We start from the raw sequence: 115,343 nt of genomic DNA, 5'->3' as shown, positions 1-115,343 counted from the left end.
ACGATGGGATGTGCGTATTGCCGATGGATTGCATCAATCGGAAAATATATTGGCACGACAGATACCTGCGTATTATCTGGAATGTCTGCCCGATGAAGAGGCTGTACGTGTTTGTTATGCAGCATTGATGCATAATCGTAATGATGAAGTATGATGAGCGATAAGGACATCATCGAGGAGGCAATCCGGTTGGTCGATGAGGGCTTGTGTGTCACACTACCCGTCAATGGCCGCAGTATGCTACCGTTCATCATTGGTGGCCGCGAGAGTGTTATTCTGCAGAAGGCAGTCCGACCTAAGGTCGGTGACGTGGTGCTTGCATGGGTCAACGGTATACGCTATGTGGTGCATCGTATCATCCGTGTGGATGGTGAAAATGTGACTCTAATGGGCGATGGTAACCTTGTTGGTGTAGAGCATTGTGCATTGGATGATATTAAGGCGTTGGCCACGCATGTTGTGGATGCGGATGGACATACACATAAATTATACACACCTTGGCGAAAAGAAATCGCTCGACTATGGTTCTGGCTGCGACCTGTACGTCGATATTTGCTTGCCATCTATAGAAGAATAAAGAAATAGATATTGCTATTGTGCTTTTACAAAGGGCGGAAAAAACATAAAAATGAAAATCAAAAAAGGATTTGTGCTGCGCGATGTGTGCGGCGAACAGGTAATTATGGGGGAGGGACTCGATGCAGTTAACTTCGGGAAGTTGTTAGTACTTAACGATACGGCAGCTTGGTTGTGGAAACGGGCTCAGCAGATGGTCTCCTTTAACATTGAGTCACTCACAGAAGAACTCTGTGGGGAATATGATGTTCCAGTCGACGAAGCCCGAAAGGATGTGGCTGAGATGCTGCAAAAGTGGCAGGATGCCGGTCTGATAGAGATTCTTGAGAGGTGAGATACGTATTGTGGCTGTGGCATAACACACGTGGCATCCGTTGGAGAATGGTGGTGCGCATCGTTGCAGGTATTGGACAAGTGTTGCTTGGCCTGCTGATGGTGTGGCTTAGCAAACGCTTCATTGATGTAACTATCCGCATAGGAAGTGTTGATGATGTGCTGCGGATGGTGATGTGGCTCGTGGTCACAGTCGTGGGAGGTGTGGTACTGCGACAAGTTGGTTTTTGGCTTACTACGGTTGCCAATGTCAGACAGATGAATAAACTCAGACTATATTTCTTTAGTAGTCTGTTCCGTCGGCAACTTTTCGAAGGTGAGGAGCTGCACTCGGGCGACGTTACGTCGCGATTAGCGAAGGATATTGAACAAGTGAGTACGGTGTGTACCGACACTCTGCCCCAGATGGCGATAACCGCGATACAACTCTGTGGCGCGTTCTTGTTAATGCACTGGTTTGATGCCCGACTGGCATGGGCATTACTGTTGCTTACACCAGTCGCCATCGTGTTCGGCAAACTTATCGCCCGTCGGTTACGGCAGATGACCCTTGACATCAGGAATGACGAGAGTCGTATACAGATGCAGGTGCAGGAGGGTATGGAATATAATGCCGTGTTGCGCTCTTTGGGCAGTGAACAGTGGGTCACTAGTCGTCTCGACTCTATGCAGCAGCGACTTCATGGCAATGTGATCCGACGCACACGCTTTACTGTTGTTGCCCGTCTCATCATGGGCTGTGTCTTCGGATTGGGTTATCTCTTAGCATTTGTATGGGGTGGCATAGGATTGCGTAATGGCACTATCACTTTTGGTGTTATGACCTCCTTTCTGCAGCTTGTTGGTATGATTCAACACCCGATACTCCAGTTGCTTAATCTTGTGCCTGGTGTGATTCATGCTACGGCAAGCATTGATCGTCTGGATGAGCTTGGTAATATGACATCGGATGCAGTACATGACAATAAGTGTGTCGAGAGGAATGACCATCAATTAGGGAAAGGCATCCGTTTCGATAATGTTGCTTTCCGCTATGCGAATGGCGATAAGATGATATTGGAGAACTTCACATATGAATTCAAACAAGGCAGTAAGACTGCCATCATGGGTGAGACAGGTATCGGGAAGACCACATTATTCCGACTGATTCTCGGTCTTGTCGAACCGACGGAGGGCGTGGTTACTGTGGGAGAAGATTTGTGTTTCGTGCCGCAAGGTAACACGCTGATGAGTGGTACTATACGTTATAATCTGCAATTGGCAAAGCCTGATGTTACAGATGAGGCGTTAAAGGATGTGTTACATACAGCGTGTGCGGATTTCGTGTTCGACTTGCCAGAGGGACTGGATACAGAATTGGGTGAACATGGTTGTGGATTAAGTGAAGGACAAGCACAACGTATCGCGATAGCGCGTGGCCTGCTGCGTCCCGGTACGATCCTTTTGCTTGATGAAGTCAGCAGCTCGCTTGACGAACCTACCGAAAAAGAACTCTATCATCGTCTCTTTGAGGCATATCCAAGGAGTACAATGCTTTTTATTACACACCGCCCAGCCGTCACCTCTCTCTGCGATGACGTAATCCGTTTATAGATCTTATTAGTTGATGCGAAAGACTCTCCTGTTATTTGTCGTAGGCGTGTACAGGATAATCGGTGGTGTAGTGAAGGCCACGGCACTCTTTTCGCTCTAGGGCCCAACGGGTGATAAGGTATCCCACATTAATCATGTTACGTAGTTCACAGATATCCTTCGAGGCCTTAACGCGTTTGAAAAGTCGTTCTGTCTCCTCGTAGAGCATATCGAGACGATCCCACGCACGATGCAGACGCAGGTCGCTGCGCACGATACCTACATAGTTTGACATAATCTGATTGACCTCCTTAACACTTTGAGTGATGAGAACCTTCTCCTCATTGGTCATCGTACCCTCATCATTCCATTCCGGTACCTGATCATTGAAGTCGTATAGGTTGATATGTTCTAGCGAGTCCTTGGCTGCTGTGTCGGCATAGACAACAGCCTCAATGAGTGAGTTGGAGGCAAGACGGTTGCCGCCGTGCAGTCCTGTGCAGGAACATTCACCAAGGGCATAAAGTCGTTCAATGCTGGTCTGTCCGTTGAGGTCGACTTTAATACCGCCACACATATAGTGAGCTGCCGGCCGCACTGGAATGTAATCGGTGGTGATGTCGATACCGATGGAGAGACATTTCTGGTAGATATTGGGAAAGTGTTTTTTCGTTTCAGCGGGATCCTTATGGGTGACATCAAGGCATACATGATCGAGACCGTGTTTCTTCATCTCCTTATCGATGGCGCGAGCCACGATGTCACGTGGCGCCAAAGAGAGTCTGTCGTCGTATTTTTCCATGAACGTCTGTCCATTGGGTAGCTTTAGGATACCGCCGTAACCGCGCATAGCCTCTGTAATGAGGTAGGCGGGGTGCGTCTCCTTGGGGTTATGGAGCACTGTCGGGTGAAACTGAACGAATTCCATGTCGGCCACGGTTCCCTTGGCTCGGTACACCATCGCAATACCGTCGCCTGTGGCAATGACAGGATTCGAGGTGGTCAGATACACCGCTCCGCAGCCACCGGTACACATCACTGTAACTTTAGCTAAGTATGTGTCAACGTGCGAGGGGTTGTTCGGTCCCTCTGGTAATTCTGGATTTTCTGGTGAGAGTACATATGCGCCATAACAATGGATGTAGGGTGAACGGCGCGTCACCTTGGCACCAAGGTGGTGTTGGGTGATAATCTCTACAGCGAAGTGGTTTTCCTTAATGTCAATGTTCGGATTGTTCTTGACAGCCTCTATTAATCCGCGCTGAATCTCCGCCCCAGTATCGTCTGCGTGGTGTAAGATGCGAAACTCTGAGTGTCCGCCTTCGCGATGAAGGTCAAACGATCCGTCTTCCTTCTTGTCGAAGTTTACGCCCCAGTTTACTAGTTCACGTATCTGTTCCGGTGCTTTGCGTACTACCTGCTCTACGGCTGCCCGATCAGAGATATAGTCGCCTGCAACCATCGTGTCCTCAATATGCTTGTCGAAATTATCGAGTTCCAGGTTTGTCACTGACGCTACGCCGCCTTGTGCGAACGAAGTGTTGGCCTCGTCAAGTGAGGTCTTGCAGATCATACATACGCGCCCTTTGTTAGCTTGTGCAACCTTCAATGCATAGCTCATGCCGGCTATGCCGGCACCGATAACCAAGAAATCGTATTTGTATACCATAATACGGAGGTGTTTTGATAATTTATTGCAAAGGTAGCTATTATTGTTAATAAATAAGAGTTAAGAGTTGAGAAAAATGGTATTCTATACATATTTTTTCTTAAATATTAACTCTTAATTCATATTTTTTCGTATCTTTGCCACAAAACCAAGACGAAGATAAAATGAAAAGACTGTGGCTGATTATTCTAATGTGTATACCTTTGGCAACACTGGCTCAGCAGGTTGTCATAGGAGGTGTTGTCTTGGATGACAAGACAGGTAAAGGACTAAAACAGGTGAGTGTGTCGGCAGGCAGACTGTCGGTTGTCACGAACGAAGATGGAGTCTTCTCTCTTAAACTTCCCCAGATACCTCAGTCAATCACGGTGTCGCATCTGGGTTATAAAACACGTCGGGTGAATGTAGTGGAAGGGCAGACGGAGAATCTGACCGTCCGTTTGGCACCGACGGTAATCCAATTGCGTGAGGTGGTTATCACAAACGAGAATCCGCGTGAGTTGGTGGATGTTGCCATCAGTAAGATTCCGGACAACTACAGCAGAAACCCGGAGCTGCTGAAAGGTTTCTACAGGGAGACAGCGATGAAACGTCGCCATTATATCTATGTGGCCGAGGGTGTGGAGGATATGTATAAGACATCGTATACCCGTCAGGTGGGACGTGATCGTGTATCAATCGTTAAGGGACGTCGCTTGATTAGTCAGAAGGAAAGTGACACGCTCGGTGTGAAGGTGATGGGTGGTCCGGTGCAGGCCGTCTTGCTTGATATTGTAAAGAACCGCGAGATCCTGTTTAATAAGGAGGAACTTGATGCCTATCAGTTTAGAATGGGGGATCCCGAGTATATCAATGACCGCGAGCAGTATGTGGTACTGATGGAGCCTAAGATGCTGATGCCGTATGCCCTATATCACGCCAAACTCTATATAGACCGTGAGCGACTTGCTTTCACACGTATCGAGTTGGATCTGGACATGCGAGATAAGGACAAGGCGACGCGCACGATGTTAGTGAAGAAACCTTTCGGCGTGAAGTTCAGACCTCGTGAGTTGTCGTGTGTCGTGGATTACCGTTATGAGGACGGAGTAACACGTCTCAGCTATCTGCGGAATATCTTCCGCTTCAACTGCGATTGGAAGAAACGCCTATTCTCTACGTCGTTTACGGCAACTTGTGAGATGGCTGTCACTGATATTACTTCGGATGGGGTGCAGCCTATAGCTAATCGCAGTTCGTTCGACTCGCGGGATGCCTATTACGACAAGGTAGAGTATTTTATGGATCCAGAGTATTGGAGCAATTATAATATCATTGAGCCGTCGGAGTCGCTTGATAAGGCTATTCACCGTCTTGTATCTAAATATCGACGGAATTGAGGAAGGAAAATAGATGAGAAAACATATCTTACTGGTCTTTGTGGTATGCCAGTCTCTCTGTCTGCATGCGCAGACAGAGAGTTCTGTTGTTATGCCGCAAGCGACAGATACGGTACAGGTGGCGCTTCCCTGGCCGGAGAACATACAGGCAAGGTTGGATTCTTTAACGAACGACCGTTTCTTGGAACGAACGCAATTAGGATTGATGATTTATGACTTGAGTGCAGATTCAGTACTCTACCGCTATGGCGAGAAGCAGACGCTGCGTCCAGCCTCGACGATGAAGTTGTTGACGGCTATCACGGCATTGGACTGTCTGGGAGCCGACTACCCGTTGCGCACATCTCTATATTATCGGGGTGTGGTGAATGGTCGTACATTGGAGGGAGATGTCTTCTTGGTGGGTGGTATGGATCCGATGTTTGACGAGGTAGATATGGAAATCTTTGCTGAGGCTGTTTGTCGGATGGGAGTAGACTCAATCCGAGGCCGTATTGTCACCGACACTTCGTTCAAAGAGGAGTTTTTGCTCGGGGAAGGTTGGTGTTGGGACGATGACAACCCTCAGTTGACACCCTTGCTGGTATCCCGAAAGGATGAATTCGCAAGTCGTTTTGTGAGTCTGTTGCGTGACAAGGGACTGACCGTGGATGCTCCCTGTACGTCAGGCATCCTTCCCAAGGATGTGCTACTTGTGTGCTCTCGTTCTCACCGATTGAAGGATATACTTGTGCCGATGATGAAGGAGAGTGATAACCTTTATGCCGAATCAGTATTCTTTCAGATTGCGGCCTCTTCGGGTGCCCGTCCGGCAAAGGCAACTCATGCCCGTCAAATCATCAAACGTACAGTCGCCAAGTCGGGCATTTCTGGTGTCGCCTATCGGGTTGCCGATGGCAGTGGATTGTCACTTTATAATTATGTTACTCCTGAGTTGATGGTGAGTATGCTACGTTACGCCTATCTACACCGTGATATTATTTCATATCTTCGTCCGTCATTGCCCGTGGCAGCTGTTGATGGCACTTTGAAGAAACGGATGGGTGACAGTTGTGCGAAGGGAAGGGTACAGGCGAAGACAGGTACAGTAACTGGCGTCTCATCGTTGGCAGGCTACTGCACGGCAGCTAATGGTCATCAGTTGGCTTTCTGTATCATTAATCAAGGTGCGATGAAGCATACAGAAGGTAGGGTTTATCAGGATAAAGTATGTGAGGCTTTGTGCCGCGAATAGGGATATAGTTCCCGAAAATAGAACCATTGAAAAATATGAAGACAGAAAATAAACAGAAAAACGACTCCTTACTTGCCGCTCATGGCGCACAGGAGAACACTGAAATAAGAATGCAGGAGCAGATTCTTGTGAGAATTACCGGGCAGGATCGTCCGGGACTGACAGCCTCGGTCATGGGTATATTGGCGAAGTACGATGCGCAGATCCTTGATATCGGACAGGCAGACATCCATTCAACGTTGTCATTGGGAATTCTAATCCGTATAGAAGAGACGCATAGTGGACAGGTGATGAAAGAACTGTTGTTCAAAGCAACGGAACTGGGTGTGAACATCGGCTTTTCCCCGATTAGTGATGACGAGTATGAGGACTGGGTAGGTCATCAAGGTAAAAACCGTTATATCCTTATGGTGATGGGACGACAGTTGGAGGCTCGACAGATAGAGGCTGCGACCCGTGTTATCGCTGATCAAGGATTGAATATCGACTCTATTCTGCGACTCACAGGACGCAAGAGTATAAAAAACTCTGCTAAGCATGTCCGTGCCTGTATTGAGTTTTCGTTGCGCGGTGAGCCTCGTGACAGGAAGGAGATGCAATCGAAGCTGATGAAACTTTCGTCGGAGATGGAGATAGATTTCTCTTTCCAAAAAGACGACATGTTCCGTCGTATGCGTCGACTGATCTGTTTTGATATGGATTCGACACTCATCCAGACGGAATGTATCGACGAATTGGCAGAGCGAAATGGTGTGGGGGCTGAGGTGCGGGCCATCACGGAAAGTGCTATGCGTGGTGAAATAGATTTCAAGGAAAGTTTTACACGTAGAGTTGCTCTGTTAAAGGGACTTGATGTGAGTGTGATGCAAGAGATCGCAGAGAACTTGCCCATTACTGAGGGGGTAGACCGTCTGATGACTATTTTGAAACGTTGTGGTTATAAGATTGCAATTCTCTCGGGTGGATTCACATATTTCGGTGAGTATCTACAGCGTCGTTATGGAATTGACTATGTGTATGCCAACGAACTTGAGATAGGTGAGGACGGCAAACTTACGGGACGTTATGTAGGAGAGATCGTAGACGGTCATCGTAAGGCTGAGTTACTGAAACTCATTGCTCAGGTGGAGAAAGTAAATTTGGCTCAGACGATTGCTGTGGGCGATGGCGCCAATGACCTTCCGATGATCTCTGAGGCCGGCCTGGGTATCGCTTTCCATGCAAAACCGCGTGTGGTTGCTAACGCAAAGCAGAGCATCAACACGATAGGTCTTGATGGAGTACTCTATTTCCTTGGTTTCAAGGATAGCTATTTGGGTGACCAGGGAAAGTTGTAATATAATGTAATGGACTGCGGGGCCAGATTGTCCTATGGTCTTATAGTCTGTTGCTGAATCTGACGGTATGGATTTTGCATTAACGCTTCTGCAATGGTTTCGTGAGAACGGTCGTGACTTGCCTTGGCGGCAGACTCGTGATCCTTATGCTATATGGCTTTCGGAGATTATCCTCCAGCAGACACAGGTAAAGCAGGGCTGGGAGTATTGGGAACGGTTCATATGCCGTTGGCCAACCGTGGAGGCACTGGCTGCAGCAACAGAAGATGAAGTGCTTCGTGAGTGGCAAGGGCTTGGTTATTATAGTCGTGCAAGGAACCTGCACTATGCCGCTCGTCAGATTATTGACCTTGGCCATTTCCCCAATACGTTGGAAGATCTCAGACGACTGAAGGGAGTGGGTGACTACACTGCCGCGGCCATCGGAAGCATAGCTTTTGATTTGCCTGCAGCTGTGGTCGATGGGAATGTATATCGAGTTCTCGCCCGTTATTTTGGTGTCAATATCCCCATCAATACCACAGAAGGAAAAAAGACCTTTTCCGCCCTTGCTCAGAGTCTTCTTCCTGAACCCCCTTGTCAAAAGCAAAAAGATAACTGTCGACACCTAAATGCCGTCTATAATCAGGCCATCATGGACTTTGGAGCCATCCAGTGTACCCCACAGTCACCGCACTGTACTGTCTGTCCGTTGATGGAGAGCTGTGAGGCTTTTCGCTCTGGGAAGGTTGGTAATTTGCCTGTGAAGTTGAAAAACTTGAAGGTATGTGAGCGTCATCTTGTTTATGTCTATATCCGTTGTCAAGGTGAAACGGCTATTCATCGACGTGGAGCGGGGGATATTTGGCAAGGATTGTGGGAACCATATTCTCCTACCATCCTTTCGGAGGGGAAGGATGGTCTGACGAAGTCCTCTGACTCGGAGATCCTCAATACCCTGAGAGGAATAAATGGGACTCTCGTTTCACTCCGTCGGGATGTCAAACATGTGCTTACCCACCGTGTCCTCTATGCAGACTTCTATTTGCTTGAGACGGACGTAAGACCAGAACTTCCTAGTGATTATATATGGATTCCTGAGACGCAGTTTAGTGATTATGCCGTGCCCCGTTTAATAGAGATTCTATTGGAGTCTTTATAGGTTTATCTATATGAGCGCAACATCCTTGATATGCTTGATCTCTAGTTCATTTTCCAATGCTCCAACGACGGAGATGATATCGAATCGTAAATCCTGACGGATGTTTTTCGATTTTACATAGTGGTTGATGGCCTGTTTTAAGTTTTGCTGTTTCCAATAGTCGACGGCCTCCTCAGGTTCGCCGAAAGTGTTGTTTCGACGGGTCTTCACCTCGACGAATACAACAATGTCCTTGTCAAGCGCAATAATATCAATGTCTCTGCGTCCAGATTTCCAGTCGCGTTCGATAATCGTATACCCTTTCTTTTCAAGATACTCGGCGGCCTGTGTTTCGCCCCATCTCCCAAATTCGTTATGTGAAGCCATAGATTTTAACGGTTAGCGACAACTCCATTATTTGAAGGAACTGTTTCTTTTATTAATTACAAAGATACGCAATCTTATCGTCGTAACAACACTTTTAACTTATTTTATATCGTTTTTATAAAGAAAGTGTGTACCTTTACATTTTAATCAATCATAAATTATATTGAGAATGGTAAAACGACTACTCTTTTTATTTGTGCTGGCCCTCCTGACTCTTAATGTCATGGCCCAACAGATTACAGAACAGCAGGCTAAGGAACGTGCCTTACGGTATCTCGCGAGTAACTCGGCAGCAAAAACCAGAGGTTTGAATGCTAATGCGACTACGAGACTAGATGCAACCAAGGTGGAGGCTCAAAGTATCTATGCTTTCAATATAGATGGCGGTGGATATGTTATCGCTTCTGCAGATAGTCGATCCTTACCTGTACTTGGCTATTCTGCTAAAGGTAAAATCGACTGGGAGAAAATGCCAGAGAACATGCGTGTATGGCTGAAGAGCTATGACGCGGCCATGAAGACGTTGGGTAACAGAAATGATTTCGTCGATGGCGTCTTCCAGCATGCGATAAAGGTGAAAAAGACGCGGGCAGAGCGTGCTCCCATCAATCCCTTGCTGAAGACCACATGGGATCAAGGATTTCCATATAATAATAAGGTACCTCTCTATGAAGGTGCAAATCCAGACTATGAGGGTGAGGCCTCCTATGTCGGTTGCATTGCCACTGCGATGGCTCAGATCATGAACTATCACAAGTGGCCGAGGGCCGCGACATCGGAGATTCCTGCCTATGATCTGAAGACGGCTTACCAGAATAAAGAGAAGATATGGCATATTGAAGCGCTACCGTCTGTCACCTTCGACTGGGATAACATGCTTGATACTTATGTAGTGCCCAACTATGAGCTCAAACGATATGAGATTCAGGGTACAAAGGCTCAGCAGGATGCTGTGGCTACGTTGATGCGCTATTGTAGTCAGTCGGTTTATATGGGTTATTCCCCTGAGGGTTCGTACTCTGACGCACAGGAGGTTGTCGAGGCCCTGGTCAAGTATTTTGGCTACGATCCTGCTCTCCGTTCTGTCAAGCGTGTCTGCTGCGGTATTGATGAGTGGGAGCAGATGATCTATGACGAATTGGCCGAGGGACGTCCCGTGCAGTATTCCGGCGATACTGATGAAACTGGACATTCTTTTGTCTGCGACGGTTATGACGGCAATGGACTTTTTCATATTAACTGGGGATGGGAAGGAACGGATGACGGATATTTTGCTCTCGCCGTACTCAATCCTTATAACAATACTAGTGCAGGAGCAAGTTCCAGTCGTATCGGGTTTTGTATGGGACAGGATGTTATTATTGGAGTAAAACCCGCTCCAGAGGGTACCTACTCCCAGACTGCCATTCCTCAGGTATGGCTTAATGAATTAGATCCCATAAGTGTTGAAGGTCAGGATACCGTCCGTTTCAGCTATAAGTTCAGATCATATTCATATGACCATATCCTCGTAGATTTTGCTCTTGGCACACGAGAAGAAGATGGTACTCTGAAACCGATTTATAAAGGTGATCCTTCCGATAGCATTGTCTATAACAGGTCATTAAATTTCCATGAGGTCTGGATTGATTCAACGCTTTTCAAGCCTGGAGATATACAGGTGCTATACCCAATGCTTAAATTCCCCAATATTCCTGGTAGCGATTGGCATCTGGTTGGTTCCTTGGAGTATAATGTCATCGCAGGACGTACAGATGATAATCGTTTCTTCCTTTTTCGTATGTCCCCCGATCTGGATATTAAGAAAATTGGCTTTACAGGTGGACCGGCACGTGTTGCAATGGGTAATGAGATTACGGCCACTATTTATAATAATGGCCCTTTTGAAAGTACAATGCCATTGGTACTTATACCATACTACTTCGGTGATGTGAAGCTTGATGATATCACAGACGATACTCCGTATTCTGAGGGTGATCCATTATTGAGCGGTGTATATCTTCGGGTAAAAGAGAGTGCTGATGTCACTTTTGGATTCAAACCAATGCGTGGTGGTATCGTCTACTTGGCTCTTTGCCTGCCTGATGGTACTGCCTTGGCCGACTGTGTCGTCGAGGTGGAGAACCTGATGGGAACGTATGATGAATATGTGGAAAACTCGAGCTATTATGAACAGAAAGATACCTATGATGGTGACTATCAGGCGACGACGGTAGAGGATGATGGTGAGGTACATCTAGGACATCTTGTCTATCATGTAAATTTTACAGATATTCCTGATGTTACGGTACCCAACGTGAAACCTTCCGACTCCATCTACTTGCATGCTCGTATCTCTGATGCTGCTGAGAATTGTCAGATGACGTATAAGAGAGAGGAAAAAGCTGTCTACGACTATCTCGTCGCACTTCCCGAGAAAGCCAAAGACGGTTCATATAAGTTTTCTTTTGATATTGAACATGAGATTCGCCGAGGTGGTTGGTATTACGTGTGGTCTTATATCAATGAAAAAATCTATTGGGAAAATAGGGAGGATCTCTCTAGTTGTGAGAAATACAAAGAATTCATAGTTCGTGACGAACCCTCTATTCGTCTTGTAGGCGATACTGCAGTAGCCAGTGGTCAACCTCTCAGTCTTGAACTTCACCTGACGACAGGCTACCCTTATACTCCGACGGACTTCACAGGTTCAGAGAAAGCGCGCTATACACTTTATGATGTTGTTGACAACGGTCAACTGACTGAGCGTCGTTCTGGTAGCCAGACGCTTTCCTTCGCTAAAGGTGAGCGATTAATGGCTGTAGTTGATACTATGATGGTTGGTGGTACGCTGCCTGATGGTAACTATCTGTTACGTGTTAGCAGTGACTGGTCACCGCTCGGCACTCGTGATATCCATCTCTCTGTCGGTTCGACGGGTATTAAGAATGTTGCTCGTGATAAGGCTCCTGTTGCTTACACTGATCTGAGAGGTGTACGTCGCGAAGGACGTCCAAACCGTAAGGGCATCTATGTTCGCGATGGTAAGAAAGTCGTCGTAAAATAATCACGAAAGAGAACTTGCTCACATCACGTCAGGTGTGAGCAAGTATAGATAATAAAAGAAGGATGTGTACATCGGACACATCCTTCTTTTCGTTTGTATCAAGCCGATACCTTAACAGGCACGGAAACTGTCGAGATCCTCGACCTTGAAGTTCTTGATGTAGGCACTCTTACCGAGAACATCCTCTTCTGTCATGCGGACGTAGACATTGGCACTCTTCTCGAAGAGTTCAGGAGCCTTAGCTGCATCACGGATAATCAACAGACTCATCACGAGTTCGGCCGTCATGTCATAGAGACGACGAGCGAGGAAGTCTTGAGCGTCTTGATTCTCGAGAGCCTTCACGTTGGCGAGAGCCTCTTCGTATACGGGAATCAGCTTCTCAACGCGAGCCTTCAGAGCAGTATTGGCATCAGCAGGCAGAGCTGCAAGCATATCCTTGATGTTGTTCAGCATCGTTCCGTTGGTGATGTAGCGGATGGCAGCAACCACCTGCAACTGGGTGGTACCCTCGTAGATTGAGAATATACGAGCATCACGGAACAGACGCTGGCTCTTGTACTCCATAATAAAGCCTGATCCGCCATGGATAGAAATCGCATCGTAGGCGTTCTGGTTGGCGTACTCGGAGTTCATACCTTTGGCTAGCGGTGTGAAGGCATCAGCGAGACGCTGGAACTTCTTCAACTCCTGTTTCTCTTCAGGTTCCAACTTACGGTCGCGCTCAATGTCCTCAAGACATTTGTAGACATCAACATAGCAGGCTGTCTCATAAAGCAGAGAACGACCGGCATCGAGCTTAGCCTTCATACGAGAAAGCATATCGTAGACAGCAGGGAAATTGATAATCTTGTCACCGAACTGTTGACGCTCCTTAGCGTAAGCAAGTCCCTCGTTGTATGCCTCCTGCTCAACACCCACAGACTGAGCGGCAATACCCAGACGGGCACCGTTCATCAGAGCCATCACGTACTTGATCAGACCGAGACGCGTACTTCCGCAGAGTTCTGCTTTTGCGTTCTTATAGGTGAGCTCGCAGGTCGGTGAACCGTGGATGCCGAGCTTGTGCTCGATGTGACGCACATTCACACCACCCTGGCGCTTGTCGTAGATGAACATAGACAGACCACGGCCGTCCTTCGTGCCCTCCTCAGAGCGGGCCAATACGAGGTGGATGTCAGAGTCGCCGTTGGTGATGAAACGCTTCACACCGTTCAGACGCCAGCAGTTCTCCTTCTCGTCGAAGGTAGCTTTCAGCATCACACGCTGCAGGTCAGAGCCAGCATCAGGCTCGGTGAGGTCCATACTCATACCCTCACCAGCACAAACGCGGGGGATATATTTCTGGCGCTGTTCCTCACTACCGAACTCATAGAGCGTATCGATACAGCTCTGCAGGCTCCAGATGTTCTGGAAACCGGCATCGGCAGCCGAAATCATCTCAGAGAGCATAGAGAACACTGCGTTGGGCAGGTTCAGGCCACCGTAACGGCGAGGCATACTGACACCCCACAGACCAGCCTTACGGGTGGCGTCAAGGTTCTCGTAGGTCTTTGAGGCGTAGATCATACGACCGTTCTCGAGGTGAGGACCTTCCAGGTCAACGCTCTCGGAGTTTGGCTCGATGATATTGGCAGCCACGTCGCCGGTGATGTCGAGAATCTGCTTGTAGTTCTCGATGGCATCGCCCAGATCGACGGGGGCGTAGTCATATTCTTTCGCATCAGCGAACCCCTTTTCTTTCAGCTCAACGATACGAGCCATCAGGGGGTGGTTCAAGTAGAACCCGATCTCAGGATGATCGCTATAATAATTTGCCATAATTACTTCGAATTTTGCTTATAGTATTTAATGAGTTTGGGAACTACTTCCTCGACAGTACCAACAATCACGTAGTCGGCAATCTTGTTGATAGGGGCATCGGGATCATTGTTCACAGAGATGATGATACCAGAGTCTTGCATACCAGCGATGTGCTGAATCTGTCCGGAGATTCCACAGGCGATGTATACCTTGGGGTGAACGGTAACACCTGTCTGACCAATCTGACGGTCGTGATCCAACCAACCAGCATCAACGGCTGCACGCGAACCACCAACCTCGCCGTGAAGCACCTTGGCAAGATCGAACAGCAGGTCGAAGTTCTCCTTAGAGCCCATACCGTAGCCACCAGCTACAACAATGGGAGCACCCTTCAGGTTGTGTTTGGCTGCCTCAACATGGTGATCAAGAACCTTAACAACGAAAGCCTCAGGACTAACGTACTTAGAAACCTCAGGATATACAACCTCTTTCTTGCAAGCACCCTCGTAGATAGCCTTTTGCATCACGCCAGAGCGCACGGTAGCCATCTGTGGACGATGGTCGGGGTTAACGATGGTAGCTACGATGTTACCACCAAAGGCAGGTCGAATCTGATAGAGCAGATTCTCATATACCTTATTATTCTTTTTATCCTCGAAAGGACCAATTTCCAACTCTGTGCAGTCTGCTGTCAGACCAGAGGTTAATGACGAACTGACACGAGGACCGAGGTCGCGACCGATCACGGTGGCACCCATCAGACAGATCTGTGGCTGCTCTTCCTTGAAGAGGTTTACGAGAATATCGGTGTGTGGAGCTGAGGTGTAGGGGAACAGGTCCTTGGCATCGAACACAAACAACTTGTCAACACCATAAGGCAGAATCTGGTCCTCGACCTTGCCCTTGATGCCTGTGCCGGCAACAATGGCGTGGAGCTCAACCTTCAGTTCATTGGCGAGCTTGCGACCTTTGGTCAGCAGCTCCTGAGATACTTCCTGTACTTGAGTACCTTCAATTTCGCAATATACAAATACGTTATTAGCCATATCTCGTTATCCAATGATTTTCTCGTCCAACAATTCTTTGATCATTCCCTCGATATCAGCATCAGAAGCCGTCAAAGTCTTCGACTCCTTAGCCTGGAACACGATGTTCTTGATGGCTTTCACCTTTGTCGGTGAGCCATTCAGACCACACTGATTGACATCGCCGTCAACATCGGCGACACTCCACTGATTCAGATTCAGTTCAGGGCGCTCCTCATATAGATAGTCGTACGGTGTACCCTCGGCAGGACGCTCCATGGGGCATGTCGCACGCTTATACTTCATCACCAGCTTGGCATTTTGGGGACGACAGGGAGCAGCACTTCCGTTAACGGTGATAACAACGGGCAGAGGAGCCTCTACAGTCTCCACACCACCGTCAATCACACGTTTGATAGTAGCCTTACCATCCTTTACACTCAGGACCTCCTCTGCGTAAGTCACCTGATTCAGACCTAGCTTCTGAGCCACCTGAGGACCTACCTGAGCGGTGTCACCATCGATAGCCTGACGACCACCGATAACGATGTCTACGTCACCGATCTTTTTGATGGCAGTGGCGAGAGCGTAAGAGGTGGCGAGGGTGTCGGCACCTGCAAACAGACGGTCGGTCAACAGCCAACCAGTATCTGCACCACGATAAAGTCCCTGACGGATAATCTCACCTGCACGTGGAGGACCCATCGTGAGGATTCCTACTGTGGAGCCCGGATTCTGCTCCTTCAGACGAAGGGCCTGTTCTAGGGCATTCAAATCTTCTGGATTGAAGATAGCGGGTAGGGCAGCGCGGTTCACCGTTCCTTCAGCGGTCATGGCATCCTTACCCACGTTACGGGTGTCTGGCACTTGCTTGGCCAGCACAACAATCTTTAAAGCCATAATATATTATTAATAATGTATGTTCTTGATATTCAAAAAGTGCTGCAAAGAACAGTGCAGAACGAATGCAAGGTTGTAGTACTATGCTCGGTTACGGTCTGTTTTTGCTGGCGATTTCCTGAAATCGCTCGCAAAGGTACTGTTTTTTGTGCATACAGCCAAAAAAAATGCACAAAATTGACGGGTTTGTGCACATTTTGGTCAATTTGTGCAATTTCTGTCAATACAAATAAACGACCAGTTGTCATAGCAGTCCTCTTTATCCGCTTCGCAACCGGTGTTTCTTCCTCTAATATCCGTATCTCTACCGAAATTCTTCAGTCGAGATGATTGTGGTTCGCTGAAAATGTGTACCTTTGCAGGCGAAAAAAACTCGCGTTATGCAAAACGGAATTTATACGGTTCTGTTGCTCATAATGAGCAATGTGTTTATGACTTTCGCATGGTATGGGCATCTCCGCCTACAGCAGTCGGGTATCTCGACCAATTGGCCCCTCTATCTGGTGATTGCCTTCTCGTGGATGATTGCTTTTTTCGAATACTGCTGTCAAGTTCCAGCCAACAGAATTGGCTTTGTTGACAATGGCGGCCCGTTCTCACTGGTACAGTTGAAGGTTATCCAAGAATGTATCTCATTGGTGGTGTTTGCGGTTATCGCCAACTTGTTTTTTCAACACGAAGAGCTACGCTGGAATCATGCTGCGGCCGCTCTCTGCTTAGTGGCGGCGGTCTATTTCGTCTTTATGAAGCCATAACGACATTTTACTGCTATAGGGATTATGCACACGCTGTAGTCTTTTTACTTTAACTTCTCCTTTAACCGCTGAATATCTTCGTTAAAGGAATTATAAGAGCGGATCTTCAGGTCGTCGCGCACTAGATGACAGTCGGGAGTGATGGTAACATAGAATGGGATACCGCTAAAACCGAAAAGTTCTTGCATCCGGGCAAACTCCTCGTTGGTTAGACAGATGGTGTCTTCGTCAGCCAACCATTCATCCACATACTTTTTGTAGGCATTGCTGCCTTCTTCTGTACGTTCGCCTGCAATAAAAATCAACTTCACATCGTCACGTTTGGCTATTTCTGCCCGTAGATTCTTGCTGTCTTGTATAGCTGCACGACAAGGGCCACAGCCTGTTCCCCAGAAGTCTATAAAGAGCATCCGACCTGGATAGCGTTCTGAAAGTGAACGTATAAGTTGGGCTGCAGGCGTATTTGGCAATGGTGACGAGAATGCCTGTTGAGCCATCTTATCGGCATAGAACTGCTCTGCCTTCAGGCGCACATAAGGATGTGTAAACGAGGCCTGATATAAGGGAATGATGTCTGAAAGATAACCTTCATACTCTCGCCAACTATCGAAGAAGTTGAGCATGTTTTGATAGGTGCATGTTTGCGCCATCAAGTTATCATGATCGGTGCCCATCAGTTCACGCATGGCTGCATAGCCGTTCATGAGGAAATCGTTTGCGTCTTTGACACTCACATTCAGTTGGGCGTTCATGGGAATCTGGCGGCTACGAACATAATCTGCATATTGGATGCGATTCACAAGTATGGGATAATTACCTGCAGCCATCAGCATAGGATTGTCGAAATTAATACGCTGTAGTATGGGGTAGCTTTTCGGCTCGTTTATCGCTGCCCATTCTGCACTGTCGAGAATGACCGTGTAGCGCCGGCCGTCACGTTCCTCTTGTTTGACTACATCGAATTTGTGGATCATGATGTAATCCAAGAAACTGAAGGCAATATTCACCTGTGCGTTGCAAAGAGCCAGATTTACCTCCAATGGTGTAAACTGATTGTGACGGATGGTTGTTCGCAGGCGGAGCATCATATTCTGCCACAGGCGTTCTGTTAGGATATTGGCTTGAGCGACATTGCCGTTGCTCAATGAAAAAGGATAGAGCATGTAGGTCAATTTCAGCCAACGCTCTACATCCTTGCTGCTGCCGTTGTTATAGAAATATTCGTATCCTCCTTGCTCATTCTTTTTCACGGTAATGTCATTCACATCGTTTGGAATGGCATAGTAGGGTATCAATTCGTCGATATTGATTTTCGCATTTTGAATCGTTAAGAGTCTCGGATAGTTGACCATGAATGTCTTCTCAAACGAGCCATTAGGAGTGATGTTGATGACCTTTCTCTCGGGGTGTTTCATGGATATGTCCCAATCAAAAAGAGTCATCTGAGTAAATCCGGATTGTTCTGGGTCATAATCCTCTATACGACCTCTCACGGTTACGGAATCGGTCTTGAACCATTCTTCGGGCAGAGCATATGGGTATGTTTTTACCAGTTCTTCGTATATGGCATCTCCTTTTGGTGCTGGCATTTTAGCGTTTTTGTCGTGTATGCCGAGGACCATAAAAGCTCCAGATACATCGCCCTCTATGAAATCAAACACTTGAACCTTCTTAGGCATCGGGTCGAAGTGCATTGTGAAGTCTGTTTGACCATTTTCGGGAGAAAGTATTCCTACGTCGAGAGCTACCCCTTCGGCTGAGTGCAGAAAGTATTGGTTGCCTTCTTCGTCCATCAAGTAGCCGTTCTTTGCAAGAACAAAGTTCATACCCTTAGGATATTCCATTGTGAAGAGCACTGTAGTGGCCGTATCTCTCATAATCACCTCGCGGACTTTTAATTCACCTTGACTGATATTCACGCAGCCTGTTACTTCTGGGGCTTTGATGATTCTGTAGGTTTTTGCTTGTACCGCTCCGACGATGACGGCCAACAGAATAGTTGATAACAGTTTCTTCATAATGAATGATGATTATTTCTTGAGATAGTTTGCAAGAGGATGGTGAAGTTGTTTGAGGCCTTTGGCGAGGCTCTTAGCGTTCATCTGAGCTCCTATAAGGGAAGTGTGGGTATGATCGTTGTTGAAGTAGATTGAAGCTTTCTGCTTGCACCTCTCTGGGTTTTTTCCGGCGAACTTCTTGTCGAGGAAGTCTGCCGAGATATTGTGGATGTCGACAAAATCAACACCAGTCTCACTAACCACCTCGCGATACCATCGACCGTAGGTGTCGTTACGCCGCTCAATCTTTCCGGTGGGCCACTCATTGCGTGGCGTGAGGGAGAGAAGGATAGGGGTGGCACCCTTCTCCCGAACATCATCGATGAACTTACGGAGATACCATCCAAAGGAGTAGACCACTTCATAGCGCCCATCTGTTTCCATTTGGTACACATGACAGGTATCCGCTGTACCGGGAATGACCCCGCGCTCTTTCTTGTCGGTAATCGGACAGATATCGTTATGACCGAACTGGATCAATACGAAGTCTCCTGGCTGTAAGGCATTGTATACTTTATCCCAACGTCCTTCGCGCAGATAGCTTCGCGTTGATCGACCCGCCATCGCCACGTTCTCCCACGTAATCTTGTCTGGATCGAAGATGAGGCCGGCCTGTGAGCCCCAGCCCCACATACCGTTCTTGTCTTTGTCGGCATTCTTCACCGTTGAGTCACCCGTGATAAAGACCATCGGCTTGCCATCCTCGCGATTCTCTCCATAGGTTGGCAGTTCTATATTCTGCATCATCTCCTGTAAAGGCTTCAGCAGCGGGTTCTGTGAGTACCAGATTCCTTCGGCAGCCGACCGGGCATTCAATTCTGCACCAAAAGCAGAAGTGTGGATATGATCACCGAAGAAATGGTATTTGTCCTTCCATGGAGTGAAACGATCAAGTTTGGCGCCAGATATCTCGTTCAGATCAACGAAGGGTACCCCTTCTACTGCAGCGACGTAGGCAGCCCATTGTGTCTGTGGCTTCCTGACAATCTTTCCTCCCTCGTAAGCATCGCGTGGAGTCAGTGACATCAGGATGGGGTTGGCACCTTTTGCCCGGATTTCCGAGATATAACGACGCAGATAGGTCCCGTAGCTGTATACCGTGTCATTCTGTTGTCGGCGTTCGTTGAAACCGACGACCAACGTGTCGGGGTCTACGCCGGGAATAACTCCTCGCGCCCGTTTGGCATCGAAGAAATCGGCCGTGTCGTTATGGCCGATGGATACGATCACCCAATCACCGGGTTTCAGAGCCTCTCGAACTGCAGGCCACAGATCTGTATAGAAGGTGCGAGTAGACATGCCACCGAGGGCTTGGTTTTCGACCGTGATACGTCGCCCGTCGAAATATTGACTGGCGAAAAATCCCCATCCCCATTGGCCGTTGTTTCCATTACCTAAGGTGCCGTTGCGCATCGTCGAATTACCAATCAGGAATAGCACTGGGTTCGTACCCTGACGCGTGGAGCCGGGGGCAGGACGATTCGTCAGTGCCTTAGCAATAGAGTCGGGGGTGTTGTCGATGACTTTCTCTTCACCACCAGGGGTAGGGAGATCATCAAAACCTTGTGCTGCCAGTGGTAGAGTAAACGTTAGGAGTATTATAAGTGTTGATAGGTTCCTCATCATTAATTATTTTAATGTTTATGTTGCAAAGATACATATTTTCCCTTAAAGTGAGTGGCACTTTAAGAAAAATTCGTAACTTTGTCGGCAGATATGATAGACAGGGCGACGATAGATAAGATTATGGATGCCGTCAACATCGTGGATGTGGTCGGTGAGTTCGTCACGCTCCGTAAGGCAGGTGTGAACTACAAAGGACTATGCCCGTTTCACGACGACAAGACCCCGTCGTTTATGGTTTCTCCGTCGAAGCAGATCTGTCATTGCTTTGCGTGTGGCGAAGGCGGTAATGCCGTAAACTTCCTCATGAAACATGAACAGATCACTTATCCGGAGGCCTTGCGTTGGCTGGCGAAGAAATATAACATAGAGATTCAGGAAAAGGAACTGACTGACGAGGAGAAGAAGGAACAGAGTGACCGTGAGTCGATGTTCATCGTCAACGAGTGGGCTATGGGATATTTCCAGGATGTGCTGAAGAATGACCCCGATGGTATCGCCATTGGTAAACAGTATTTCCGTAGCCGTGGTATCCGTGATGATATTATCGAGAAATTCAGTCTTGGCTATGCGCTAACAAAACGAGATGCCCTGGCCTTGACAGCACAAAAGGCAGGCTATCAACCGGAGTTCCTTATCAAGACAGGACTCTGTTATATGAAAGGAGACCTGCTTGTCGACCGTTATGCGGGGCGCGTGATCTTCCCTTGGCTGAATGTCAGTGGTAAGGTCGTGGCGTTCGGTGGTCGTCTGCTTGATGCTCGTACGAAGGGTGTACAACAGAAATATGTGAATTCGCCCGATTCTGAGATCTATCATAAGGAACGTGAGCTATATGGACTGTTCCAGGCTAAGAAGGCAATTGCGAAGGAAGATCGTGTGTATATGGTAGAGGGCTATACTGATGTGATTGCCATGCATCAGTGTGGTATTGAGAATGTAGTGGCCAACTCCGGAACTGCTCTCTCGAACTACCAGATTCGACTGCTCCGACGCTTTACACAGAATATCACCCTGTTGTACGACGGTGATGAGGCTGGTATCCATGCAGCCATGCGTGGTACCGATATGCTATTGGCAGAGGGCATGAACATCAAGGTGTTGCTGTTACCTGACGGCGATGACCCAGATTCCTTTGCCCGGAAGCATACGGCGCAGGAGTTCAAGGATTATATCGAGGCGCACCAGACAGACTTTATCACGTTTAAGACGCAACTGACGGTGGAGAACGTGTCCGATCCTGTGAAACGCTCTGAGGCAATCGGTGGTATTGTGAAGAGTATCTCTGTCATCCCCGACCAGATATTACGCTCCACCTATCTAAGCGAACTTTCCCAGCGGATGGGTATCAAGGAGCAGACCCTTCTCAACTCGATGAACGGTTATATACGAAAGGATATCGAGGAGAAAGAGAAGGAGCGTGAACGGGGTAGGGCTGTTGATGGTGTCTCACAATCCTTGTCTCAGGAACAGGGAAACGTAGATTCTCTCCAAACAAATTCCACTTCTCAGGAGTTCATCGGTCTGCATTCTGTCGATGAACAGACGCATGAAGTGGAACGTCTGCTTGTGAGAAGCATTATCCGTGACGGCGAGAAGGTAATCTTCGAGAATGTTGAGACGGAAGACGGCGGAACAACGAGTCTGACGGTAGCCCAATATATCGGTTATGATCTGGGACAGGATGGTCTGAGATTCCATGACGAGCGTTATAACCGGATTTTGGACGAGGCGATGGCACATAGCGGAGATCCAGACTTTAAGGCTGAAACCTATTTCATGCAGCATCCTGATGTTGAACTCAGTTCACTGGCTGCCCGACTCGCCATCGACCGTCATCAGTTAGGTAAAGGGTTCCAGCCCAAGGAACAGAAGGGAACCTTGCGACAGCATGTGCTCCATCTGGTACTTGACTTGCGACTTGACATCATAGAGAAAAGGTTGAAGGATATTCAGCTCCAGTTGAGAAATGTTGGCAGCGACATGGAACGAGCTAAGTCTCTCCTGGAGGAATATCGGGATACGCAGCAATTGCGCGATGCTCTGGCTAAGCAACTGGGAAATGATTTGGTGAGATGAAATGAGTTGGGTAAATGTCATATTCTTGATCTATCAGATCATTGCTATTATGGCGGTGATCCATGTGATCATGGATAATCGACAACCAGCCAAGACGATGGCATGGGTCCTGGTCATCTGGTTCGTTCCTGTGGTGGGTATTGTGTTCTATCTGTTTTTTGGTCTCAACACCCGGAAGGAACGGCATATCAGTGAACGCAGCATGAGTCAGTTGACGAAACGTTCGATGCTGGAATTCGCCGAACAGCAAAACCTTCGCCTGCCCGACAGACATAGACCTCTGATTGATCTGTTCATCAATCAGAACCTTGCGCTGCCCTTCAAGGACAACAAGGTGGAGATATATACCGATGGTTACCAGTTCTTCCCGGCCTTATTGGCGGCCATCCATAAGGCAAAGAGTCATATCCATATCGATATGTATATCTTTGCTGAGGATGCTCTGGGCTGTCTGGTTGCCGACGCATTGATAGCCAAGGCACATGAAGGAGTGGAAGTACGCCTGATTTACGATGATGTGGGCTGTTGGAATGTCAGACATCGTTTCTTTGAGCGGATGCGCGAGGAGGGTATTGAGGTCGTGTCGTTCCTGCCCGTTAGGTTTCCTTCGTTCACAAGTAAGGTCAACTACCGTAACCACCGTAAGATTATCGTTATCGATGGTAGTATTGGCTTTGTCGGTGGAATGAACATCGCTTTGCGTTATGTGAAGGGTACGGGTAGCCAACCTTGGCGCGACACGATGATACAGGTGACGGGTGGTGCTGTCTATGCACTCCAGCGGGCTTTTCTCGTTGATTGGTACTTCGTGGACAGAACCCTGCTCTCAGATCGCAAGTACTATCCTCAACTGTCGTCAGATCGTGGTGTGCTTGTGAACAATTGTCTGGCACAGGTGGTGACAAGTACGCCGGTGACTCCTTACCCCGAAATCATGCAGGGCTTTGTACGTGTCATCCTGGGGGCTCGTCGCTATCTGTATCTGGAGACTCCTTATTTCCTTCCTAACGACTCCGTCCTTTTTGCGTTAAAGACAGCTGCATTGGCTGGTGTCGATGTGAGGGTGCTGTGTCCACGATATAGCGATGCCCGTTTTGTGGAGTGGGCCAGTCGCTCGTATCTGAAGGAAGTGGTGGCGGCCGGTATCAAGGTGAGCTTGTATGAGGAGGGGTTCCTTCATTCTAAGCTGATGGTCTGTGATGATGCCATTACAACTTGTGGATCGACCAATCTGGATTTCCGTAGTTTCGAGAATAACTTCGAGGCGAATATCTTCTTCTACGACGAGGGAATAGCCCTGCGTATGAAGAAGATTTTCCTCCGCGACGAGGAACGCTCTGTGCTTTTGTCCAATCTTCCAGGACGAATGAACGGGGGATTCTTCGTCAGACTATGGGAAAGTGTTACTCGGATGCTCTCCCCCTTGTTCTGAACAACGAGAAATTGACACTGCCATAACTCCGATGTTCCACGAAATGCGGATCATTGGAGAAATCTTGATCCTTGCCGTGCTCAAACACGAAGATGCCGTCGTCTTTCAATAATCCTTTCTCAAAGATCAGTCCTGGTATCGTTGGCAGTTCCTTCAATGCATAAGGCGGATCGGCGAAAATAAAGTCGAACTGTTGTTTGCACGACTTGATGAAACGAAAGACATCACCGCGCAGAGGAACAAGGACTCTTCCTACCTCTCCAAGAGGGATGGCAGACTGTGCGTGGCGGTCATCTCCCTTTAGGGTTGGATCCAGCTTTCTCAGGCAGTCCATGATGAAACGGTGGTGGTCGCGGTCAGCTTCTACGCTGATGATATGACTACAGCCACGTGAAAGCAGTTCTAAAGAGATGCTTCCTGTACCTGAGAACAGGTCAAGGGCAGTCGCACCCTCAAGGTCGATATAGCCTGTCAGTACGTTGAAGATGTTCTCCTTGGCAAAGTCTGTCGTAGGCCTTGCCTTAAAGTTCCTTGGAATGTCGAAATGTCTGCCTTTATATTTCCCTGTGATGATTCTCATGTGTCCTTTTCCTCCTTTTATCTTCCTCTGACGAGTAGTGTCATCAGGTCATAAGGCATATCTTTGATCTTTGTGGCAGGTGCCTGAAGGAAGTCTGCCGCTGGGTTGATCACGTAGGTCTTATGCAGGTATTTCTTCAACTCTGCTATCATCCATTCCTGTTCGGGAATATCACCGACGATATGCAGCTCGTCGTGCTCTGCCTCAAGACGAAGCTGTTTCCAGACGTTGAGTATAAAATAGACGGCATCATGTGCATGACTTGCCTCGAAGCTATTGCAGAACTTGAATCGGTTCTGTTGGAAACAGAACACGTCAAGCTGTCTGTCGTGAAAACAGCCGTATAGTTTGTTGCGATGACCAGTGAAACTCCGTTGGTGCAAATGGTGCCAGACAGGAGCCATGGCATGGATGAACTGCACGTCATCGTAACGGTCGCAGATCACACCGCGCAGGTCTTTGTTGATGGCGAAGAGACAGACGGCTTTCAGGTCGGGCAGCACATTGTGCAGCACAACCCTTGGCTCCTGCCCGGCGGGGAAGGCGTGATTGAAAAGCACCTCCTTCTCTTCTTCCTCAAACTGCTCAATAGGTACCAGCATCGAAGGTGTGTCGAGCAGCACTTGGACCCTCCGCATGTCTGCGGCAGTCAGACTGGCGGTCTTGAAGGCCTCACGTAGGTTCGCGGCCATTGAGATGCCACCTTTCACGATATAGGGCTCATAGATGATCGGCCGCTCCGTGTCCGTAGCGTCGAGCATGGTAAACGAGAGACTGTTTCTCCCGATGCGTATGGTCATCTTTCTCTTGTCCATTCTCTATCCGTGGATAATGCTGGCTACACAGATGGCAAGTAGTCCGAGTGCAGTCAGTGCCAGTACGATATTGATCTCTTTGTCAGTAATCCGCATTTGGGTGCAAAATTAATAATTTAAAATGAAAAAATGGAAGAATGGAAGAACGAAAATTGCTTTTTATTATGTACTTTTGCAATTGATATGATCACAGACGAGTTGAAATACCGTGTCAGACAGTCGTTCGGTTTCGTGCCGACATCTGAGCAAGAGCATGCCTTGGATGTGTTCTCCTGTTTTATGACCGACCGCTCCGAGGAGGTGGTGATGATCCTCCGTGGTTCGGCAGGTACGGGTAAGACCACGTTGGCCGGTGCCATCGTCCGGGGAATGATGGCGCTGCGACAGAAGATGGTACTATTGGCACCGACGGGGCGTGCCGCTAAGGTGTTCTCACTGAATGCCGGTCATTCAGCCTTCACCATCCATCGCCGTATCTATCGTGAGAAGACGGCCGATAGTCTGTCGTCGTTTGGCTTGAATGTCAATCTGAACCGCGACACTCTGTTCATCGTCGATGAGGCTTCTATGATCTCCAATGGCAATCATCTTTCTTCCTCCAATTCCGGTCATGCCATAGACTTTGGTAGTGGTTGTCTGCTCGACGACTTGATGCGGTTCGTCTATAACGGACTGAACTGTCGGCTGCTACTGGTAGGTGACAGGGCGCAGTTGCCGCCGGTTGGCGAGACAGAGAGTCCGGCGCTGATGGCCGACGTGCTCCGTGGTTATGGCATGAAGGTCTATGAGTGCGACCTGAACCAGGTACTCCGCCAGAGCGAGACGTCGGGTATCCTTTGGAACGCTACGAAGATCAGGGAAAACCAAGGTCATCTGGTTCTCCCACGTATCCGTTTCAAGGGGTTCGCTGATATCCGGATGGTGCCAGGTAATGAACTGATCGACTCTCTGGCCGACAGTTATAGTAAGGTTGGGCATGACGAGACGATTGTGATCACCCGAAGTAATAAGTGGGCGAATGTCTATAATCAGGGCATTCGTAACAGAGTACTCGACCGTGATGAGGAGCTCTGTCGTGGCGATCTGCTGATGGTCGTGAAGAACAACTACTATTGGACCAGTCCGACTCCTGCTCCTACAGGGGAGGGGACAGAGGTGGTGGCTCCCTCTTTTATTGCTAATGGAGACATCGCTGCAGTGCAACGGGTGAGGAATATACATGAACAATATGGCTTCCGGTTTGCGGAGGTGACGATGCGGTTTCCCGACTACGACGATTATGAACTGACGGCTACTGTGGTGCTCGATTCTCTCACGTCGGAGACGCCTGCCTTGACACGTGAGCAGCAAGAACAACTCTACCAGGCTGTGATGGAGGATTATGCTGATGTCTCCTTAAAAAGCGAGCGCATCAAAAAACTGAAGGGCGACAGGTATTATAATGCTCTTCAGGTAAAATACGCGTATGCCGTCACCTGCCATAAGGCGCAGGGCGGTCAGTGGGCCCACGTCTATCTTGATCAGGGCTATATGACCGACGAGATGCTTACGCCCGACTATATCCACTGGCTCTATACCGCCTTTACACGCGCTACCGAGACCCTCTACCTCGTCAACTGGCCCCCCACCCAGACCAACCTTTGACGCTCGCTCCGTATCTGAGCAGTCATCAAAGAGGCCTAATTATTTGATATTGACATAGCGATAGGATAAGGTGACGTTCTGGTCTTCACCTGTGATGAGGGTGCTCGGAGAATCAGTAGAACTGCTGCAATAGGCTGTCAGACCGCTTTTTATCTTCACGGCCCGATTGAAGGCCTTGGAGCCTTCTCCACCAGTAATTGATGATTGTCCGCCATTGAAAGCCTGAATACTGGAACTGACGGAGCCGTTGATGCCGTTAGCGCCTTTGCTGCCAGTAATATCCACGGTGCCGCCATTGACGGTAAGAAGTCCTGCGGTCTTGAAGTAGATGCCATGACCGCCATTTCTGTCGTCAGAGCCTTCACCGCCTTTAACCGTAAAGGTGCCGTCTTCAACGGAAATGTCTCCCCAGATGGAAATGCCTGGTCTTCCGTCTCTTCTGGTTGTCGCATTACCGCCGGTAACATCTAAAGTGCCGCTTTCGATTTGGATGTTTGCTTTATTCCAAGGATCTATATATATGCCATATCCATCGGCTCCTCCATTCCCTTCACCGCCAATAGCTGTCAATAATCCGCCATCAATGGTGATCTTATCGCCTTTTCCACTTTTGATATGGACTCCAGAGCCAACGGTGCTCTTGGCTGTTACTGAGCCGCCTTTGATCTCTAAGTCAGTATGAGTCAAATTATTGTCGTTATAGAGTAAGATTGCGTCCCCCTTCGATGTAATATTCACCTCGCCATCATAGACGATCAGATGGTTGTATGTGATTCTGATACCACAACCATTGTCGGAGGTTGCTGTGACTTTGCCGTTATAGACCGTGACCGGACCAGAAGAAAGCACCCCCCCAACCAGATAATTGACATTGCTTCTTGCTGCCTTCACTTCTATCTCGCCACCATGAACGGTCAGACCATTTACGGTCATGGCGCTATAATTCGGATCACTCAGAATGGTATTATCAACCGTGAGCTTGCCGGTACCTGCGCTCTGACCGTAAACAGACAGAGTCCCCTCATCTGAATTGGTGATTCTTTTGACGGTCAGTGATGCACCGTCCATCAGGATGAGCTTGACATCGCCAGTGAGGTTCACACCGTTTGTAATGGTGACATCGTCACTGACGACGTAGGTTCCTGTGCCCCAACTGGTAGGACCAGTGCTTGTTACTTTCGTTGCATCACTGGGAATCTGCTCGTTGGTATAAACGTTTTGGGCTGTGTACACACGGTAGGTGGGCAGAGCAACGGTCGACGAGTAGTACTTGCCGTTCTGAAAACCACCTGCGGGTGAGGTCTTCGTGGTGGTGTAGGTCTTGTTGTCGGTGCCCGTAATGGTGAAGATGATGTTGTCGGTTGCCGTCTCGTTGTCCAAAGGATCGAACCGCAAGGCTGCGTAGACGGTGCTGTTGCTGGCAGAGGCGGCAGTGCCGAGGTCGATGGTGATGTCACCGTAGAGGATGGGAGAAGCAGGCATGCTGATAGACGTGCTTAATGTCATCAATGTCGGTGAATATCCTGTCACAAGTTTGTCCTCGCTGGAGTGGATGACGACTTTCTTGACCCCGACACCCGAAGGCAGACCGGTGAAAGTGAACTTGAACATCGACTGCTGGTTATTGAACGAGGCGTTTGTGGTGGTGAGGGCGTAGCCGTCGGTCTCATTGCCTGTGATGCCCGTGACCTGGACGGTGGCGGTGGCATAGTCAAAAAGGCTCAGACCTGCGAGTGTGCCGTTCTGCGTGACACCGAAAGGATCTGTGTACAGGCCCGTGTAGTCGAAGAACTCATTGATGGCCGTGCTATGATACTCTAGGAATATCGTTTCGCCGCCCGTGAGAGAGACAAGCGTAGGATTGGTGGAAAGATCTGGATCCGTGTTGTCATGGAATGACACGGTGGAACCTGTATAGGGCACGAGGTTGACACTGTTGCCATTATTGTCGGGCTTCAGTATCGTCGTGGCTGCCTGGTTGTCGCCTGCGCTGACGATGGTAGCGAAGATAACATCATCGGTGGTGAAGGTGGCGTCGAGCGCCCCCGTCTCACTATTGTAGTTTACGGCGCGGGTCTTTGACAGGTTTTCGCCGAAGGTGGCGGGGATACGGATACTGTAGACGGGAGCTCCGCCCTGTGAGGACTGTTGGCTGGTGGCATCGTCGGTCGTACAGGCAATGAGGCCGATAAGCATGATAGCGACTAAGCACAGTTGGACTGCGTGCAGTCTGTTGTCGGGTTTGGTCATCGTAATAATAGTTGTAAGTTGGTAATCTGGTGTCTGACTACAAAGATACGAAATAATCTGTGACTTTCCTCTTGCCCTTTCCTAAAAAAGGTTAACAATGGTCGTATAAAAAAGAGCCCCGGCAGGACCAGGGCTCTTGGTGTGTTAGTATGTCATTTTCGGCTCAAGCTCCTTGGCCTGGTCGATCATCTTCTGTACCTCACTTACAGCGGGCACGCGGTTACAGATGTTCTTGGCCTCGTTCACCTCAACGAGCTTGGGCTGCAGGTTCTCGGCAACCCTGTGGCGGAACTCCTTCACAGTGTCTACACCGGCGGCCTCGAGCAACTCAGCAAACTGGGGACCTACACCGTTGATGCGGAACAGGTCGGCATGGTTCGTCCAGCGGAGAATGAGCTTCTCGCTGATGCCTGTGGCCTCTGCCAGTTCCTTACGTCCCTTAGGAGCGGCACACTTCTCCAACAACTCACTGACCTTGGTGATACCTGCGGCAACCAGTTTCTCTGCGTAAACGTCGCCAACACCTTCAATGTCGATAATCTTGTAATCCATACTCTAATTGTTTTTAGTTGATTGTTAAATAGGATATTACTCGGCAAATATACGAAAATTCTTTTATAATGAATGCAATGAGCATTTTTTTCTTTAAGTTTTTCATTCCTTTGTGTCCTTTGTGGATATTTTTAGCTAATTTTGCCATCAAAATAGTGAGTGTCATGATGATAGCATTATATATACTGATAGGTCTGGTGGTAGGCGCAGTCGTGCTCTACCTCTTCATGGATCGTAAGATGGACGTGCTCCGCATTGAGGGCGGAAAGAAAGATATTGAACTGTCGATGCGTAATGAACAGCTGGGGGCGGCCACCAGCAGGGTGACCCATCTGGAGGCTGAGAACAAGATGCTCTCAGCCAAGGCAGAGTCGCAAGGACGGGAACTGGAGCTGGTTAGACATCAGATGGATGAGGAACTGAAACGACATGAGGAGCGGTTTAAGAATATGGCTCAGCAGTTGATGGAGACGAGTGCTGCCAAACTGAAGGAGTCGAATACGGAGACCATGACAGGCATCACCCAACCGCTGAAGGAGGCGATCACGAACATGCAGAAGGCTATCAGCGACAACCAGAAGGAGTCGGCCGCTCATTCGGCATCGTTCCGTGAGCAGATCCGTCAGATGATGGAACAGACCCAGCAGTTGGGCGAGCGGGCAGAGAGTCTGACAAATGTGTTACGCCGCGACAATAAGGTGAGTGGTAACATGGGTGAGATTATCCTTGGCGACTTGCTGGCGAGTCAGGGGCTGACAGAGGGTATCCACTATGAGGTGCAGGCCCGGTTACGCGACGAGATGGGACGTCCGCTGAAAAACGACGAGACGGGGCGCGAGATGCAGCCCGACGTGATCCTGCATTATCCGCAGGGACAGGACGCCATCGTTGACTCGAAGGTATCGCTTGTGGCATACGAGAAGTATGTCAATGCCGAGGCACCCGAGGAGAAGGAGCGTTATCTGCAGGAGCATATCAAGAGTGTGCGCAGTCATGTGAACGAGCTGGCTCGCAAGGATTACTCAAAGTATATCAAGAATGGGCGCGACGCGGTCGACTTCGTTATCATGTTCATGCCGTTCGAGTCGTCGTTGCAGTTGGCGTTAGCCAACGACCCGACGCTGTGGCGCGAGGCGTTTGAGAAGAAGGTGTTCGTGACGGGAGAGCAGAATCTCCTGGGTATCCTTCATATGATTCATATCGCCTGGGTACAGAACCAGCAGGCAGAGAATCAGCAGAAGGTCTTTGGACTGGCCGAGCAGTTGCTCGACCGCTTGGGCGACTTTGTGCAGCGCTATCATGAGTTGGGTGAGAAGATCCATAAGGTCCAGGAGGCTTATGATAATGCGAATAACAAACTGATCACGGGACGTCAGAGCGTGGCCCAGAAAGGGCGCGAGCTTGTGGATCTTGGTGCCAAGGAGAATCCTAACCGTAAGATTCCCATGCCGGAGATAGGACTGAAATGATATACGTCAGAGAGGATATATGGGACTTTGATCTCGAGTCGTCGCTGCGGGAGATCTCGGAGCAGCGCCGGGAGCAGGCGTTGAGGTTCAAGCATGAACAAGGGCGCCGTCTCTGTGTACTTGCCTACCTGCTTCTTAAGCAGGGACTGCGTGAGGAATACGGCATCATGGATAATCCTGTCTTTGAATACAACGAGCATGGGAAACCCTTCATCGTCGGTCATCCTGAGATCTTCTTTAACTTGAGTCACTGCAAGGAAGCCGTGGCCTGTGCCATCAGCGACCAGCCAGTGGGTATTGATGTTGAGTCTGTCAGGGCCTATAAGGAGCGCCTGGGTCGTTATACGATGAACGACGAGGAAGTGCGTGACATAGAGACTTCCGATCAGCCTGATACCACCTTTATCCGTTTGTGGACGATGAAAGAGGCAACGATGAAGCTTGTAGGGACAGGTATCAGCAAGGATATGAAGTCGGTGATTGATACGGATAAATATAAATATACCACTGTCGATCGACAGCGGTATATCTATACGGTCTGTTCCTTTCGGTAGTTACCGGTCCCTTCGGGGGAGGGGTGAGGTCTTACTTCACAAGGTTGCCAAGGATATCGCGTGTCAGTTCCTTGGTGATGGTACGGGTGGCAGCGCTGGTGGCATTCTTCACCACACGACCAGTACCTGAGGTCTTCGACTTGGTCTTCTTACCTGTCACCTTGTCACTGATATAGGTGCCAAGGATGGTGGCGAAGGTCGAGGTGACGGCCGTGATGATGGCCTTCATCACCTTACTCATCATACCTGATTTCTTCTTGCCCTCTGTCTTCTTCTCCGTCGAAGCGTCTGTCGTCTCAGCGGACAGTTCTTTTTCCTTCTCGGCTTCTGCTATCAGCACCTCGAAGGCACTCTCACGGTCGACGGGGGTGTCATACTTGCCGTAGATGCGACTCTGCTTGATGATGTCCAGACGCTGTCCTTCGCTGACAGCACCGATCTGTGACAGGGGGAACAGGATCTTCGCACGCTCTACGATACTGGGAGCACCTTTGGGGTCGAGGAAGCTCACAAGCGCCTCACCGGTCTCCAGGTTCATGATGGCCTCGTCTGTCTTGAACTCCGGATTGGCACGGAAGGTGTCGGCAGCCGTCTTCACGGCCTTCTGGTCCTTCGGCGTGTAGGCACGAAGGGCATGCTGCACGCGATTGCCTAACTGTCCGAGAATGTTCTCAGGGATGTCGGTCGGACTCTGTGTGATGAAATAGATGCCCACCCCCTTCGAGCGAATCAGACGAATCACCTGCTCAATCTTGTCGAGCAGGGCCTTCGAGGTACCGTCGAAGAGCATGTGTGCCTCGTCGAAGAAGAACACCAGCTTCGGCAGGTCCATGTCGCCCACCTCGGGCAGGGTGGAGTAGAGCTCGGAGAGCAGCCACAGCAGGAATGTGGAATAAAGCTTCGGCTGCATCATCAGCTTGTCGGCAGCCAGCACGTTCATCACACCCTTGCCACCTTCGGTCTGCATGAGGTCGTAGATGTCGAACGAGGGCTCCCCGAAGAACTTATCCGCTCCCTGACTCTCCAGTTGCAGGAGGGCACGCTGGATGGCGCCGATGCTGGCGATGGAGATGTTGCCGTATTTTGTGGTGTACTCCTTGGCATGCTGCGATACCCAGTCGAGCATCTGTCGCAGATCCTTCAGGTCGAGCAACAGCAGTCCGCGCTCGTCGGCAATGCGGAACACGATATTCAGTACGCCGTCTTGCGTCTCGTTCAGTTGTAGTAGTCTGGAAAGCAGCTGCGGACCCATCTGCGAGATGGTGGCGCGCATCGGGTGTCCCTGTTCACCGAACACATCGAAGAATCTGACGGGGCAAGCCTGGAACTCTGGGTTCTCAATACCAAACTCGGGCAGGCGCTTCTCGATAAAGCCGCTCAGCTTTCCGACCTGTGATATGCCGCTGAGGTCGCCCTTCATGTCGGCCATGAAGCAAGGCACGCCTGCCTGACAGAAGGTTTCTGCCATCACCTGCAGGGTGACGGTCTTTCCTGTACCCGTGGCACCGGCGATGAGTCCATGTCGGTTGGCCATCTTACCTGTGATACTGAGTGCACCATTGGCGCAGTGGGCGATATACAGCCCTCTTTCCTTGTCGTACATAAGATCTATAGTTTAAAGTTTTGGGCAAAGATACGAAAAATCGAGAGCAGAACAAAAGAAATCTTTCTTTTTTTACCGAGATGGAGTATCTTCGTCATCTTTGATGGCCAAGTTTCCCCTATTCCCGAATAGGGAGCGTCATGGATAAACGATATCTTCTCAATCCATGCCGATGTCTCCTTTAAAAGTAAAACAACTTGTTTTACCTGTGAAGAGATGTTCCCTATGACTCTTGGAGATGCCTTCTACGACACCAAAACAACTTGTTTTACTTTTAAAGGAGACATGTGCCTCACCCGTGGAGATATGGGCTGACATGAAAAAGGCTTCCCGTTAAGGAAGCCTTTGATCGGATGTATGTGTTGATTAGTTGTATTTCAAGATCTGTCCCGGCATCAGACGGATGCTCTTGCCGATACGGTTAAGCTTGCAGAGCGCATCGACTGTAGTGTGACATTTGCGGGCGATGGACTGCAGGGTCTCACCTTTCTTCACCTTGTGGAAGTGTACCTCAGGTGCGAAAGAGGCCGACGGAGCTGCGATAGCCAATTCGGAGTCATCGTCAGAGTCGGCATCGAAACGACCGCCCTTTTTCTTGCCGCTGACACCGCGCAGACGGGTGGCTTGTGCCGACTCGGCAGCATACTTGTTGCGGCGGAAGGTGTAGAAGTCGCCCGTCACGTCTTGATTACGGAAATCGAACATCAGGGCGGGGTTCAGGGCTACGCCGCAGAGGCGCGTCTCGAAATGCAGGTGTGAACCGGTGCTACGACCTGTGTTTCCACCGAGACCGATAGGATCGCCTGCTTTTACTTCTTCGTTCTCACGGACCAGCTGCTTGGACATGTGTCCGTAGTAGGTCTCCAGTCCGTTGTAGTGGCGGATGACCACATACTTACCGTAGCCGCGGGGCTCATATTTCACGATACGCACCTTACCGCTGAATGCAGCACGGATGGTGTCGCCGATATATACTTTGATGTCGAGACCTTTATGCTGACGGCCCCAGCGTGCACCGAAGTTCGAGGTGATGACGCGGCTTGGGGTCGGCATGCAGAATCCGCGGAGGTCGATAACGGCCTCGTCGGGCAGGGTGTTGCCATAATAGTGGGTCGCCTCTGTGTCCCACTCACTATAGAGGTCGCCAGAGGGGTTCTCCAGCATCTCTTGTTCAATCAGTCTATTGAGTACTATGGAGTCAACTGCCTTCATTTTCCGGTCAACCGGTGCCTGACGCGCCAAGAGATCCTGCCCTTGTGAGGGGATCGCCGAGAGTGTCATGAAAGCCATAAAAACAGTTGTCTTAAGAATCTTAATCGTTATCATCCGGGTTTTGGTTTTATCTGCTAAAAAAGCTATAATGCGTTGCAAAGATAGGAAAAAGATTCTGGAAATATGCAGAATTTCGGTTTTCGTTAACATAGTTTTGGGAAGTTTTAACACTTTGCGTGCTGGTTTCGTGCGTATTCAGCAGACTTTTTTCCTAAGAAATGGCAGACCAGTTGATGTTGTCTTTCCGTAATTGTCGCAGTCGGTTCCATAACATCTGGTAGCGCGGAGAGGTGCATTCCGGGTCGTCGTCGATGATCTTCTGTGCCTCGTCGCGGGCCATCTGTATGAGTTGACCGTCACGGGCGATGTCGGCAATCTTCAGGTCGAAGGCCATACCGCTCTGTTGGGTACCCTCCAGGTCGCCTGGACCGCGCAGTTTCAGGTCGGCCTCTGCGATGCGGAAGCCGTCGTTGGTGTCGCACATGATGTCGATGCGTTTGCGGGTGTCTTCCGAAAGCTTGTATGGAGTGACGAGGATACAGAAGCTCTGATCGGCGCCGCGCCCCACACGTCCTCTGAGCTGGTGCAGTTGTGAGAGCCCGAAGCGCTGTGCCTCGAGAATCACCATCACGGAGGCGTTGGGCACGTTGACGCCCACCTCGATAACGGTGGTGGCGACGAGGATCTGCGTCTCGCCATTGACAAACCGTTGCATCTCCTCTTCCTTGTCTTTCGGCTTCATCTTACCGTGAACCTTGCTCAGTCGGAACTCTGGGAAGGCCTGCTTTAACACCTCGAAGCCGTCCTCAAGATTCTTGAGGTCGCTTTTCGCACTCTCCTCGATGAGTGGGAAGACGATATAGACCTGTCGCCCCTCACGAATCTGTTGCCGGATACCGTCATATAGCGTGGTCATGCGAGAGTCGAAAACATGAGTGGTACGTACAGGCTTACGGCCAGGCGGCAGCTCGTCGATGACGCTCACGTCGAGGTCGCCATAGAGGGTCATGGCGAGCGTGCGGGGGATGGGAGTGGCGGTCATCACAAGCACATGAGGCGGGTTCTCACTCTTGCTCCAGAGCTTGGCGCGTTGAGCCACACCGAAGCGGTGCTGCTCGTCGACGACAACCAGTCCGAGACGGGCGAACTGTACCGTGTCCTCAATGACGGCATGCGTACCCACCAGGATCTGTATGGTACCATCGGCCAGTCCTTCGAGAATCTCTTCCCGACGCTTGCCCTTGACGACACCCGTCAGCAGGGCCACACGGATATCCATTTCCTTCAGGAAGCCCATGATCGTCTGCAGATGCTGTTCGGCCAGGATCTCCGTCGGTGCCATGATACAAGTCTGGTAGCCGTTGTCGATGGCGATCAGCATCGACATCAGTGCCACGAGGGTCTTGCCACTGCCTACGTCGCCTTGTAGCAGACGGTTCATCTGTCTTCCTGAGCCTACGTCGACCCTGATCTCTCTGATAACCCTTTTCTGGGCCCCTGTCAGTGGGAAGGGCAGATACTTGTTATAGAAGGTGTTGAAGACCTCGCCTACCTGTGAGAAGATATATCCGCGGTATTTCCTGCGGTGGTCACTGGCATACCTGACGATATTGAGTTGCACGAAGAACAGTTCTTCGAACTTCAGACGGACACGGGCCTTCTCCAGGTCCTTGGCGTTCTGAGGATAGTGGATGGTGCGAAGCGCTTCGTCACGTCCCATCAGATGCAGGGGTTGGGTGATGAAGTCGGGAATGGTCTCAGGTAGGGTGGGGAGCTTCTCCAGCATGGCTCTCGTCAGTTTCTCCAGGGTGCGTGAGGAGAGCCCGCGCTTTTTCATTTTCTCCGTCGTGATGTAGTAGGGCTGCATGCCCATGGCGGAGAGCTCCAGTGTGTCTGCCCGGTCGATGTCGGGATGGGTGATGTTGATGCGGTTGTTGAAGACGGTCGGTTTGCCGAAGACGATATACTCCTCACCGACCTTGTAGTTCTGTTTGGCATATTTGCCGCCTTGGAACCAGACGAGATCGGCGATGCCAGTGCCATCGGTGAAATGGGCAACGACACGCTCCTTCCTCGGTCCTGTCTGGAAGGTCTCGAAGCTGAGGATGTGTCCGACAATCTGAACGAAGGGCATGTCTCCCGTCAACTCATGAACCGTGTAGACCTTGGAACGGTCGACATGCTTATAAGGGTAGTACTCCAGAAGGTCACCATAGGTGTGGATCCCAAGCTCGTCGCCCAGGATCTTCTTCCGGTTCGGACCTACGCCCGGCAGGTATTGAATGTCTTGATTGAGAATATCCAATTAGTGTTGAGCATTAAGAATGGCTTCCGCCACGATGAGGTCGTAGGGTGTGGTGATCTTGATGTTCTCACGGTTGCCCTCGACGAGGGTAATCTGATGACCATAGCTCTCCACGACAGAGGCATCGTCGGTAAAACCGTCGTTATAGGACTGACGATTGGCAGCCTTGAGCAGTTGGATGTCGAAGGTCTGTGGTGTCTGAACCAGGCGGTAGTCGTTGCGGGGCACCGTCCTTGACTTCCCATCCTCCAGATGGCGTACGGTCTCGACAACCGGGATGACCGGGATGACGGCCTTGGCTGTGCGGGCAGTCTCGTAGCAGTCGCGGATAACCTCGATGCTCGGGAAGGGACGCACACCGTCGTGCACGCCAACCACGCCTGTCGCATCATCGGGGACCTTTGCGAGTCCGTTCTGCACGGAGTGGAATCGCGTCTGTCCACCATTGGCCAACGTATATTCCACATCGAAACGGTATTCCTCGCAGAGTCGACGCCAATAGTCCTGTTGTGCCTCTGGCAGTACAAGGATAATCTGCAGATCCGCAGCATACGCCCTGAACCTCTCTAGCGTCCGCATCAGCACCGGTCTCCCACCAATAGGCAGAAACTGCTTGGGAATGTCGCCTCCCATCCGCAGTCCTTTCCCGCCTGCCACAATGATAATATAATCCATATCCTTTTATTCCATCAGGTGCTTGAAACGCATGCCTTCGGCAATCTGGTCGGAGGTCTGCTTGTCAACCAACTGGGTGAGCAGTTCGTAGGCGTAGGGGAAGGCAGCGGCCGGTCCCTCGGCGGTGGTGATATTGCCATCGACGGTGACGAGCTCGGCTGTGTAGGTGGCACCGCTTTCTGCAAGCGCCTTCTCGAAACCGGGATAGCAGGTGGCTTTCTTCCCACGGAGAATACCTAGTGGCGCGAGCACAACGGCCGGGGCAGCGCAGATGGCGGCAATCTTCTTGCCTTTCTCTGCCTGGGCGAGCACAGCCTTACGGACGCCTTCGTGTGCAAACAGATTACTGGCTCCGGGCATTCCGCCTGGTAACATCAGTAGGTCGGCGTCGGCATAGTCGCTGTCGTCGAACTGCAGGTCGGCCTCAATACTCACCCCGTGAGCCGATTCTACAAGCGTGAACAATGTTGTGCTTATTGTCACAACCTCCACACCTCCGCGGCGAAGCACGTCAATGGGAATCAGGGCTTCAACATCCTCGAAGCCGTCGGCCAGAAATACATAAACTTTTGCCATGATTTATTTGTTCTTTGGTTTCCAGAATGCAAATATAGACAAAAATGGGCATAACGGGCATCATGGACACAAAAAAAAACTTAATTTCACTGCCATTATAACCTTTGTGAATATTTTTTCGTAACTTTGCCATCTCATGATAAACAGTGATATGGAACATCGGAAATTGAGATTTGCTCTTTTCGGCAATATCTATCAGACCAAAAAGTCGGCGTCGATACAGAAAGTGCTCTCCTGCCTCTCTGAGCATGGCGCGGAGCTATATGTGGACATGGAGTACTATTACTTCCTGAAGGATAACCAGCGTATTGACGTGAATGCCGCGAAGATCTTCACGAATGATGACTTTCAGGCAGATTTCGTGATCTCTATGGGTGGTGACGGTACTTTCCTGAAGGCTGCCAGTCGTGTCCGTGAGAAGATGATTCCTATCCTTGGTGTGAACATGGGCCGACTGGGCTTTCTCGCAGATGTCAGTCCTGCTGATATCGAGAGGTGTGTGGAGGCTATCTATCAGGACGATTTCTCTGTCGAGAACCGGGCTCTGATCAAGGTGGAGACCGACGGAGAGCCTCTCGAGGGTTATGACTGTGCCTTGAACGATGTCGCAATTCTGAAGCGTGATACGGCTTCGATGATCTCCATACATGCGTCCATCAATGGCGATCATCTGACGACCTATCAGGCCGATGGACTGGTCGTGAGTACACCGACGGGCTCGACCGCCTATTCGCTTTCCAATGGTGGACCGATTATCGTACCGGGTACGAAGGTGTTCTCCATGACGGCCGTGGCACCGCACTCCATGAACATCAGACCGATCGTGCTGTCCGATTCGTCGGAGATTACACTGACCGTGGAAAGCCGTAGCCATAATTTTCTGATTGCCATCGACGGCCGTTCAGAGAAATGTAAGGAGGGTACGCGACTCACGCTGCGCCGTGCTCCTTATGACGTGAAGGTCGTCAAGCGGAGTGGACGTCGTTACTTCAATACCCTGCGTGAAAAGATGATGTGGGGTGAGGATGCACGTTAGGCTTGTCTCAAGGGAACAGTGACGATAAAACGGGCACCGTCCGTGTAACTCTTATCTAAGGTGACGTCGCCGCCCAGTTGGGAGGCGATGCTCTTACAATATGTAAGACCGATGCCAAGTCCTTCCGTAAAGTCGTCAATCTTGGCGAAATGACCGAAGATTTTTTCCTCGTCGCCTTCTCCGATACCTTTGCCTGTGTCGGTCACTGAGATCTGCCAGGTATCGCCGACGATGTCGCTGTTCAGCATGATCTCTCCTTCACCTGCAAACTTGTCGGCATTAATCAACAGTTCCATAACCACACTTCTGAGTCTGTCCTTATTGGTCTTCACGACGGTGTGATTGTCGACCGATGTGGTATAAGTGAACGACAGTTTCTCGTTTATGGGTTTGAAGTCATCGGCAATGCTTTGGCACAGGTTGTTGCAGTTGACTTCGTCTTCCGTGTCGGAGACGCGTACGCTTTCCACCTCGGAGAGAGCGATCAGATGATTGAGACTGTTTGTGATAACGTAGACATTATGATTAATGCGCTGGGAGAGGTCTTCGCGCTCTTCTTGCGAAAGTTCATCGACTTGTTTGGCTAGGATATTCGAAAAACCCGATACGACATTGAGAGGTGTGCGTATGTGGTGACTGATATTACGGATGAAAGCAGTCTTCATGCGGTCGGCCTCCTCGGCATGGTCTCGTGCCCGTCTCAGTTCTCGGTTTTGCGCCTGCAGAGCCTGCACATGCTTGCGGCGTGACCATCCGAAGACGGACAGGGGAATCACTGCGATGATGGCAGCGATAAAGGCCAGTAGAATCGCCAGACTGTAGGCTCGTCTGGTTTCGCGGCGGGCCCTTTCCAGTTTCATGTCGTGACTGATATCGTTGATCTCCATGGTTGAGATCTTGTTGTTACGCTCCTCCTTTGCCTCAATCAGTTTCCTTAGACTTGCTATCAGACTGTTCTTATCGCCCCTCATCTCATGGATCTTACAGAGGAACTGGTATCTCTCCACGCCGCGAATGAGATCGTTGCATTGTCTGATGGCCTCGTCGTAATCACCGTCAAAGGCAGTACGGCAGATGTTAACGTATCTCTCGTATGTGGGATTATATTCGTCGGGGGTGTTCTCTTTGATCTGTTGTATCTGCGTATAGACCTGATGGAAACTCTCTTTGTCGTTCCTGGAGAACTCAATCATGCATTTCATGTCAAGAACGGCACTCAGCTGGTGGTTGCCAGAACTAACCTTGGCAGCCTTGTTGATATTGATGGTTGCTAAGTCGGGATTGTCGAAGATGTGGATATTGGCCAGCATGAGGTAGATATTGACGCGCTCTGATATCTGTTGACTCGACCCCATCTGCTCCAACGACAGGTTCAGGTATTTCTCGCACATCTCGTTATTGTCGCGTGATCCGTAGAACACACCCATCAGGTAGTTCATCCTGTACAATTCGTCCTTCAGCCCTTTTTCCAGGATATCGCTGTTCATGTCGCTTGTCTTCTTCAGGGCTTGATAGTAGTGATCATGGTTGATCTCATAGACAATCTCGTTTTCCCGGGCAGTATAGTATTGATGCCAGTCGCCGGATTTTCTATAGTAGTCGGCCAGATTATTGACAGCCTTAACGAAGGCAACACTATCGTTACCGTCGAAAAGTTCATAAACATGATTGCGCAGTTGAATCTCCTCTTCCTCCATTTTCCTATCCTGCGAGAAGGCACAGGTCAGAGATATCAGAAGAAATGTAAAAAGCAGCCTTGCTCTATTCTTTGTTTGGCTGTTCATGATGGAAGAAGAATTTAGTTGGTGCAAAGATACGAAAAGTTTCGTAACGACGGGTTCCTATATTGTTAAAAATCTACAATACGTTGATAAGAAAGGAAGATGGAATGACAGGTGATATAAGTATATTAAATAAGGAACGCGCGAGGCAGGAGATTTAAAGAATGTTAATTGTCTATTTTTTCTTTCTTAATTATTTGGATGGAAAGGAAATATGTCTTACTTTTGCAGTGTACTATTATTGTGGTACACTATAACAGGGATTAATAATAACAAGATAAGACGATTATGATTGAAGTAAACAACATTAGTTTTAAGTATGCAGGTCAGAAGGGCCTGGTGTTCGATGATTTCAGTCTGAAACTGAAACAGGACAATATCTATGGTCTGTTGGGTAAGAATGGTACAGGTAAGAGCACTCTGCTTTACCTGATAGCTGGACTGCTGCGTCCCAAGAAGGGTACCGTGAGCTTTGATGGTGTCGAGACAAAGCTGCGCCGCCCTGAAACTTTGCAGGACATCTTTATCGTACCTGAGGAGTTTGACCTACCCGCCATGTCGCTCGATGAGTATGTAAAGATTAACCGCCCCTTCTATCCCTTGTTCAGCACCACCGTACTGGAGGGCTGCCTGAAGGATTTTGAACTGACCAGCGACTTGAAGTTGAATGCCCTCTCGATGGGACAGAAGAAGAAAGTGTTTATGAGCTTCGCGCTTGCTACAAATACCAAGGTGCTGTTGATGGATGAGCCCACGAATGGTCTTGATATTCCTTCGAAGAGCCTGTTCCGTAAAGTGGTTGCCCAGTATATGAGCGGTGATCGCACGTTGATAATCTCAACCCATCAGGTGCACGATGTGGAATCACTTCTTGATCATATCCTGATTCTCTCGCCACAGAAGTTGTTGCTTGATGCCAGTGTGGCTGATATTCAGGAGAAGTTCACCTTTGAGTATCGTACACCTGCCGAGATGGACGATGTTCTTTATGCCGAGCCTTCGCTTCAGGGTAATGCCGTGATAGCACCTCGTAAGGAGGATAGTACTGGAACCCAGGTTAATCTGGAATTGCTGTTTAATGCAGTAAACGAAGGGAAGATTTGATATAAAGAACATAAGGCACATAATTATATGATACAGTTTAATATACATAGGTTTAGAAAGGTGGCACGCTGGTCGCTCACTAACGACAAGAGCTTCTACATGCGTATGTTTCTTCAGATGTTTGTGGTGTTTACGCTGACATTCCTATTTTTTACCACGAGTTTTTACTGGCTGAAAGGTGCTGATACGGGCTATAAACCTTGTTGTGTGGTTGTGGTGATGATGTTGTTTTTTCAGATAGCCATGGGGCCATCGATGATGTTTTACAGCATGAAAGGAAAATACGACAAGCAGGCCCTGTTGCTGTTGCCAGCCTCTAATTTTGAGAAGTACCTGATGCGATATGCTACTTGGATATTTTTATTCGGTCTTTGGCTTATTGGTTGTTTTGGCGCTGACTTGGTGCAGTATGTGATTAACTGGCTGATAGGTAACAATCCGCAGTTCGTAACAGCAGTTTTTGCAAGTCACATAAACCCCTTCTCAATTAACTGGGAATGCGTGGACTCAGTGAAGGTTAATATTTTTAGCATGGTGATTATTACGTTTGTCTGGTTCCATTCATGTTTTGCACTTGGAGCAACCTTCTTCCGTTCGGCTAAGTATTCGTGGATTCTTACCATCTTGGTACTCATCTTCTTGTCGATGGTACAGACATGGTTGTTCCCCAATTTCAGCAGTGGGGAAATCATGAAAGATGGTCATGTTACCCCGGAGCTATACATATCCGATGCTGTTTACGGCATATGGGCTATCCTGAACTACTGGTTGTCGTACAAGCTCTTCTGTCGCACACAGAATATTGGTAAATTTGTAAACCTGTGAAGAACTGAAGAGTTTAATAATTTTAGAATTGAAGTGATGAATAATTTCGATATGACTAGATTTGGAAAGACTTTGCGCTGGAAAATAAGCGTAAACTTCCGCTCATTGCTGATGTGGACCTTGGGATTTACGCTGGGTGTTTTCCTTGGCGAGCTGATGCTGCTGCCGGTGATTCGTACAGGTGGGTCTCGTGATGGTCGGGAATTTGCTGCCTTGGCAGGATTCTTTGTGGTGTACCTGATCATAGGTGTAATGGTTAGTATCTGTAATCTTTTTGTTGAGTTGGATAAGAAACCTCGTCGCCATGCATTCCTCATGCTGCCAGCAACGAATATGGAGAAGTTCTTGTCTGCCACTATTTATGCTACCGTATCAGGTATCCTTATGATGGTTCTGTCGTTTGGGGTAGGCGATACGTTGCGTGTGGTGTTTCGTGCTTTGGTCTATGGTGATTCGTGGCATGCTTTTACCTATCCCTACTTGATCGATATGATATCATCTGGTGGCATGGTTGCGCCTCATTCTTTAGGCTATCGTCTGGCAGGACTGGCGTTCCTGGTAAGCGGTCTTGTATGGTTGCACTCTTTCTTTACCCTTGGTGGGACCATACTGCGCAAGAATGCGTTTGTGATTACAAGTATAGTGATGGTGATAGGTCTTACCATGCTGGCTTGGTTTTCAAAAAACCATGAAATCAGCATGTTCTGTACCTACTACGTAGAAGGTGTTGGCAAGGTTGAAAATGTAGGCACCATGGCCTACGTGCTTACAGCATTCTTCGCTGTGTTCTCTGTGGTAAATTACTGGGCATCGTTCCATATCTTCAAAGCATTTGAGTTAATAACTAAAAAGTGGATAAATTATGACTTTCACAAATGATAAACCCATTTACATCCAGATGTCCGATCGGCTGTGTGAGGAGATCCTCTCGGGTGTATATAAAGACGATGATCGCATCCCCAGCGTACGCGAGTATGCCGTACTGCTCGAGGTGAACACGAATACCGCAGTAAAGGCCTACGAGCAATTGTCCCGCGAGGAGGTTATCTACAACAAACGCGGACTGGGTTACTTTGTGACCCCGGGAGCGAGGAAGCAGATACTCAAGGCTCGCAAGAAAGCGTTTATGAAGGAACGCCTGCCGGAACTGTTCCGCCAGATGCAATTGCTCGATATCTCCATCGAAGATGTTGCAGAAGCCTACAAAAGCTTACAGAGTGTTAAATAACTGAATTTTTCTTCGATAATCTGCAACTTTCCGGTAACTTTGTGCGTCGAACGTGCAAGAACTAAGGTAGAATAAATTATATGATTCATTTACAAGACATTAACAAGACCTATCAGGGAGCACAGCCGCTTCATGTGCTGAAGGGTATCTCACTCGATATCAAGAAAGGAGAATTTGTATCCATCATGGGTGCTTCGGGCTCAGGCAAGAGTACCTTATTGAATATCTTAGGAATTCTCGACAACTATGACTCGGGGACCTATGAACTCAATGGCGTGCCCATCTGGAATCTCTCAGAGCGGAAGGCGGCTGAGTATCGTAACCATATGATAGGTTTTATATTCCAGTCATTTAATCTCATCTCTTTTAAAACCGCCGTGGAAAACGTTGAGTTGCCATTATTTTATCAAGGCGTGTCGCGCCGTAAGCGTCATCAGATGGCCATGGAATACCTGGATCGTCTGGGACTGCTTGAGTGGGCAGGACACTATCCTAATGAACTGTCGGGAGGACAGAAACAACGCGTGGCGATAGCCAGAGCACTCATCACCAAACCACAGATCATTCTGGCCGATGAGCCTACGGGCGCACTTGACTCGAAGACCTCCGTGGAGGTGATGCAGTTGCTCAAGCAACTCAATCAGGACGATGGAATGACCATTGTCGTGGTGACTCACGAGAGTGGTGTGGCAAATGAGACGAACAAGATAGTACATATCAAGGATGGTATCATCGGACAGATTGAGGAGAACCTCGAGCACAATGCAAGTCCCTTCGGTATCAACGGCATGATGAAGTAAACAGGTTATGAGAGATATAGCAAGTGAAATATGGTCAACGGCCAGACGCAATAAACTGCGTACTGCGCTTACAGGCTTTGCTGTGGCATGGGGCATCTTCATGCTACTCGTGCTGCTGGGCTCAGGTAATGGTCTCATCAATGCCACCATCTTGCAGAATCAGCGCTTCCTGTCGTCATCGATGATTGTATATGGTGGCGAGACCTCAAAGGCCTATCGGGGTCTCAAGGAAGGTCGCTGGATCAATCTTCAGAAGCGCGACATCAGCACTACAGAGACAGAATTCAAGGAGAATATCGACGAGGTGGGTGCGCAGTATCGTGTTGTTGCTGTTGTCAGTCGGGGACAACAATATATATCAACCTCCGTCTGTGGTGTCTACCCAAATCATACAAAGATTGAGAAGATGGAGATGCTTTACGGCCGTTTTATCAACGATGTTGATATAAAACAGAGTCGTAAGGTGCTTATCGTGAGTAATAAGCAAGCAAAAGAGCTTTGCCCTAAGGACTATAAGAATCTGGTGGGGCAATATGTTAAGGTGGGTAATTTCGCATATAAGGTAGTTGGTATCTATAAGGAAAGAGAAAACAGCCGTGCGGATGCTTATTCTTCCTATTCGGCTATCAAGCGCATCTATGGAGCTAAGAACGATGATGCAGGACGTATCGAGTTTACTTTCCATGGCCTGGAATCCGACGGAGAGAATTTAGAATTTGAGAAGGGCTACCGTAAGCGTCTGAATGAGAATCATCATGTACATCCTGAAGATGAAAGTGCCATTTGGATCCGTAATAACTACAGACAGAGTCTTCAGATGGATCTGGCGGTAAAAGTTATCCATACGGCGCTTTGGGTGGTTGGACTTCTGACATTGCTCTCTGGTATCGTGGGTGTGTCGAACATCATGCTTATCACGGTGAAAGAGAGAACTCACGAGTTCGGTATTCGTAAGGCCATTGGTGCTAAACCTTGGAACATTCTGAAATTGATTATCGTTGAGAGCGTGATCATTACCACCTTCTTTGGCTATATAGGTATGGTTCTGGGCATAGCTGCTAATGAATATATGGATGCTACGGTAGGACATAGAGTGGCTGACTTCGGAGCGGGTTCGATGCCGATGTTCATTAACCCGACGGTAGGACTGGATGTGTGTATCGAAGCAACGATGGTCATGGTGATTGCCGGAACTATCGCCGGTCTTATCCCAGCCTTTAAAGCAAGTAAAATCCGCCCCATTGAGGCATTAAGAGCAGAATAAGATTATGAAAATAGATATAGATTCATATAGAGAAATTCTCGACACGCTGACTCGCAACAAGCTGCGTTCGTTCCTGACGGGATTTGGCGTGTTTTGGGGTGTGTTCATGCTCATTGTTCTCATTGGCGGAGGCTCAGGTATTAAGGAGCAGATTCAAAAGAATTTTCAGGGCTTCGCAACAAACTCAGCCATGATTTGGGCACAGAACACGTCGAAGCCTTACAAGGGATTCCGCAAGGGCCGTAGTTGGAACATGGATTATAAAGATATCGCACGACTCAAGCAACAGGTGCCCGAACTCGATGTGGTGACACCCATTTTGTTTGGTAACAGTAGTTTTGCTTATTATGGCGACAGAAAGGCGACTATTAGTGTGTCAGGTGTGGAGCCTACATACCGTGCCATACAAGATCCGTTGTTACGCTACGGACGTTACATTAACGAGATGGATATTAAGGAGCGCAGAAAGGTTTGCGTCATCCAGAAGAAGGTATATCAAGAGTTGTTTAAGGATGGAGGCGATCCTTGTGGAAAATCAATACGGATTGACTCTACCTATTATCAGATTGTGGGTGTAGACTTTGGCGCAGCAGAAGGCATAAGCTTTAGCGGAGAGCCAGGAACGGGTGTTTGTTTGCCGTTCTCTCAGATGCGACAGGTCTATAATCTGGGCAATCAAGTACATTTGATTGGCGTTACTGCAAAGCCCGGTGTTGTGATGTCGGAAATATCAGACCGTATCCGTGCAACCGTGGCAAGGGCTCACTATATCGATCCCACAGACGAACAGGGTGCGATGTTGCTCAATACGGAAGTGGTATTCCAGATGCTTGACAGTCTGATGTCGGGTTTGAACTTACTGATCTGGCTTGTGGGTATCGGAACGTTGCTGGCAGGTGCCATCGGTGTGTCTAATATCATGATGGTGACTGTGCGTGAGAGGACAACGGAGATCGGTATTCGTCGTGCCATCGGGGCAACGCCCAGGGTGATTCTCTCACAGATTATCTCAGAGAGTATCGTGTTAACGCTGGTGGCAGGTATGAGCGGCATCTTTTTTGGAGTCATGATACTTCAGATGCTCGAGACAGGAAGTATGGAAGATGGAATGATTACCACCCATTATCAGGTGGGCTTCTGGACAGCCCTCTTCTGTGGCTTCGTGGTAAGCACGCTAGGAGTATTGGCAGGATTAGCTCCTGCTGCCCGTGCCATGAGTATCAAACCTGTAGATGCTATGCGCGACGAATAAAAGGAAAAAAGATAAGAATGTAAAAAAGAAAAAATATATAGTTATGAAAAGGTACAGAAAACTTATTATCGCAGCGATTATCGCTTTGATCTTCATCGGAACATTCGTATTCCTTTGGAAGAAGGGTCAGCCTAAGGAAGTTGTCTACAACGAGTTTACTCCCAAGATGGAAAATATCCAGAAGACAACGATCATTACTGGTAAGATTGAGCCTCGTAACGAGGTGAATGTGAAACCGCAGATCTCGGGTATTATCTCTGAGTTGTATAAGGAACCAGGCGACTACGTAAACGCTGGTGATGTGATTGCTAAGGTGAAGGTGATTCCTGATATGGGACAGCTCTCCAGTGCAGAAGGACGTGTGCGTCTGGCTGAGATTAATCTGAAGCAGGCACAGATTAATTATACCCGTGAGGAGAACCTCTATAACCAGAAGCTGGTATCTGCCGATGAGTTCGACAAGGTGAAACAGAGTCTTCAGCAGGCTAAGGAAGAGAAGATAGCTGCTGTAGATGCACTTCAGGTCGTGCGTGATGGTGTGTCACAGTCGAACGCCAAGGCATCATCTACACTCATCCGTTCTACGATCTCGGGTGTCATCCTCGATATCCCAGTGAAGGTGGGTAATTCGGTCATCTTGGCTAATACCTTTAACGATGGTACCACGATAGCCACTGTCGCAAACATGAATGACCTGATCTTCCGTGGTAATATCGACGAGACTGAGGTGGGACAGCTGGTAAACGGCATGCCTATGAAGATTACTATCGGTGCCTTGCAGGATCTGAGTTTCGATGCTTCTTTGGAATATGTTTCTCCGAAGGCAGTAGAGAACAATGGCGCTAATCAGTTTGAGATCAAGGCTGCAGTGAAACTCACAGAAGGCGGCAAGATCCGTTCTGGTTATAGTGCTAATGCTGAGATTGTGCTTTCCAAGGCCGAGAAGGTGCTTGGCATACCAGAGAGCGCTATTGAGTTCAGTGGCGATTCTACCTTCGTCTATGTTATTAAGGGTAGTGGAAAACAGAAGACCTATGAGCGTACGTTGGTTGAGACAGGGCTCTCTGATGGTGTGAATATCGAGATAAAGAAGGGTGTTACCACCAAGGATAAGGTGCGCGGCCCGGAGATTATAGCAGATGATACAAAATAAATAGTATAAGAGATGAGAAAAATCATTTTCTGTGCATTGTGCATGATGTATTGCACTTTGAGTTCTGCACAACCCAAACAATGGACTCTGCGTGAGTGTTGCGATTATGCGGTGGAGCATAACATCAGTATCAAACAGCAGGAGAACCAGCGCCGACAGCAGGAACTGCAACTTTCTACGGCTAAAAACTCCCGTCTGCCGGATCTTAGTGGAAGCGTAGGCCAGAACCTCAGTTTTGGTCGGGGCTTGACTTCCGATAATACTTATGCGAATACTAATACGACCAATACTTCAATGGGGATTAATACCAGTATGCCTCTCTTTACAGGCTTCCGTATCCCTAACGAAATCAAGATGAATCAACTGAATCTTGATGCTTATACCGCGGATTTAGAGAAGGCTAAGAACGATATCCGTATGCAGGTGGCTCAGGCTTATGTCCAGATTCTCTATGATATGGAGGTTTCTGATGTGGCTCATCGCCAGATCGAGATTGATTCTGCGCAGGTGGCTCGTCTTCAGGCTTTCGTAGAGAATGGTAAGGCTTCTGAGGCAGAACTTTCTCAGCAGAAGGCTACACTGGCTAACAGTCATCTGACAGCTACTCAGGCTGATAATAATACACGTTTGGCTTTGCTTACACTCACTCAGTTGCTCGAATTGCCTACGCCTGATGGTTTTGCTATCGTGCGTCCTAACCCTGACGAGTTGTCTACAGATATGGCTCTCATGACAACTCCTGATCAGGTCTATGCAGAAGCTTTAGGAGTAAAGCCGGAGATTGCTGCTCAACAGTTGCGCTTGAAAGCCTACGAGCACAATATCAAGGTAGCTCAGGCAGGTCACTATCCTACGCTTACTTTCGGCGCGGGACTATCTACGAACTATTATACCGATTCTGGTCGCTCCAACGATAGCTTTGGAAAACAACTTGAGGATCGTTTCTCGCAGAGCATCAGCCTGAATCTGAATGTGCCCATTTTTAATCGTTTCCAGACACGTAATAATGTACGTAATGCCCGGATTCAGTATGAAACACAGCAGCTACAGGTTGATAACACCAAAAAGACATTGTATAAAGAGATCCAGCAGGTATACTATAATGCCTTGAATGCTCAGACGAAGGAGAAATCTTCTTTGGAGGCTCTCCAGAGTTCAAAGGATGCCTTTGAGTTGATGCAGGCCAAGTACGAAAATGGCAAGGCAACCATCACAGAGTTTAATGAGGCCAAGAATGCATACCTGAAAGCTGAATCAGATTTAGTTCAGGCTCGTTATGAGAATCTCTATCAGCATGCACTCCTCGAGTTCTATCGTGGTCAGGAACTGACGTTCTAAGCGTACAGACTCCTGATGAAACACCAAGTGGCGCTTACCTTTGAGGTAGGCGCCACTTGCATTGTAGTGTGCTATAGAACTTATTTCTTATGCCTGTTGGCACGCTGTTCGCGATACTTGGCCTTCTGCCGTGCAGAACCGCTGCCGTGGGCACCGGTGATATACTGCTTTTTCTTGGCTTTGGTCTTCACCTTACCGTCGTCTTTCGGCTTGTCGCCACCACGACCGAAGTTAATGCCGTTCTCGAGGATCTTCTGAAAATCGTCCATATATCTAATCTGTGAAATCTGTTGTTTAATGATGGAACAGACGTACTCCCGTGAAGGCCATGGCAATGCCGTACTTGTCGCAGGTCATGATCACATGATCGTCGCGCACGCTACCACCTGCCTGGGCGATGAACTCCACACCGCTCTTATGGGCGCGCTCGATATTGTCGCCAAAGGGGAAGAATGCGTCTGAGCCAAGTGCCACCTTCGTGTTCTTGGCAATCCATGCTTTCTTCTCTTCCATCGTCAGTACCTCGGGCTGTTCGGTGAAGAACTGCTGCCAAGCACCATCGCGGAGAACATCGTCGTGCTCATCCTCTGAGATATAAACATCAATAGTGTTGTCGCGGTCGGCACGGCGGATACCTTCCTTGAAGGGCAGTGCCATCACTTTCGGGTGCTGGCGCAACCACCAGATGTCGGCCTTGTTACCTGCCAGACGTGTGCAGTGGATACGGCTCTGCTGTCCAGCTCCGATGCCGATAGCCTGTCCGTCTTTCACGTAGCAGACAGAGTTCGACTGTGTATATTTCAGTGTAATCAGGGCGATGATCAGGTCGCGCTTAGCCTCCGGTGTGAAGGTCTTGTTCTGTGTGGGCATATTCTCGAAGAGAGCATCATCGTCAAGTTTAATCTCATTACGACCCTGTTCAAAGGTAATACCGAACACTTGCTTACGTTCGATAGGCTCTGGCACATAGTTGGGATCAATCTTGATGACATTATAGGTACCCTTACGTTTGTCTTTCAGGATCTCAATAGCCTCGGGTGTGAAATCCGGAGCGATGACACCATCGCTCACCTCACGTTTTAGCAACCTAGCAGTCGTTGCATCGCAGGTGTCGGAAAGGGCCACGAAGTCACCGTAGCTCGACATACGGTCGGCACCACGTGCTCTGGCATAGGCACAGGCGATAGGACTCTCGTCCAGGTCCTTTACGTCGTCTACAAAATAGATCTTCTTCAAGGTATCACTGAGAGGTAGTCCCACAGCTGCGCCGGCGGGGCTTACGTGTTTGAACGAGGCGGCGGCCGGGATACCGGTGGCTGCCTTCAACTCTTTCACTAGCTGCCAGGCATTGAACGCGTCGAGGAAATTAATATATCCTGGACGACCGTTAATCACTTCGATGGGGAGCTCACCCTCTGTCATGAAGATACGTGAGGGTTTCTGGTTCGGATTACATCCGTACTTGAGTGCTAATTCTTTCATTTTGATCGCGATAAATTCCTTTTCGCGTGCAAAATTACAAAAAAAAGTTGTAATTTTGCACCATACAAACAGATTATTATGGAGAAAAAACGTGTTGCCCTCCGCAAACTGTTGGAGGCGGTAGAGAAGGAGATTCTTCGTAAACCGGACAGGAAGATGCTCGATCGTCTGTCGCTGTTGGCCGGCTTTCAGGACTGGGACTCATTCCAAGATGCGCTTCATGGTGATACCAGTGCCGACGAGAACTACAAATAAAAAGAGATGCTTTTCGTTTGAAAGGCATCTCTTCTTATTCTTTCGATAGGCTGATTACTCAGCTGTAATGGCGCGACGCTTCTCCTTGATACGAGCAGCCTTACCAGTGAGCTTACGCAGATAGTAGAGCTTAGCGCGACGAACCTTACCAACCTTGTTGATCTCAATGCTCTCGATGTTCGGTGACTCGATGGGGAAGATACGCTCCACACCTACAGTACCAGACATCTTACGAACGGTGAAGCGCTTCTTGTCTCCGTGGCCTGCGATCTTGATGACCACACCACGATAGAGCTGGATACGCTCCTTAGAACCCTCGATAATTTTGTAAGCGACAGTAATCGTGTCACCAGCCTTGAACTCTGGGAACTTCTTGCCGGTTGCAAATGCTTCTTCAGCAACTTTAATTAAATCCATTTGTACTTTAACTAATTAAATTTGTTGTATCGTTCCAACGCAACATAACAGGCAACTCGTTACTTCCTGCCAGCGATTACGCCGAAAAGCGGGTGCAAAGGTACGAATAAGTGAGCAAAAAAACAAATAAATGCGGAACTTTTTTTGTGTTTTTCGAACGGAAGTACCTAAGAGTGAAGCTCAAAGGTACGAATAAGTGAGCAAAAAAACAAATAAATGCGGAACTTTCTTTGTTCTATACTCTATTTTGTGTAACTTTGCCATCAAAGATGGCGAAATTACATGCACTCGGCAAAAAAAGAAACGAGTTTCTTTGTTTTGCTCTCAACTTTGTGTAACTTTGCCCCAATAAAACTACAAATTATGAATAAAAAGCAAATATTTCTTGGTGTATTTGTTCCGATGTTGATGCTCTCGTGCGCTTCTAAGCATTATCAGATCGTCGGTATTGAACGCACACGAGTCATTGTCGACAGCCGTTACGATGAGCATCCCGACGAGTCTGCTGCTCGCTTTATCGCACCATATAAGCGTGTGAACGACAGTATTATGGGACCCGTTGTTGGGGCTGTGGCCCACAATATGCATCCTGATCGTCCGGAGAGTGATCTGTCTAACCTCGTGTCTGATATCTTGGTTTGGGCAGCTAAGGATTACAATGAGTCTCCTGTGCTCGGTATCTATAATATGGGTGGTATTCGAGCTGATCTTACGAAAGGCGACGTAACCTATGGTGATGTGCTCGATATTGCTCCTTTCGAGAACAAGATATGCTTCGTCACGCTGACTGGTGAGCAGATGATGGATCTTTTTCGTCAGATCGCCCGTCGGGGAGGAGAGGGCGTGAGTCGCGGCACAGAACTTGTCATCACTAAGAGTGGGGAACTGCTTTCTGCTCGACTGCATGGTCAGGAGATTGATCCTAAGGCTGACTATCGCGTGGCTACGATCAACTATCTGATCGAAGGCAACGACGGTATGCCTGCCCTCGGACAAGGCCGTGATATTGTGGCCCCCGGTGAGGCGAGTAACAATACCCGTTTCTTGATCATGAATTATTTCCGTGAGAAACTGGCTTGTGGCGAAGTCGTGGACTCGAAGGTCGAAGGACGTATTATCGTGAAACGGGATAAGTGAGGTTCAACAGAATAGTCAATAAGAAGCAAAGGACAGATATGAAACGTATATATTTGATGATAATAGTTGCACTGCTGACCTCTGTGTCGGTAAGTGCCAAGGGCAAAAAGCAGCTTGTGATACTCCATACCAACGACACTCATTCCACGGTCATGCCATTGAACGAGAATCTTGATAATAAGGATTTGGCAGGACGTGGTGGTTTCCTTCGTCGTGTTAATATGGTGAAGGAACAACGTCAGCAACATCCAAACCTCCTGCTTATCGACAGCGGTGACTTCTCTCAGGGATCTGGCTATTACACTTTGTTTAAAGGAGAGGTAGAGGTCGGATTGATGAATGAGATGGGTTATGATGCCGCAACCATCGGTAATCATGAGTTTGACTTCGGACTTGACAATATGGCCAAACTATTTCGGATGGCAAACTTCCCCATCGTCTGTTCCAACTACGACTGTACGGGTACGGTGCTTGAGGGCTTGGTTAAACCATATATCACGATCAAACGTGATGGTGTTAAGATTGGTTTCTTTGCCCTTGCGCCTCAGATGAAGGGTTTGGTCTTCGATGGCAACTGTGAGGGTATCGTTTACCTTGATCCTGCGGAGACGGCCCAGAAATACATCGATATCCTCCGGAAGCAGGAGAAGTGCGATATCGTTATCTGTATCTCACACCTCGGTTGGGGAATCGAATATGACGATGCGAAATTCATCGGTCTGACGGAAGGCTGCGATCTCGTTTTGGGAGGTCATACCCATACTTATATGCCTGTCATGGAGTATACACCCGACAAGAACGGCAAACAGATTCCGGTTGACCAGAATGGAAAACACGGCGTCTTTGTGGGTAAGATTGTCCTTGATTTGGCAAAATAAGGCGAGAAAGAATCGTTATTCGAAATAGAATGTCAATACAATCATTTTGCTGTGGCCACTGGCCACAGCATTTGTATATATACGTTTGTTCGCGTCTTTCAATTCGTCAGAATGACCGTGGTCAAGAGCATCTCTGAGACTATAACAGAATTTAAGTTCGGGGATTAGTTTGAAGAACGGAAGATAGAAGTCGCAACCAACGCCGAGTTCAAGAAACAGATCAGACCGTTTCAGTTGTATGTAATCCTGACTCTTGCTGGTCAGGTTTATCATCGGATTAGCACCAGCAATCATGTATGGGCGGTAGTTGTTCCAACGCTCAGCGGAAAATTTCAGATCGACAGGGAAGGATATATAGGTGTTCTTCATGTCTTGTGTCTGAATGCTTGGTTGTCCTTGTTGGTCAAGGGCAGACGGGTCTCTGAACGACAGATGCTTCGCTCCGAAATGCATGGTCGGCGAGAAGCGCAGATTCAGATGTGTGTGCAGGCGCAGGTCGGCCAGTACACCCACGCTGAAACCACTGCTCCATCGATCTGCATCGCAGAGGATTGTTCGCTCGGCTGTTGTTCCGTCTTCTTGCGTGATGGTCTGGGGACCGAGATTTGTGAACTCAATATCCTGCATGTTCATCCCCACCAGAATACCAAAATGTAATGGGCGCAGGTCGGTATATGGTCTGTGTTGGACGGTACGCACCTGTCCCCTTGCCGTAATGGCGGCAAGAACAACGGTCAGTAATATGATGAAAATGCCTTTTCGCATGCGTCTTGTTTTCTTTCTCTTTTCTACTCCTAAACAATAACGCAGAATTACCTCAGTTATTATGTGATAGACTATTTCGACATCGTATAAATTATATAAAAATCTACCTAATTTTTGGTATTATTCGGGATTTTGTCGTACCTTTGCGTCACTAAAAGTGAGTATTAACATTATTAATTTATCATTTAGAGACTATGGCATATGTAATTGGTGACGACTGTATCGCATGCGGTACTTGTCAGGGTGAGTGCCCCGTTGAGGCAATTTCTGAGGGTGAGAAGTATTCTATCGATCCCGATCTTTGCACAGAGTGTGGCACTTGTGCAAGCGTTTGTCCTTCTGAGGCTATCAGCCTTCCCTAATTAGATAAGGATATAACAAAATAAGATGTGCTTCCAGAGATGGAGGCACATCTTTGTTTTATGGCGGTGGTATTTATAAACAAATAAACACGGCCTGTCGTATAAAAAGAATCAGAGGTGCCTCCATATGGAGGCACCTCTGATTCTTATCGGGATATTGCTTACTTCAACTTCTTAATCTCGAGAGCTTGTTTATACTCAGGGTCGATAGCTAGAATCTTATCTGCGTAGTCCTTGGCGGCAGCAACATTCTTGTTGATGTAGCTGTTGAACATCATATAGTGGTAGCTGGTCTTCAGCATGATGTTCTCACCGTTCGTGCGCTCTGCCTTGTTGGCAAGGAGTTCTATCACTTTCTGGTATCCTGGTTTTGCCAGATTCTTCTTCATGTCGTTGTCGAGCTTGCTGTTCAAGCTGGCGGCCATGTATGTGGCATAGATCTCCTGAACGGGGTATTTCTCTGCCAGGGCATTGTACAGTTCGATAGCCTTGTTCATATACTCCGTCTTTTTGGTCTCATCAGCCTCTGCATACTTAGAGTAGATGGTTGCCAGGCCTTCGTTATCGTCGAATGTCAACTCAGGCTTGCTGGCCAGGAACTGCTCGTAGTAATTGATGGCGTTGTCGAAGTCTTTATCTTTGAGATAGGAGTCGGAAACACTCTTCAGAATAGCCCAACGCTTAATCATCGATGACTCGTTGACCAGCTCCAGAGCCTTATCATAGTGGAGATACATATTCTCCTTGTCATCGAGAGCCTGATAGATCAGGGCAGTGTAGTAGTGGTCATATTCAGAGAACTTGGCACTATCGGTCTCGTTGAAGTACTTATTGATATAGTTCTTGGCTGCCTCATAGTTCTTCAACTCATAGTTTGAGAACATTGCCAGACGGTTGAACACCGGGTTGCGTGGCTCAATCTTAAGACCTGCCTCAGCAGCGCGGAGTGCATCCTCGAAATGACCAGTAAAATAGCTGCAGCGTACGAACTCGTTAAGGTATGTCTTGTCGAGTTTGTTGATGTCAGCCTTCACATAGTTCTCGTAGGCCTGCTTCTCGTCGTTTGCCAGCATATAGATATGGGCGGTGAATGCATCCACATCCTCATCGGGACAGTTAGCCTTCATCTCCTGAAGTTTCTTGGCTGCCTGAGAAGGACTGATCTTGCGATATACCATAGCCCATTTCTTGTAGCCATCCGGGTTCTTAGGGTCGAAATTGATAGCCTGGTTGTAGAAGCCTGCAGCTTTACCACCGTCGGTACCATAAGTGGCTTCGATATCACCTAACAGCAGATAAGCCGGTGCAAAATGATACTTGGGCTTTCCTGCTTCGTTGGCATACTCTGCAAAGCGACGAGCATTAGCCGTATCTTTCTCTGCATAGAAAGCCCGACCGATCTTCAAGAGAGCCTCCGGATTCTTTTTATTCTTCTTATAAGCAGTTTTTGCTAACTCGGCCACATTAGGAGCCTTTGACTTGATACCATTAAGAACAGCGTTGAGCTCTTCTTCCTGTGCATTCGCGGTGGCGCTGAAACCTGCCAGCAACACACCCATTAAAAGATATTTAATTGTTTTCATAATTCTCATTTTTTAAGTTATACATATATTGATATCTTCATCTCCTTTGTTTGTATGACGTCTGATCATCTGAAAAGTTTAATCACTCTTTGTTGACGATGACGTCACGTACGTTCATGTTGGCCGATCTCGGGAGCAGTCCTGCACGTAAAATGATTTTCTGTCCCTTGGGCAGTTGTACGAAATGGGCGAAGCCTGAAGGAACTCCGTTGCGCGTGTCATTAAGTAGCGCATAGATGGTACGGCGTAAAGGATAGTTGCCGTTATATAGGTAATATTGATAGGGCTTCCAACTGTTATAGCTCTTTGCTGAGTCCATCTTGGATACCCCCATCACACTAATGTTCTTCTTAAAGGTGACATTGGTCGTATCGCGCTTGTCGTTAAGCCAGTTGCTGCCGATGATACCAAGAGAGTTTACGTGTTTCTCAACATAGTCGATGACGGCTGCGCTTGTTTTCACGGCACCGATATTCTTCCCCGTACTGAACTGCTGTCCTCCGAGGATTGAATCGACACACCAACGCACGGTGCTTGACAGGGGGTTGTCGAACACCACGTCGATATCGCCAAGTTTGTTGTGTGGATAGATTTCGTTCCACTGGGTTACCTCTCCCTTCAGGATGCGTCGGAAATCCTTGATGGTGATACATGAGTCGGGATTGGCGTTATTGACGATGATTGCCAGACCGTCATACGCGATAGGTATCGCTCTTGGCAAGTACTTCCGGTCTTTCAGACTCTTACGCTCTTTTTCCGTAAAGTCACGGGTGGTGAAGGCCAGGAAAGTCTCGATCTTCATCAGTTTCTTCACCGCATCCTGCTCGTTGATATAGAGAGGTGTGATGGAGTCAAGAGTCTGTGTCGTGAAATAGTATAATTCTTCGTCAATGATGGGGTAGAAACTCTCATCGGATGCCAATACGCTGGCAGCCTTCTGATAAGCCTCCTCTAAAGCAGGATTAGGCTTGTTCCCACATCCAGGGAACAAGCCTAATATAAGTGTTAATCCAACTAATCTTGTGAATTTGTTGAATGCGTTCATTTCAATTCAGGTTACTGAAGACGGAAGGTCACAGGTACGGTGTACTTCACACGTACTGCCGATCCGTTCTGCTTACCAGGAATCCAGTGAGGCATGGTTCTAACCACGCGCTGAGCCTCCTTGTCGAGTGATGGGTCAACGCTCTTGACAACCTTCACGTCGGTGATAGAACCGTCGCGCTCAACCACGAAGGTTACAACGACACGCCCCTGCACACCGTTCTCCTCGGCGACTACCGGATACTTGATGTTCTTCGACAGATACTCGAGCAGAGCAGACTGACCGCCAGGGAACGAAGGCATCTCCTCCACGACGTCGAAGACCTTGGTAATCTCTTCCTTCGGGGGCTCTGGTTCTGCAATCGTCTCCTTGACCTTGAGCACCTCACCTGCTGCCTCGTCGTTACCCTCTACTGTGAAGGCACCGATAGCGGTGTTGGTTTCCTGGAGCTCCTCCTGAGACTTCATCTCCTGCTCTTCCTTCACTTCCTCGTCCTTCTTAATTTCAGGAACGGTGAAAGCTACAGAGCTCTTGACTTTCTCAATCTCAATCTTCTCAACCTCAGGCTCGTCTTTCTTCTCGGCCTTGGCTTCCTGCTTGTCTGCCAGACTAGCCAGCTCTACGTCAGCCTCAATAGCTGCATTCTGTGAAGCGATATAGTTCTCAATAGAGACTTTCGCATACACGATTGCGGCGATGATGAAGAAAGCCACAAACATGACGATGAGGGCCTTGAGGTTACGGGCACCTGTGTTCTTGCGCAATTGATAAGCTCCATAAGCCTGGTTCTTACCTTCAAACACAAGGTCGACCCAGCCATTGTCTATAAGATCTATTTTTGCCATAGTTCTTTCTACATTTTAGGGGTTAATCACTTGACACCTGCCTTTGCGATGAGTGCCTTGTCGTCGTCACTCATCTTGTCGACATTGTCAATGACGTACTTATCAATATTGCTAATCAGCATCTCATCAAGGGCTGCCACCATATTTGCATAGGTAGCGGTGTTGAGAGGACGGATGATGACGGTCATCGTCGGAACTTTCTCGCCGTTGGGGAGTTCACCCTTCTTCAGCTTCTTGAGTTGTTCCTGATACTGCTCGTCGGTCATCTTTGAACCATATTCGTTCTTCTTGGCATCAAGCTCTCTCTTTGCCAATTTGATCTTGGCGATCGGGTTGATACCTTCCTCTGTTGTGTGCTCATTGAGAACCTTCTCGATACCATCCTTACCATAGGTGGTCGGCTTAACGCATGAGGGATCGTCGTAGTTGGGCAGACCAGCCACATACCATACCTTGTCGTCGCTTCCCAGATAAAGGGTAATGGTGTGAGAAGCCTTCGTAACTTGCTTATCTTCTTCTTTCATGTCCTTCGTGTCGTCGTTTGACGGCATGGTCAACTGCATAGCCTGCGGTTTGGCCAGTGTAGTACACAGCATGAAGAAGGTAATCAGAAGCATCATCATGTCTACCATCGGCGTGAAGTTCACGCGGGTATCCATCTTCTTCTGCTTGGATAGATTTTTCTTTGCCATAATACTACTAGTCGTTTAAACGTTTAACATCGAGGTTCGTGATAAGCTGGAAACGGTTCTCACTCATGTCCTGCAGCTCCGACATCAACAACTTAATCGAAGAATAAGGTGTCTTTGAGTCGCACTTGATGGCGAGTTTAATGTCGGGGTTAACACTGCGAGCAGCCGTAATCCACTCCTGGAATTCACTCTTGCCTCCGTTGATACTATCAAGCGGCAGACCGAGCTTCTGGATAGCCTCAGTCATCTTGTCAGGTTCAAGACTGAGGTAACTGGCGAGCTGTGACATGCTTGCACCTACCATCGCATCCTCACGGAAGTGCTTTACCTGATTAGGATTGAGCTGGATACCGAACTTGTCGGTCATGGCGTCCAGCATTGCCTGCATGTTGTTTTTGTTTTCCGTACCACAGAATACGCGGCCCTCTGGGGTTACCAGAATGCTCAGCACATCCTGCTCTGGAATCTTCAGCTCTGACACGGAGTTAGGCGCGTTGACTGATACCGGCTCTGGCGTCAAGAATGTTGAGGTCAACATAAAGAAGCACAGAAGCAGCGTCATCACGTCTGACATAGGCGTCATGTCAATCCAGATGTCTTTTTTCTGTATCTTAATTTTAGCCATACTAAAACCGATTTTAAAGTTTTAAATGGTTAAAAATTAAGCCTCGTTGTGGTTAGAATCGTATGTTGCAGCGATGGTGTAACCAATCTCGTCGAGAGCGAAAGTCAGCTTGTCGATCTTGTTTGAGAAGAAGTTGTAAACAACGGTAGCAACCCAAGAGGTCAAGATACCAGATGCTGTGTTCACAAGAGCCTCAGAAATACCGGCAGACAGAGCCATAGAGTCAGCACCACCACCAGCAGACAGAGCCTGGAACGATCCGATCATACCGAGCACAGTACCGAACAGAGCGGTCAGAGTACCCAGAGATACGATTGTTGCAACCATCGGGAGGTTCATCTGCAGAGTAGGCATCTCCAGCTGAGTAGCCTCCTCGTGAGCCTGCTGGATCTTAGCGATCTTAGCGGCCTTCTTCAGTGTGCTGTCACCCTCGACAGTCTGGTACATCTTGATAGAAGCCTTTACGACGTTAGCTACAGAACCCTGCATCTTGTCACAGAGCTTGTCAGCCTCTTCGAACTTCTGCTCCTTGATCAGCTTCTTCACGTCTGCGGTGAACTTAGCGAGGTTGATCTTACCAGAAGCGGTACGGATGGCGAAGAAACGCTCGATACCAAGGCAGATAACGGTGAAAAGAAGGGTCAGGATAAGACCTACAACGAAACCTCCCTTATACACTGTTCCAAGAAGGTTTGCGGGATGGCCGCTACGGTCGCCACCGATGAAGTTGTCGGGGTTACCCATAATGAAATACCATACACCATAACCTGCGAGACAGCAGATAACGAGAATAATCCATGCAGCTTTAATACCCTGGAAGCCCGATTTCTTAGCTGGGGCTGCAGCCTTTGTTGTTGTTGCCATAATGAATCTTTAATTTTTTTTAGTTATTATAAAAGTTTTATTGTAAATTATCGATTTAGAGTGAGTTACATCTCTACCACAGCGCATACGCGAGCTATGGCCGAAATTCACCTCGCAAAGATAGCAATTTCGAGCGTTATAATAAACGAATTAATAACTTTTAACTAAGAATTTATTGATTTATTTCAATTTTTCAACAGTGTTTTTTATACGTGTCATGGCCTCAACAATGTTTTCATCACTTGTCGCATAACTCATGCGGAAACAGTCTGGGTCACCGAAGGCGTCGCCACCCACTGTGGCGACATGTCCCTTCTCCAGCAAGTACATGGCAAAGTCAGTAGAATTGTTAATGGTGACCTCACCGTCACTCTTTCCGTAGAAGCTACTGCATTTGGGGAATAGATAGAATGCTCCCTCTGGGATGTTTACCTCCAGACCAGGAATCTCTTTGGCGAGACGGACAATCAGGTCGCGGCGGCGCTCAAAGGCTTGTCGCATATCCTCCACGCACTGTTGGTCTGAGGTATATGCAAATTCGGCAGCCTTCTGACTGACGGAGCAAGGACCACTGGTGTACTGTCCCTGTAACTTGTTGCATCCCTTGACAATCCATTCTGGTGCGGCAATATAACCGATACGCCAACCTGTCATGGCATAAGCCTTTGACACACCGTTGACAATGATACTACGCTCCTTCATGCCGGGGAACTGCGCAATGCTCTCGTGCTTGCCGACGTAGTTGATGTGCTCATAGATCTCGTCGGCTAATACAAACAGATCGTCGTGGCTTAGGATAACATCGGCCAGTGCCTTCAGTTCTTCCTTGCTATAGACGCTTCCTGTTGGATTACTGGGAGAGCAGAGAATCAGCATGCGGGTCTTCGGGGTAATGGCGGCCTCCAGTTGGGCTGCAGTTATCTTGAAGTTCTGTTCAAAACCTGCTTCTACGATGACGGGTTCACCACCGGCAAGTTTCACCATCTGAGGGTAGCTCACCCAATAAGGGGCAGGGATGATGACCTCCTCGCCGTCGTTGACAAGGGCCATCACGGTGTTACATACACTTTGTTTGGCACCATTCGACACCAGAATCTCATTAACAGTATAGTCGAGTTGATTCTCATTCTTTAATTTGGCTACGATAGCCTTTCTGAGATCTGCATATCCCGGAACTGGTGAATATCTGGAGTAATTGTCGTCTACGGCTTTCTTGGCAGCTTCCTTGATGGCATCGGGTGTATTGAAGTCTGGTTCTCCCACACTCATGTTAATAACATCGATTCCCTGCGCCTTCATTTCTGCGCTTTTCTGTGACATTGCCAGCGTGGCAGATGGAGCCAGACGCTGCAGACGATTGGATAATTGTGCCATATGATTTAGAAATTTTGTGCAAAAGTAATCATTTTATTTCTGAACACGAAAGATATGTGCCACTTTTTCGTTATTTGGAGCGAAAAAGTGACAAATTGAGAGTTATTTCAGATGAAGGGTGTGTCCCATGCGTATTTTCTTCGTCTCCAGATAACGGAAGTTGAAGGGGTTCGGGGTCACCTCAATGGGTACGTTCTCGATAATCTCCAGACCGTAAGCCTCCAGTCCGACACGTTTCACGGGGTTATTGGTCAGCAGGCGCATCTTATGAACGCCGAGATGACGAAGCATCTGTGCACCACAACCATAGTCTCGCTCATCGGGCTTGAACCCTAGATGTACGTTGGCATCCACTGTGTCAAGTCCCTCCTCTTGCAGTTTATAGGCGGCAATTTTATTCATCAGTCCGATACCTCGTCCTTCCTGTTGCATATAGATCACTACCCCCTTGCCTTCTTTCTCGATGGCTTGCATGGCTTTGTGCAACTGTTCGCCACAGTCGCATCGCTTGCTGCCCAGAATGTCGCCTGTCATGCAACTGGAATGAACACGCACCAAGATAGGCTCGTCTTCCTTCCATTCGCCTTTAATCAGTGCGATATGCTCGAGACCATTGCTCTTCTGACGGAAAGGAATCAGTCGGAAATGTCCGTAGTCCGTAGGCATGTCCACTTCTTCACCGACTTCGATGAGTGACTCTTTCTTCAGTCGGTAGGCAATCATATCTTTGATGCTGATGATTTTCAGGTTCCATTCTTTGGCCATTTCCATCAGTTGTGGCAGTCGTGCCATGCTGCCATCCTCGTTCATGATCTCCATAAGGGCACCGGCGGGATAGAGTCCAGCCATCTTACAGAGGTCTATGGCAGCTTCTGTGTGTCCGCTACGGCGGAGTACACCGTTCTCTTGGGCATAGAGTGGGTTCACATGTCCCGGTCGTCCGAAGGTCTCTGGGGTCGACTGTGGGTCGGCCAGTGCCTTGATGGTTTCTGCTCGGTCGTGGGCGGAGACACCGGTGGTGCATCCTTCCAATTTGTCGACAGTGACTGTAAAAGGCGTGCCTAGTACAGAGGTGTTATCCTGTACCTGATGAGGTAGATCCAGTTCCTTACAGCGCTCGATGGTGATGGGGGCACAGAGCACGCCTCTGGCATGTTTCAGCATGAAGTTCACCTTTTCTGCCGTGATCTTTTCTGCGGCGATAATGAGGTCGCCTTCGTTCTCACGGTCTTCGTCGTCTACGACGATGACGAAATTGCCTTTGCCGAACTCTTCGACGGCTTCTTCTATGTTGTCAAGTCTCATTTCTTCCATAATATGTACACCTTATTATATATATTAGCTATTCTTGTTGCCCGGCCAGTTCCATTGCTCTAGGGATGATCTGCTCACTGGTATGACGGATCGTACGTAGGTCCTTGTATAGTCTCAGACGGAATCTCAGCATCCTGAAGTAGAAGAAGATGCCAAGGGGTAGGATTAGACCTGTCGCTATGTTCAGCCATTTGTGACGGAACGGACGAGTATGGGCATGAGTGGCTATGATGGGGTAATTGTTCAGTTCTGTAAGTATCAACTTATCTCTGGTATAGCTGAGATCTTCAATAGTCTCTTCCAGTTTCTCGTTGATGGTTTCCATTTGCTGGTCATCACCGGCATGGAAGAACACGTTGATAGGATTGGGCCAGCGCAGAAGCTTGCGTGTCTCGCTGTAGCTTTCAATTTCCTCGTTGACGTTTTTCAGTTTCTCAGCATCCAGAGCATACTTCGGGTCCTCTATAATCACCTCTTTCCGGTAGATGTGTCGTTTCATGCGTAAACCGAGCACTCGCATGACTATGGTCTTATAGAGATCGATGTTGAATACCACGGAGTCTTTGTTGGCTTTGTAGGTAAAGAATGCTGCCACGGGTGTGAGCACCGTCGAGGAGATGAGCATGCCAAACGGTACAGTCCACTGATCCTCGCGGGCCATTCTGTAGCCTGTGTTGTCGATGATATAATAGATGATGAATACCAGGACTGAAATGATGACAGGTACACCCAAACCTCCTTTTCTGATGATGGCCCCCAATGGTGCTCCGATGAAGAAGAAGATAATGCATGTCAGTGACAGCGTGAACTTCTTGATGGCCTCTATCTGGTGACTGCGATAGTAGCGGTGTAAACTCTTGGTGTAATCGCCTTTCATCTCCATGTCGCTCATCGTCGACTGCACCTGACTGAGCGCACCTCTCACGGCCTCTTGTTTCTTGGAGGTCTTCAGTCGTGCGTATAACGAGTCGAAGCAGACGTCCTCTGAGGTAACCTCCTTGAGTACCTTCACGGAGTCCTCTTTATTTACGTTGGGGAGTCGAAGGTGATAAGACTTCGATTCTCTATAGTATGCGAGTCCTACACTGTCATTGAACTCCTTGATCGAGTCGATGTCGTGCATGATCTTGTTAAGGCTCTTGGCACTAGCACTACCGGAGATGTCGTTAAGGTCAGCCAGATTGAATCCTCTGTCGAAGTTGTATAGGATACGTTTGGTGACAAAGGTCTCACGGCGATAGGGAATGCTGGCGGTACTGCCAAGGTCCTGTGACCGCATATTCTCAAACCACTCACCGCTGTAGAGGTTCAGCAGCAGGTGCTTTTTCTCTGCTGTCGACTGTATCATACCTGAGTCAGCCAGGATGATGGCCTGATCCTCATAGCTGCCTGTCTGCCGGTAGATCATGATACCGTAGAGCATGCCAGTGGTGAGGTCTTTTTTCTGGACGTAGATATTCGAGCCGGCGATACCATCATAGAAGACACCTTCTGGTATCTCCAGTTCCGGACTCTTTTGCTTCATGGATAAAAATAGCTGGTAGAAAGATAGGTTGGCTTTTGGTCCGATGACGTCCTGAAAGAAATAGGAGACACCGGTGATCATCACAACGATGACGATCAGTGGACGGAAGGCCTGCATCAGTGATATACCCGCAGCTTTAATGGCTGTCAGTTCCGAGCTCTCTCCCATGTTTCCGAAAGCAATCAAAGAGGATAGCAGTATTGCCAGGGGGAGTGCCTGCGGCAATAGCATCAGGCCCATGTACCAGAGGAACTGTGCCATAATGTCCAACGAAAGACCCTTTCCGATCAGTTCGTCCACATAGCGCCACAGGAACTGCATCATCAACACAAACTGGCAGATGAAGAAGGTGCCAATGAACAGCAGTCCGAACTGCTTGGTGATGAATATGTCTAATTTCTTAATCCGGAACATTTCTATTTTGCGCCTTACGGGCTGCAAAATTACAATAAAAATGTCAGACTACAACAATTTTGTCTCTTAATTCTTAATTCTTAACGCTTGATTCGCCCATCGTTACAGTCCACTTGTACGGTGCAGTCTATCAAGGTTCCCCGCCCAAAGGTTCCGCAAGTCTTCTTCCTCTTCCCTGCCGGCAAAGTCGGTGATAAGCAGATTCCATTGTCCTGTCAGGTCGCTCTTCTCAATGCGCATCTCAAGATAAGTGTCTTCATCTTCGTCCTCATCCCATTTCAGACGGATATGGTCGTACTTCACATATTCAATGAGTTGTGCGGTGTGTACGTCCTGCTCTGTCCATGGCTCTCCCCAAGTGAAGGTGAATACGCCATCCGCTTCATCCACATGGTCTGCCATCCATCGTTCCAGTCCGTGGGCGCTACTGATAAGATCCCAGATGATGTTGGGTGACTTGGCTGTCAGCGGATACTCGATGTCGATTCTGCCGTTGTTCGTCATGTTTTGTAGTTCTTAGTTATTTGATGCTTGCTGCAAAATTAATATTTTTCCCGGAATAAAAAAGATTTTTCCTCAAAAAATTTTGTGGAATGAAAAAATATGCCTACCTTTGCACCCGCTTAACAGCAAGACGGCGGGATAGCTCAGCTGGTTAGAGCGCATGATTCATAATCATGAGGTCGCCGGTTCAATCCCGGCTCCCGCTACGAAAAAAGGCAGTTTCTTTATGGGAACTGCCTTTTTCCTTTATACGAATTATAGCCGAACGTTTGTTTCTTAATGCGTCTCCATCTGGAGCTTGACAGACATGAAGTTGTCGCTTCGTGTGGTCAGCGTAATCTTTGATGGCTGACGACCGGCCCGGAGGATGACCATGGCTGAGCCGTTCCAGAGATGTCGACGGTTGGTGACGTTCAACTCATCGCTGTTGATGTCTCCATTGGTAACGGCCACGATGCGGGCATCGCCAGTAACCTCGAAACACAGTTCGTCCTGTGCCATCGGTACGCGACGCCCTTTGCTGTCGACAGCCTCGATGCGTACATGCATCAGGTCGGTACCGTTGGCCAGCCATCTGATAGGCTCGTTGGTTGCCATGAGTCTGACGGCCTTGCCAACTGTCTCTATCCTGTGACGAGCCACGGGCTTCAGTTGAAGATTGGGCATTTTAGGCAGAGTCAAATGGTGAAGCTGGTCAGAAGAAACCCTATTGTAGGCAATAGCTTCGAGCTTGCCGTTTTGATAGGTAATATGGTCCCATCTAATCTGATTACGCTGCTTGGGATCGTCTTTTGGATTCATTTTCTTTCCCAGACTCTTGCCGTTGAGTAGCAGTTCCACCTCGTCGGCATTGGTATAGGTGATTAAGGAAACCTGCGTGCCAGACTGTCGGCACCAGTGGTCGCTCATACCGTCGTTGCCCGTCTGTATGCCATTCCACATTACATCGTTTTTCGAGTCGATGACGGCAATATGGACCATCGGCTCTTCTGGTTTGAACATTGAACGCATGAGCCATGCTTTAGGTTTCGGTTCCAAGGAGATGTCGAACACACCCTGTGCCCAACCTTTAGCAGGCCACCCTTGACTCTCGCCGAGATAGTCGATGGCACCCCAGTAGGCCAGTCCGACGACCTTGTCAATATCCATCTCGAAAAAGTTCGGGCCCATAGCGGCTATCGACGCTTCACTCTGGTAGAACGTCATCCATGGAAAGCGCCGTCCGTCACCGGGGAAATACATATAACGATAGTTGTAAGCTTGGATATCGGTTTGCATAGCCAAGTCGTGTGGCAGTGAGTCCGTTTCCCAGTTACGGTAGCGTGGGTGCATGGCCACGGTGACGAGACGGGTCGAATCATAACGCTCGAGAAGGGTCTTCTGTAGTTTATACATTGTCACCCCGAAATCGTTGAACGGCATGTTCGGGTCCTGCTGCAGTTCGTTGCCCAGACTCCAAAGGATGACCGACGGGGAGTTCCGATCGCGCTTCACCCATTCAGGGACTTCTTCCTGCCAATGCCTTTCAAAGGGCACTTTACCACCGGTATGCTGCTGGGTCCATTTGTCGTAGAGCTCGTCGACAACGAGTATGCCGTGTTTGTCACAGAGCTTGATAAAATCACGACTATAAGGGTTATGAGACGTGCGGATATGATTCATGCCGAACTCTTTCATCAGTAGGATGCGCTTCTCGATGGCTCTGGGATAGGCGGCTGCACCGAGAGCGCCGAGGGTATGGTGGTTGGCATAGCCTTTCAGGAGCACCTTGCGACCGTTGAGCTTCAGTCCGAAGTCTGGACCGAAGTCGATGGTACGGATACCAAACTGGTCGTTGGTCTCGTCGGCAACCGTTCCGTCCTCGCGTAATAACTGTGCCTTAACGGTATAGAGACGAGGACTGTTGATATCCCATAACTGTGGGTCGGGGATACGCACGTCGGTGATAATGCGCTCTTCCTGATGACGGGTCATCTTGTGTCGTCTTATGGCGATGGTATCACCGTAGACAATCTCGTTGTCGGGTGACAGAATATGAACTGCGATATGTGTAGCCTCGTCCTTGGTGCGGTTGGTGAACTCGGCAGAGATACTGACGAATCTGTTCTCTTTAGTGGTGATATAAAGCGGATGACGTCCGAAGAACAGATCTTTCGGGGTAGTGACGATACGCACATCTCGGAATAGTCCGCCACCTGTATACCAGCGGGAGTTGCCCGGCTCACGAGTGTCGGCAACGACCTCAATAAGGTTGTCCTCGCCATATCTTAGTCCATCGGTAATATCAATCTCGAAACCTACATATCCGTAGTTGGTGCCGCCGATGCGCTGGTGGTTGAGTAGTACCTCGGCTGTATACATGATGCCCTCGAAGTCGAGCAGTACTCGTTGTCCTCTCAGTTCCTCTGACGGAACATAGTGTAGACGGTAATACCCTTTCCCCATTTCCTTGAACCCCCGACTAGACAGACGACTCTTGATGTTTGCCGCCACATCGGTATTGTCGGCTTTTTCGTCGGCAGCAGGTGCTACCCAAGGCTGTTCTATCTGGAAGTCATGAGGCACATCCACTTGTTTCCATTCACCCTCATCATTCAGACGGAACTCCCAACCGAAGTTCAGACTTTCCGTTGTGCGCTGGGCAGATGCTTTTGTTGAATACAGAGATCCGGAAATACAGAGAACCAGATAAAATACTAGTCCTCTGTACCTCTTTGCTTTATTCAGATGTCGTCTTTTCATTATTTCACGAGCTTATAGTATTCTGTTCCACCGAGGAGAAAGCAGCCTGTACCATAGTCCTCGAAGTCTGGTACCTTCGTGTAGGAAAGCGGTTGACCATCCGAGGGGGCTTTTCCTGTACCCTGTACCCAACCGAGGAAACCGTTAGGATGTACGCAGTCGCGTACCAGTCCCTCCCAGGCTCGGTCGCAGACGGACTTGTATTTTTTTTCTTTTAGGATTCCCTTCCGGATACCCCACGCCATACCGTAGAGGAAAAGTGCCGTGCCCGTCGTCTCTTTGCCGCCAAAGTCGGCATATGATACGAGACTCGGGTTCCACAGCCCATCTTCTGGACGTTGACAAACCTTAAGGGCGCTGCTCATCAACAGGAAGTCTTTTTTGAGTTCCTTATAGTACTGGTCTTTGGGTGACAACTGGTTCATGCAACGTACAAGGGCAGCGTATACCCAACCGTTGCCCCGGCTCCAGTAACAGTTCTTACCGTCGGGTGTCTGATAGGGTGCCACGAAGTCCTTATCTCTCCACCACAGACCCTCCCGCTCGTTGAAAAGTCCACCGGCCAGTGTGTCACGGGTCCATCGGTACATCTTCATCGCGTGATCGGCATATCGGCGGTCGCCTGTTACCTTATATACTTGCATATAAAGCGGCATGGCCATCTGGATGGCGTCGATCCATGTCCACCAGCCATACAACTCGCCGTTGGCGTTGGTCTCTCGTAGAGCCTGCTTAACCGAGGCCTTGGTGTTGGGCGTGCTCATCTGATTGTTCAGGTTTGTGATGACATGTATGATTTTCTCCTTGCCACCACTCTGGAGGTAACGGTCTACGTAGGTCTGACCGCAGCACTGGTCGTCGGCATCATTGGTCTGCACTCCATTACGTGGCGTCCATTGGTGGAAACAGGCCCAACGGTCGGTATAGTCTATGTATCGCTCGTCGGCATCAATCTCATAGAGCGCCATTAGTCCTTCGTAGTAAACGCCTCGTGTCCAAAGCGAAGAGGGGCGGATACGACCTACGTTCGTTGGAAGGGTTGGGTCGGAGTGCTTCGCCATGAAGTAATTGTTCACTTGGCGCAGTATGTTCATCACCTCATTCGCTTTCTCTCCTTGAGCATATGTGACCGTAACTGTCAACAGAACTATTATGGTCAGAAATATCTTTCTCATTGTCTTGTAGTTTTAGTCTGTTATAATCTGCTTGCAAAGATAGGCAAATTCCATGGAACCGTCGTTCTTTTTGCCAAAAAACAAAGCCTTTCTCGCAAAAACTATAGTCGATGCGTTTACATCATTTATACCTCTTTTTTATTGTCGTATCTGGCTACGTCATGATGCCTGCATAAGAAAAATGCCGCGAAATGTGTTAATCTTCTAAAAACAGGCCGATATTTCCTTATAATTTAGTACTTTTGCGTCCAAATTTCAAAAAAATCATTATTTTATCGTTGTTTTTATGCCCAATAGTAATACATTTGTGGGATCCAAAATCAAAGGGATCAGGGAATCGAAAAACATCTCTATCGAGGAGATGTCCGAGCGTAGTGGTCTTTCCGAAGACCAGATATTATCCATAGAAAACGATCAGAATCTACCTTCGTTAGGGCCGCTGATCAAGATAGCCAGAGCACTGGGTGTGCGTCTAGGTACGTTTATGGATGATAATGATGCGCTAGGTCCCGTGGTTTGTCGGGCAGAAGAGCGCGAACAGAACAGTAGCATCAGTTTCTCCAATGGTGCAGCCGACGCACGGAAACACATGGAGTACCATCCGTTGGCAAAGCAGAAGGCTGGTCGTCATATGGAGCCGTTTGTGATTGATATCAACCCCAGCGAGGAGAAAGAATTCCAGTTATCTGCCCATGAGGGTGAGGAATTTATCTATGTGATGAGTGGTGAGGTGGAGATTGCCTATGGTAAAGAGACCTATCAGTTGAAGGAGGGCGACAGCATCTTCTACGATTCGATTGTGAAGCATCACGTGCATGGTGCCCCCGGCAAATCAGCTAAAATCTTGGCAGTAGTCTATATTCCCTTCTAATCACCCTGAGACATGAGTAAAGTGAAATTAGATATGGCAGGACGTCCGCTTCCTGATAGGACATATCCTGCTGAGACTGGAAGTACAGGCTACACCCTCTCTGAGCGTACCCTCGGTCAGTGGCTCGAATACTGGGCAGAAACCACGCCCGATAAGGAATACATCGTTTACTCGGATAGAGACTTACGTTTCACATGGAGTAAGTTCAACGAACGTGTGGATAATCTGGCCAAGGGCCTGATTGCCATTGGCGTGAAGAAAGGCTCGAATGTGGGTATTTGGGCAACGAACGTTCCCGACTGGCTCACCTTTCTTTATGCGACCGCAAAGATCGGTGCAGTGCTGGTAACGGTGAATACCAACTATAAGCAGAACGAACTGGAGTATCTTTGTAAGGACTCCGACATGCATACCCTTTGTATCACCGATGGTACATGGGATTGCAATTATGTCGATATGACCTATACGATGTTGCCGGAACTGAAGAGTTGCGAGCGCGGTCATCTGAACAGTGAGCGTTTCCCTTATATGAAGAATGTGGTGTTCATCGGCATGGAGAAATACCGTGGCATGTACAATACCGCAGAGTTGCTGTTGTTGGGACAGAACGTAGAGGATAAGGAACTCAACGAGATGAAGAGTCAGGTGAACTGCTATGATGTATGCAATATGCAGTATACGTCGGGCACGACTGGCTTCCCCAAGGGAGTGATGCTGACGCATTACGGTATCGCCAACGATGGCTATTTCACGGGAGAGAACATGGGCTTTACACAGGACGACAAACTCTGTGTCTGTGTGCCATTGTTCCACTGCTTTGGTGTGGTGCTCGCCACGATGAACTGTCTGACACACGGCTGTACAGAGGTGGTGGTCGAGAAATTTGATCCCCTCGTGGTGTTGGCTTCTATCCATAAAGAAAGGTGTACGGCCGTTTATGGTGTACCAACGATGTTCATCGCGGAACTGAACCATCCCATGTTTGATATGTTCGACCTGACATGTCTCCGTACGGGTATCATGGCTGGTTCACTCTGTCCTGTGGAACTGATGAAACAGGTCAGCCAAAAGATGTATATGACCATCACTAGTGTTTATGGCTTGACGGAGTCGTCGCCTGGTATGACGCAGACTTGTCTGAACGACACCTTTGAGCAGCGTTGCACCACTGTGGGGCGTGACTATCCGTTCGTCGATGTGAAGGTGCTCGACCCCGAGACCGGCGAGGAATGTCCTGTTGGAGTGCAGGGCGAGATGTGTTGTAAGGGCTTCAACGTGATGAAGGGCTATTATAAGAATCCGACGGCCACGGCTGAGGTGATCGACAAGAACGGCTATCTGCACTCAGGTGATTTGGGCGTGAAGGATGAGCAAGGATTCTATAAGATTACGGGTCGTATCAAGGATATGATCATCCGTGGTGGTGAGAATATCTATCCGCGTGAGATTGAGGAGTTCCTCTACCACATGCCTGGCATCCGCGATGTACAGGTGGCTGCAGTGCCTTCGAAGAAATATGGTGAGGCTGTCGGTGCCTTCATTATCCTTGAAGAGGGTGTAACGATGACCCCGGAGGATGTGCAGTTGTTCTGTCGTGGTAAGATTGCCCGTTACAAAATCCCGAAGTACGTGTTCTTTATTGATCAGTTCCCCCTGACGGGTTCTGGTAAGATTCAGAAGTTTAAGTTAAAGGAGATGAGTCTTGGCCTCTGCGAGAAGCTAGGCATTGAGGTCGTCTGATTGTATAACAGGAATCCCGGAAAAGCAACTCGTTTTTCCGGGATTCTTTAACTCACATTAACACCCCTTCTTTTGCCTACTAATATCTTTTGGCTATCTTTGCAATCCAGATCCTACAGCTATGTCGTGGGGTTCATGAAGACTAACCAATAAAACAAGATGAGAAAGGCTTTTCTTTTTTTGTGTGCCTTCTGCAGCCTGCTCTCTCAGGCTCAGCAGACGCTTGACCTGACGGGCTCGTGGGACTTCTCCGTAGGTGATACTGCTAGATATGATGACTATGTGATGCTGCCCGGCTCGATGTTGACTAACGGGAAAGGTGATCCTGTGACGGTCGACACCAGATGGACAGGCTCGCTCTACGACTCGTCCTACTATTTTAACCCCTATATGGAGAAATATCGGGTGGAAGGCCAGATGAAGTTCCCTTTCTTTCTCACCCCGGAACACCACTACGTGGGAAAGGCATGGTATAAGAAAGATATCTACGTCCCCCAGTCATGGGAACGACAGCATATCACACTGTTTCTGGAGCGCCCGCATATAGAGACGACGGTCTTTGTCAATGGTCAGAGGGTGGGACATCAGCTGTCGCTCTCTACCCCCCATCAGTATGACGTGTCTGACCTGATCAGACCAGGCATGCGGAATACAATCGAGGTCTGTGTATACAATGGGATAGATAATGTGGGAGTCGGTCAGGACTCACATAGCGTCACAGACCAGACACAAGGCAACTGGAACGGAATCATCGGACGTATGGAACTTCGGGTGCAGCCTCGCAAACTTTATATCAAGCAGGTTAGGATCACACCTTATCCATTCAAGGGGTATGTCAACCTAAAAGTTGTACTTGGCGGTGAGGTGAACCCGCTCTATACGCTTGATGTGATGGAGGTGACTGTCCAACAGGACAAGGAGAATGCCTATGCCTTTATGATGAGTTATGACCTGAGGGGCAAGACCATGTCGGTAGATGTGCCCGTCGGAACGGAGGTCGCTCTGTGGGATGAGTTTCATCCTCAACTATACCGTTTAGGCATAGGTGTCGGTGACGATTATTATGAGACCACCTTCGGTATGCGTGAGATCAAGGCCGAGGGGCGACAATTGTATATCAACGGTCGGCCTCTGTTCCTGCGTGGAACCGTAGAGAACTGCTGTTTCCCGGAGACGGGTTATCCGCCCACAGACGAGGAGTCGTGGACCAGAATTCTTACGAAGGTCAAGGAGTATGGGCTGAATCATGTGCGTTTTCATTCCTATTGCCCGCCGGAGGCAGCCTTTGTCGCTGCGGATAAGTTGGGCATCTATCTTCAGCCGGAGGGACCGTCGTGGCCGAATCATGGTGTAAAACTTCGGAGAGGACAGGTAATCGACCAGTACCTGCTGGATGAGTCGAAACGTATCGTTGATACCTATGGTCATCATCCGTCGTTCGTGATGATGGCGGCAGGTAATGAGCCCGCCGGCGACTGGGTGGCCTATTGCAATGACTGGGTGAGGGAGATGAAACGATACGACCCGACAAGACTCTACTGCGGAGCGTCGGTCGGTGGCGGCTGGGCATGGGACGATGGTTCTGAGTATCATGTGAAGGGCGGTGCCAGAGGGCTGGACTGGGACCGCAATGCTCCTCATGCCGATGACGATTATTACGACCAGATTCTACGTCCGAGGAACTATCGGGACACGACCGATAATAACACCCCTGTCATTGCCCATGAACAGGGACAGTGGTGCGCCTTCCCAGATTTCAAGGAAATCCCGCAATATACGGGTGTTTACAAGGCCCGAAACTTTGAGATTTTCCGAGACTTGTTGCGTGATCACGGCATGGCATCGCAGGCTGAGAAATTCCTGATGGCCAGTGGTAAGTTGCAGACACTCTGTTATAAATATGAGATTGAAAGGAATTTGCGTACTCGTGACTATGCCGGTTTTCAACTCCTGGGACTGAACGACTATAGCGGACAAGGTACCGCTCTAGAGGGTGTGCTCAATGTGCATTGGCAGGAGAAAGGCTATACGACGGCAGATGAGTGGCGTGAGTTCTGCTCGCCTGTCGTCGCCTTGGCTCGGTTCCCGAAGTTCGTCTATACGACAGCCGACACACTGGTGGTGCCCATCGAGGCTTATAATGCCGTGTATGGTGATGTCATAAATGTTCGTACCTCTTATTATATTTATGACGATAGTATGAAGGTGTATGCTGGTGGCGTGTTGTCCTTAAAGGATCTGCCGTTAGGGAAAAATATTCCCATCGGAACTGTGCGCTTCCCCCTTGACAGCATCTCGCGACCCTGTAAACTGACACTTCATGTGACCATGGCAGGAGAGTTGAAGAATCACTGGGATTTTTGGGTCTATCCGAACGAATCGTCCGACGTGCAGTCTGCCGCCACGCAGATTCATATCGCTGATACCCTTGATGCCGAGGCTCTGCAGGTTCTGGAGAAAGGTGGCAAAGTGCTGTTGACGGCGGCAGGGAAGGTTCGCCTCGGCAGTGATGTGGTACAGCACTACCTGCCGGTGTTCTGGAATACCTCATGGTTTAAGATGAGACCGCCTCATACTACGGGAGCCTATATCGATAAGACGCATCCACTCTTCAAGTACGACTTCCCCACCGACGATTGGGGTAACCTGAACTGGTGGGAGCTGCTGAACAAGGCACAGGTGATGAATCTCATGGAGTTCCCGAAGGACTACCAGTCACCGATACAACCTATCGATACCTGGCACGTCAGTCGTAAACTGGGCATGCTGGTCGAGGCTAGCGTCCTGAAAGGCAAACTGTTGATGACCACCATGGACGTCTCCTCCGATCTGGAGCACCGTGTCGTGGCAAGGCAGATGCGCCTGGCGATCCTTTCCTATATGGAGAGCGATGATTTCCACCCGTCGACCGTGCTTCAGCCACAGGTCATCACAGACCTGTTCACAAAACAAGGACCGCAGGTGAATATGTTTACAAACGAGTCGCCGGATGAATTGAAGCCGAAGGTTAAGTAGGTTAAAGAAAGTTAAGTCCTCCCTCGGTGGTGCAAGATTTATCTACATTGGCAGTTCCAATAATAATAGAAACAGATAATAAACAATTAATAGAAATGAAAGCAACGAAATTCTTAAGTGTTCTTTTTTGCGGTCTGACCGCTTTGTGTGTCACCTCATGTATCAATGACGATGATGATAATGAGAAAATCGTACCTCTAACCAAGGAACAAGTAGCCCAGTGCTATCAGATGATTAAAGGAAACTATACCGGTCATCTGGTCTTCTCCGTGAAAAACGCGGCAACCTCACAGAATGGCGTTGACTCAGTGGCCACCACATGGTCGGTCATCAATGACAGTACTATCACTGTCGACAAGTTCCCTGCTAAATTGATTGCAGACGTAGTTACTAATACAAACATGAAGGAAGCGCTTGCAAAGGCAGATCCTCAGACCTTGACGTGCTATTACGGATTCATCAGCAACTCCCCGATACAGTTCCTTGTCAACCCGATGACCTTGAATTATACGCTGAACTACGGTGGAGCGGAACACAAGGTGAGTGTGGCTTTCTATGTGAACTCCCCTTATTCGTTTGGAGCATACGACTATCAGAAGACCATTATGGAGATGCAGTTACTTGTCGGTGCTGTCTATGAGGATGGGAAAACAACGACATATCTCCGTGAGACAACACCCCTCGTGTTCTCTTCGAAGAAGAAGAACTAAATGTTAAATAAGTATTAAAAGGCGTTTGCTGAGGATATTCTTCCGGAATAATTCCTATATTTGCCGTGAGCTAACTATTTAATTGTATGTGCTTATGTCGACTAAGAACGAACAAAACGAGGAAAAGGTGAAGAATGATTCCCGGCAAGTAGACAGGTATGCGCCAGAGATGGAGACATCCATCTGGTATAGTTAAAAAAGACAAGGGGTGCTGACCATTCGGTTCGCACCCCTTACTTTTGTTGTTTAGTCAATTGGTTCTGACCAGTAATTGCTAGCTGCTAATAATTGCAGGTTCTCTCTCATTGGGATAACCCGCATTGCAGGTTTCTTGTATGCATCGTGCTTTGCTTTATTTGTCTTCATAATCGTAATTGTTAGTATGTGCTTATGTCGACTAAGAACGAACAAAACGAGGAAAAGGTGAAGAATGATTCCCGGCAAGTAGACAGGTATGCGCCAGAGATGGAGACATCCATCTGGTATAGTTAAAAAAGACAAGGGGTGCTGACCATTCGGTTTGTACCCCTTATTGTTCTTGTTGTTTAGTCAGTCTCTGCTCCGTCATAATTGCTAACTTCTAGTAATTGCAGGTTCTCTCTCATTTGGATAACCCGCATTGCAGGTTTCTCGTATGCACCGCACTTCACATTATCTTTTTTCATAATCGTAATAGTTGTTTATGTTAATAATATGTCTGCGAAGATACGAAGATTATTGTTAATGAGTATGGTGGACCTCGTTAAATAATATTAAAAAAAGAAAAGAGGTCCTTGAACCTCTTCTTTTGTGACTCGTTTGGGGCTCGAACCCAAGACCCCAACATTAAAAGTGTTGTGCTCTACCAACTGAGCTAACGAGTCGACCTCTTATGGGTGATTTTTTTCAAAATCGCGTGCAAAGGTACGATGTTTTTTTTAATCTGCCAAATTTATTCGGAGGATTTTTCTTCTACCAGATCATTTTCCTTCTCTTTCGTGACGTATTGCTGGTAGTAGGTGATGAGCAGGGTGGTGAGCGGTAGCGCGATAATAAGACCGATAAAACCGAGCAAGGCACCCCATACCGAGAGACTAAGCAGTAGGATGGCGGGGTTGAGGCGCATGGCCTTACCCATGATTTTCGGTGTGACGATCAGGTCGCAGATGAGTTGGACGACAATGAAGACAGCCAGGGCCGTGGCGAGGATGAACCAGAAGTTCTGACCGGTATCGGCCGATTTCAGCAGGGCAAGCAGAACGGTCGGTATCAGGGCCAGCGTATGCAGATAGGGCACGAGGTCCATGATGCCAATTAAAATGCCGAGACCGATGGCCATGGGGAAGTCGATGATGGTGAACCCGATACAGAAGAGTACGCCCATGATTAGGGCCACAAGACCCTGTCCGCGGATATAGTTGTTAAGTTCGCGCTCAACGCCGTTCATCAGCTCTTGCCAGAAGGGCCTGTTCTTCTTCGGGAAGATCTTGATCCAGTTGTTGGTCAAGTATTCGTAGTCGAGCAGAATGAAGAACATATATAATAAGGTGATGAATGAAGCGATGATACTGATGATGATACTCGCGGTCTCACCGAGAACGGTGAAAAGTCCGGGCATGACGGTCTTGATGCTCTCCGTGAAGGTGCCGCTACGGAAGAACCGCTCGATATCGCGCTGGTTGTTCTGTATCCATTGTTGAATAGCTCCAGGTATATCCCTGATGTTGGCCGACTTCTGGATATAGTCGGAAGCCAGAGATCCTAGCTTCTGGAACTGCTCGATCATCGGTGGAATGATCAGGTAGATGATGCCTGAGATGACTGCGATGACCACAATCATAGACACCAAGATACTCAAGGCCCGTCCTGGTACATGGAGACGGTATTGCACGAACTTCACCATGGGATACAAGAGGTAGGCGAAAAGCCAGGCCACGACGAAGGGCAGTAATACACTACTGAGGTAATCGATGAACAGCAGTACGACGACTACCAGCAGGCCGCCTCCGATCCAACGCACAAGACGGTCGAGGGTGATGGTTTTTTCTCTCATTTCTCTTCTTGTATTGCTTTCTGATAACACTCTCTGCAGAGCGGCTCGTATTCCTGCGTCTCACCAAGGAGCACACGTTGGGACCCCTCCACAGTACGGTGGCTCACGTAGGCAAGGTTACCGCAGCGCACACAGATGGCATGCACCTTGGTCACGTCGTCGGCGATGGCGCAGAGGGCAGGCATCGGCCCGAAAGGGATGCCTTTATAGTCCATGTCGAGGCCGGCCACGATGACGCGGATGCCCCGGTTGGCCAGTTCGTTGCACACGTCGGGAAGACCCATGTCGAAAAACTGTGCCTCGTCGATACCGACCACGTCGCAGTCGGACGAGAGCAACAGAATGCTCGCCGAGGAGTCGATGGGGGTGGAAGGGATATGCGACTGGTCGTGGCTGACGACCTCCTCTTCGGAATATCTTACATCGATAGCCGGTTTGAAGATCTCCACCTTCTGTCGGGCGAACTTGGCACGGCGAAGGCGACGGATCAGTTCTTCCGTCTTGCCCGAGAACATTGAGCCGCACACCACTTCGATCCTTCCTGGGCGATGTGCCTCTCCAATCATAATTTCTGTCATAATGTTGGCAAAATTACCAAATCATTTTAAAAATTGCAAAGATTTCACCGCTTTTTTTGTCTATTCTGATAAATTGAATTATATTTGCCCTCGTTATGGGCATATTGTATATCGTTCCAACCCCAGTGGGCAATATGGAGGACATGACGTTCCGTGCCGTCCGTATCTTGAGGGAAGTTGACCTCGTGCTGGCGGAAGATACCCGAACCTCGGGCATCCTGCTGAAGCATTATGATATCCATAACTCCCTGCAGTCGCACCATAAGTTTAATGAGCATGGCACGTCGGCTGTCATTGTCGATCGTCTGCTGGGTGGTGAGAATGTGGCGCTGATCAGCGATGCCGGTACACCGGGCATCAGCGATCCTGGTTTCTTTCTCGTTCGTGAGGCGGTAAGAGCCGGTGTCGAGGTGCAGTGCCTGCCAGGAGCCACGGCCTTTGTGCCAGCCCTGGTGTCGAGCGGTCTGCCATGCGACCGTTTTGCCTTTGAGGGATTCCTGCCGCAGAAGAAGGGGCGTAAGACTAAGTTGGAGTCGCTGAAGGGCGAGGAGCGTACGATGATCTTCTACGAGTCACCCTACCGTTTGGTGAAAACACTGGAGCAGTTTGCCGAGGTCTATGGTGCCGATCGACAGGTGAGTGTCTGCCGGGAGATATCAAAGGTACATGAGGAGAGTGTTCGCGGAACGCTGAGTGAAGTGGTCGCTCATTTTAAGGAGAAGGAGCCGAAGGGTGAGATTGTCATCATTCTGGCAGGTTGTAATCAAAAAGAACTGAATTCCAAAACTCAATAATTATGAAAAAACTATTTATCTTAGCCATCAGCGCATTGGCCATTACAAGTTGTAATCAGGAGAGTGCCAGAAAGGCCAGTCTCGCCGCTCAGCAGCAGCGCGACTCGTTGAACCAGATCATTGCTCAGAAGGATAACGAGATCAATGACATGATGACGACCCTCAGTGATATCGAGGAGGGCTTCCGTGAGATAACCGAGGCTCAGAATCGAGTGACACTTGCCAAGCAGGGTGAGGGTACAAACACCACACAGCGCATCAAGGAGAACTTCCAGTTCATTCAGTCGGTGATGAAGCAGAATAAGGAACTGATCAATAAACTGAAGCAGCAGGTGCGTGAGAGTACTGTTAAGGGAGGACAGTTGAAGAAGATCATTGATAACCTGACAGAGCAGTTGGAGGTCAAGGAACAGCAGCTCCAGGCTTTGCGCGAGGAGCTCGACAAGAAGGATATTCATATCGCAGAACTCGATGAGCGTGTGGCCGACCTGAACGATAATGTCAGTTCGTTGAAGGAAGAAACCTCTCAGAAGGCTCAGACTATCAGTATGCAGGACAAGCAGTTGAACACCGCCTGGTTCGTCTTCGGAACGAAGGATGAGCTGAAGGAACAGAAGATTCTCGTCGATGGCCGTGTGCTGCAGTCGAACTTCAATAAGGACTACTTCACGAAGATCGACATCCGCATCGACAAGGAGATTAAGTTGTACAGCAAGTCTGCCAAGATGATGACATCTCATCCGTCGAGCTCGTACACCCTGCAGCAGGATGCCAACAAGCAGTATGTGCTCCGTATTACCGATCCACAGTTGTTCTGGTCGACGAGCAAGTACCTTGTGGTGCTGGTGAAGTGATGTAAATTCGTTTTCTTTAACATAACTAAGTGCGGTCTTCGTCTCAAGCGAAGGTCGTACTTTTTTATTTGCTGACGATACCCTCTGTACGCTCCTTTTGACTTGTGATGCAGAGGGCGGTAAAAAGTGTCAAATTGATAATTAAAACGTCTTTTCCCCTTTCGTATTGACGTAAATCAAGCCAAAACGCAAAATGCGTTAATTTTTGAATTAAAATTGTATCTTTTTTATAAAATTATTCGTTTTTTAGAAACTTATGCATTAATTTTGCATCTTAAAGCATGGGAAAAGCCTCTGACGGAAACTAACTCCGCCTTGGGAGTGATACCAAAAAGGAATTAAATTACACATTATTATATTAATTAACAACAAAAGAGAGAGAATTTATGAAAGAAAGACTAACGATGTTTTTGGTCGGTTTCTTCCTCTGTGCAGGAAGTATGCTGGCTCAAACAAAGGTTTCTGGTACAGTACTCTCACAGGAAGACGGTCAGCCGATTATCGGTGCGGCTGTCAAGGTTGACGGTACAAGTACTGGTATGTTGACTGACGTGAACGGTCGCTTCTCGCTGACCTTACCTGAGGGTAAGAACCAGCTCACCATTTCTTATCTGGGTTATCAGAGTAAGACGGTGGCTGCGAAGAACGGCATGCGTGTGTTCTTGGCATCTGATTCTCAGGTGCTGCAGGACGTAGTTGTTACTGCTATGGGTATCAAGCGCTCTGCTAAGGCACTGGGTTATTCGGCCACTGCAGTGGATGGTGATAAGATCGCTGCAGCTCGTACTGCAGACATCATGTCGAGCTTGCAGGGTAAGGTTGCTGGTGTCCAGATTAGTTCATCTGCTAGTGACCCGGGTTCTTCTAACTCGGTTATCATCCGTGGTATTAGTTCTTTGAGTGGAACTAACCAGCCGCTTTATGTGATCGATGGAGTTCCTATGAACAACTCTGCAGTTTACAGTACTGACGGTCTTAATAGTGGTTATGACTTTGGTAACGGTGCAAACGCAGTGAACCCCGATGATGTCGAGAACATGACGATTCTGAAAGGTGCTGCTGCTACAGCTCTTTACGGTAGCCGTGCCGCCAATGGTGTAATCTTGATTACAACTAAGAGTGGTAAGAAGCAGGAGAAAGGCCTTGGTATTGAGTATAACGGTGGTCTGCAGTGGGAGCAGGTGATGCGCCTGCCGCAGATGCAGAACGACTTCGGTATGGGTTGGAATGGTGATAAGACCGATGATGAGAACGGCTCGTGGGGCCCGCGTTTTGATGGCTCTACCCTAAGATTTGGTACTGTGTACAACAACTCTCAACAGATTAAGTCTTATCTGCCTATTGAGAATAATGTGAAAGACTTCTTCGACACAGGTTTCCGTTATTCTAATAGCTTATCGTTCAACGGTGCCACCGATAAGAGTGATTACTTCGTATCGTTCTCACAAATCAAGGATGATGGTATCATTCCTACTGATGCTGATAGCTACCAGAAGTACACGTTCTCGGCTCGTGGAACTCACAAGGTTAAGGCTTTGACTTTCAGTTCTTCATTGAATTATGCTTATCAGAAGAACAACTTCGTACAGACAGGTCAGGGCTTCGAGAATATGTATAACTCTATCATGCAGACTCCGCGTGATATCGCTATTGTTGAACTGAAGGATTTGGATAATCCATTCAATACACCGGGTTACTACTATACGCCTTATAGTGTGATGAACCCCTACTATATCCTCAACAATCATTTGAACGAGAATGAGAGTGAGCGTTTCTATGGTAAGTTCCAGATGGACTACGATTTCTTGAAATGGTTCAAGTTGACCTATCGTGTCGGATTGGATACCTCGACAGCTCATCACCATATTGGTATTCCCAACTATGCATCTCTTTTCCCCAATACTCCTAACTGGGAGTCTGAATTGAAGAGTCAGACCGGTAAGACATCAAGACAAACTACTCGTCGTCGTGAGATCAACCAGGATGTGATGTTGACATTCGATATGCCTATTAACGATTTCAATATCAATGCTGTGGTTGGTTTCAACGGTAATGAGCGCCGGTATTCATATATGCTTACTGAGACAACTAATCTCACGATTCCTACCTATTATAATATCACGAACTCTGCGGAGATTCCTAAGATCGAAGAGTATCAGTGGAAACGTCGTCTCTACGGTGTTTACGCACAGACTGAGGTGGCTTGGAAGAATCAGCTGTATTTGACATTGACAGCACGTAACGACTGGTCGTCTACTCTGCCGAAGGAGAACCGTTCGTTCTTCTATCCTGGTGTGACTGTCAGCTACCTGTTCTCGGAGCTGCTGAAGGAGAAGACACCATGGCTGTCATTCGGTAAGCTTCGTCTTGCTTGGGGTAAGACAGGTAATGATGCTAGTGTTTATATGACCGATCCATACTACGTCCAGGGTCTCTTCGACTCTTCTGGTTGGGCTGAAAGCAAGTTCCCATTCTCTAAGACTGGTACAAATGCGTATACCGTAGGTAATGTCTTGGGTAGCAATACGCTGAGTCCTGAGATGACCACGGAGACTGAGGTCGGTGTCCAGTTGGCATTCTTCAAGAACCGTATCTCTGTTGATGCTACCTATTATAATCGTAACTCAGACAAGCAGATTACGCGGTTGAGTACAGATGCTGCTTCTGGATACACTGCACAGAATGTGAACCTTGGTAAGATCCGTAACCGTGGTGTAGAGTTGCTCGTTACGGTGGTTCCTGTCCGCACGAAGGACTTTGAGTGGAGCCTCACTTGGAACTACACCAAGAACGACAACAAGGTCATCAGCTTGCCTGAGGAAATGAATGGTCGTGCCTCTATCTATGGCTTCAGCGGTGGTACCGGACTCTACGCTATTGAAGGCGATGAGATGGGTGTGTTCGAGGCATATGTCGCAAAGACAAACGACGAGGGTAAGATTATCGTCGATAAGAACGGTCTGCCTCAGAATACCGACGAGCTGGTGAAGATCGGATCCATCAATTATGATTATATGATGGGTATCGGAAACTCTCTGAGATATAAGGACTTTACGCTGTCATTCGATTTCGATATCCGCCAGGGTGGTCTGATGTTCTCTCGTACGCACGATATCACGTACTTTACTGGTAATGCTATGCAGACAACCTACAATGATCGTAATCCGTTTATTGTTCCTAACTCTGTTAAGAAAAATGCTGATGGTACTTATTCTGAGAATGATATTCCTCTCTATGGTACGACACTTTATAACTATTGGGATAATGGTGCTGTAGCCATGGGTTCAGGCTCTCTCGTTAGTAAGTCATACGTTAAGTTGCGTCAGGTAGTCTTTGGTTGGAATGTTCCTTCTAAGTGGCTTGCTAAGACACCGTTGACTGGCGTACGTTTCTCTATCTTTGGTAACAACCTGCTGATGTGGACGCCTTCAAGCAACACGTTTATCGATCCTGAGGCTTCTTCATTCGGTAACGACTTGGAGGGTAACTTCGGTGAGTACAGTTCAAACCCGAGCTCTCGTAAGTTTGGTTTCAACGTCAACGTTAAATTCTAAAAGAAAGGTAATTACAGTATGAAAAAGATATATTTATTAGCTGCTGCGGGCTTGATGATGCTTTCCAGTTGTGATCTGGACATCAACCAAAACCCGAACTACCCTACTGGTGCTGATATCAGCCCAGAGTTGCAATTCCCGGCAGTAATCAGTGCTATTGCTGATGCCTCTGGTGACCAGATGTTCAACTATGGTGGTTTCTTTGCTCAGTACTTCGAGCAGATGCCTGAGGCTAACCAGTATAATGATATAGCCGAGCTGAATATTGATGAGTCTAAGGATGTGTTTAATCGTTGCTACAACAATATCTATGCTGGTGCTTTGATGGATATTGAGGATATCAAGACGAAGACAACCAATACTGCCAATCTGTTTGCATGCCAGGTCATGCGCACTCAGGCTTTCCAGCTGTTGGTAGACAATACCAGTGAGACTCCTTATTCTGAGGCTCTGCAGGGTGGTGCCAATTCATCGCCAAAGTATGATGATGGTAAGACCGTTTATGAGGGCGTGTTGGCAGAGCTTGATGCTGCCGAGGCTGCACTCACCGGTGATGTTATGACAATGACTGATCCGTTGCTTAATAAGAACTTGAGTCAGTGGAAGGGATATGCAAATGCACTTCGTCTGCGTATGTATCTCCGTCTGATCGATGGTGGTCAGAGTGAGTATACTGCAAAGGTGACTGCTCTTTTGGCTGCCAACAATTTCTTCTCAGGTAATGTGGCATGGGATGTGTTCATGGATAAAGAGGGACAGTACAATCCTTGGTATCAGTCGGTATTCAGTCTGACCAGCAATCACTGTGCTGCCTATCCTATTGTCAGTTATATGCAGAACATGGCTGATCCGCGTCTGTCATATGCCATCAAGGCACGTACGAGTGACAACACATTCGTTGGTCAGTTCCCTGGTTCAAAGCAGGAGCCCGCAATTGTCGGAACCTCTTATAAGAATAAGGATGTGAGCACGATTAACTACGATGTCGCTCATGATATGCCAATTTATCTTTTCACCCAGAGTGAACTGCAGTTCTTGATTGCCGAGGCTCAGATGCGTTTCAATAACAATGCTTCTGCTGCCAAGGCTGCTTATGAGGCTGGCGTCGAGGCAGATTTCGCCCTGCGTGGTGTTAGTGGTGCAGAAGGCTTCCTGGCTGCTGCTGGTAGTTGGGACAATGCTGCAGATAAACTGAAACTCGTTTATATGCAGAAGTGGACCGCTTTGTTTATGCATGATCACATGGAGGCTTGGTCAGAGATTCGTCGTACCGATGTTCCTGCTCTCTCTACTGCTTCTGCTGCTCAGATCAAAGCAAATCCCGCTCTTTATACACCTGGCGATCTGATTTGCCCTGCTGTAAACAAAAAGGGAGGTAATAATATTGCTATGAGTATGCCTTATTCAAGCAACTCTCGTAAATATAATGTAAATACGCCTGCAACAGCCCGTCAGATTACCGATAAGGTGTTCTGGGATGTGAAATAATATTTTAATCAGAAAAACAATATGAAAAAGATATATTTATATGGACTGATGCTTTGTGCTTCTGTTATGGGAATGATCTCCTGTAGCGAAGAAGACCATAGCGATACAAGGGTGACCAACTTTGCCACCATTGAGCTGGAAGGTGATGATTTCATGGAGGTAAATGTTGGTGAGCCTTATACGGAACCTGGCTATACAGCTATTGAAGGTACGGAAGATATTACCTCCAAAGTTATAGTTACCGGTAATGTGGACACCAGCAAGGGTGGCTTCTATACGCTGACCTATACGGCTGTCAACAAGGATAATTTCGCAGCTTCCGTAGAGCGTACGGTTATGGTGAAAAATCCTAATGGCATTGCTAGTGCTTATTTCGCAGAAACTTCTCAATATAGTGGAGCTCCGATTACCATCACTGACCTTGGCGATGGAACCTACGAAATAGACGACGTGATGGCAGGATACTATTTCTTCTATAAGTATCCTGGTTACGAGCCTACTTACGACTTCCATCTGGAGACCGTTTTCAAACTGAACAATGACAATACCCTCACTCCGGTGAAGTCGGGTTCATGGTATTTTTCTGGTACTCCTCCCACTCTGGCAAGTGGCTCGTATGATCCAGCTACAGGAAAAGTGTCATATACGACAAGTAATGGCATTAGTGTTGTGTTATCAAAATAATTAATTAGATATTAAGTTATGAAAAAGTATATTTCATTAGCATTTATGACTATTGCCTTCTCATTTGGTTTTGTCAGTTGCGATGTTGAGACCAACGAAGAGCCAGGCGGAACCAATGTTGAGAAAATGGCTGGACGTTGGGATGTTGTCGTGAATGCAGTTGACGAGAATGGTAATGTCTTGTATGAGGATCCCTATCACATGGGTACCATCACCATCATGACCTATAATACTTCGGATAATGATGGTGACAAAATGTGGCTGGATGATAGAGGAGAGTTCTGGTCTTTCAAGATGAAGGTTGATGTCAACTACTTGGCTCGTACATTTAGTGCTGATGAGCGCAATTACAACGCAAAAGGATCTGGTACAGCTATTGTTACTGACGGCAAGGTGCTAGAGGGTGCTGCCAAGAACCTCCACGGAATGCCTAACGATAGTATTGTATTCGATATCGTATTTAATGACGATGATAATGGCTTGAAGTATCGTATTTCGGGTCAGCGCTACACAGGATTCTACGAGTAAGTAATAGAGAATATCATGATAGGAAGAAGGTCGCTATAGAAATAGCGGCCTTCTTTTGTTAATGTTTGTAAAGTGCAATTAGGTTGCACGGAATGATCCTATCTTCGCTATCGCAAGATGTTTATAAACGGATTGCATGAAAAAAGTTATATTGTTGAACTAAATTGAATTAAAAATGAAAAAGGAATTATTCGTAGAAATGACATCAGCAGAAATGCGGAGTGTTGAGGGAGGAAGTCCTCTTACAGAAACTCTTTGGGAGATTGCAAAGGATCTCTGGAGGGCATTGAACAGCGACGGTAAACCCCAGGTATAGATCGTACCAATCCTGTATTCTGAAAATGAAGAGGAGGCTTACAGCATCTTTGTTGTAGCCTCTTTTTTTGTTTGTTGTGATAGCCAGGGGTATGGGTGAGGTAATTGTTTTTGTGGCAGATTTCTTTAGAAGATTTCTTTTATATGCTATGATATACATTTATTTTGAAGAAAGTGAGGTTAAAAAATGTAAAGTGAAATGATTGTGCACTGAGTACCCGTACTTTTGCATATGTAAGAAGTTCTAGGACTGATTACAATAACTAATGTCAAACTTAATAACTATTTAAAAAATGAAGAATTACAACAAGTACATGGCAGAAATGACCATGAAAGAGATGGTAAACGTGAATGGTGGTGAATCTAAAGAGGACAAGCATAGGAGATGGGCTCAGGCCTGTATGGATGCAGGTTGTGGTGGCAGTGTTTGGCAGACATTAGGCCATGCTGCTATCGAGGTAGCTTCATGGTTTGATTAAGACTGTAGCCATAAAAAGATCTTGGCATTGAACTTGGTATTCGAGCTAGGTTCGATGCCAAGTTTTTTGTGGATGAAGTTTTGGCGTTATTAATAGTTTTTTTGTATAACATAATCCCATTCTACATCATGCGGAATGGGATTATATTTTGCAGAAATAGCGTATAATCCAATAAGAACTATACGCTACCATGATCTTCTAGTATGGTTTCTTGTCGTATTCTTATGCAATCAAAGAAACCATACTGGTGGAATTAGTCTTGGAATTGATTATAAATCCAAATACATCCGTTGGCAAGTATCTTGACTCCATTGCATAATGCTTCAGCTGCGTAGACAAGTTCGTTATCAGTCCCACTCCATGACAATGAGAGATACTCTTTTTTCTCACCACCATTCACGTTTACCATCTCTTTCATGGTCATTTCTGCCATGTACTTGTTGCTTATTGTTTTCATTTTAAATAGTTTTTATTATTAATAATGTGATTGTTGTAATTGTATGGGTTTCCGGAATCCTTTACAATTGCAAAGATATTACTGTAAAGTGCACATTCCTTGCACTTTACGAAAATTAACATATATTGTGGGTTTGGCCCTTCTTGGACAAGCCAAGCGAGCAGAGCTCGAGCGCGACAGGCTCAGGGACCGCTTTCTGCGGCGTTTGGGGACTGTGAGTGGAGGTGGGGATCTTATGGTGAAAGAGATAGGGTTTATGGGTGAAAGGAATGGCACTTTACAGAGAAAGAGATAGGACTTTACCCCCTATAGGGATTATCTCTTTCTCTCGTGGAGATTATCTCTTACAGTCATAGACCCTATCTCTTTCAACATAAGATCCCCCCCCCCTTATGTTGTTTGGCGGGCTATATAAAATTCCGTGCAATTCTATAGCATTTTAGAAAATTTGTTTTGTCTGATGTATCATTTGATGGGCGGGATGGTTGCGAACACGCTGCAAGGTGTCACTGCAATGGCGTTGCGAGTTGTGCAATTGATTGAAATGCGTGTTTTTATCTGATGAAATGTTATTTAAAACCGGAAATGGCTTTGCAATGCGATTTTTTTGTGATTGAGAGACACACCCTATAATTTTGTGGCAAAGATTACCAAATTTAGTAAAGAATAAACCTAAAAACTAGACCCATTATGGTATTATTTAATGAAATCGAAAGATTAAACCGGATCAATTACCTTATTAAACACCGGGCTACTGGCACGCCAGACGAGTTCGCGAGTAAGTTACGCATTAGCCGTAGACAGTTATTTAATCTGCTGGAGTTCTTCAATGATATAGGGGCCCAGGTGAAATATGACCGCACTCGCGGCACATATTACTATTATGATGGCTTCGATTTTGAGATAACAGTGAATGTTGACGGAAGAAGAAGATTTTTATAAAGGTTATGGAGAACAATCAAATATTACCTCAAGGATGGATTGAGGATAGTCTGGAGAATTATCTGTATCAGCACAAGACCAAGTCGCATTATATCTACATCGTCGTGGTTCTGGCTGTTGCAGCGGCATTGGTGTCTCTTCCATTTATTAATGTAGACATCTCTGTGGCGGGAATGGGCGTGATTCGTCCGCAGGCGGAGCGTAGCGTGATCGTGGCTCCCATCTCTGAGATTGTGGATGAGGTCTTTGTGACTGAGGGCGACCATCTGGTGAAAGGACAGCCGATCCTACGTTTCCGAACGAGTTCGGCCGATACCCGGATCGGTCTGCAAGAGAATGTGTTGCTGGACATCAACCAACAGTATGCTGATCTGACTTATCTGGCACGGGGCGGCAGACCGCCTGTATTCCAGTCGTCTGCCCGTCAGCAGGAGTATCTGAGTTTCTTGTCCAAGAAGGAGCAGATACAGACGGACATCAATCAGTATAAGGCAGAATGGCTGCGCAATAAGGCTCTTTTTGATAAGCATCTGATCAGTGAGGAGGAGTATAACCGTTATCTGTATCAGTATCAGGACAAGGAGAACGAACTGAAATCATTAGTGCAGAACCAGATGAGCGTATGGCAGACAGACCGTAACAACCTGAACAACCAGAGAAACGAGGCGACATCGAATATCAAGTCAAATCAGGTGGATAAGGAACTGTTTACCGTGTGCTCGCCTGTGAATGGTACCATCGAACAGTTTAATGGTATCTATCGAGGACTGAACCTACAGGCCGGGACTCAGTTGGCCTTTGTCAGTCCTGACTCAACGCTCTATCTGGAGGCATATGTGGCGCCGAAGGATATCGCCTTTATACAGGAAGGCATGCCCGTGAAGGTTCAGTTGGAGTCGTTCAACTACAATGAATGGGGACAGCTGGAGGGCATCGTCACTCAGATATCATCCGACTTTATTACCGATGAGAACAACGGCTATCTGTATAAGGTGAAGGTGAAGCTGACGAAGGATTTCCTGACGCTGAAGTCGACTGGCCGTATCGGCAGGGTCAAGAAAGGCATGACGGCACTTGCACATTTCGTGGTGACCAAGAGGTCGCTCTTCGATATCCTCTATCATAACATAGATCATTGGGTGAACCCGACTCAGAACAAGTTAAACAAACAGTAGCAGACATTATGAATAGCAATATCAAAATCAAACAACAGGACATCACGGATTGCGGTGCCGCCTCATTGGCTTCTATCTGTGCGTATTACGGGCTCCGCTTCCCAGTGGCACGTATCCGCCAGTACGCATATACTGATAAGAAAGGAACTAATATCCTTGGTATGATCAAGGCTGCGGAGAAACTCGGTTTCACGGCCAAGGGCGTGAGGGCCCAGCCGGAGGCACTGACGATGATCCCCTTGCCAGCTGTCGCACATGTTCAGGTGAAGAACCAGTTGCTTCATTTCGTCGTAATCTATAAGGTGAAGGATGAGCTCATCACGTATATGGATCCGGCGGACGGTGATATGCATAAGGTGAAGAAGGAGGAGTTCCTGAAGATGTGGACAGGTGTCTTGGTCATCATGGAACCCAACGAGACCTTTCGTCAGGGTAAGGAGACGAAAAGTAACTTCTCAAAGTTCGTCAGTCTGCTGGCACCTCATAGGAGTGTCATGATCCAGGCGCTGTTTGGCGCATTGATATGCAGTATTCTGGGACTCTCTACCTCCATATACGTCGGCAAGATCACCGACTATGTGCTGGTCGATGAGAACTTGAACCTGCTTAACATGATGAGTGTGGTCATGCTGATGATCCTGGTGCTCCAGGTGTTTATCGGTGCGATGAAAAGTATCCTCGCCTTGAAGACGGGACAGCGGATAGATGCTTCGTTGATATTGGGGTACTATAAGCATATCCTGAGCTTGCCTCAGCAGTTCTTCGACACCATGCGGGTGGGTGAGATCATCTCACGAGTCAACGATGCGGTGAAGATACGTACCTTTATTAATGATGTGTTCCTGGGATTGGTGGTCAATGTGATGATATTGGTCGTGACCGTCTTTGTCATGTTCATCTATTCTTGGCAGCTGGCTTTGATTACCTTGATCTCTGCGCCTCTGTTTACCGTCTTATTCCTGATCTACAATAAACTGAACAAGAAGTTCCTGAGGAAGATCATGGAGAAAAGTGCGGATCTGGAATCGCATCTGGTGGAGTCGTTGAATGCCATCATCACGGTGAAGCGCTTCGGACTGGAGGAATTCGCAAATATCAAGACCGAGAACCGCTTTGTGCGTCTCCTTAAGGATACCTATAGGGCTGCTTATGGAAGTATCATGATTGGAGGTGGACTTACGTTCGTCTCTACCGGTATCACCATCACTGTGCTGTGGGTCGGAAGTAACTATGTGGTCAGCAAGGATATCACTCCGGGAACCTTGATGATGTTCTACTCTCTGGTTGGCTATGTGTTGTCGCCCTTACAGTCTCTGATCACGTCTAACCAGCAGTTGCAGAATGCCAATATCGCAGCCGACCGTCTGTTCCAGATCATGGACTTGGAGAGAGAGCAGGATGAAAGTGGAAAGATGGAACTGACGAGGGAGATGATCGACGATATCACTTTTGAGGATGTGACGTTCCGTTATGGCACTCGTAAGGATGTCTTTGAGGGACTGAGCCTAAAGTTCAGGAAGGGTCAGACGACGGCCATTGTCGGTGAGAGTGGATCGGGCAAGACAACGATGATGTCGCTGTTGCAGCATATCTATCCTGTCAACGATGGGTGTATACGTATCGGCAACTATGATATATCCCAGATCGCCAACAACAGTCTGCGTGAGCATATCGGTACGGTTCCGCAGCAGATCGAGCTGTTCCAGGGAACAGTTCTGGAGAATATCGCTATTGGTGATTTCAACCCAGATATCAAGAGAGTGAACGACCTGATCCGGATGCTCGGACTGGAGGACTTTATCAAAGGACTACCCCAGGGATTCAATACTCAGATCGGTGAACATGGTGCATCGCTCTCTGGCGGTGAGCGCCAGAGAATCGCTATCGCTCGTGCTCTCTATAAAGAGCCGGAGATCATCATCTTCGATGAGGCTACTTCTTCACTGGACTCTCTGTCTGAGAAGTATGTCAAAGAGGCTGTTACTCAAATGGCCCATGAGAATAAGACCATTATTATCATTGCCCATCGACTGAGTACGGTCATGCATGCCGATAAGATCGTGGTCTTGGAAAACGGAAGACTGAAAGAGGAGGGCACTCACCAGGAACTGATGGAAGCAAAAGAGACTTATTACAAGTTATGGCAAAGTCAGTTTGACTATATGGAATAAAAGAAAATCCCCTTTCGTCAATCAGGCGAAAGGGGATTTTTTTAATCAGATGGACTCATTTAGTTGAGAGGGAAGGGGAAAGAGGGACCGATGGGGTCGAAGGGGTGAAGGAACTTCTCCAATCCATGTTCAGTGCAAGTCTTACCGTCCTTGTCGGGAGCGACACCACCGTTAATCTTTGCCAGCTCTTCGTTTGAGAGTGCATTCATAAAATTCTTTTTCATAATTCTGTTAATTTAAAATGTTAAGTGTATAAAACTATATTGAAGTATTTCTACTTGCAAATGTAGTTTGGCACTGTGCAATTGCATTGCATTATACATACTTTAACAAAATAAATGATCTATCGCTTTGATCTGAAGAAACTCTGCATCAGACTGCGGCATTCTTCTTCGAGTACGCCTCCCGTCACCTCTGCCTTGGGGTGCATGGCCTTCGGGGCATATTCATGATAGCCTCGTTTCTCGTCGAGGGCACCATAAACGATTCTGGGAATCTGTGCCCAACCGATGGCACCGGCGCACATCGTACAAGGCTCAACGGTGACGTAGAGCGTGCATTCCGTGAGATATTTGCCGCCTAACGTGTTGGCGGCGGCCGTGATGGCCTGCATTTCGGCATGTGCCGTGACATCACAGAGGGTCTCTGTCAGATTATGGGCTCGGGAAATCACCCGATCCTTACATACGATGACGGCACCGATAGGTATCTCACCGGCCTCATACGCCTGTTGTGCCTCGTCGAGCGCCATCTGCATGTAACGCTCGTCTTTTTTCTGTTGTTCTTCTGTTATCATGTTGCAAAGATAGAAAAATAATATGATCTGCCAATCATGTATTATGAATAATTTTCGTATCTTTGCAGTCAATATGGGTTTCAAGGTCGTACATATTGAAGAGACGGATTCGACCAATCGGTGGCTGCGTGACAACGGGCATATGGTGGAGGCAGACTCTCCTGGTGCTGTCGTCGTGGTGGCAGCTGAGCATCAGACAGCAGGAAAAGGCTGCGGAACGAACAGCTGGGAGTCGGTGCGGGGGAAGAACCTGACGTTCTCCATGATGATTCACCCAGAGCAGATTCCGATTAGTCGGCAATGGCAGATATCGGAGACCGTGTCGGTGGCGTTATGCGAGGCACTCGACGCCTATCTCCCTGACCGTCGGGTGGAAATCAAGTGGCCGAACGACATCTATTATGGTGACGGGAAACTGTGTGGTATCCTGATTGAGAACCGTTTGCAAGGTGGTGTCATCAGGGATAGCATTATCGGCATCGGCCTGAATGTGAACCAAGAGGTATTCCTGAGTGATGCGCCCAACCCGGTATCGCTGAGGCAAATCTTGGGACGGGATACAGACAGGGAGGAGTTACTCCAGGCGTTCCTCGAGTCGTTTCAAGCGGCTTCCATGAGAGAGACATGCGGTCTGGCCTATCGAAGCAGACTGTTTCGTAAGGGAAAAGAGGCGGTTTACAGAGATGAAAAGGGGCGCTTCTCGGCTACCATCGTCGATGTGGCCTCCGACGGGCATCTGATATTACGGGATACCGACGGTAAAAGACGGGTGTATGCATTCAAACAGGTGCAGTTTGTCGTGTAACAGAGATTTAAATATTATATAAGGTATGGCAAGATTTAAAAGAATCCTTCTCAAGCTCTCTGGTGAGAGCCTGATGGGACAGCAGGGGTATGGTATCGACCCTGAGCGACTGAGCGACTATGCCCAGCAGATTAAGGAGATTAGTGAGATGGGGGTGCAGATCGGTATCGTCATTGGTGGTGGTAACATCTTCCGTGGCCTGTCGGGTTCGCAGAAGGGTTTCGACCGCGTGAAAGGTGACCAGATGGGTATGTGTGCCACGGTCATCAACTCTCTGGCCCTGAGCAGTGCTCTTGGGGCTATCGGTGTAAAGAACAAAGTGATGACGGCTATCCGCATGGAGCCGATAGGCGAGTACTACACAAAATGGAACGCCATCGAGGCGATGGAGGCCGGATATGTGTGTATTTTCTCTGCCGGTACTGGTTCTCCGTACTTCACGACCGATACGGGCTCTTCCTTGCGTGGTATAGAGATCGAGGCCGACGTGATGTTGAAGGGTACACGTGTGGATGGCGTCTATACGGCTGACCCGGAGAAGGATCCGACAGCCCAGAAGTTTGACGAGATCACTTATAAGGAGGTACTGGCACGGGGACTGAAGGTGATGGACCTGACAGCCATCTGTATGTGTCAGGATAATAACCTGCCTATCTATGTCTTTAACATGGATGTCGTGGGTAATCTGAAGAAGGTGATGAACGGGGAACAGATAGGTACCCTCGTGCACAATTAAGCGCCTCTATGGTGAGTCGGCCATCGTCTAGCCATCAGCACGAACGTACGTGGCTCTTGGTCATTCGCCGACTTCTTCGAACTCTACGTATTCGCCATCGTTATGATCGAAGATCTTTTTCTTCTCTTCGGTCTCGCGGTCGTCGATGATTGTTACACCACTGCTCGTAGTCGTCTTACGGGTAGTGGTTCTTTCTTGAGCAGAACTCTTCGACTGTCCTGATTGTGCGGAACTGGTATATTGGCGCTGGGTACGAGAGCCCTGGCTCTTGCTGTCGGCGCTTTTGAAATAGTCGTTGCCAAAGGGATTCTTCTCTTTCTGCTCCTTGCGCTTCTGGCGAATATAGTAGCTGTCTTCGGCCGCCTCTCTCATCTTCCTGATACCCCTATATGCGAAATTGATGATGACCATCACAATGATAGCGATGGCAATAATAGCAAATAGGATAACCGCAAAAAAAATACGCATGTAAAGCCAGGCTTTTAGTTTTCTTTCTTTGTAGCAACGGACAGAATAACATACCATGCGATGATAACTGCAAAGGCTCCGATGCCAAAGAGCAACAGCAAAGGTATGCAAGAGAGAATGAAAATGTATTTAACCTCATTGCCTTTCCATCCCCAGTGCTTGAACTTCAATGCAAACATGGGAATCTCGGCAACAAGCAGATAGCTGCTGATCAATACACCCAAAAGAATTACCCACTCCATTCCGCAGAAAGTAATCCCTTTTTGCTCAAGAGCTACGATGAGCGATCCCCAGAAAAGGGCGTTGGCGGGAGTCGGCAGACCAATGAAACCTAATGCCTGACGCTCGTCAAGATTAAACTTCGCCAATCGGAGGGCAGAGAAGGCCGCCATGATAAAGGTTAGGAAAGGAACGAACGGGCAGTGGATGTGAAAACCACAAAGGTAACTGAACACGACGGCCGACGGCGCAAAACCGAAGGTGATATCGTCGGCCAGTGAGTCGAGCTCTTTTCCGATGGGAGAGGATACTTTCAGCAAACGGGCACTCATGCCGTCGAAGAAATCGAAAACCGCTCCTATGATGATAAAGAGCAGAGCTATGTCAAAGTCGCTTCGGAAAGCATAATACGTCGCAATGCAACCAGAGATCAGGTTGCAACAGGTAATAGTGTTCGGTATATGCTTCTTGATATTGAACATAAAGATTGAACTCTTGGCTACTTCAATTTTGCGATAACGGTCTGGTCGCCTGTCGTGGGCTGATCCATACGGCAGAGCACTTCTGTATCCAGTGGTAGGAATACATCCACACGTGAGCCTAGCTTGATGAAGCCCAGGTGCTCGTCGATATAGCACTCCTCGCCGTCTTTGGCATAGGTGACGATACGGCGCGCCATGGCACCGGCTATCTGTCTCACCAGGATGTCCTGTCCATCCGGGGTCGTGATCATGATGTCGGCATGCTCGTTTTCTTCGCTGGCCTTCGGCAGCCAGGCTTTGTGGTAGTTGCCGTTCTGATGGTGAACGAACTTGACCTTTCCGTCGACGGGGAACCAGTTGGCATGCACGTTTAGCGGACTCATGAAGATGGAGATCATCAGACGCTTGTCATGGAAATACTCGTTCTCTTCTGTCTCCTCAATCACAACGATCCTGCCGTCGGCAGGGGCAACGACCATCTTCTCAGTGTCACCGTTATAATAACGTATCGGACAACGATAGAAATTCAGTGCCATCAGCCAGGCGGTACCGAAGATGATGATGAAAATCCAGAACGGTATGGTTGTATTGAAAGAATACCAGAGTACCGTGGCGATTCCAATGACAACCAAGGCGCTCAGGGTGAGCTCGTTGGTGCCTTCACGGTGAATTCTGATCTTCTTTAGTTTCTTAATTCTTTCTCCCATTAGTTATCTTGATTGTTTCTTGTTTTGTGTGCAAAGGTACGTAATTTTTACGGAAGTTACAAACTTTTCACGCTTTTCTTTTGGCATTCTCGGGATTTCAGCGTAACTTTGTCCTCGACCTGTAGGGGCCTTGTCCTTGCAAAGCTCCGGAGGGGACAGAAGCAACAATATTACTGATAATGGAAGATTTCGTACATCTACACGTACATACATATTATTCTATATTGGATGGACAGTCCAGTATCAAGAAACTGGTCGACAAGGCTATCGCTGACGGCATGAAGGGCATGGCCATCACCGATCATGGTGATATGTTCGGCATGAAGGAGTTTCATGATATCTGCGTTGGCGTCAACAAGCAAAGGAAGAAGGAAGGACTGGAACCATTTAAACCCATCTTCGGATGTGAGATGTATGTGGCCCGTCGCGGCGACATGAGACTGAAGGAGACCAAGGAAGACTTGGGTGGCTATCACTTGATTGTGCTGGCTAAGAACTATCGTGGCTATAAGAACCTGATCAAGCTGGTGAGCAACTCGTGGGTTGACGGTTTTTATAACCGTCCGCGAACAGACCATAAAGAGCTGGAGAAGTATCATGAGGACTTGATTGTCTGTTCTGCTTGTATCGCCGGTGAGGTGCCGGCCAAGATCCTGAAAGGCGATATCGCCGGTGCCCGTGAGTCGATAGAGTGGCATAAACGTGTCTTTGGCGATGACTATTATCTGGAGTTGCAGCGACATGAGGTGACAGACCCGACGATCCGTGCCAACCGTGAGACATTCCCCCTGCAACAGCAGGCAAACAAAGTGCTTATCGAGTTGGCAAGGGAATATGGCATCAAATTAGTATGTACGAATGATGCGCATTTCGTGGACAAGGAGAATGCTGAGGCCCATGACCACCTGCTTTGTCTCTCTACCGGTAAGGATCTTGACGACCCGACACGTATGCTTTATTCTAAGCAGGAGTGGTTCAAGACCCGTCAGGAGATGAATGATATCTTCGGGGATGTGCCGGAAGCCTTGTCAAACACATTGGAGATTCTTGACAAGGTGGAGACCTACAGTCTGGATAATGACCCGATCATGCCGTTCTTCCCAATCCCGGAGTCGTTCGGTACGGAAGATGAGTGGCGTGCTAAATTCACGGAGCAACAGCTCTATGATGAGTTTACGAGTGATGAGAACGGTCAGAACCAGCTTCCTCCGGAAGAGGGTGAGAAGAAAATCAAGAAACTGGGTGGATACGATAAGTTATATCGTATCAAGTTCGAGGCCGACTATCTGGCTGAACTGGCCTATGCTGGTGCGAAGCGACGCTACGGTGACCCGATTCCTGATGATGTCGTCGAACGTGTGAAGTTCGAACTCCATATCATGAAGACCATGGGATTCCCTGGCTATTTCTTGATTGTGCAAGACTTTATCAATTCTGCACGTGATGAACTGGGAGTGATGGTCGGACCTGGGCGTGGTTCTGCGGCAGGAAGTGTGGTGGCCTACTGCCTAGGTATTACGAAAATCGACCCATTAAAGTATGACTTGCTGTTCGAGCGTTTCCTGAACCCGGACCGAATATCTCTGCCTGATATCGATACCGACTTCGATGATGACGGACGTGGCCGGGTACTGAAATGGGTGGAGGATAAATATGGACATGAGAACTGTGCCCATATCATCACCTATGCCACGATGGCCACTAAGAACTCCATCAAGGATGTGGCTCGTGTGGAGAAAGTACCCCTCGGACTTACGAATGCGCTTTGTAAGGCTATCCCTGACCGTCTGCCAGAGGGAATGAAGATGAATCTTCCCAATGCTATTAAGTGTACGAGGGAACTGCAAGAGGCGGAGTCGTCGAACGACCAGGCATTGGCGAATACGATTAAATATGCGAAGATGCTTGAGGGAACGGTGCGTGGTACTGGTATCCATGCCTGTGGCTTCATTATCTGCCGGGACCCGATCAGTGATCATGTGCCGGTGTCGACAGCTGATGACCCGGACTTCAAAGGCGTGAAGACGAACTGTACACAGTACGACGGTCATGTCATTGAGTCGACTGGTCTGATCAAGATGGACTTCCTCGGTCTGAAGACGCTGTCGGAGTTGAAGGAGGCTTGTGCTAATATCAAGCGTACACGTGGCATAGACGTGGATCTTGACAATATTCCCATCGATGATCCGAAGACATACGAACTCTATCAGCAGGGCCGTACGATCGGCACGTTCCAGTTTGAGTCGGCCGGTATGCAGAAGTATCTCCGTGAACTGCATCCGACGGTCTTTGAGGACCTGATAGCCATGAACGCCCTTTATCGTCCGGGACCTATGGACTATATCCCGTCGTTCATTGCTCGTAAGAACGGTCGCGAAGAGATCAAATATGATATCCCTTGTATGGAGAAATATCTGAAGGATACCTATGGCATTACTGTCTATCAGGAGCAGGTGATGCTACTCTCCAGACAACTGGCTGACTTTACCCGAGGTGAGAGTGACGCGTTACGTAAGGCCATGGGTAAGAAGAAAAAGGATATCGTCGATGCGATGAAGCCGAAGTTCATCGAGGGTGGTAAGAAGAACGGACATGACCCGAAGATACTGGAGAAAATCTGGGCCGATTGGGAGAAGTTTGCTTCGTATGCCTTTAATAAGTCGCATGCAGCTTGTTACTCATGGGTGGCCTATCAGACAGCTTATCTGAAGGCTAACTATCCGGCGGAATTCATGGCCGCCATCATGAGTCGTCGGCGTGACCAGATTACGGAAATCACGAAGTTGATGGACGAGTGTAAGCAGATGGGTATTGCCACGCTGGGACCGGATGTCAACGAGAGTTACGAGAAGTTTGGTGTGAACCACCATGGTGAGATTCGCTTTGGTCTGGGTGCCATCAAAGGAATGGGAGAGTCTGCTGCACAGGCAATCATCTCTGAACGTGAACAGAACGGTCCGTATAAATCGATCTTTGACTTTGCGGAGCGTGTTAATATGAGTAATGTGAACCGTAAGGCCTTCGAGTCGTTGGCACTGAGTGGCGGCTTCGACAGCTTCGGAATCCGACGAGAGGACTATTTCGCTACGAACTCGAGAGGCGAGGAGTGGCTGGATACGCTGGTGCGTTACGGACAGACCTATCAGATGGAAAAGGTACAGGCACAGAACTCGTTGTTCGGTGGCTTCGATGGCGTGGAGATTGCCACACCGCCTGTACCGAAGTCTGATGTGCGTTGGAGTGATATCGAACGACTGAACAAAGAGCGCGATCTGGTGGGTATCTACCTGTCAGCCCATCCGTTGGATGAGTATAAGATTATTCTCGACAATCTTTGCAATGCGACTTGTGCCGATTTGGCAGACGTACAGAGTCTTGACGGACGAGAGGATGTCGTTATTGGTGGTATCGTAACGGCCGTCCGTCAGAAGTTTACCAAGAGTGGAGAGCCTTGCGGATTTGTCACCGTAGAAGACTTTGAAGGAAACGGGGAGATAGCCCTGTTCGGTCGGGATTGGGGACAATGGAACGGTATGTTTACCGAAGGGGCTTCGGTATATGTGACGGCGAAGTTGCGACCACGTTTCCAGAATAGCACCCAGATGGAGCTGAAGATCCAGAACGTGGAGTACCTGCAGAGTGTCAAGGAAAAGGCCATCGATCGCATAACGATCTCCTTAGTTGCCGATATGCTGAGTGAAGACGTTGTGGCCGACCTGAATGAGATTATCAGTGAGAATCCTGGTCGCACCAAACTCTTCTTTCAGTTGCGCGACTCGCAGGGACGAAATCATGTGCTCTTACGCAGTCGGGAGAAAGGTGTGGATGTGAGACATACGCTGATTGACTATATCGAGAAACATGAGATGCTCGACTATAAGATTAATTAGTGGCATGGTATTTGCAGAAGAGTTGATATCATAGTATTCATTAAAAAGGAAAAGACAATGGAAGTAACAATCACAAATGAGAACTTTGCAAGTCTGAAAGCAGGCAACCAGCCTCTGGTAGTGGATTTCTGGGCAACATGGTGTGGCCCTTGCCGTATGGTGGCACCTATCATTGCGGAACTTGCAAAGGAGTACGACGGCAAGATTGTTGTCGGCAAGTGCGATGTTGAGGATAATGAGGATCTGGCAGCAGAGTTCGGTATCCGTAATATTCCTACGATTCTGTTCTTTAAGAACGGAGAGGTTGTTGACAAGTTGGTAGGCGCACAGCCGAAGGCGAAACTTGACGAGAAATTCAAAGCCCTGTTGTAGTTATGGCAAGTCTGGAAGAGGAACTTCGCCTTGACGAAGAGGAGAACCTGAGGGAGTTGGCTTTTATCCGTGAGCAGCTGCCGTCGGAACTCAAGGACCGTTACAGTGACGATGATATCCTGTTTATCATGGATGCCGTCGTGGATTACTATTATACGAGTGGTATTCTGGAAAGTAATGACGATGAGGTCGACATCGATATGGATGTCGTGGCCGACGTTGTCTGCAAGAAGGCAAAGGAAGAGGGTGTCAGTTCCTCGTTTGATCCGAAAGAGGTGTTCTTTGTCGTCCAGGCAGACCTGGACTTCCAGGAACAGAACTTATAAATAATACCCTGCCAGAACGGCAGGGTATTATTGTTATGAGCAGACTATACTGCGTGTCCCGTCTCCGTTTTCTGTGATGCAGACTTTCACGGTGTCTTCGGGCAACAGCTCTTCAATCAACTCAGGCCACTCGATGAAACAGAGGGCCCCGCTGTAGAAATAGTCTTCATACCCCATGTCGTAGACTTCTTCCAGTTTCTTGATTCGGTAGAAGTCGAAATGGTAGATGGTGGTCTCTACGAGTCTCCCTTTAGGAGAGGTCCTATATTCGTTGATGATGGCGAAGGTGGGGGAGGTGATGACGTCATTTACGCCCAACTCCTCGCAGATAGCCTTGATGAATGTGGTCTTACCCGCTCCCATCTTACCGTAGAAGGCAAAAACCTTGTGATCGCCAATTTGCTCAATGAACAGACGGGCAGCTTCTTGGATGTTTCCTAAGTCTTTGATCTTGATTTCCATATGATTCTTATCTTTTCTTTCCTGTCATGGTGATGAGTGGTATGATCATCTCCTCCATCGATATGCCTCCATGCTGGAAGGTGTCACGATAATAGGAGACGTAATAATTGTAGTTATTCGGGTAGGCGAAGAAGGAGTCGCCTGTTGCGAAGACATAACTCGTCGAAAGGTTGGGTGCAGGCAACTGCGCCTCCTGGGGATCCTTGATGACGAAGAGGCTCTTGTCGTCGTGCGCCAGATTCTTACCGAGCTTATAGCGCAGATTGGTGTTGGTGTTTCGATCGCCTATAATCTTGACGGGGCTGGTACAACGGATACTGCCATGATCCGTGGTGACAATGACGGTATGGCCTGTCTGCGACAGCAGCTTGAAGAAGTCGGAGATGACCGAGTGGCGGAACCACGAGAGTGTGATACTCCTGTAGGCACTTTCATTGTTCGCGAGTTCTCTGACCATCTTTGATTCCGTACGTGCATGACTGAGCATGTCGATGAAGTTGAAGACGACGACGTTGAGATCGTTTCTCTCAAGGAGATGGAATTGCTGAAGCAGCTTGTCTGCATCGGCAGAGCTGTTAACCTTATGGTAAGAGAAAGACTCCTTTCTCCTGTACCGGTCGAACTGTGTTCGGATCAGTGGCTCCTCGTTCAGGTTCTTTCCTTCTTCCTCATCCTCATCCACCCATAGGTCGGGGAACATCTCTGCAATCTTGTTTGGCATCAGACCGCTGAAGATGGCATTGCGTGCATACTGGGTAGCTGTGGGCAGAATACTGAAGTATAGGTTCTCCTCCATATCAAACTGTCCGCTGATTTCTTGAGCAAGTGTCCGCCATTGGTCGTAACGGAAGTTGTCAAGGACAACGAGGAAAACCTTTTTTCCTTCGTTCAGCAACGGGAATACTTTGGTCTTGAAGATGTCTGGTGAGAGTGTGGGAGAGGGTTGGGAGTGGTTAACCCAGTTTAGATAGTTCTTCTTGATGAACTTGGCAAAGCCGTTGTTGGCCTCTTCCTTCTGCATCTGCAACATATCTGTCATGTCGCTATCGGTGGCACTGAGCTCCAGTTCCCAGTGTACCAGTCGTTTATAGACGTCGGCCCAGTCTTGCCATGTCCGACAGTCCATGATCTGCAGGGCAATCTGTTGGAAACTCTGTTGGTATTGACTCTGTGTCACCTCGGTCTCGATGGCGCGGCGGTGGATGTTCTTCTTGAGCGACAGCAGGATCTGGTTGGGATTCACGGGCTTGATGAGATAGTCGGCAATCTTCTGACCGATGGCCTGTTCCATGATGTTCTCTTCCTCGCTCTTTGTTACCATGACGGCGGGAAGCGAGGGCTGTATCTCCTTGAGTCTCTGAAGGGTCTCCAGACCACTCAGACCGGGCATCTGCTCGTCTAGGAGCACCAGATCGAAGTTGCGCTCCTTACAGAGATCAATAGCGTCAGTACCGTTGCTGACGGTTACCACCTCATAGCCTTTCTTCTCAAGGAACAGGATATGGGCTTTTAACTGCTCGATCTCGTCGTCTACCCAAAGTAGGATGCCATTTGTCATATCGTTATCTTTTTTACCAGAAGTCATCACCGAAGTCGAAATCCTGTACTTGCTGCTTCCGTTGATTGTTGTCGGGTTGTATGCCGTCATCTGTCCTTGTGGGGGTAGGTGAGGGCTCCGTCTCTTCTATGTCGGGTTGCTCAATGGTCTTAGGAAGGATCAGCAGTTTCTCCTCACTGATCTTCATCGGGAGGAAGGTCTTCTCGTAGAACTGCATATAGTCATCGTAGCTGTAACGCGTACCGATAAGTGACAGGTTGCCCTCACTGATAATGAGACTGCGACAGGGGGATAATCGTGTCGACATGGTATTGTCGGCATAGAGTTGCTGGGCGTATTGTAACGCTTCGTCATAATTGAGGAAACCGCTGATCTGCATCTGCTGCCATGCTCCAGCACGGTCGCCTGCGAGAGGCATCTGTAGAATCTCGAAGTTACGAACCAGGAAGTTCGTGAAATTGTATCTGGCCATCTCGAAGAGTAACTGGTTCGCATTAACGGAGTCCGGTTGGTAGATAAGGATAAACAGGAAATGCTGGTTGCGCTCATCGCTAAGTGTGGCGGTGCCAGTGCTGTCTTCTGCCATGTCCGTACTCCTGCGTGTCCAGATGTCGCTCATCTCGAACTGGTTTCCATAAGGCGTCCGTCCTTCTTGGATGCCTTTAAGGATCATACCTGAGAGACTGGTTACCTCGCTGTCTGGGTATCTCTCAACCACAAACTTGAGCTGACTGGCACAACCATCTCTGTCGCCTTCGTTCAACCGGCTGAGACCATCTATGAAGATGAATTTGGCGCGATTATCTCCCAAGGGAAAACGGTCGGCAGACAGTTGTACATTGGCTCTTACAATCTCAGATTGGTTATTCTTGAATGCCTCGTAGGTGGCGGCATATAGGGAATCCTCGATATGCTCCCCGAACTTAGCATTGACGGCATAGTTGGGATCGGAGAGAAGAAGTGTCCATTCGTTTTCTGGGAAATCATGTTGTAGGCGTCTGATACAGTTGTCTGCCTGTTGTTGTCTGCCCTGTCGGGCGTAAAGGAGGTAGAGATGATACCATGCCTCGGCGATGCATTTGTCGTCCTGGTAGTCTTCCGTCAGTCTTGTAAGCATATCCTCGCTGAGATGCAGATGTCTCGACAGATGGGGTGATGAGGCAGAACGGTCGAGTTTATCCTTGAAGATGATACCGGCATGTAGAAGTGCATCCTTGAGGATGTTGTGACTGTTTTTCTTCTGTTCCTCCGAGAAAGGGATCTGTGCCAGGTAATAGTCTCGTTGATGCGGGTTGGAGGTATTCAGAGAGGACTCTTCTATCTCGTCTGATAATCCTGTATCCTCAAGGCTGTCGGAGGAAGCCTCTTCAGGATCTTCCGATGGGGACGGCACCGCAACAACAGTCTGGTTGACACGCTGCCAGTTGTCTATGTTCTTCCTTGCTCCCCACTGACGCAGGAAAGTTGTCTTTCCTTGGCTGACTGCAACGGGGTTATAGAAATACCACTGCCCGTTACCGGAGGTCGGTGTCGTTGGCAACATCGTGTTGGGAAGTAAACCATCCTCTTGTTGACGCTGTTGTTCGACTTCTGCCATCGCCTGTTCCTTCCGTTCTTTTTCCTCTTTCTTCCTCAGATTGTCGATCACTCGGTCTATCACCTCCAGTCTTTTAGCTTCTGGCATGTCGGCGAGTGCCAATAGAGAGTCCTGCAGTTGGATAGCCTCTGTGTAAGGTACCAGTTCATCCAAGACCTTCGATCGGTAAGACAGCTCTTCATAGCCCGTATGGTCTTTGTCGAGCAGGCCGATGGCTTCCCCGTAGCATCGTTGTGCATCAGAGAATCGCTCTTTATCCCAATAGAGGTCTCCGAGTGAGAGCAGCAAGACACCTTTCTCAATGCCATTTTTGACAGAAAGAAGTGCTCCGTCCTCATAGGCGTTGATGGCTTGTGTAGTGTCCCGCTGAGTGAGGTAGATGTTGCCGATGGCATAATAGATCTGGTCGAGATTGTCTGTATTGTTCTCTGAGGCAGCCATCCGCTTCAGACGACTGATCATCTGATGGACGTTTGTCCCCTCTGCCATGACCTCAGTCTGGGCGATGCGGGCGTTGAACTCCAACTCATACGGCGGGTGACAACCGACCACCTTCTCGAAGGCCTTATAGGCTTGTTCGCGGTTCCCAAGCAGGTGTTGTATCTGTCCCATTAGGAACCACTCTCTGGCACGCTGTATCCGTCGGCGCTCATGCTTGATAACTTTGTGGAGATAAGGGAGGGCCTTCTGGTACTCCTGATGTCGGATGAAATAGTTTGCATAGGTGTAGTCCCAGTCCTTGACAGCACGGAAGTCCATAGAGTCACGATTCATGTTCCGGATGACATCCTCTGCATCGTACATCCATCCTAATTCCGTGTAGCATTTGGCAAGCCATGCTCTGGCAAGACCGTTCTGCAGAGGTTGTGTCTGGTATAGACGACTCATGTATGAGAAGGTGGCGGCAGCCTCGTCGAAGGCTCCTTGCTGGAACTGTGCCTTACCCATGAGCAACCATACTTTCCAAAGAAAAGGATTGTATTCCCTACGTCCTAGCCACTCGCGGTCTTTCGCGGTCTTTTGCTTGCTGCCGTTCCATGCGGGCTTGACCTTGATACTGTGTTGCTTGATGGCTTTGCTGCACTTCTCGATAGTCAGATCGTATTGTCCTTTACCGATATCACGGCTGGCTTTGTTGCCCACCGCGTAGAGAGGTATCAGCTCCGTGTAATTGTCTTTGTTGCCTTTCTCCTTTTCTAGATTGCCGTCGATGAAGGCCTGTGAACCATTAAAGAAGGTGTTGTACCGGGCGTTAAAGGAATGCCACCATCGTGTGTTGCCTGTGTTTTTCTGTGTAGAGCAACCTACCATCGTCATGACGATGGCAACTCCTGTCAGCAATATGTGGATGGCCTTACGCATCTATTCTTCATCTTTCCCCTTCTGGTTCTTTTTTTCCTCTAAAAGACAGTGGATCTTACATGATCCCTCGTCAGCAGCAGTGCATGTCGAGCAGTCATGCCCGGTAGTGATAGTGTCCTCACCTTTGTCGAAATAGGAGACTATCCCGGCGATGACACCCAGACAGATGAGTGCTATGATACAGACGATGGCAAAATTCATTCTTTCTGACCTTCTTCTATTTGGAATCCTGCTTTGACAAGATCATCCCAGTATCTGGGATATGATTTAGAGACAACCTGAGGATGATTGATCTTGAGTTGACCGATCTTCAGAGCATAAGGTGCGAAGGCCAATGCCATGCGGTGGTCTTCGTAGGTGTCGATGCCTTCCTCATATGAGGGTTCACAGCGTTCTCCATCCCATTTCAGTTCACTGTCGTTGAAGTCGTGGATGACGTACCCCAACTTCCGCATCTCTTTCTTCAGAGCTTCTATGCGGTCTGTCTCCTTGATCTTCAGTGTCGATAGTCCAGTGAAGTGGAACGGGATATTCTTGGCTGCGCAGACCACGACGAAGGTCTGAGCCAGGTCGGGAGAGTTCACGAAGTCATATTCCAGTCGTGGCACACAGCGACCGTTCTTCTTGATGGTGATGGTCTGGGGGATGCCTTCTCCCTTAGTCTCAAAGATGGTCTTCACACCAAGCAGACTGAACAAGTAACGTGTGACAGAGTCACCTTGTTTAGAACCGTCCATGAGTCCGGTAAGTCTGACCTCCGACTCCCGGTCGTCAATCAGTGCCAGAATCTCATACCAATAGCTGGCACCGCTCCAGTCGCTTTCAATGAAATAGTCTCTATTCTGATAGGGCTTGTGACTGACGGTGATGGTGTCGACTGCGGTCCAGTCTGCTTCTGCCCCAAACTCCCTCATAGTCCAGAGTGTGAGGTCTATATATGGCCGGGAGATAATCTCGCCTGTCAGTCTGAGTGTCAGACCGTCTTTCAGCATCGGACCAATCATCAGTAGTGCGGAGATATATTGGGAACTGATATTCCCGGGAATCTCCAGCAAACCACCCTTGAGTTGTCTGCCTGTGATACGGAGTGGTGGAAAGCCTGTCTCTCCCTCGTAATCGATATTCGCTCCCAGTGTTCTCAAGGCATCAACTAACACACCGATAGGACGGTGCTTCATCCGCTCTGTTCCTGTGATGATATGTGTACCTTTCATCACACATAGGTAGGCTGTCATGAACCGCATGGCCGTACCAGCTGCCTTGATGTCGATCTCCTTGGGCATATGCTGCAGAGCCTTGACGATGACCTCTGTGTCGTCGCAGTCGCTGAGGTTCTGTGGCAGACTCTTGCCACCGCTCAGTGCATAGATAATCAAAGCCCGGTTGGAAATGCTTTTTGAGGCGGGCAGACCGATGGTGCTGCTCAACCTTTCAGGTGCAGTAAGTGTATATTGTTTCATTCTGATGATTGCTCCATAAATATCAATGCAAAGATACGCATTTTCGGCCATAGATAGCTCATATTTTGCAGTTTTTCACTAAAAGCTAATAAAAGTTGCCTGAAAATTTGCATAGTTCGTAAAATGTGTGTACCTTTGCATCCGCATTCGACAAAAGCATGTCAGTGCTAAGCATAGTGTTCGGGATTTAGCGCAGTTGGTAGCGCACACGTCTGGGGGGCGCGAGGTCGCTGGTTCGAGTCCAGTAATCCCGACAGAAAAAAGAAACCTGATAGATTTTTATCTGTCAGGTTCTTTTTCTTATATGGGTTGTGATTCTCAGATACCCTTTGTCATGTCTCTCATGTGACAGGGGATCCAGACCCATACCGTTGTTCCCTTTCCTTCCTCAGAGGAGAGACCGATTTCACCGTTCAAGGCGTCTACAATAGCCTTGCAGATAGAAAGGCCGAGCCCGGATGTCTGGTTGGCAAGGGTCAGGGAGTCTTCATGCTGAAGAATGGAGAAAATATTCTCCTGGAGTTTCTGAGGTACACCGTCACCTGTGTCGATGATGGTTACTTTCATTCCCTTTCGCTCACGCTCGTAGGTCATGGTAATACTACCCTCCTTGGTATGGAGTACGGCATTCTGTAGCAGGTGCATAATCAGTTGGTGCATCAGGTTGGTGTCGAGCGTAGCCTTGCAGTGCGGCGACAGGGTCGTTCTGATATAGATGGACACATTTGGACTGGCGTCGCGCAGAGCCTCGCGCCGATAGGAGGCCATGAGTTCTGCCAGGTTCACCTCAATCATCGTGAAAGTAAGCATGCTGCCCTCGAAACTCGAGAGTTCAAGCAGCTGTGAGATGAAATAGAGTAACTGATGACCGTTGTGGTTGATGTGTGTCACCATCTCTGTCAGTTGTTCCTCTTTCAGGACGCCAGGTTTCTCTTTCAGGATGATATCACTGAATCCGATGATGGAATTCAGGGGGGTACGGAGGGCATGGCTGACGTTAGCTAAGAACACAGACTTTATTTGCTCGCTTTTCTGAGCCCGGGTAACCTCGTTGCGCAATTGTCTAAGATAATAGCGCCTTACAAAAAATATACATACAGGTAGCGCTAATATGAGCGCCAGAATAATTAGAAGTTTTAAATCCATAGGTTTGTCTTATTATTTATATATAAGATAGCTACCGCCGTCGCTTCGGCCGTATTTACGAATCAGATCTTGTATGAATCGGGCATTGTCGATGACACGTTTCTCGTTGCCGTCGTAGCCGTTAATCAGTACAACGAGGTGTGTGGTACCGAGTGTGATCTTTGTACGCTCGTTGTCACTTGTGGGTGTACCCACACCGCCTAGGGCGTCGCGGTAGACGGGTAGACCAGCGATGTTCAGCATCCCTCTGCCGATGCCTTCGTATGGCTCTCCCTCACGTCCGATGCCTAATGTGAGCGTGTCGCCGACGAACTTGTCAGCATCGAAGCCTCCGATGCTATAACCGAAGGCGATGGAAGCAAGGTTGATGAGGTCGACGAGCGTGTCGATCTGGTAGAGCTCTTTGCCTTGGAGCATCCTGCGGATCAAAGCTTCACTGGCAGGACGATACCGAGAAGGGTCTTTGCCACAGGCTTTGTAGATACGACGAGTAGCTGCGATAGACGGAATCTCTTTCAGACTCTCAGTGGTGAGTTCTCTCCGGAACGTCTCCTCAAAAGCATGAATCTCCTGCCACAGTTCGTCACTATAGCTGGTGTTGACAACCTGTGCTTCAACGGCTGCCCCAACAAACTCGGGGCAGACAGACGCTATTTCCTCAGAAACGAAGATGTTCATGCATCAATCGTCAGGATTACGTCTATAGTGGAATTCCTGGATATTGGGGTTTGAGCCGAGATCGTTATCTGGAATCACCGTTGTACGGATCAACTTCTGGTCATAACCTTTGTGCATTGGTCCAACATGCAACAGGAAATCATTGAAGTTGGATGTTGGGATCACCAGACCAAAGATGCCGAATCCTACCCTGGTGCCTTCTGCACGGATATTGTTATACACATAGGCTGTGGAGTAGAAGGTGTGACGGTAGACCTCCAGTCGGTTATACTTATCGAAAGTCTCTTTCCACTCCTGTCCCACTTTTGTCGAGTCGGCCTTCGTGAAGATAAAGCCGATGTTGTGCACATAGTCGTCGATCTTGTCGCCGCGGATACTGTCGTTCATCTCCATGCATTGCATAATGTTATCATTCATCTCCGCTCTCATCTCTTTCTCTGTCGGAGCGGTGAAGTAGGCAACGATCAGCAATACAAGAACAATAGCCATAAGAATCAGCAACTTCCCAAGGCAGCTGTGCAAAAAAGCGTCGCCTACGGAACCGCTGGTCCTGAAATTAGGTCTGTTGGTCTGGTCCATAAATTGATTAGATTAGATTTGATTATTATGTATTAAGTTCATGAATTCCTGACGGGTCTTAGCTTGATTGAAGGCACCACTGAAGTCACTGGTCGTAGTGATGCTGTTCTGCTTCTCGATGCCGCGCATCTGCATGCACATGTGCTTGGCCTCGACAACCACCATCACACCGAGTGGCTTGAGCGTGTCCTGAATACAGTCCTTGATCTGCTGTGTCATGCGCTCCTGTACCTGTAGCCGATGGGCGTAGATGTCCACCACACGGGCAATCTTAGAGAGTCCTGTGATGTAGCCGTTGGGGATGTACGCGACATGTGCCTTTCCGTAGAAGGGAAGCATGTGGTGCTCACAGAGGGAGAAAAAGTCGATGTCCTTTACGATGACCATCTGACTGTAGTCCTCTTTAAACAGAGCATCCGTCAACACTTTATGTGCGTCCATCTGATAGCCTCGTGTCAACACCTGCATGGCTTTCGCCACGCGCATGGGGGTCTTCAGTAATCCCTCACGCTCTGTGTCTTCGCCAAGCAGACTCAGTACCTGCTTGTAGTGTGCGGCGAGATCCTCTAGTCCTTCGCGATATATCTCCTTGTCGTCTATGCCTTGGTTTTGAATCATGGGTATTGTACTGTGATTTTTCCTTTGACGATAATGGCCGAGTCGTATCCCATCTTCTTGACGCTTCTGAGCACCTCGTCGGCCTCTTCATAAGTGCGGTAGTTGCCCATCCTACAGATCCACCGTGGGGAGTAGAAATGCACGTAAACGGGTACACCCGGATAGAGCGCCTTAATCTCATTACCAGTCTTTTCCGCTTTGATGCGGTCGTTGCGAGAGTTACCTCCTGCGAAGACCTGTACCCGATAGCCGTTGATCTTGTATCCACCTTTCATGACCTTCTTCCGGTTGTCGATGGTGGTGTCGGGGATGGCGATGCTGCCCTGGGCACTCTCAGGGCTCAGCTTCTCCGTTTTTTTCTCTTGTTCTTTATGATTTGTAGCAGTAATATCTGATTTTCCTGTCTGTTTCGGTGTCGCCTTCTGTTCGGCGGAGACAGTCTTCGGACCATTCACGAGTTCTTCGATGCTCTTGTCTTGCGTGATGGTCACCTTTCCTTCACCCTTCTTCTCCTGTTGCACGCGTTGGGTAAAGGTTTGAGCAGAAGTGAATAGTGAACAATGAAAAGTAAATAGTGCCAGCAGCACGGTCACTTTGATGTTCACGATCACCAGCTTATTGCATATTGTTAATTTCATACCAATATCTATTCACTTATCATTATTCACTATATAAACTTCATTGACGTTCGTGTTTACTTCTTCCAAGCGTCGATGATACCCTTGAAGTCAGCAGCCTTCAGTGAGGCACCACCGATCAGACCACCGTCGATGTCGGGCTTAGCGAACAGCTCAGGAGCGTTTGAAGCCTTGCATGAACCACCATAGAGGATGGTTGTGTCGTCGGCAACAGCCTGACCATACTTCTCGGCGATGATAGAACGGATGTAAGCGTGGATCTCCTCTGCCTGCTCAGCGGTAGCGGTCTTGCCAGTACCGATAGCCCAGATTGGCTCGTAGGCGATGACGATCTTACGGAAGTCCTCCTCAGAGAGGTTGAATACAGAACCCTCGAGCTCGGCCTTTACGACCTCGTTCTGCTTGCCAGCCTCACGCTCTTCGAGACTCTCACCGATGCAGAAGATCACCTTCAGGTCGTTCTTCTGGGCGAGCAGTACTTTCTCCTTCAGGATCTCAGGAGTCTCCTTGTAGTACTCGCGACGCTCAGAGTGACCGAGGATCACGTACTGTGCACCTGTGCTCTTCACCATCTCGGCGCTTACCTCACCGGTGAAAGCACCCTTTTCCTTGTCAGCGCAGTTCTCAGCACCCAGACCGATGATGTCCTGATCGAGGAACTGTGCGATAGAAGCAAGGTGGATGAACGGTGTGCAGATCACCACACCGCAGTTGGGCTTGTCGGCCTTCAGTGTCTCGTTGAGCTCCTTTGCAAGAGCAATACCATCCTGGAGATTCATGTTCATCTTCCAGTTTCCTGCTACAATTTTCTTTCTCATAATTATTTTATTGTTTATTTAAAGGGTTGTTATTATCTGTTTCTTCTTCGCTTTTCTTCGCGGATCTCTTCCTTCCGGAACGAAGCCAGCGACTCCATGCCCAAAGACGGTCTGCTACCGTCAGGAGGAACAGCGGAAGAACGAACCATGTAAATACCCAGAGGATCTTCCCTGCGACATTGTTCTTCGGCTGTTGCCCGAGTGTACACTCCTCTAGTCTTCCTGTCATTTCTTCCTCCTCGGGCAGTGCGTTATGACTCCATTTCCCGATGACCGTTCCATCTTTGAGGAGTAACAGACCCGGATTACTTCGGATGACGGTCTTTAAGACAGTCTCGTCGGTGAGACAGAAAGGATATTCTGCTCCAGTCTTGTCGCACCAGTGCTCGATGGCTTTCTCCGGACTAGCTGTCAGACAGTAGAAAGGATAGGCGTTGTCGATGCTGTATTCGTAAATCCTGTTGATCTCGTCGAGTTGTGAGTCGTCCGCATGCTCCAGATGGGGAGACACCAATAGGAACGTATAACCTTGGTGGTTGAGTACCTGCTCAGTAATGTCCTCACCGTCGTCAATACGCTCGATGAAGAAGTCGGCGTATGGCGAATCCTCTCCTTCCGTCATCTTCTGCCATCCCTGCTTCAGGTCGGCACCGATATGATAGGGACGGAAGTCGAACTGGGGGAGGGTGTAGAGACTGCGTCCGGATATGAACAGCAGGATAAAGAGTGCAGAGTAATTCAGTACGATCCACTGGTTGCTCTCACTGATGATACGTGTCATCTCCAGGGGCCATTTCCATACCACGATGGCGGCCGCCAGTAGGATGATGTTCTTCCAGAATGTTTGCCAATTGGTCAGTACCAGGGCATCACCAAAGCAGCCACAGTCGCTGATGGGGTTTGTCAGTGCCAGCCACAGGGTCAGCGCCGTCATGACAATCATGACCAGTAGCACGATCAGTGAGGCCATTCGTCTTCTGATGGCAAAGAGCAGGCAGATGCCGAGAATGAACTCTGCTGCCGACAACAGGACAGATGCGGAGAGCGTGGCGATATCGGGTATGTGCCTACCCAGTCCCATGGCTCCGAGGTAGTCTGCTATCTTGTACTGTGTACCCAACGGGTCGACAGCCTTGACGAATCCCGACAGGATCAGTGTCACAGCAAGCACCAGACGGCAGATGTTGACGGCAATCTTCTTCATTCTCTTATTCTGCGTTGTTGTCCTCCGATAGTTTAATCACGCCAAAGACTGCGTAATTGATAATATCCATATAGTTGGCATCGATTCCTTCAGAGACGAGTGTCTCGCCCTGCAGGTTTTCGATCTCCTTGATACGTTCAATCTTTGTCAGGATCAGGTCTGTGTATGAACTGACCCTCATGGAGCGCCATGCCTCGTCATAGTCGTGGTTCTTGCGCTTCATCAACTCCAAGGCCTCGTGGGCATATTGGTCGTAGAGTTTCATGGCCTCCTCATTGTCCATGTCCACTGTGTCGGCAAAGCCATGACTGAGCTGGATCAGTCCCACGATGCCGTAGTTGATCAGCGCGATGAACTCCGGACGGATACCTTCGCCCACCTTCGATTCTTTCTTGATTTCCAGTGAACGGATACGTTTGGCTTTGATGAAGAGTTGGTCTGTCAGTGCCGTGGGACGTAATATGCGCCACGAAGCTTTATAGTCGTGAAGTTTTTTCTCGAACAAAGCCCGGCATTCTGCCAGTGCCTGTTCAAACTGTGCATTGGTTATCTCCATATTTCCCATATCGGGTGCAAAATTACGAAAAGTTGAGCGCAAAAACAAGAAACTCGTTTCTTTTTTTGCCGAGATGGAGTAAATTCGCCATCTTTGATGGCAAAGATATGAATAAATGAGCGGAAAGCCAAAGGAAAACCGAACTACGTCACTCCTTCTGCTTCATGTGGATATAGCGTATCTTTGCCCCAAGTGTCTCAAATTGGGTACGAATGGAGTCGCGCTCTATCCGCTTCATGGTCAGAAGCGTCAGCTCTTCGGCCGTGGCTTTCAAGGCCGCCTTGTCTTTCTCCACCTTCGCCTGCATGTCGTCATACTCCTTTTGGACGATCTGTAACAGACTGTCTGTCTGCATGAACTCTTCCTGTGCGCGCTTCAGTTCTACATCCTGATGAAGCTTCAGTGCTGCTTTACGTATCTCTATCAGCTCTGGATAGGTCTTGCGTAATGAGTCAATGTCTGCTCTCGCCTCGTCGAGTTGTCCCTGTGCGAAGTGAGTCCTTGCCTCTTCCAGTAGTTGCTCTGCTTTTTTCTGCTGACTGTCGCTGCAGGCTGTGAATAAGAGGGCGGCGGTCAGGTATAATGGAATCCGTTTCATCTTTTTGTTTTATGGATGATTTGAGACTGCAAATGTACGTATTTCTTTCGAGACCGCCAATTCTTTATTGGTTTTTAAACAATACGCCACCAATCGTTAAAGAGTCTTCAAAGTAATATCTCGCTTCTGAAGGTTAATCATTCAAAAGCGAGATATGTAGTGTATTTTTCTTTACATTATTCGGGGGTCCTATTCGCCTAGTTTCTTGCCCGACATCAGGAGCTCTACCAACGGACGGTCTTTGTAGGTGTGGCGCTGCTGATCCCAGAAGCCGAAGTCGGCATCATAGCACCAGGTGGTCCAGGCGATATTAAACTCGTCGAACACGGTTAGCATGTCGCGTGTCCAGTTATAGGCCAGTTCACGATCCACGGGCTCGTAGACACCCCACTCGCCACAGAACAGCTGCAGACCGTATTTCTTGGCGGCCTCAATAGCATCCTTGAACTGCGCACGGATGGTGTTGATGTCCCATACTTG

General features: G+C 48.4%; 103 protein-coding genes and 3 tRNA genes (2 of these 106 cut by a window edge). 49 read left to right on the top strand and 57 right to left on the bottom strand.

Annotated features, from left to right (window positions below; translation table 11 throughout):
• The 4 genes in view from BMY63_RS07290 to BMY63_RS07275 are tightly spaced (at most 43 nt apart) and all read left to right on the top strand, a layout consistent with a single transcriptional unit that may run on beyond the window.
• Positions 1-154 carry the 3' end of a hypothetical protein gene (locus tag BMY63_RS07290; protein WP_091915676.1) on the top strand. Its footprint begins 719 nt before the window's first position, so only the last 154 of its 873 coding nucleotides appear in the window; the start codon falls outside the window, past its left edge; the stop codon is at positions 152-154.
• Positions 151-585 (top strand): S24/S26 family peptidase, encoded by a 435-nt coding sequence (locus tag BMY63_RS07285; protein WP_256218968.1) that lies wholly within the window; start codon positions 151-153, stop codon positions 583-585. Before BMY63_RS07290 ends, BMY63_RS07285 begins: the two co-directional genes overlap by 4 nt.
• Before the next feature lie 43 nt (positions 586-628).
• A complete protein-coding gene (locus tag BMY63_RS07280) occupies positions 629-910 on the top strand; it encodes a PqqD family protein (protein ID WP_091901214.1) in 282 nt (93 codons plus the stop codon).
• Positions 907-2,502 carry an ABC transporter ATP-binding protein gene (locus tag BMY63_RS07275; protein ID WP_143065749.1) on the top strand — a complete coding sequence of 532 codons (1,596 nt, stop codon included), beginning with the start codon at positions 907-909 and terminating at the stop codon, positions 2,500-2,502. The genes BMY63_RS07280 and BMY63_RS07275 overlap by 4 nt, the downstream gene beginning before the upstream one ends.
• 31 nt (positions 2,503-2,533) lie before the next feature.
• Here BMY63_RS07275 and nadB read toward each other — a convergent pair whose 3' ends face one another.
• Positions 2,534-4,150, bottom strand: a complete 1,617-nt coding sequence (gene nadB / locus BMY63_RS07270; RefSeq protein ID WP_091901218.1) for an L-aspartate oxidase — start codon at positions 4,148-4,150, stop codon at positions 2,534-2,536.
• Positions 4,151-4,314: 164 nt separating this feature from the next.
• Between nadB and BMY63_RS07265 the strand changes: the two genes are divergently transcribed.
• The 4 genes from BMY63_RS07265 (at position 4,315) to BMY63_RS12555 (ending at position 9,241) form a co-directional block, all read left to right on the top strand.
• Positions 4,315-5,529, top strand: a complete 1,215-nt coding sequence (locus BMY63_RS07265) for a carboxypeptidase-like regulatory domain-containing protein (RefSeq protein WP_091901220.1) — start codon at positions 4,315-4,317, stop codon at positions 5,527-5,529.
• 13 nt (positions 5,530-5,542) lie between these two features.
• The gene (gene dacB / locus BMY63_RS07260; protein ID WP_091901221.1) at positions 5,543-6,763 is read left to right on the top strand and encodes a D-alanyl-D-alanine carboxypeptidase/D-alanyl-D-alanine endopeptidase; all 1,221 of its coding nucleotides are present in this window, start codon (positions 5,543-5,545) and stop codon (positions 6,761-6,763) included.
• Between the two features lie 110 nt (positions 6,764-6,873).
• A complete protein-coding gene (gene serB, locus BMY63_RS07255; RefSeq protein ID WP_091915878.1) occupies positions 6,874-8,100 on the top strand; it encodes a phosphoserine phosphatase SerB in 1,227 nt (408 codons plus the stop codon).
• Between the two features lie 67 nt (positions 8,101-8,167).
• Positions 8,168-9,241 (top strand): A/G-specific adenine glycosylase, encoded by a 1,074-nt coding sequence (locus tag BMY63_RS12555; RefSeq protein ID WP_091901223.1) that lies wholly within the window; start codon positions 8,168-8,170, stop codon positions 9,239-9,241.
• 6 nt (positions 9,242-9,247) lie between these two features.
• Here the strand turns inward: BMY63_RS12555 and BMY63_RS07245 are convergent, their stop codons facing one another.
• The gene (locus tag BMY63_RS07245) at positions 9,248-9,607 is read right to left on the bottom strand and encodes a YraN family protein (protein WP_091915671.1); all 360 of its coding nucleotides are present in this window, start codon (positions 9,605-9,607) and stop codon (positions 9,248-9,250) included.
• 169 nt (positions 9,608-9,776) lie between these two features.
• On the opposite strand from BMY63_RS07245, the gene BMY63_RS07240 reads away from it, so the two are divergent.
• The gene (locus tag BMY63_RS07240; RefSeq protein WP_091915670.1) at positions 9,777-12,653 is read left to right on the top strand and encodes a C10 family peptidase; all 2,877 of its coding nucleotides are present in this window, start codon (positions 9,777-9,779) and stop codon (positions 12,651-12,653) included.
• A 111-nt stretch (positions 12,654-12,764) separates the two neighbouring features.
• Here BMY63_RS07240 and BMY63_RS07235 read toward each other — a convergent pair whose 3' ends face one another.
• Genes BMY63_RS07235 through BMY63_RS07225 form a run of 3 tightly spaced genes read right to left on the bottom strand, consistent with a single transcriptional unit; the run spans position 12,765 to position 16,381 of the window.
• The gene (locus tag BMY63_RS07235) at positions 12,765-14,474 is read right to left on the bottom strand and encodes an acyl-CoA dehydrogenase family protein (protein ID WP_091901229.1); all 1,710 of its coding nucleotides are present in this window, start codon (positions 14,472-14,474) and stop codon (positions 12,765-12,767) included.
• Positions 14,475-14,476: 2 nt separating this feature from the next.
• Positions 14,477-15,502 carry an electron transfer flavoprotein subunit alpha/FixB family protein gene (locus BMY63_RS07230; protein WP_091901230.1) on the bottom strand — a complete coding sequence of 342 codons (1,026 nt, stop codon included), beginning with the start codon at positions 15,500-15,502 and terminating at the stop codon, positions 14,477-14,479.
• 6 nt (positions 15,503-15,508) lie between these two features.
• Positions 15,509-16,381 (bottom strand): electron transfer flavoprotein subunit beta/FixA family protein, encoded by an 873-nt coding sequence (locus BMY63_RS07225; RefSeq protein ID WP_091901233.1) that lies wholly within the window; start codon positions 16,379-16,381, stop codon positions 15,509-15,511.
• A 380-nt stretch (positions 16,382-16,761) separates the two neighbouring features.
• Here BMY63_RS07225 and BMY63_RS07220 point away from each other — a divergent pair, with 380 nt between their 5' ends.
• Positions 16,762-17,136, top strand: coding sequence for a DMT family protein (locus BMY63_RS07220; RefSeq protein ID WP_091901235.1), 375 nt, complete (start codon positions 16,762-16,764; stop codon positions 17,134-17,136).
• A gap of 44 nt (positions 17,137-17,180) precedes the next feature.
• Here the strand turns inward: BMY63_RS07220 and BMY63_RS07215 are convergent, their stop codons facing one another.
• Complete coding sequence (locus tag BMY63_RS07215) at positions 17,181-19,154, bottom strand: TlpA family protein disulfide reductase (RefSeq protein ID WP_091915668.1); 1,974 nt, start codon at positions 19,152-19,154, stop codon at positions 17,181-17,183.
• A 12-nt stretch (positions 19,155-19,166) separates the two neighbouring features.
• Complete coding sequence (locus tag BMY63_RS07210) at positions 19,167-20,819, bottom strand: GDSL-type esterase/lipase family protein (protein ID WP_091915666.1); 1,653 nt, start codon at positions 20,817-20,819, stop codon at positions 19,167-19,169.
• 90 nt (positions 20,820-20,909) lie between these two features.
• Between BMY63_RS07210 and dnaG the strand changes: the two genes are divergently transcribed.
• Both dnaG and cls read left to right on the top strand, forming a co-directional pair.
• Positions 20,910-22,895: a DNA primase gene (gene dnaG / locus BMY63_RS07205; protein WP_091901241.1), complete on the top strand. Its 1,986-nt coding sequence runs from the start codon at positions 20,910-20,912 to the stop codon at positions 22,893-22,895.
• A 1-nt stretch (position 22,896) separates the two neighbouring features.
• Positions 22,897-24,327, top strand: coding sequence for a cardiolipin synthase (gene cls / locus BMY63_RS07200; protein WP_091915664.1), 1,431 nt, complete (start codon positions 22,897-22,899; stop codon positions 24,325-24,327).
• On the opposite strand, the gene BMY63_RS07195 is transcribed toward cls, so the two are convergent.
• Positions 24,299-24,907, bottom strand: coding sequence for an RsmD family RNA methyltransferase (locus tag BMY63_RS07195; protein ID WP_091901245.1), 609 nt, complete (start codon positions 24,905-24,907; stop codon positions 24,299-24,301). The genes cls and BMY63_RS07195 overlap by 29 nt on opposite strands.
• A 17-nt stretch (positions 24,908-24,924) precedes the next feature.
• The gene (locus BMY63_RS07190; RefSeq protein WP_091901246.1) at positions 24,925-25,722 is read right to left on the bottom strand and encodes a DUF3822 family protein; all 798 of its coding nucleotides are present in this window, start codon (positions 25,720-25,722) and stop codon (positions 24,925-24,927) included.
• A 183-nt stretch (positions 25,723-25,905) separates the two neighbouring features.
• Between BMY63_RS07190 and BMY63_RS07185 the strand changes: the two genes are divergently transcribed.
• Positions 25,906-27,366 (top strand): ATP-dependent DNA helicase, encoded by a 1,461-nt coding sequence (locus tag BMY63_RS07185; RefSeq protein WP_091901248.1) that lies wholly within the window; start codon positions 25,906-25,908, stop codon positions 27,364-27,366.
• Between the two features lie 39 nt (positions 27,367-27,405).
• Here BMY63_RS07185 and BMY63_RS07180 read toward each other — a convergent pair whose 3' ends face one another.
• Both BMY63_RS07180 and BMY63_RS07175 read right to left on the bottom strand, forming a co-directional pair.
• Positions 27,406-29,616 (bottom strand): hypothetical protein, encoded by a 2,211-nt coding sequence (locus tag BMY63_RS07180; RefSeq protein ID WP_143065748.1) that lies wholly within the window; start codon positions 29,614-29,616, stop codon positions 27,406-27,408.
• 144 nt (positions 29,617-29,760) lie between these two features.
• On the bottom strand, positions 29,761-30,168 hold the full coding sequence (locus tag BMY63_RS07175; RefSeq protein WP_091915662.1) for a DUF4332 domain-containing protein: 408 nt from the start codon (positions 30,166-30,168) through the stop codon (positions 29,761-29,763).
• A gap of 164 nt (positions 30,169-30,332) precedes the next feature.
• Between BMY63_RS07175 and rmuC the strand changes: the two genes are divergently transcribed.
• Positions 30,333-31,637 carry a DNA recombination protein RmuC gene (rmuC, locus tag BMY63_RS07170; RefSeq protein WP_256218967.1) on the top strand — a complete coding sequence of 435 codons (1,305 nt, stop codon included), beginning with the start codon at positions 30,333-30,335 and terminating at the stop codon, positions 31,635-31,637.
• Positions 31,634-32,191 (top strand): 4'-phosphopantetheinyl transferase family protein, encoded by a 558-nt coding sequence (locus BMY63_RS07165; RefSeq protein ID WP_091915660.1) that lies wholly within the window; start codon positions 31,634-31,636, stop codon positions 32,189-32,191. Before rmuC ends, BMY63_RS07165 begins: the two co-directional genes overlap by 4 nt.
• Before the next feature lie 31 nt (positions 32,192-32,222).
• Here BMY63_RS07165 and BMY63_RS07160 read toward each other — a convergent pair whose 3' ends face one another.
• The 5 genes from BMY63_RS07160 to BMY63_RS07140 all read right to left on the bottom strand — a co-directional run bounded on the left by BMY63_RS07160 (position 32,223) and on the right by BMY63_RS07140 (position 38,622).
• Entirely contained in the window at positions 32,223-33,794 is a 1,572-nt protein-coding gene (locus tag BMY63_RS07160) for a helicase HerA-like domain-containing protein (RefSeq protein WP_091915658.1), read from the bottom strand.
• 366 nt (positions 33,795-34,160) lie between these two features.
• Positions 34,161-35,120 (bottom strand): M23 family metallopeptidase, encoded by a 960-nt coding sequence (locus tag BMY63_RS07155; protein ID WP_091915656.1) that lies wholly within the window; start codon positions 35,118-35,120, stop codon positions 34,161-34,163.
• A gap of 157 nt (positions 35,121-35,277) precedes the next feature.
• On the bottom strand, positions 35,278-37,371 hold the full coding sequence (recG, locus tag BMY63_RS07150; protein ID WP_091915654.1) for an ATP-dependent DNA helicase RecG: 2,094 nt from the start codon (positions 37,369-37,371) through the stop codon (positions 35,278-35,280).
• Entirely contained in the window at positions 37,372-38,046 is a 675-nt protein-coding gene (locus BMY63_RS07145; RefSeq protein WP_091915652.1) for a 2-C-methyl-D-erythritol 4-phosphate cytidylyltransferase, read from the bottom strand.
• Positions 38,047-38,052: 6 nt separating this feature from the next.
• Complete coding sequence (locus BMY63_RS07140; protein ID WP_091915650.1) at positions 38,053-38,622, bottom strand: DJ-1 family glyoxalase III; 570 nt, start codon at positions 38,620-38,622, stop codon at positions 38,053-38,055.
• A 151-nt stretch (positions 38,623-38,773) separates the two neighbouring features.
• Between BMY63_RS07140 and BMY63_RS07135 the strand changes: the two genes are divergently transcribed.
• A complete protein-coding gene (locus tag BMY63_RS07135) occupies positions 38,774-39,658 on the top strand; it encodes an NAD kinase (RefSeq protein ID WP_091915874.1) in 885 nt (294 codons plus the stop codon).
• Here BMY63_RS07135 and BMY63_RS07130 read toward each other — a convergent pair.
• On the bottom strand, positions 39,655-41,355 hold the full coding sequence (locus BMY63_RS07130) for a sensor histidine kinase (RefSeq protein ID WP_177178403.1): 1,701 nt from the start codon (positions 41,353-41,355) through the stop codon (positions 39,655-39,657). The two genes, BMY63_RS07135 and BMY63_RS07130, sit on opposite strands and share 4 nt — an antisense overlap.
• A gap of 372 nt (positions 41,356-41,727) precedes the next feature.
• On the opposite strand from BMY63_RS07130, the gene BMY63_RS07125 reads away from it, so the two are divergent.
• From BMY63_RS07125 to BMY63_RS07085, 9 genes are all read left to right on the top strand, one after another.
• The gene (locus BMY63_RS07125) at positions 41,728-42,543 is read left to right on the top strand and encodes an ABC transporter ATP-binding protein (RefSeq protein WP_091915646.1); all 816 of its coding nucleotides are present in this window, start codon (positions 41,728-41,730) and stop codon (positions 42,541-42,543) included.
• Between the two features lie 27 nt (positions 42,544-42,570).
• Positions 42,571-43,368: a hypothetical protein gene (locus BMY63_RS07120; RefSeq protein WP_091915644.1), complete on the top strand. Its 798-nt coding sequence runs from the start codon at positions 42,571-42,573 to the stop codon at positions 43,366-43,368.
• Positions 43,369-43,419: 51 nt separating this feature from the next.
• Positions 43,420-44,247, top strand: coding sequence for a hypothetical protein (locus BMY63_RS07115; RefSeq protein ID WP_143065747.1), 828 nt, complete (start codon positions 43,420-43,422; stop codon positions 44,245-44,247).
• Positions 44,231-44,596, top strand: a complete 366-nt coding sequence (locus BMY63_RS07110) for a GntR family transcriptional regulator (RefSeq protein WP_091915640.1) — start codon at positions 44,231-44,233, stop codon at positions 44,594-44,596. The genes BMY63_RS07115 and BMY63_RS07110 overlap by 17 nt, the downstream gene beginning before the upstream one ends.
• An 80-nt stretch (positions 44,597-44,676) precedes the next feature.
• Positions 44,677-45,396 carry an ABC transporter ATP-binding protein gene (locus BMY63_RS07105; RefSeq protein ID WP_091901275.1) on the top strand — a complete coding sequence of 240 codons (720 nt, stop codon included), beginning with the start codon at positions 44,677-44,679 and terminating at the stop codon, positions 45,394-45,396.
• A 7-nt stretch (positions 45,397-45,403) separates the two neighbouring features.
• Positions 45,404-46,660 carry an ABC transporter permease gene (locus BMY63_RS07100; RefSeq protein ID WP_091901277.1) on the top strand — a complete coding sequence of 419 codons (1,257 nt, stop codon included), beginning with the start codon at positions 45,404-45,406 and terminating at the stop codon, positions 46,658-46,660.
• A gap of 4 nt (positions 46,661-46,664) precedes the next feature.
• Positions 46,665-47,912, top strand: coding sequence for an ABC transporter permease (locus BMY63_RS07095; RefSeq protein WP_091901279.1), 1,248 nt, complete (start codon positions 46,665-46,667; stop codon positions 47,910-47,912).
• Positions 47,913-47,955: 43 nt separating this feature from the next.
• Positions 47,956-49,065, top strand: coding sequence for an efflux RND transporter periplasmic adaptor subunit (locus BMY63_RS07090; RefSeq protein WP_091915871.1), 1,110 nt, complete (start codon positions 47,956-47,958; stop codon positions 49,063-49,065).
• A 12-nt stretch (positions 49,066-49,077) separates the two neighbouring features.
• Positions 49,078-50,403, top strand: a complete 1,326-nt coding sequence (locus BMY63_RS07085; RefSeq protein ID WP_371113578.1) for a TolC family protein — start codon at positions 49,078-49,080, stop codon at positions 50,401-50,403.
• 80 nt (positions 50,404-50,483) lie between these two features.
• Here the strand turns inward: BMY63_RS07085 and BMY63_RS07080 are convergent, their stop codons facing one another.
• On the bottom strand, positions 50,484-50,672 hold the full coding sequence (locus BMY63_RS07080; RefSeq protein ID WP_091901285.1) for a hypothetical protein: 189 nt from the start codon (positions 50,670-50,672) through the stop codon (positions 50,484-50,486).
• 25 nt (positions 50,673-50,697) lie between these two features.
• On the bottom strand, positions 50,698-51,885 hold the full coding sequence (locus BMY63_RS07075; RefSeq protein ID WP_091901286.1) for a phosphoribosylaminoimidazolecarboxamide formyltransferase: 1,188 nt from the start codon (positions 51,883-51,885) through the stop codon (positions 50,698-50,700).
• Positions 51,886-51,963: 78 nt separating this feature from the next.
• Between BMY63_RS07075 and BMY63_RS12320 the strand changes: the two genes are divergently transcribed.
• On the top strand, positions 51,964-52,140 hold the full coding sequence (locus tag BMY63_RS12320) for a hypothetical protein (protein ID WP_176771104.1): 177 nt from the start codon (positions 51,964-51,966) through the stop codon (positions 52,138-52,140).
• Between the two features lie 54 nt (positions 52,141-52,194).
• On the opposite strand, the gene rplS is transcribed toward BMY63_RS12320, so the two are convergent.
• Positions 52,195-52,557: a 50S ribosomal protein L19 gene (gene rplS, locus BMY63_RS07070; protein WP_036909694.1), complete on the bottom strand. Its 363-nt coding sequence runs from the start codon at positions 52,555-52,557 to the stop codon at positions 52,195-52,197.
• A 363-nt stretch (positions 52,558-52,920) separates the two neighbouring features.
• On the opposite strand from rplS, the gene BMY63_RS07065 reads away from it, so the two are divergent.
• Both BMY63_RS07065 and BMY63_RS07060 read left to right on the top strand, forming a co-directional pair.
• Positions 52,921-53,694, top strand: a complete 774-nt coding sequence (locus BMY63_RS07065; protein ID WP_091901288.1) for a 5'-nucleotidase C-terminal domain-containing protein — start codon at positions 52,921-52,923, stop codon at positions 53,692-53,694.
• 38 nt (positions 53,695-53,732) lie between these two features.
• On the top strand, positions 53,733-54,572 hold the full coding sequence (locus BMY63_RS07060) for a bifunctional metallophosphatase/5'-nucleotidase (RefSeq protein WP_091915636.1): 840 nt from the start codon (positions 53,733-53,735) through the stop codon (positions 54,570-54,572).
• Positions 54,573-54,587: 15 nt separating this feature from the next.
• Here the strand turns inward: BMY63_RS07060 and porT are convergent, their stop codons facing one another.
• A complete protein-coding gene (gene porT / locus BMY63_RS07055) occupies positions 54,588-55,337 on the bottom strand; it encodes a type IX secretion/gliding motility protein PorT/SprT (protein WP_091915634.1) in 750 nt (249 codons plus the stop codon).
• A gap of 194 nt (positions 55,338-55,531) precedes the next feature.
• Between porT and BMY63_RS07050 the strand changes: the two genes are divergently transcribed.
• The gene (locus BMY63_RS07050; RefSeq protein ID WP_091901294.1) at positions 55,532-55,699 is read left to right on the top strand and encodes a 4Fe-4S binding protein; all 168 of its coding nucleotides are present in this window, start codon (positions 55,532-55,534) and stop codon (positions 55,697-55,699) included.
• A 161-nt stretch (positions 55,700-55,860) separates the two neighbouring features.
• Here BMY63_RS07050 and BMY63_RS07045 read toward each other — a convergent pair whose 3' ends face one another.
• From BMY63_RS07045 to BMY63_RS07000, 10 genes are all read right to left on the bottom strand, one after another.
• Positions 55,861-57,282 (bottom strand): tetratricopeptide repeat protein, encoded by a 1,422-nt coding sequence (locus BMY63_RS07045; protein WP_143065746.1) that lies wholly within the window; start codon positions 57,280-57,282, stop codon positions 55,861-55,863.
• 82 nt (positions 57,283-57,364) lie between these two features.
• Complete coding sequence (locus BMY63_RS07040; RefSeq protein WP_091915630.1) at positions 57,365-58,327, bottom strand: PstS family phosphate ABC transporter substrate-binding protein; 963 nt, start codon at positions 58,325-58,327, stop codon at positions 57,365-57,367.
• 11 nt (positions 58,328-58,338) lie between these two features.
• The gene (locus tag BMY63_RS07035) at positions 58,339-59,172 is read right to left on the bottom strand and encodes an energy transducer TonB (RefSeq protein ID WP_091915628.1); all 834 of its coding nucleotides are present in this window, start codon (positions 59,170-59,172) and stop codon (positions 58,339-58,341) included.
• A 26-nt stretch (positions 59,173-59,198) separates the two neighbouring features.
• On the bottom strand, positions 59,199-59,864 hold the full coding sequence (locus BMY63_RS07030) for an ExbD/TolR family protein (RefSeq protein WP_091901303.1): 666 nt from the start codon (positions 59,862-59,864) through the stop codon (positions 59,199-59,201).
• A gap of 7 nt (positions 59,865-59,871) precedes the next feature.
• Positions 59,872-60,489: an ExbD/TolR family protein gene (locus BMY63_RS07025; RefSeq protein WP_091915626.1), complete on the bottom strand. Its 618-nt coding sequence runs from the start codon at positions 60,487-60,489 to the stop codon at positions 59,872-59,874.
• 36 nt (positions 60,490-60,525) lie between these two features.
• Positions 60,526-61,353, bottom strand: coding sequence for a MotA/TolQ/ExbB proton channel family protein (locus tag BMY63_RS07020; RefSeq protein WP_091901307.1), 828 nt, complete (start codon positions 61,351-61,353; stop codon positions 60,526-60,528).
• Between the two features lie 180 nt (positions 61,354-61,533).
• The gene (locus BMY63_RS07015) at positions 61,534-62,727 is read right to left on the bottom strand and encodes a pyridoxal phosphate-dependent aminotransferase (RefSeq protein WP_091901309.1); all 1,194 of its coding nucleotides are present in this window, start codon (positions 62,725-62,727) and stop codon (positions 61,534-61,536) included.
• A gap of 102 nt (positions 62,728-62,829) precedes the next feature.
• Positions 62,830-64,041, bottom strand: a complete 1,212-nt coding sequence (locus BMY63_RS07010; RefSeq protein WP_091915623.1) for a bifunctional 3,4-dihydroxy-2-butanone-4-phosphate synthase/GTP cyclohydrolase II — start codon at positions 64,039-64,041, stop codon at positions 62,830-62,832.
• 28 nt (positions 64,042-64,069) lie between these two features.
• The gene (locus BMY63_RS07005; protein ID WP_091915621.1) at positions 64,070-65,980 is read right to left on the bottom strand and encodes an LptF/LptG family permease; all 1,911 of its coding nucleotides are present in this window, start codon (positions 65,978-65,980) and stop codon (positions 64,070-64,072) included.
• A 102-nt stretch (positions 65,981-66,082) separates the two neighbouring features.
• Entirely contained in the window at positions 66,083-66,484 is a 402-nt protein-coding gene (locus tag BMY63_RS07000; RefSeq protein ID WP_091901315.1) for an START-like domain-containing protein, read from the bottom strand.
• A 132-nt stretch (positions 66,485-66,616) separates the two neighbouring features.
• On the opposite strand from BMY63_RS07000, the gene BMY63_RS06995 reads away from it, so the two are divergent.
• A tRNA-Met gene (locus tag BMY63_RS06995) sits at positions 66,617-66,690 on the top strand.
• Between the two features lie 70 nt (positions 66,691-66,760).
• On the opposite strand, the gene BMY63_RS06990 is transcribed toward BMY63_RS06995, so the two are convergent.
• Both BMY63_RS06990 and BMY63_RS06985 read right to left on the bottom strand, forming a co-directional pair.
• Entirely contained in the window at positions 66,761-69,226 is a 2,466-nt protein-coding gene (locus tag BMY63_RS06990; RefSeq protein WP_091915619.1) for a glycoside hydrolase family 2 TIM barrel-domain containing protein, read from the bottom strand.
• A complete protein-coding gene (locus BMY63_RS06985; RefSeq protein ID WP_091915617.1) occupies positions 69,226-70,401 on the bottom strand; it encodes a glycoside hydrolase family 88/105 protein in 1,176 nt (391 codons plus the stop codon). Before BMY63_RS06985 ends, BMY63_RS06990 begins: the two co-directional genes overlap by 1 nt.
• 286 nt (positions 70,402-70,687) lie before the next feature.
• Here BMY63_RS06985 and BMY63_RS06980 point away from each other — a divergent pair, with 286 nt between their 5' ends.
• The 4 genes from BMY63_RS06980 to BMY63_RS06965 all read left to right on the top strand — a co-directional run bounded on the left by BMY63_RS06980 (position 70,688) and on the right by BMY63_RS06965 (position 76,737).
• A complete protein-coding gene (locus BMY63_RS06980) occupies positions 70,688-71,272 on the top strand; it encodes a helix-turn-helix domain-containing protein (protein ID WP_091901321.1) in 585 nt (194 codons plus the stop codon).
• A 12-nt stretch (positions 71,273-71,284) separates the two neighbouring features.
• The gene (locus BMY63_RS06975) at positions 71,285-73,012 is read left to right on the top strand and encodes an AMP-binding protein (protein ID WP_256218964.1); all 1,728 of its coding nucleotides are present in this window, start codon (positions 71,285-71,287) and stop codon (positions 73,010-73,012) included.
• Positions 73,013-73,171: 159 nt separating this feature from the next.
• The gene (locus tag BMY63_RS06970) at positions 73,172-76,027 is read left to right on the top strand and encodes a sugar-binding domain-containing protein (protein WP_091915615.1); all 2,856 of its coding nucleotides are present in this window, start codon (positions 73,172-73,174) and stop codon (positions 76,025-76,027) included.
• A gap of 95 nt (positions 76,028-76,122) precedes the next feature.
• The gene (locus BMY63_RS06965; protein WP_091901325.1) at positions 76,123-76,737 is read left to right on the top strand and encodes a DUF4840 domain-containing protein; all 615 of its coding nucleotides are present in this window, start codon (positions 76,123-76,125) and stop codon (positions 76,735-76,737) included.
• A gap of 790 nt (positions 76,738-77,527) precedes the next feature.
• Here BMY63_RS06965 and BMY63_RS06960 read toward each other — a convergent pair.
• The 3 genes from BMY63_RS06960 to BMY63_RS06950 form a co-directional block, all read right to left on the bottom strand.
• Positions 77,528-77,600 (bottom strand) — tRNA-Lys (locus BMY63_RS06960).
• 68 nt (positions 77,601-77,668) lie between these two features.
• Positions 77,669-78,769 carry an AI-2E family transporter gene (locus tag BMY63_RS06955; RefSeq protein WP_091901328.1) on the bottom strand — a complete coding sequence of 367 codons (1,101 nt, stop codon included), beginning with the start codon at positions 78,767-78,769 and terminating at the stop codon, positions 77,669-77,671.
• Positions 78,766-79,347, bottom strand: coding sequence for a thymidine kinase (locus BMY63_RS06950; RefSeq protein ID WP_091915613.1), 582 nt, complete (start codon positions 79,345-79,347; stop codon positions 78,766-78,768). Before BMY63_RS06950 ends, BMY63_RS06955 begins: the two co-directional genes overlap by 4 nt.
• A 95-nt stretch (positions 79,348-79,442) precedes the next feature.
• Between BMY63_RS06950 and rsmI the strand changes: the two genes are divergently transcribed.
• The 7 genes from rsmI to BMY63_RS06915 all read left to right on the top strand — a co-directional run bounded on the left by rsmI (position 79,443) and on the right by BMY63_RS06915 (position 88,043).
• The gene (gene rsmI, locus BMY63_RS06945; RefSeq protein ID WP_091915611.1) at positions 79,443-80,141 is read left to right on the top strand and encodes a 16S rRNA (cytidine(1402)-2'-O)-methyltransferase; all 699 of its coding nucleotides are present in this window, start codon (positions 79,443-79,445) and stop codon (positions 80,139-80,141) included.
• Positions 80,142-80,143: 2 nt separating this feature from the next.
• Positions 80,144-80,995 carry a Cbp1 family collagen-binding glycoprotein adhesin gene (locus BMY63_RS06940; protein WP_091915609.1) on the top strand — a complete coding sequence of 284 codons (852 nt, stop codon included), beginning with the start codon at positions 80,144-80,146 and terminating at the stop codon, positions 80,993-80,995.
• A 386-nt stretch (positions 80,996-81,381) separates the two neighbouring features.
• Positions 81,382-84,549: a SusC/RagA family TonB-linked outer membrane protein gene (locus BMY63_RS06935; RefSeq protein WP_091915607.1), complete on the top strand. Its 3,168-nt coding sequence runs from the start codon at positions 81,382-81,384 to the stop codon at positions 84,547-84,549.
• A gap of 18 nt (positions 84,550-84,567) precedes the next feature.
• Positions 84,568-86,037: a SusD/RagB family nutrient-binding outer membrane lipoprotein gene (locus BMY63_RS06930; RefSeq protein WP_091915605.1), complete on the top strand. Its 1,470-nt coding sequence runs from the start codon at positions 84,568-84,570 to the stop codon at positions 86,035-86,037.
• Positions 86,038-86,058: 21 nt separating this feature from the next.
• Positions 86,059-86,721, top strand: coding sequence for a BT_2262 family domain-containing protein (locus BMY63_RS06925; RefSeq protein ID WP_091915602.1), 663 nt, complete (start codon positions 86,059-86,061; stop codon positions 86,719-86,721).
• Between the two features lie 18 nt (positions 86,722-86,739).
• Positions 86,740-87,249: a lipid-binding protein gene (locus BMY63_RS06920; protein ID WP_091915600.1), complete on the top strand. Its 510-nt coding sequence runs from the start codon at positions 86,740-86,742 to the stop codon at positions 87,247-87,249.
• A 608-nt stretch (positions 87,250-87,857) separates the two neighbouring features.
• On the top strand, positions 87,858-88,043 hold the full coding sequence (locus tag BMY63_RS06915; RefSeq protein ID WP_091915598.1) for a hypothetical protein: 186 nt from the start codon (positions 87,858-87,860) through the stop codon (positions 88,041-88,043).
• A 253-nt stretch (positions 88,044-88,296) separates the two neighbouring features.
• Here the strand turns inward: BMY63_RS06915 and BMY63_RS06910 are convergent, their stop codons facing one another.
• Entirely contained in the window at positions 88,297-88,500 is a 204-nt protein-coding gene (locus BMY63_RS06910) for a hypothetical protein (protein ID WP_091901345.1), read from the bottom strand.
• Positions 88,501-89,447: 947 nt separating this feature from the next.
• On the opposite strand from BMY63_RS06910, the gene BMY63_RS06895 reads away from it, so the two are divergent.
• A complete protein-coding gene (locus BMY63_RS06895) occupies positions 89,448-90,617 on the top strand; it encodes an HlyD family secretion protein (RefSeq protein ID WP_143065745.1) in 1,170 nt (389 codons plus the stop codon).
• An 8-nt stretch (positions 90,618-90,625) separates the two neighbouring features.
• Positions 90,626-92,788 carry a peptidase domain-containing ABC transporter gene (locus BMY63_RS06890; protein WP_091915594.1) on the top strand — a complete coding sequence of 721 codons (2,163 nt, stop codon included), beginning with the start codon at positions 90,626-90,628 and terminating at the stop codon, positions 92,786-92,788.
• A gap of 59 nt (positions 92,789-92,847) precedes the next feature.
• On the opposite strand, the gene BMY63_RS12190 is transcribed toward BMY63_RS06890, so the two are convergent.
• Both BMY63_RS12190 and BMY63_RS06885 read right to left on the bottom strand, forming a co-directional pair.
• Positions 92,848-93,012 (bottom strand): bacteriocin, encoded by a 165-nt coding sequence (locus BMY63_RS12190; RefSeq protein WP_143065744.1) that lies wholly within the window; start codon positions 93,010-93,012, stop codon positions 92,848-92,850.
• A 119-nt stretch (positions 93,013-93,131) separates the two neighbouring features.
• A complete protein-coding gene (locus BMY63_RS06885) occupies positions 93,132-93,584 on the bottom strand; it encodes a nucleoside deaminase (RefSeq protein WP_091901354.1) in 453 nt (150 codons plus the stop codon).
• Between the two features lie 43 nt (positions 93,585-93,627).
• Between BMY63_RS06885 and BMY63_RS06880 the strand changes: the two genes are divergently transcribed.
• Both BMY63_RS06880 and pyrH read left to right on the top strand, forming a co-directional pair.
• A complete protein-coding gene (locus tag BMY63_RS06880) occupies positions 93,628-94,389 on the top strand; it encodes a biotin--[acetyl-CoA-carboxylase] ligase (protein ID WP_091915592.1) in 762 nt (253 codons plus the stop codon).
• Between the two features lie 25 nt (positions 94,390-94,414).
• Positions 94,415-95,125 (top strand): UMP kinase, encoded by a 711-nt coding sequence (pyrH, locus tag BMY63_RS06875; RefSeq protein WP_091901356.1) that lies wholly within the window; start codon positions 94,415-94,417, stop codon positions 95,123-95,125.
• A 60-nt stretch (positions 95,126-95,185) separates the two neighbouring features.
• Here pyrH and BMY63_RS06870 read toward each other — a convergent pair whose 3' ends face one another.
• The 3 genes from BMY63_RS06870 to BMY63_RS06860 are packed head-to-tail and all read right to left on the bottom strand — an operon-like array spanning position 95,186 to position 97,001.
• Positions 95,186-95,593: a DUF4834 family protein gene (locus BMY63_RS06870; RefSeq protein WP_177178401.1), complete on the bottom strand. Its 408-nt coding sequence runs from the start codon at positions 95,591-95,593 to the stop codon at positions 95,186-95,188.
• Positions 95,594-95,607: 14 nt separating this feature from the next.
• Positions 95,608-96,285 (bottom strand): CDP-diacylglycerol--serine O-phosphatidyltransferase, encoded by a 678-nt coding sequence (pssA, locus tag BMY63_RS06865; protein ID WP_091915867.1) that lies wholly within the window; start codon positions 96,283-96,285, stop codon positions 95,608-95,610.
• 26 nt (positions 96,286-96,311) lie between these two features.
• The gene (locus BMY63_RS06860) at positions 96,312-97,001 is read right to left on the bottom strand and encodes a phosphatidylserine decarboxylase family protein (protein ID WP_091915589.1); all 690 of its coding nucleotides are present in this window, start codon (positions 96,999-97,001) and stop codon (positions 96,312-96,314) included.
• 179 nt (positions 97,002-97,180) lie between these two features.
• On the opposite strand from BMY63_RS06860, the gene dnaE reads away from it, so the two are divergent.
• The 3 genes from dnaE to BMY63_RS06845 are packed head-to-tail and all read left to right on the top strand — an operon-like array spanning position 97,181 to position 101,589.
• Positions 97,181-100,891 (top strand): DNA polymerase III subunit alpha, encoded by a 3,711-nt coding sequence (gene dnaE / locus BMY63_RS06855; protein ID WP_091915587.1) that lies wholly within the window; start codon positions 97,181-97,183, stop codon positions 100,889-100,891.
• 57 nt (positions 100,892-100,948) lie between these two features.
• Positions 100,949-101,263, top strand: a complete 315-nt coding sequence (gene trxA / locus BMY63_RS06850; RefSeq protein ID WP_091901365.1) for a thioredoxin — start codon at positions 100,949-100,951, stop codon at positions 101,261-101,263.
• A gap of 2 nt (positions 101,264-101,265) precedes the next feature.
• Complete coding sequence (locus BMY63_RS06845; protein ID WP_091915585.1) at positions 101,266-101,589, top strand: hypothetical protein; 324 nt, start codon at positions 101,266-101,268, stop codon at positions 101,587-101,589.
• Between the two features lie 33 nt (positions 101,590-101,622).
• Here BMY63_RS06845 and tsaE read toward each other — a convergent pair whose 3' ends face one another.
• From tsaE to BMY63_RS06820, 5 genes are read right to left on the bottom strand one after another with little or no spacing between them, the layout of a single operon-like run.
• Positions 101,623-102,051, bottom strand: coding sequence for a tRNA (adenosine(37)-N6)-threonylcarbamoyltransferase complex ATPase subunit type 1 TsaE (tsaE, locus tag BMY63_RS06840; RefSeq protein WP_091915583.1), 429 nt, complete (start codon positions 102,049-102,051; stop codon positions 101,623-101,625).
• 7 nt (positions 102,052-102,058) lie between these two features.
• Positions 102,059-103,609, bottom strand: coding sequence for a T9SS response regulator signal transducer PorX (locus BMY63_RS06835; protein WP_091901615.1), 1,551 nt, complete (start codon positions 103,607-103,609; stop codon positions 102,059-102,061).
• A 13-nt stretch (positions 103,610-103,622) separates the two neighbouring features.
• Positions 103,623-106,568 carry a type IX secretion system periplasmic lipoprotein PorW/SprE gene (porW, locus tag BMY63_RS06830; RefSeq protein ID WP_256218963.1) on the bottom strand — a complete coding sequence of 982 codons (2,946 nt, stop codon included), beginning with the start codon at positions 106,566-106,568 and terminating at the stop codon, positions 103,623-103,625.
• Complete coding sequence (locus BMY63_RS06825) at positions 106,569-106,769, bottom strand: hypothetical protein (protein ID WP_091901374.1); 201 nt, start codon at positions 106,767-106,769, stop codon at positions 106,569-106,571.
• A complete protein-coding gene (locus BMY63_RS06820) occupies positions 106,766-108,028 on the bottom strand; it encodes a 3-phosphoshikimate 1-carboxyvinyltransferase (RefSeq protein WP_091901375.1) in 1,263 nt (420 codons plus the stop codon). Before BMY63_RS06820 ends, BMY63_RS06825 begins: the two co-directional genes overlap by 4 nt.
• A 181-nt stretch (positions 108,029-108,209) precedes the next feature.
• Here BMY63_RS06820 and BMY63_RS06815 point away from each other — a divergent pair.
• Positions 108,210-108,282, top strand: a tRNA-Pro gene (locus tag BMY63_RS06815).
• A gap of 64 nt (positions 108,283-108,346) precedes the next feature.
• Here BMY63_RS06815 and BMY63_RS06810 read toward each other — a convergent pair.
• The 10 genes from BMY63_RS06810 to BMY63_RS06765 form a co-directional block, all read right to left on the bottom strand.
• Positions 108,347-109,039: a sensor histidine kinase gene (locus BMY63_RS06810; protein ID WP_176771107.1), complete on the bottom strand. Its 693-nt coding sequence runs from the start codon at positions 109,037-109,039 to the stop codon at positions 108,347-108,349.
• A 147-nt stretch (positions 109,040-109,186) separates the two neighbouring features.
• On the bottom strand, positions 109,187-109,852 hold the full coding sequence (locus tag BMY63_RS06805) for a B3/B4 domain-containing protein (RefSeq protein WP_091915581.1): 666 nt from the start codon (positions 109,850-109,852) through the stop codon (positions 109,187-109,189).
• Positions 109,853-109,855: 3 nt separating this feature from the next.
• Positions 109,856-110,341 carry a hypothetical protein gene (locus BMY63_RS06800; protein ID WP_091901381.1) on the bottom strand — a complete coding sequence of 162 codons (486 nt, stop codon included), beginning with the start codon at positions 110,339-110,341 and terminating at the stop codon, positions 109,856-109,858.
• A gap of 102 nt (positions 110,342-110,443) precedes the next feature.
• Positions 110,444-111,049, bottom strand: a complete 606-nt coding sequence (folE, locus tag BMY63_RS06795; protein ID WP_091901394.1) for a GTP cyclohydrolase I FolE — start codon at positions 111,047-111,049, stop codon at positions 110,444-110,446.
• Positions 111,046-111,687, bottom strand: coding sequence for an SPOR domain-containing protein (locus BMY63_RS06790; protein ID WP_091915580.1), 642 nt, complete (start codon positions 111,685-111,687; stop codon positions 111,046-111,048). Before BMY63_RS06790 ends, folE begins: the two co-directional genes overlap by 4 nt.
• A gap of 56 nt (positions 111,688-111,743) precedes the next feature.
• Positions 111,744-112,505 (bottom strand): triose-phosphate isomerase, encoded by a 762-nt coding sequence (tpiA, locus tag BMY63_RS12550; RefSeq protein ID WP_013065496.1) that lies wholly within the window; start codon positions 112,503-112,505, stop codon positions 111,744-111,746.
• Positions 112,506-112,512: 7 nt separating this feature from the next.
• The gene (locus BMY63_RS12545; protein WP_091901400.1) at positions 112,513-113,709 is read right to left on the bottom strand and encodes a DoxX family protein; all 1,197 of its coding nucleotides are present in this window, start codon (positions 113,707-113,709) and stop codon (positions 112,513-112,515) included.
• A 4-nt stretch (positions 113,710-113,713) separates the two neighbouring features.
• A complete protein-coding gene (locus tag BMY63_RS06775; protein ID WP_369807717.1) occupies positions 113,714-114,274 on the bottom strand; it encodes a DUF1599 domain-containing protein in 561 nt (186 codons plus the stop codon).
• A gap of 139 nt (positions 114,275-114,413) precedes the next feature.
• Positions 114,414-114,863 (bottom strand): hypothetical protein, encoded by a 450-nt coding sequence (locus BMY63_RS06770; protein ID WP_091915579.1) that lies wholly within the window; start codon positions 114,861-114,863, stop codon positions 114,414-114,416.
• Positions 114,864-115,052: 189 nt separating this feature from the next.
• A protein-coding gene (locus BMY63_RS06765) for a glycoside hydrolase family 5 protein (protein ID WP_091915577.1) crosses the window boundary here: on the bottom strand, positions 115,053-115,343 show its 3' end. 849 nt of this gene lie beyond the right edge of the window; 291 of the gene's 1,140 nt are visible here — the last part of the coding sequence; its start codon lies off the right edge, out of view — the gene reads right to left on this strand; it ends in the stop codon at positions 115,053-115,055.

This window comes from Prevotella aff. ruminicola Tc2-24 (genome assembly GCF_900110895.1).
GTDB lineage: Bacteria > Bacteroidota > Bacteroidia > Bacteroidales > Bacteroidaceae > Prevotella.
The sequence above is the reverse complement of the archived record's forward strand: the minus strand, read 5'-3'. Positions and strand labels throughout refer to the sequence as shown.

Bases quoted from the DNA above. Each gene is read 5' to 3' on its own strand.
- BMY63_RS12555 (WP_091901223.1), top strand. From the start codon at position 8,168: ATGGATTTTGCATTAACGCTTCTGCAATGGTTTCGTGAGAACGGTCGT.
- cls (WP_091915664.1), top strand. From the start codon at position 22,897: ATGAGTTGGGTAAATGTCATATTCTTGATCTATCAGATCATTGCTATT.
- BMY63_RS06940 (WP_091915609.1), top strand. From the start codon at position 80,144: ATGAAAAAACTATTTATCTTAGCCATCAGCGCATTGGCCATTACAAGT.
- BMY63_RS12320 (WP_176771104.1), top strand. From the start codon at position 51,964: ATGGAGAAAAAACGTGTTGCCCTCCGCAAACTGTTGGAGGCGGTAGAG.
- porT (WP_091915634.1), bottom strand. From the start codon at position 55,337: ATGCGAAAAGGCATTTTCATCATATTACTGACCGTTGTTCTTGCCGCC.
- BMY63_RS07280 (WP_091901214.1), top strand. From the start codon at position 629: ATGAAAATCAAAAAAGGATTTGTGCTGCGCGATGTGTGCGGCGAACAG.
- BMY63_RS07160 (WP_091915658.1), bottom strand. From the start codon at position 33,794: ATGTACGACAAGGAAAGAGGGCTGTATATCGCCCACTGCGCCAATGGT.
- BMY63_RS07125 (WP_091915646.1), top strand. From the start codon at position 41,728: ATGATTGAAGTAAACAACATTAGTTTTAAGTATGCAGGTCAGAAGGGC.
- BMY63_RS07060 (WP_091915636.1), top strand. From the start codon at position 53,733: ATGAAACGTATATATTTGATGATAATAGTTGCACTGCTGACCTCTGTG.
- BMY63_RS07210 (WP_091915666.1), bottom strand. From the start codon at position 20,819: ATGATGAGGAACCTATCAACACTTATAATACTCCTAACGTTTACTCTA.
- BMY63_RS06775 (WP_369807717.1), bottom strand. From the start codon at position 114,274: ATGGGAAATATGGAGATAACCAATGCACAGTTTGAACAGGCACTGGCA.
- BMY63_RS07220 (WP_091901235.1), top strand. From the start codon at position 16,762: ATGCAAAACGGAATTTATACGGTTCTGTTGCTCATAATGAGCAATGTG.
- BMY63_RS07000 (WP_091901315.1), bottom strand. From the start codon at position 66,484: ATGACGAACAACGGCAGAATCGACATCGAGTATCCGCTGACAGCCAAG.
- BMY63_RS07285 (WP_256218968.1), top strand. From the start codon at position 151: ATGATGAGCGATAAGGACATCATCGAGGAGGCAATCCGGTTGGTCGAT.
- BMY63_RS06910 (WP_091901345.1), bottom strand. From the start codon at position 88,500: ATGAAAACAATAAGCAACAAGTACATGGCAGAAATGACCATGAAAGAG.
- BMY63_RS07240 (WP_091915670.1), top strand. From the start codon at position 9,777: ATGGTAAAACGACTACTCTTTTTATTTGTGCTGGCCCTCCTGACTCTT.
- BMY63_RS07130 (WP_177178403.1), bottom strand. From the start codon at position 41,355: ATGGAGGAAGAGGAGATTCAACTGCGCAATCATGTTTATGAACTTTTC.
- BMY63_RS07040 (WP_091915630.1), bottom strand. From the start codon at position 58,327: ATGAACGCATTCAACAAATTCACAAGATTAGTTGGATTAACACTTATA.
- BMY63_RS06880 (WP_091915592.1), top strand. From the start codon at position 93,628: ATGAATAATTTTCGTATCTTTGCAGTCAATATGGGTTTCAAGGTCGTA.
- BMY63_RS07035 (WP_091915628.1), bottom strand. From the start codon at position 59,172: ATGGCAAAAATAGATCTTATAGACAATGGCTGGGTCGACCTTGTGTTT.
- BMY63_RS07110 (WP_091915640.1), top strand. From the start codon at position 44,231: ATGACTTTCACAAATGATAAACCCATTTACATCCAGATGTCCGATCGG.
- BMY63_RS07105 (WP_091901275.1), top strand. From the start codon at position 44,677: ATGATTCATTTACAAGACATTAACAAGACCTATCAGGGAGCACAGCCG.
- BMY63_RS07180 (WP_143065748.1), bottom strand. From the start codon at position 29,616: ATGACCAAACCCGACAACAGACTGCACGCAGTCCAACTGTGCTTAGTC.
- BMY63_RS07080 (WP_091901285.1), bottom strand. From the start codon at position 50,672: ATGGACGATTTTCAGAAGATCCTCGAGAACGGCATTAACTTCGGTCGT.
- trxA (WP_091901365.1), top strand. From the start codon at position 100,949: ATGGAAGTAACAATCACAAATGAGAACTTTGCAAGTCTGAAAGCAGGC.
- BMY63_RS06930 (WP_091915605.1), top strand. From the start codon at position 84,568: ATGAAAAAGATATATTTATTAGCTGCTGCGGGCTTGATGATGCTTTCC.
- folE (WP_091901394.1), bottom strand. From the start codon at position 111,049: ATGATTCAAAACCAAGGCATAGACGACAAGGAGATATATCGCGAAGGA.
- BMY63_RS06825 (WP_091901374.1), bottom strand. From the start codon at position 106,769: ATGAATTTTGCCATCGTCTGTATCATAGCACTCATCTGTCTGGGTGTC.
- BMY63_RS07195 (WP_091901245.1), bottom strand. From the start codon at position 24,907: ATGAGAATCATCACAGGGAAATATAAAGGCAGACATTTCGACATTCCA.
- BMY63_RS07015 (WP_091901309.1), bottom strand. From the start codon at position 62,727: ATGGCACAATTATCCAATCGTCTGCAGCGTCTGGCTCCATCTGCCACG.
- BMY63_RS12545 (WP_091901400.1), bottom strand. From the start codon at position 113,709: ATGAAGAAGATTGCCGTCAACATCTGCCGTCTGGTGCTTGCTGTGACA.
- dnaG (WP_091901241.1), top strand. From the start codon at position 20,910: ATGATAGACAGGGCGACGATAGATAAGATTATGGATGCCGTCAACATC.
- BMY63_RS07075 (WP_091901286.1), bottom strand. From the start codon at position 51,885: ATGAAAGAATTAGCACTCAAGTACGGATGTAATCCGAACCAGAAACCC.
- tsaE (WP_091915583.1), bottom strand. From the start codon at position 102,051: ATGGAAATCAAGATCAAAGACTTAGGAAACATCCAAGAAGCTGCCCGT.
- rsmI (WP_091915611.1), top strand. From the start codon at position 79,443: ATGGGCATATTGTATATCGTTCCAACCCCAGTGGGCAATATGGAGGAC.
- BMY63_RS07100 (WP_091901277.1), top strand. From the start codon at position 45,404: ATGAGAGATATAGCAAGTGAAATATGGTCAACGGCCAGACGCAATAAA.
- BMY63_RS06985 (WP_091915617.1), bottom strand. From the start codon at position 70,401: ATGAGAAAGATATTTCTGACCATAATAGTTCTGTTGACAGTTACGGTC.
- BMY63_RS07115 (WP_143065747.1), top strand. From the start codon at position 43,420: ATGACTAGATTTGGAAAGACTTTGCGCTGGAAAATAAGCGTAAACTTC.
- BMY63_RS07025 (WP_091915626.1), bottom strand. From the start codon at position 60,489: ATGGCTAAAATTAAGATACAGAAAAAAGACATCTGGATTGACATGACG.
- serB (WP_091915878.1), top strand. From the start codon at position 6,874: ATGCAGGAGCAGATTCTTGTGAGAATTACCGGGCAGGATCGTCCGGGA.
- BMY63_RS07245 (WP_091915671.1), bottom strand. From the start codon at position 9,607: ATGGCTTCACATAACGAATTTGGGAGATGGGGCGAAACACAGGCCGCC.
- dnaE (WP_091915587.1), top strand. From the start codon at position 97,181: ATGGAAGATTTCGTACATCTACACGTACATACATATTATTCTATATTG.
- BMY63_RS06935 (WP_091915607.1), top strand. From the start codon at position 81,382: ATGAAAGAAAGACTAACGATGTTTTTGGTCGGTTTCTTCCTCTGTGCA.
- BMY63_RS06920 (WP_091915600.1), top strand. From the start codon at position 86,740: ATGAAAAAGTATATTTCATTAGCATTTATGACTATTGCCTTCTCATTT.
- BMY63_RS07185 (WP_091901248.1), top strand. From the start codon at position 25,906: ATGATCACAGACGAGTTGAAATACCGTGTCAGACAGTCGTTCGGTTTC.
- BMY63_RS06925 (WP_091915602.1), top strand. From the start codon at position 86,059: ATGAAAAAGATATATTTATATGGACTGATGCTTTGTGCTTCTGTTATG.
- BMY63_RS07065 (WP_091901288.1), top strand. From the start codon at position 52,921: ATGAATAAAAAGCAAATATTTCTTGGTGTATTTGTTCCGATGTTGATG.
- BMY63_RS06975 (WP_256218964.1), top strand. From the start codon at position 71,285: ATGAGTAAAGTGAAATTAGATATGGCAGGACGTCCGCTTCCTGATAGG.
- tpiA (WP_013065496.1), bottom strand. From the start codon at position 112,505: ATGAGAAAGAAAATTGTAGCAGGAAACTGGAAGATGAACATGAATCTC.
- nadB (WP_091901218.1), bottom strand. From the start codon at position 4,150: ATGGTATACAAATACGATTTCTTGGTTATCGGTGCCGGCATAGCCGGC.
- BMY63_RS07120 (WP_091915644.1), top strand. From the start codon at position 42,571: ATGATACAGTTTAATATACATAGGTTTAGAAAGGTGGCACGCTGGTCG.
- BMY63_RS07140 (WP_091915650.1), bottom strand. From the start codon at position 38,622: ATGGCAAAAGTTTATGTATTTCTGGCCGACGGCTTCGAGGATGTTGAA.
- BMY63_RS07265 (WP_091901220.1), top strand. From the start codon at position 4,315: ATGAAAAGACTGTGGCTGATTATTCTAATGTGTATACCTTTGGCAACA.
- porW (WP_256218963.1), bottom strand. From the start codon at position 106,568: ATGCGTAAGGCCATCCACATATTGCTGACAGGAGTTGCCATCGTCATG.
- BMY63_RS07225 (WP_091901233.1), bottom strand. From the start codon at position 16,381: ATGGCTTTAAAGATTGTTGTGCTGGCCAAGCAAGTGCCAGACACCCGT.
- BMY63_RS06915 (WP_091915598.1), top strand. From the start codon at position 87,858: ATGAAGAATTACAACAAGTACATGGCAGAAATGACCATGAAAGAGATG.
- BMY63_RS07030 (WP_091901303.1), bottom strand. From the start codon at position 59,864: ATGGCAAAGAAAAATCTATCCAAGCAGAAGAAGATGGATACCCGCGTG.
- BMY63_RS06990 (WP_091915619.1), bottom strand. From the start codon at position 69,226: ATGAAAAGACGACATCTGAATAAAGCAAAGAGGTACAGAGGACTAGTA.
- BMY63_RS07190 (WP_091901246.1), bottom strand. From the start codon at position 25,722: ATGGACAAGAGAAAGATGACCATACGCATCGGGAGAAACAGTCTCTCG.
- BMY63_RS06890 (WP_091915594.1), top strand. From the start codon at position 90,626: ATGAATAGCAATATCAAAATCAAACAACAGGACATCACGGATTGCGGT.
- BMY63_RS06835 (WP_091901615.1), bottom strand. From the start codon at position 103,609: ATGACAAATGGCATCCTACTTTGGGTAGACGACGAGATCGAGCAGTTA.
- BMY63_RS06870 (WP_177178401.1), bottom strand. From the start codon at position 95,593: ATGCGTATTTTTTTTGCGGTTATCCTATTTGCTATTATTGCCATCGCT.
- BMY63_RS06885 (WP_091901354.1), bottom strand. From the start codon at position 93,584: ATGATAACAGAAGAACAACAGAAAAAAGACGAGCGTTACATGCAGATG.
- rmuC (WP_256218967.1), top strand. From the start codon at position 30,333: ATGATGATAGCATTATATATACTGATAGGTCTGGTGGTAGGCGCAGTC.
- BMY63_RS07085 (WP_371113578.1), top strand. From the start codon at position 49,078: ATGAGAAAAATCATTTTCTGTGCATTGTGCATGATGTATTGCACTTTG.
- BMY63_RS06955 (WP_091901328.1), bottom strand. From the start codon at position 78,769: ATGAGAGAAAAAACCATCACCCTCGACCGTCTTGTGCGTTGGATCGGA.
- BMY63_RS06860 (WP_091915589.1), bottom strand. From the start codon at position 97,001: ATGGGAGAAAGAATTAAGAAACTAAAGAAGATCAGAATTCACCGTGAA.
- BMY63_RS07010 (WP_091915623.1), bottom strand. From the start codon at position 64,041: ATGGAAGAAATGAGACTTGACAACATAGAAGAAGCCGTCGAAGAGTTC.
- BMY63_RS07235 (WP_091901229.1), bottom strand. From the start codon at position 14,474: ATGGCAAATTATTATAGCGATCATCCTGAGATCGGGTTCTACTTGAAC.
- dacB (WP_091901221.1), top strand. From the start codon at position 5,543: ATGAGAAAACATATCTTACTGGTCTTTGTGGTATGCCAGTCTCTCTGT.
- BMY63_RS06790 (WP_091915580.1), bottom strand. From the start codon at position 111,687: ATGAAATTAACAATATGCAATAAGCTGGTGATCGTGAACATCAAAGTG.
- BMY63_RS07165 (WP_091915660.1), top strand. From the start codon at position 31,634: ATGATATACGTCAGAGAGGATATATGGGACTTTGATCTCGAGTCGTCG.
- BMY63_RS07050 (WP_091901294.1), top strand. From the start codon at position 55,532: ATGGCATATGTAATTGGTGACGACTGTATCGCATGCGGTACTTGTCAG.
- BMY63_RS06770 (WP_091915579.1), bottom strand. From the start codon at position 114,863: ATGAAACGGATTCCATTATACCTGACCGCCGCCCTCTTATTCACAGCC.
- BMY63_RS07215 (WP_091915668.1), bottom strand. From the start codon at position 19,154: ATGAAGAAACTGTTATCAACTATTCTGTTGGCCGTCATCGTCGGAGCG.
- BMY63_RS07135 (WP_091915874.1), top strand. From the start codon at position 38,774: ATGGAACATCGGAAATTGAGATTTGCTCTTTTCGGCAATATCTATCAG.
- BMY63_RS07005 (WP_091915621.1), bottom strand. From the start codon at position 65,980: ATGTTCCGGATTAAGAAATTAGACATATTCATCACCAAGCAGTTCGGA.
- BMY63_RS07230 (WP_091901230.1), bottom strand. From the start codon at position 15,502: ATGGCTAATAACGTATTTGTATATTGCGAAATTGAAGGTACTCAAGTA.
- BMY63_RS12190 (WP_143065744.1), bottom strand. From the start codon at position 93,012: ATGAAAAAGAATTTTATGAATGCACTCTCAAACGAAGAGCTGGCAAAG.
- pyrH (WP_091901356.1), top strand. From the start codon at position 94,415: ATGGCAAGATTTAAAAGAATCCTTCTCAAGCTCTCTGGTGAGAGCCTG.
- BMY63_RS07095 (WP_091901279.1), top strand. From the start codon at position 46,665: ATGAAAATAGATATAGATTCATATAGAGAAATTCTCGACACGCTGACT.
- BMY63_RS07045 (WP_143065746.1), bottom strand. From the start codon at position 57,282: ATGAAAACAATTAAATATCTTTTAATGGGTGTGTTGCTGGCAGGTTTC.
- BMY63_RS07020 (WP_091901307.1), bottom strand. From the start codon at position 61,353: ATGGCAACAACAACAAAGGCTGCAGCCCCAGCTAAGAAATCGGGCTTC.
- BMY63_RS06800 (WP_091901381.1), bottom strand. From the start codon at position 110,341: ATGGCTATTGTTCTTGTATTGCTGATCGTTGCCTACTTCACCGCTCCG.
- BMY63_RS07090 (WP_091915871.1), top strand. From the start codon at position 47,956: ATGAAAAGGTACAGAAAACTTATTATCGCAGCGATTATCGCTTTGATC.
- rplS (WP_036909694.1), bottom strand. From the start codon at position 52,557: ATGGATTTAATTAAAGTTGCTGAAGAAGCATTTGCAACCGGCAAGAAG.
- BMY63_RS06980 (WP_091901321.1), top strand. From the start codon at position 70,688: ATGCCCAATAGTAATACATTTGTGGGATCCAAAATCAAAGGGATCAGG.
- BMY63_RS06950 (WP_091915613.1), bottom strand. From the start codon at position 79,347: ATGACAGAAATTATGATTGGAGAGGCACATCGCCCAGGAAGGATCGAA.
- BMY63_RS06895 (WP_143065745.1), top strand. From the start codon at position 89,448: ATGGAGAACAATCAAATATTACCTCAAGGATGGATTGAGGATAGTCTG.
- BMY63_RS06820 (WP_091901375.1), bottom strand. From the start codon at position 108,028: ATGAAACAATATACACTTACTGCACCTGAAAGGTTGAGCAGCACCATC.
- BMY63_RS07155 (WP_091915656.1), bottom strand. From the start codon at position 35,120: ATGATAACGATTAAGATTCTTAAGACAACTGTTTTTATGGCTTTCATG.
- BMY63_RS06805 (WP_091915581.1), bottom strand. From the start codon at position 109,852: ATGAACATCTTCGTTTCTGAGGAAATAGCGTCTGTCTGCCCCGAGTTT.
- BMY63_RS07145 (WP_091915652.1), bottom strand. From the start codon at position 38,046: ATGGATTATATTATCATTGTGGCAGGCGGGAAAGGACTGCGGATGGGA.
- BMY63_RS06965 (WP_091901325.1), top strand. From the start codon at position 76,123: ATGAAAGCAACGAAATTCTTAAGTGTTCTTTTTTGCGGTCTGACCGCT.
- BMY63_RS06845 (WP_091915585.1), top strand. From the start codon at position 101,266: ATGGCAAGTCTGGAAGAGGAACTTCGCCTTGACGAAGAGGAGAACCTG.
- BMY63_RS06970 (WP_091915615.1), top strand. From the start codon at position 73,172: ATGAGAAAGGCTTTTCTTTTTTTGTGTGCCTTCTGCAGCCTGCTCTCT.
- BMY63_RS07175 (WP_091915662.1), bottom strand. From the start codon at position 30,168: ATGGATTACAAGATTATCGACATTGAAGGTGTTGGCGACGTTTACGCA.